Origin of the sequence: Vibrio hepatarius (assembly GCF_001274785.1) — a bacterium.
In the GTDB taxonomy this organism is placed as follows: domain Bacteria; phylum Pseudomonadota; class Gammaproteobacteria; order Enterobacterales; family Vibrionaceae; genus Vibrio; species Vibrio hepatarius.
The window spans coordinates 1-84,704 of sequence record NZ_LHPI01000011.1 but is presented as its reverse complement, the minus strand read 5'-3'; the positions used below and the strand labels follow the sequence as shown (position 1 = coordinate 84,704).

Annotated in this window: 79 protein-coding genes and 4 tRNA genes; 44 read left to right on the top strand and 39 right to left on the bottom strand. The window is 46.1% G+C overall.

The window, feature by feature from the left end; translation table 11 throughout:
• Positions 1-22: 22 nt before the first annotated feature.
• Both AKJ31_RS12655 and AKJ31_RS12650 read left to right on the top strand, forming a co-directional pair.
• Positions 23-99 (top strand) — tRNA-Met (locus AKJ31_RS12655).
• Between the two features lie 47 nt (positions 100-146).
• A tRNA-Leu gene (locus tag AKJ31_RS12650) sits at positions 147-231 on the top strand.
• Positions 232-341: 110 nt separating this feature from the next.
• On the opposite strand, the gene AKJ31_RS12645 is transcribed toward AKJ31_RS12650, so the two are convergent.
• The 15 genes from AKJ31_RS12645 to AKJ31_RS12575 all read right to left on the bottom strand — a co-directional run bounded on the left by AKJ31_RS12645 (position 342) and on the right by AKJ31_RS12575 (position 16,238).
• Positions 342-1,475, bottom strand: a complete 1,134-nt coding sequence (locus tag AKJ31_RS12645; RefSeq protein WP_053409467.1) for a flagellin — start codon at positions 1,473-1,475, stop codon at positions 342-344.
• Between the two features lie 460 nt (positions 1,476-1,935).
• Positions 1,936-3,075, bottom strand: coding sequence for a flagellin (locus tag AKJ31_RS12640; RefSeq protein WP_053409466.1), 1,140 nt, complete (start codon positions 3,073-3,075; stop codon positions 1,936-1,938).
• Positions 3,076-3,431: 356 nt separating this feature from the next.
• Positions 3,432-4,625: a flagellar hook-associated protein FlgL gene (gene flgL / locus AKJ31_RS12635; RefSeq protein WP_053409465.1), complete on the bottom strand. Its 1,194-nt coding sequence runs from the start codon at positions 4,623-4,625 to the stop codon at positions 3,432-3,434.
• Between the two features lie 9 nt (positions 4,626-4,634).
• Positions 4,635-6,509, bottom strand: a complete 1,875-nt coding sequence (flgK, locus tag AKJ31_RS12630; protein WP_053409464.1) for a flagellar hook-associated protein FlgK — start codon at positions 6,507-6,509, stop codon at positions 4,635-4,637.
• A gap of 151 nt (positions 6,510-6,660) precedes the next feature.
• Entirely contained in the window at positions 6,661-7,599 is a 939-nt protein-coding gene (gene flgJ / locus AKJ31_RS12625; RefSeq protein ID WP_053409463.1) for a flagellar assembly peptidoglycan hydrolase FlgJ, read from the bottom strand.
• An 11-nt stretch (positions 7,600-7,610) separates the two neighbouring features.
• Positions 7,611-8,702 (bottom strand): flagellar basal body P-ring protein FlgI, encoded by a 1,092-nt coding sequence (locus tag AKJ31_RS12620; protein WP_053409462.1) that lies wholly within the window; start codon positions 8,700-8,702, stop codon positions 7,611-7,613.
• A gap of 51 nt (positions 8,703-8,753) precedes the next feature.
• Complete coding sequence (gene flgH, locus AKJ31_RS12615) at positions 8,754-9,533, bottom strand: flagellar basal body L-ring protein FlgH (RefSeq protein ID WP_053409461.1); 780 nt, start codon at positions 9,531-9,533, stop codon at positions 8,754-8,756.
• 24 nt (positions 9,534-9,557) lie between these two features.
• Positions 9,558-10,346: a flagellar basal-body rod protein FlgG gene (gene flgG, locus AKJ31_RS12610; protein ID WP_053409460.1), complete on the bottom strand. Its 789-nt coding sequence runs from the start codon at positions 10,344-10,346 to the stop codon at positions 9,558-9,560.
• A gap of 19 nt (positions 10,347-10,365) precedes the next feature.
• Positions 10,366-11,115 carry a flagellar basal-body rod protein FlgF gene (gene flgF / locus AKJ31_RS12605; RefSeq protein ID WP_053409459.1) on the bottom strand — a complete coding sequence of 250 codons (750 nt, stop codon included), beginning with the start codon at positions 11,113-11,115 and terminating at the stop codon, positions 10,366-10,368.
• A gap of 212 nt (positions 11,116-11,327) precedes the next feature.
• Positions 11,328-12,632 (bottom strand): flagellar hook protein FlgE, encoded by a 1,305-nt coding sequence (gene flgE / locus AKJ31_RS12600; RefSeq protein ID WP_053409458.1) that lies wholly within the window; start codon positions 12,630-12,632, stop codon positions 11,328-11,330.
• 43 nt (positions 12,633-12,675) lie between these two features.
• Entirely contained in the window at positions 12,676-13,386 is a 711-nt protein-coding gene (gene flgD / locus AKJ31_RS12595; protein WP_053409457.1) for a flagellar hook assembly protein FlgD, read from the bottom strand.
• Positions 13,387-13,403: 17 nt separating this feature from the next.
• Positions 13,404-13,820 (bottom strand): flagellar basal body rod protein FlgC, encoded by a 417-nt coding sequence (gene flgC, locus AKJ31_RS12590; protein WP_053409456.1) that lies wholly within the window; start codon positions 13,818-13,820, stop codon positions 13,404-13,406.
• A gap of 4 nt (positions 13,821-13,824) precedes the next feature.
• Positions 13,825-14,220: a flagellar basal body rod protein FlgB gene (flgB, locus tag AKJ31_RS12585; RefSeq protein ID WP_053409455.1), complete on the bottom strand. Its 396-nt coding sequence runs from the start codon at positions 14,218-14,220 to the stop codon at positions 13,825-13,827.
• Positions 14,221-14,473: 253 nt separating this feature from the next.
• Positions 14,474-15,301: a protein-glutamate O-methyltransferase gene (locus AKJ31_RS12580; protein WP_053409454.1), complete on the bottom strand. Its 828-nt coding sequence runs from the start codon at positions 15,299-15,301 to the stop codon at positions 14,474-14,476.
• Positions 15,302-15,311: 10 nt separating this feature from the next.
• Positions 15,312-16,238, bottom strand: a complete 927-nt coding sequence (locus tag AKJ31_RS12575; RefSeq protein WP_053409453.1) for a chemotaxis protein CheV — start codon at positions 16,236-16,238, stop codon at positions 15,312-15,314.
• 75 nt (positions 16,239-16,313) lie between these two features.
• Here AKJ31_RS12575 and flgA point away from each other — a divergent pair, with 75 nt between their 5' ends.
• The 3 genes from flgA to AKJ31_RS12560 all read left to right on the top strand — a co-directional run bounded on the left by flgA (position 16,314) and on the right by AKJ31_RS12560 (position 17,897).
• Complete coding sequence (gene flgA, locus AKJ31_RS12570) at positions 16,314-17,060, top strand: flagellar basal body P-ring formation chaperone FlgA (RefSeq protein ID WP_053409452.1); 747 nt, start codon at positions 16,314-16,316, stop codon at positions 17,058-17,060.
• Between the two features lie 82 nt (positions 17,061-17,142).
• Positions 17,143-17,454 (top strand): flagellar biosynthesis anti-sigma factor FlgM, encoded by a 312-nt coding sequence (flgM, locus tag AKJ31_RS12565; protein ID WP_053409451.1) that lies wholly within the window; start codon positions 17,143-17,145, stop codon positions 17,452-17,454.
• 17 nt (positions 17,455-17,471) lie between these two features.
• A complete protein-coding gene (locus tag AKJ31_RS12560; RefSeq protein WP_053409450.1) occupies positions 17,472-17,897 on the top strand; it encodes a flagella synthesis protein FlgN in 426 nt (141 codons plus the stop codon).
• Positions 17,898-17,977: 80 nt separating this feature from the next.
• Here the strand turns inward: AKJ31_RS12560 and flgP are convergent, their stop codons facing one another.
• On the bottom strand, positions 17,978-18,409 hold the full coding sequence (gene flgP / locus AKJ31_RS12555) for a flagellar assembly lipoprotein FlgP (RefSeq protein WP_053409449.1): 432 nt from the start codon (positions 18,407-18,409) through the stop codon (positions 17,978-17,980).
• An 8-nt stretch (positions 18,410-18,417) separates the two neighbouring features.
• Complete coding sequence (locus tag AKJ31_RS12550) at positions 18,418-19,053, bottom strand: FlgO family outer membrane protein (RefSeq protein ID WP_053409448.1); 636 nt, start codon at positions 19,051-19,053, stop codon at positions 18,418-18,420.
• Positions 19,054-19,216: 163 nt separating this feature from the next.
• On the opposite strand from AKJ31_RS12550, the gene AKJ31_RS12545 reads away from it, so the two are divergent.
• The 3 genes from AKJ31_RS12545 to AKJ31_RS12535 all read left to right on the top strand — a co-directional run bounded on the left by AKJ31_RS12545 (position 19,217) and on the right by AKJ31_RS12535 (position 21,377).
• Complete coding sequence (locus AKJ31_RS12545; protein WP_053409447.1) at positions 19,217-20,350, top strand: flagellar assembly protein FlgT; 1,134 nt, start codon at positions 19,217-19,219, stop codon at positions 20,348-20,350.
• Positions 20,351-20,402: 52 nt separating this feature from the next.
• Positions 20,403-20,479: transfer RNA gene (locus tag AKJ31_RS12540), tRNA-Arg, on the top strand.
• Between the two features lie 391 nt (positions 20,480-20,870).
• The gene (locus AKJ31_RS12535) at positions 20,871-21,377 is read left to right on the top strand and encodes a Fe3+-citrate ABC transporter substrate-binding protein (protein ID WP_053409446.1); all 507 of its coding nucleotides are present in this window, start codon (positions 20,871-20,873) and stop codon (positions 21,375-21,377) included.
• A 67-nt stretch (positions 21,378-21,444) separates the two neighbouring features.
• Here AKJ31_RS12535 and AKJ31_RS12530 read toward each other — a convergent pair whose 3' ends face one another.
• The 4 genes from AKJ31_RS12530 to chiP all read right to left on the bottom strand — a co-directional run bounded on the left by AKJ31_RS12530 (position 21,445) and on the right by chiP (position 26,232).
• Positions 21,445-22,422 carry an OmpA family protein gene (locus tag AKJ31_RS12530; RefSeq protein WP_053409445.1) on the bottom strand — a complete coding sequence of 326 codons (978 nt, stop codon included), beginning with the start codon at positions 22,420-22,422 and terminating at the stop codon, positions 21,445-21,447.
• Between the two features lie 354 nt (positions 22,423-22,776).
• Positions 22,777-24,204: a glutamate--tRNA ligase gene (gene gltX / locus AKJ31_RS12525; protein ID WP_053409444.1), complete on the bottom strand. Its 1,428-nt coding sequence runs from the start codon at positions 24,202-24,204 to the stop codon at positions 22,777-22,779.
• A 186-nt stretch (positions 24,205-24,390) separates the two neighbouring features.
• Complete coding sequence (locus tag AKJ31_RS12520) at positions 24,391-24,987, bottom strand: YccT family protein (RefSeq protein ID WP_053409443.1); 597 nt, start codon at positions 24,985-24,987, stop codon at positions 24,391-24,393.
• Between the two features lie 120 nt (positions 24,988-25,107).
• Complete coding sequence (chiP, locus tag AKJ31_RS12515) at positions 25,108-26,232, bottom strand: chitoporin (RefSeq protein WP_053409442.1); 1,125 nt, start codon at positions 26,230-26,232, stop codon at positions 25,108-25,110.
• A gap of 481 nt (positions 26,233-26,713) precedes the next feature.
• Here chiP and AKJ31_RS12505 point away from each other — a divergent pair, with 481 nt between their 5' ends.
• Together AKJ31_RS12505 and AKJ31_RS12500 are read left to right on the top strand one after the other, a co-directional pair.
• Entirely contained in the window at positions 26,714-29,416 is a 2,703-nt protein-coding gene (locus tag AKJ31_RS12505) for a heavy metal translocating P-type ATPase (RefSeq protein WP_053409440.1), read from the top strand.
• Positions 29,417-29,424: 8 nt separating this feature from the next.
• Positions 29,425-29,865 (top strand): DUF411 domain-containing protein, encoded by a 441-nt coding sequence (locus AKJ31_RS12500; protein ID WP_053409439.1) that lies wholly within the window; start codon positions 29,425-29,427, stop codon positions 29,863-29,865.
• Positions 29,866-29,948: 83 nt separating this feature from the next.
• On the opposite strand, the gene AKJ31_RS12495 is transcribed toward AKJ31_RS12500, so the two are convergent.
• The 4 genes from AKJ31_RS12495 to htpG all read right to left on the bottom strand — a co-directional run bounded on the left by AKJ31_RS12495 (position 29,949) and on the right by htpG (position 35,197).
• Positions 29,949-30,617 (bottom strand): oligogalacturonate-specific porin KdgM family protein, encoded by a 669-nt coding sequence (locus AKJ31_RS12495; RefSeq protein WP_053409438.1) that lies wholly within the window; start codon positions 30,615-30,617, stop codon positions 29,949-29,951.
• Positions 30,618-31,092: 475 nt separating this feature from the next.
• On the bottom strand, positions 31,093-32,049 hold the full coding sequence (hemH, locus tag AKJ31_RS12490; RefSeq protein ID WP_053409437.1) for a ferrochelatase: 957 nt from the start codon (positions 32,047-32,049) through the stop codon (positions 31,093-31,095).
• 151 nt (positions 32,050-32,200) lie between these two features.
• Complete coding sequence (adk, locus tag AKJ31_RS12485; RefSeq protein WP_053409436.1) at positions 32,201-32,845, bottom strand: adenylate kinase; 645 nt, start codon at positions 32,843-32,845, stop codon at positions 32,201-32,203.
• Positions 32,846-33,292: 447 nt separating this feature from the next.
• Complete coding sequence (gene htpG, locus AKJ31_RS12480) at positions 33,293-35,197, bottom strand: molecular chaperone HtpG (protein ID WP_053409435.1); 1,905 nt, start codon at positions 35,195-35,197, stop codon at positions 33,293-33,295.
• A gap of 255 nt (positions 35,198-35,452) precedes the next feature.
• On the opposite strand from htpG, the gene AKJ31_RS12475 reads away from it, so the two are divergent.
• The 4 genes from AKJ31_RS12475 to AKJ31_RS12460 are packed head-to-tail and all read left to right on the top strand — an operon-like array spanning position 35,453 to position 37,937.
• Positions 35,453-36,322: a winged helix-turn-helix domain-containing protein gene (locus AKJ31_RS12475; RefSeq protein WP_053409434.1), complete on the top strand. Its 870-nt coding sequence runs from the start codon at positions 35,453-35,455 to the stop codon at positions 36,320-36,322.
• A 10-nt stretch (positions 36,323-36,332) separates the two neighbouring features.
• Complete coding sequence (locus tag AKJ31_RS12470; RefSeq protein WP_053409433.1) at positions 36,333-36,848, top strand: regulatory protein ToxS; 516 nt, start codon at positions 36,333-36,335, stop codon at positions 36,846-36,848.
• 48 nt (positions 36,849-36,896) lie between these two features.
• On the top strand, positions 36,897-37,652 hold the full coding sequence (locus AKJ31_RS12465) for a sulfite exporter TauE/SafE family protein (RefSeq protein ID WP_053409432.1): 756 nt from the start codon (positions 36,897-36,899) through the stop codon (positions 37,650-37,652).
• 6 nt (positions 37,653-37,658) lie between these two features.
• The gene (locus AKJ31_RS12460) at positions 37,659-37,937 is read left to right on the top strand and encodes an Rdx family protein (protein ID WP_053409431.1); all 279 of its coding nucleotides are present in this window, start codon (positions 37,659-37,661) and stop codon (positions 37,935-37,937) included.
• A gap of 43 nt (positions 37,938-37,980) precedes the next feature.
• On the opposite strand, the gene yfcE is transcribed toward AKJ31_RS12460, so the two are convergent.
• The 5 genes from yfcE to AKJ31_RS12435 are packed head-to-tail and all read right to left on the bottom strand — an operon-like array spanning position 37,981 to position 40,846.
• Positions 37,981-38,529 carry a phosphodiesterase gene (yfcE, locus tag AKJ31_RS12455; RefSeq protein ID WP_053409430.1) on the bottom strand — a complete coding sequence of 183 codons (549 nt, stop codon included), beginning with the start codon at positions 38,527-38,529 and terminating at the stop codon, positions 37,981-37,983.
• A gap of 47 nt (positions 38,530-38,576) precedes the next feature.
• The gene (locus AKJ31_RS12450; RefSeq protein WP_053409429.1) at positions 38,577-38,984 is read right to left on the bottom strand and encodes a CBS domain-containing protein; all 408 of its coding nucleotides are present in this window, start codon (positions 38,982-38,984) and stop codon (positions 38,577-38,579) included.
• The gene (locus tag AKJ31_RS12445) at positions 38,981-39,331 is read right to left on the bottom strand and encodes a P-II family nitrogen regulator (protein ID WP_053409428.1); all 351 of its coding nucleotides are present in this window, start codon (positions 39,329-39,331) and stop codon (positions 38,981-38,983) included. Before AKJ31_RS12445 ends, AKJ31_RS12450 begins: the two co-directional genes overlap by 4 nt.
• Complete coding sequence (locus AKJ31_RS12440; RefSeq protein WP_216599438.1) at positions 39,321-40,112, bottom strand: DUF1538 domain-containing protein; 792 nt, start codon at positions 40,110-40,112, stop codon at positions 39,321-39,323. The genes AKJ31_RS12445 and AKJ31_RS12440 overlap by 11 nt, the downstream gene beginning before the upstream one ends.
• Positions 40,112-40,846, bottom strand: a complete 735-nt coding sequence (locus tag AKJ31_RS12435; protein WP_053409426.1) for a DUF1538 domain-containing protein — start codon at positions 40,844-40,846, stop codon at positions 40,112-40,114. The genes AKJ31_RS12440 and AKJ31_RS12435 overlap by 1 nt, the downstream gene beginning before the upstream one ends.
• A 217-nt stretch (positions 40,847-41,063) precedes the next feature.
• On the opposite strand from AKJ31_RS12435, the gene AKJ31_RS12430 reads away from it, so the two are divergent.
• The 5 genes from AKJ31_RS12430 (at position 41,064) to AKJ31_RS12410 (ending at position 45,526) form a co-directional block, all read left to right on the top strand.
• A complete protein-coding gene (locus AKJ31_RS12430; RefSeq protein WP_053409425.1) occupies positions 41,064-41,978 on the top strand; it encodes a TIGR01777 family oxidoreductase in 915 nt (304 codons plus the stop codon).
• Positions 41,979-42,022: 44 nt separating this feature from the next.
• Positions 42,023-42,850, top strand: coding sequence for an SDR family oxidoreductase (locus AKJ31_RS12425; RefSeq protein WP_053409424.1), 828 nt, complete (start codon positions 42,023-42,025; stop codon positions 42,848-42,850).
• A 296-nt stretch (positions 42,851-43,146) separates the two neighbouring features.
• The gene (locus tag AKJ31_RS12420) at positions 43,147-44,001 is read left to right on the top strand and encodes a co-chaperone YbbN (protein ID WP_053409423.1); all 855 of its coding nucleotides are present in this window, start codon (positions 43,147-43,149) and stop codon (positions 43,999-44,001) included.
• Positions 44,002-44,142: 141 nt separating this feature from the next.
• Entirely contained in the window at positions 44,143-45,066 is a 924-nt protein-coding gene (locus tag AKJ31_RS12415) for an SPFH domain-containing protein (RefSeq protein WP_053409422.1), read from the top strand.
• Positions 45,067-45,073: 7 nt separating this feature from the next.
• On the top strand, positions 45,074-45,526 hold the full coding sequence (locus tag AKJ31_RS12410; RefSeq protein ID WP_053409421.1) for an NfeD family protein: 453 nt from the start codon (positions 45,074-45,076) through the stop codon (positions 45,524-45,526).
• 582 nt (positions 45,527-46,108) lie between these two features.
• Here the strand turns inward: AKJ31_RS12410 and AKJ31_RS12405 are convergent.
• The 4 genes from AKJ31_RS12405 to zipA form a co-directional block, all read right to left on the bottom strand.
• Positions 46,109-46,930 carry a hypothetical protein gene (locus AKJ31_RS12405; protein ID WP_053409420.1) on the bottom strand — a complete coding sequence of 274 codons (822 nt, stop codon included), beginning with the start codon at positions 46,928-46,930 and terminating at the stop codon, positions 46,109-46,111.
• Positions 46,931-47,007: 77 nt separating this feature from the next.
• A complete protein-coding gene (locus AKJ31_RS12400) occupies positions 47,008-48,075 on the bottom strand; it encodes a porin (RefSeq protein WP_053409419.1) in 1,068 nt (355 codons plus the stop codon).
• Positions 48,076-48,572: 497 nt separating this feature from the next.
• A complete protein-coding gene (gene ligA / locus AKJ31_RS12395; protein ID WP_053409418.1) occupies positions 48,573-50,582 on the bottom strand; it encodes an NAD-dependent DNA ligase LigA in 2,010 nt (669 codons plus the stop codon).
• Between the two features lie 177 nt (positions 50,583-50,759).
• Positions 50,760-51,647, bottom strand: a complete 888-nt coding sequence (gene zipA, locus AKJ31_RS12390; protein ID WP_053409417.1) for a cell division protein ZipA — start codon at positions 51,645-51,647, stop codon at positions 50,760-50,762.
• Between the two features lie 209 nt (positions 51,648-51,856).
• Here zipA and cysZ point away from each other — a divergent pair, with 209 nt between their 5' ends.
• The 5 genes from cysZ to crr all read left to right on the top strand — a co-directional run bounded on the left by cysZ (position 51,857) and on the right by crr (position 56,813).
• The gene (gene cysZ / locus AKJ31_RS12385) at positions 51,857-52,594 is read left to right on the top strand and encodes a sulfate transporter CysZ (protein ID WP_053409416.1); all 738 of its coding nucleotides are present in this window, start codon (positions 51,857-51,859) and stop codon (positions 52,592-52,594) included.
• Between the two features lie 212 nt (positions 52,595-52,806).
• Positions 52,807-53,775, top strand: a complete 969-nt coding sequence (gene cysK, locus AKJ31_RS12380; RefSeq protein ID WP_053409415.1) for a cysteine synthase A — start codon at positions 52,807-52,809, stop codon at positions 53,773-53,775.
• 301 nt (positions 53,776-54,076) lie between these two features.
• Entirely contained in the window at positions 54,077-54,334 is a 258-nt protein-coding gene (locus AKJ31_RS12375) for an HPr family phosphocarrier protein (protein ID WP_004415108.1), read from the top strand.
• A 139-nt stretch (positions 54,335-54,473) separates the two neighbouring features.
• Positions 54,474-56,198 (top strand): phosphoenolpyruvate-protein phosphotransferase PtsI, encoded by a 1,725-nt coding sequence (ptsI, locus tag AKJ31_RS12370; RefSeq protein WP_053409414.1) that lies wholly within the window; start codon positions 54,474-54,476, stop codon positions 56,196-56,198.
• 105 nt (positions 56,199-56,303) lie between these two features.
• Entirely contained in the window at positions 56,304-56,813 is a 510-nt protein-coding gene (gene crr / locus AKJ31_RS12365) for a PTS glucose transporter subunit IIA (protein ID WP_053409413.1), read from the top strand.
• Positions 56,814-56,882: 69 nt separating this feature from the next.
• Here crr and AKJ31_RS12360 read toward each other — a convergent pair whose 3' ends face one another.
• Positions 56,883-58,037, bottom strand: coding sequence for a 2-octaprenyl-3-methyl-6-methoxy-1,4-benzoquinol hydroxylase (locus AKJ31_RS12360; RefSeq protein ID WP_053409468.1), 1,155 nt, complete (start codon positions 58,035-58,037; stop codon positions 56,883-56,885).
• A 290-nt stretch (positions 58,038-58,327) separates the two neighbouring features.
• Between AKJ31_RS12360 and miaB the strand changes: the two genes are divergently transcribed.
• From miaB to lnt, 5 genes are all read left to right on the top strand, one after another.
• Positions 58,328-59,752, top strand: a complete 1,425-nt coding sequence (gene miaB, locus AKJ31_RS12355) for a tRNA (N6-isopentenyl adenosine(37)-C2)-methylthiotransferase MiaB (protein WP_053409412.1) — start codon at positions 58,328-58,330, stop codon at positions 59,750-59,752.
• A 109-nt stretch (positions 59,753-59,861) separates the two neighbouring features.
• Entirely contained in the window at positions 59,862-60,950 is a 1,089-nt protein-coding gene (locus tag AKJ31_RS12350) for a PhoH family protein (protein ID WP_053409411.1), read from the top strand.
• Positions 60,947-61,414 carry an rRNA maturation RNase YbeY gene (gene ybeY / locus AKJ31_RS12345; RefSeq protein WP_053409410.1) on the top strand — a complete coding sequence of 156 codons (468 nt, stop codon included), beginning with the start codon at positions 60,947-60,949 and terminating at the stop codon, positions 61,412-61,414. Before AKJ31_RS12350 ends, ybeY begins: the two co-directional genes overlap by 4 nt.
• Before the next feature lie 67 nt (positions 61,415-61,481).
• Positions 61,482-62,381, top strand: a complete 900-nt coding sequence (gene corC, locus AKJ31_RS12340) for a CNNM family magnesium/cobalt transport protein CorC (protein ID WP_053409409.1) — start codon at positions 61,482-61,484, stop codon at positions 62,379-62,381.
• Between the two features lie 49 nt (positions 62,382-62,430).
• Positions 62,431-63,939, top strand: a complete 1,509-nt coding sequence (gene lnt, locus AKJ31_RS12335; protein ID WP_053409408.1) for an apolipoprotein N-acyltransferase — start codon at positions 62,431-62,433, stop codon at positions 63,937-63,939.
• Positions 63,940-64,012: 73 nt separating this feature from the next.
• Here the strand turns inward: lnt and AKJ31_RS12330 are convergent, their stop codons facing one another.
• Entirely contained in the window at positions 64,013-64,483 is a 471-nt protein-coding gene (locus AKJ31_RS12330; protein ID WP_053409407.1) for a zinc ribbon-containing protein, read from the bottom strand.
• A 131-nt stretch (positions 64,484-64,614) separates the two neighbouring features.
• Here AKJ31_RS12330 and leuS point away from each other — a divergent pair, with 131 nt between their 5' ends.
• The 13 genes from leuS (at position 64,615) to AKJ31_RS12265 (ending at position 77,659) form a co-directional block, all read left to right on the top strand.
• Positions 64,615-67,188, top strand: coding sequence for a leucine--tRNA ligase (gene leuS / locus AKJ31_RS12325; protein WP_053409406.1), 2,574 nt, complete (start codon positions 64,615-64,617; stop codon positions 67,186-67,188).
• A 116-nt stretch (positions 67,189-67,304) separates the two neighbouring features.
• Complete coding sequence (locus AKJ31_RS12320; RefSeq protein ID WP_053409405.1) at positions 67,305-67,952, top strand: LPS-assembly lipoprotein LptE; 648 nt, start codon at positions 67,305-67,307, stop codon at positions 67,950-67,952.
• Between the two features lie 14 nt (positions 67,953-67,966).
• The gene (gene holA / locus AKJ31_RS12315; protein WP_053409404.1) at positions 67,967-68,980 is read left to right on the top strand and encodes a DNA polymerase III subunit delta; all 1,014 of its coding nucleotides are present in this window, start codon (positions 67,967-67,969) and stop codon (positions 68,978-68,980) included.
• 61 nt (positions 68,981-69,041) lie between these two features.
• A complete protein-coding gene (gene rsfS / locus AKJ31_RS12310; protein WP_053409403.1) occupies positions 69,042-69,359 on the top strand; it encodes a ribosome silencing factor in 318 nt (105 codons plus the stop codon).
• A 3-nt stretch (positions 69,360-69,362) separates the two neighbouring features.
• Positions 69,363-69,833, top strand: coding sequence for a 23S rRNA (pseudouridine(1915)-N(3))-methyltransferase RlmH (gene rlmH, locus AKJ31_RS12305; protein ID WP_053409402.1), 471 nt, complete (start codon positions 69,363-69,365; stop codon positions 69,831-69,833).
• Between the two features lie 6 nt (positions 69,834-69,839).
• Positions 69,840-71,723 carry a penicillin-binding protein 2 gene (gene mrdA / locus AKJ31_RS12300; RefSeq protein WP_053409401.1) on the top strand — a complete coding sequence of 628 codons (1,884 nt, stop codon included), beginning with the start codon at positions 69,840-69,842 and terminating at the stop codon, positions 71,721-71,723.
• The gene (rodA, locus tag AKJ31_RS12295; protein ID WP_053409400.1) at positions 71,723-72,844 is read left to right on the top strand and encodes a rod shape-determining protein RodA; all 1,122 of its coding nucleotides are present in this window, start codon (positions 71,723-71,725) and stop codon (positions 72,842-72,844) included. The genes mrdA and rodA overlap by 1 nt, the downstream gene beginning before the upstream one ends.
• Positions 72,844-73,626 carry a septal ring lytic transglycosylase RlpA family protein gene (locus tag AKJ31_RS12290; RefSeq protein WP_053409399.1) on the top strand — a complete coding sequence of 261 codons (783 nt, stop codon included), beginning with the start codon at positions 72,844-72,846 and terminating at the stop codon, positions 73,624-73,626. Before rodA ends, AKJ31_RS12290 begins: the two co-directional genes overlap by 1 nt.
• A gap of 90 nt (positions 73,627-73,716) precedes the next feature.
• Positions 73,717-74,895 carry a serine hydrolase gene (locus AKJ31_RS12285; RefSeq protein WP_053409398.1) on the top strand — a complete coding sequence of 393 codons (1,179 nt, stop codon included), beginning with the start codon at positions 73,717-73,719 and terminating at the stop codon, positions 74,893-74,895.
• Positions 74,896-75,102: 207 nt separating this feature from the next.
• Positions 75,103-75,381, top strand: a complete 279-nt coding sequence (gene ybeD, locus AKJ31_RS12280; protein ID WP_053409397.1) for a DUF493 family protein YbeD — start codon at positions 75,103-75,105, stop codon at positions 75,379-75,381.
• Between the two features lie 179 nt (positions 75,382-75,560).
• Complete coding sequence (lipB, locus tag AKJ31_RS12275; protein ID WP_053409396.1) at positions 75,561-76,220, top strand: lipoyl(octanoyl) transferase LipB; 660 nt, start codon at positions 75,561-75,563, stop codon at positions 76,218-76,220.
• Positions 76,221-76,235: 15 nt separating this feature from the next.
• Entirely contained in the window at positions 76,236-77,201 is a 966-nt protein-coding gene (lipA, locus tag AKJ31_RS12270; protein ID WP_053409395.1) for a lipoyl synthase, read from the top strand.
• A 131-nt stretch (positions 77,202-77,332) separates the two neighbouring features.
• Positions 77,333-77,659 (top strand): hypothetical protein, encoded by a 327-nt coding sequence (locus AKJ31_RS12265; RefSeq protein ID WP_053409394.1) that lies wholly within the window; start codon positions 77,333-77,335, stop codon positions 77,657-77,659.
• 147 nt (positions 77,660-77,806) lie between these two features.
• On the opposite strand, the gene glyA is transcribed toward AKJ31_RS12265, so the two are convergent.
• Positions 77,807-79,057 carry a serine hydroxymethyltransferase gene (gene glyA / locus AKJ31_RS12260; protein ID WP_053409393.1) on the bottom strand — a complete coding sequence of 417 codons (1,251 nt, stop codon included), beginning with the start codon at positions 79,055-79,057 and terminating at the stop codon, positions 77,807-77,809.
• Positions 79,058-79,402: 345 nt separating this feature from the next.
• Between glyA and AKJ31_RS12255 the strand changes: the two genes are divergently transcribed.
• The gene (locus AKJ31_RS12255; protein ID WP_053409392.1) at positions 79,403-80,002 is read left to right on the top strand and encodes a YitT family protein; all 600 of its coding nucleotides are present in this window, start codon (positions 79,403-79,405) and stop codon (positions 80,000-80,002) included.
• Positions 80,003-80,060: 58 nt separating this feature from the next.
• Here AKJ31_RS12255 and vexH read toward each other — a convergent pair whose 3' ends face one another.
• Together vexH and AKJ31_RS12245 are read right to left on the bottom strand one after the other, a co-directional pair.
• Positions 80,061-83,171 carry a vibriobactin export RND transporter permease subunit VexH gene (gene vexH, locus AKJ31_RS12250; protein WP_053409391.1) on the bottom strand — a complete coding sequence of 1,037 codons (3,111 nt, stop codon included), beginning with the start codon at positions 83,169-83,171 and terminating at the stop codon, positions 80,061-80,063.
• Positions 83,171-84,235 (bottom strand): efflux RND transporter periplasmic adaptor subunit, encoded by a 1,065-nt coding sequence (locus tag AKJ31_RS12245; RefSeq protein WP_053409390.1) that lies wholly within the window; start codon positions 84,233-84,235, stop codon positions 83,171-83,173. The genes vexH and AKJ31_RS12245 overlap by 1 nt, the downstream gene beginning before the upstream one ends.
• 270 nt (positions 84,236-84,505) lie before the next feature.
• On the opposite strand from AKJ31_RS12245, the gene AKJ31_RS12240 reads away from it, so the two are divergent.
• Positions 84,506-84,590 (top strand) — tRNA-Tyr (locus tag AKJ31_RS12240).
• Positions 84,591-84,704: the final 114 nt, after the last annotated feature.

Below are 84,704 nucleotides of genomic sequence, written 5' to 3'. Positions count from 1 at the left end.
AAGTCTCTCCTTCCGCACCATTGGCTACGTAGCTCAGCTGGTTAGAGCACATCACTCATAATGATGGGGTCACAGGTTCGAATCCCGTCGTAGCCACCATATAAAACGTTGTTAAGAATACCAATAGTCTTAATAACTACGATCATGCGGAAGTGGCGGAATTGGTAGACGCACCAGATTTAGGTTCTGGCGCCGCAAGGTGTGAGAGTTCAAGTCTCTCCTTCCGCACCATCGATTAGAAACCCAGCTTTTGCTGGGTTTTCTTTTATCTAAGGTTTGCTATTGTACAAACACAAAAAATCCAGCCGAAGCTGGATTTTTATTTATTAGCGTATTGCCGTTTAGCCTAGTAAACCTAGTGCCGCATTTGGTGCTTGTTTAGCTTGCGCCAGTACCGCACTTGATGCTTGGCTCAGGATCTGAGATTTAGTCAACGCAGTGGTCTCTTTCGCGAAGTCAGTATCTTTGATGCGACTCTTAGAAGCGTTCACGTTCTCGTTGATGTTATCCAAGTTGTTCACAGCGTGGTTGAAACGGTTTTGGAATGCACCCAGCTCAGCACGGTGGCTATCTACAAACTTAAGCGCAGCATCCACAATCGCAACCGACTCTTGAGCACCACCTACCGTTGTTACGTCAATCGTATCAACAGTTACCGCCTCAGCTGCACCGAACGCGAGATCTGTCGCTAGGCTGCCAGAGAACGTCGCTGCACCTTCAACACGGTTATTGTCGGTAAAGATCTGCATCTTACCTTCTTCATCGACTGATGCTTTCACCATGTCGGTTTGGCCGTTAATGTAAGTCGCAAGTTCTTCAATATCGTCGCCTTCTTTTGCGTTGATAGTGATGATTTGCTCGTCACCAGCTTTGTCTGTCAGTGTGATTGTCAGGTCATTTGCGCCGCTTGCCACTTCCCAATCAGCATCTTTCGCTGTCGCTGCTTGGTAAGCGTTACCACCCATCATGCTGTTGTCACTACGCATGTTTAGCATGGTTAGCATTACCGCTTCACCATTGTCCGCACCGATTTGGAAAGACTTGGTCGCGAATGTGCCGTTAAGTAACTTGTTACCACCAAATGATGTGGTTTCAGCGATACGGTTCAGTTCGTCGTTCAGTGCGGTTATCTCTTCTTGAATCGCTACACGCTCTGATTTTGAGTTAGAGCCGTTTGCTGATTGTAGTGACAAGTCACGCATACGTTGTAGGATGTTCGTCGTTTCGTTCATCGCACCTTCAGCGGTTTGCGCCATCGAAATACCATCGTTAGCATTTCGAACTGCGACGTCTAGACCGCGGCTTTGCACGTTTAGTCGGTTCGAGATTTGTAGACCCGCAGCGTCATCTTTTGCGCTGTTGATTTTATAACCCGATGATAGCCTTTCCATTGACGTTTGCTGAGCAGCAGTTGCTGCGTTCAAATGTCTTTGCGCTGTCATTGCCGGTACGTTGGTATTTACGTTAACTGCCATAATGGTTTCTCCTATTGGAATTTCCGATGTGCTTTCCGACGTCTCGGAAAACCAATGAGTTCTCTCAAAGTACCCTTTATAACGACAGCAGACTGGTTAACTTTAGAGCGGAACGTATAAGAAATAACGAGAATATGCATATTTCTTAGAAATTATGATCAAATAGGAAGTTTTGAAAAATCTTATTAAAGTTTTCAGTAGCTTGGTCGGGATAAGAAATAGAGGAGATTTACTAAGTGACAGACAAAAGAAAAGCCCCTTTCCTTTGAGAGAACCGGGGCTATAGGGTTAGCCATGCAATGTGGAGATCGAGAGAAATGATCAAAGCTTGGCTAGTGCTGCATAACTTATCGCTTAACGAGACAGTGTGAGAGAGAGTCTCGTAAAACCAACCGCTATGCTTGCCTTAACACCTTCACTAACCCCACGTCTGGGAATGCGTTAGTGAAGATACTTACGACTACTGCAATAGTGACATTGCAGAGTTCGGCAACTGTTTTGCTTGAGCCAGAATTGAAGTACCAGCTTGTTGCAAGATTTGTGATTTGGTCAACGCCGTGGTTTCTTTCGCGAAGTCTGTGTCGCGAATACGGCTGTTTGACGCTTCAACGTTTTCTTGGATGTTAGCCAAGTTATTAATACTGTGGCTCAAACGGTTTTGCTTCGCACCAAGGTCTGCACGTTGTGAGTCAACGTAACGTAGTGCCGCGTCAACGATGGCTACCGCATTTTGCGCGCCACCAACATCACGAACATCGATGTTTTGTACCGTAGTTTGAACACCTGCTCCGCCAGTCAGACCTAACTCAGTAGCCAGGCCACCTGAAATCGCTAGGTTACCTTCTAGGTTTGGCTCTGCGGCAAAGATTTGCAGTTTACCTTCTTGGTCAACCGACGCTTTTAACTTGTCTGTCTGACCGTTGATGTAAGTCGCGAGTTCCTCAATGTCATCGCCTTGTTTTGCTAGGACATCAAGAACAACGGCTTCACCGTCTTTGGTCGTGAATTCAAATTTCAGGTCGTTTGCACCCGTTGGTACGCCCCACTCGTTGTCTTTCGCTTCGGTAGCAACGAAGCTTTGACCACCCATGCGGAAATCGTCAGCACGGATACTAGTCAGACCCATGATGATCGCTTCACCAGAGCTAGCACCGATTTGGAATGATGCTTCACCGAATGAACCGTTCAGTAGTTTACGTCCACCAAATGAAGTGGTTTCAGCAATACGGTTAAGTTCATCCTGTAGCGCGGTCACTTCTTCGTTAAGCGCGACACGTTCAGACAATGAGTTCGTTCCGTTCGCAGATTGAAGCGACAAGTCACGAATACGTTGCAGAATCGCGGTTGACTCATTCATTGCACCTTCAGCTGTTTGTGCAATCGAAATACCATCATTAGCGTTGCGCATTGCGACATCTAAACCACGCGACTGAGCTGTCAATCGGTTAGAAATCTGTAGGCCTGCAGCGTCGTCTTTCGCGCTGTTAATTTTCTGGCCTGAAGACAGACGTTCCATAGAGGTGTTGAGATCGCCCGTTGCCTTATTTAGGTAACGCTGAGCGGTCATCGCTGATACGTTAGTATTTACTGTAATGGTCATAGTTTGCTCTCCTATTGAGTTCGCAAGTGCTTGCGAAGCGGCCAGCTAAGTCTCATTTGGAAGCACTGACCGTAAAAATGCTTTGCTAAGCAGAAACTGCTTAAACTTTGTTTTTAAACTCTGAGTTAGATGATTCAAGTTGTGTGCCAAATTTAAAAAACTAAAAAATATTTTTTATTTTATTTAAGTTTCAACCACTTATGACTGAGCGCTTAAATCCAACAATATCGCCTAGTTTTTATTCAGCTTTAGCGGCAAGCGTATTGCCGCTTTTATTGCCACCTGAATTTCCTGTCAGGTTATGCAGTTGCGCTTAAGGCATAGCACTTAAGGCGAAGCAGTTTTAATCAACCACTCTAGATATAGTTAAACAGGGTTAAATCTTTGGTTTTACCAAATGCCTGTTGTGATGCTTGCAGAGCTCGCGAGTTTTCATTGAACTCAATGATCGCATCTGCGTAATCCAAATCTTCAAAGTTACTTTTCGACTTCGACAACGTTAACTGGAAGTCGGCGTGTTGCTCTTCTTGGATATCCAAGGTATTCAGTCTTGCACCCACATCGGTACGCGCTTTATTTAGGTGAATAAACGCAGCGTGAAATTCTTGCGTCAATTGATGCAGCTTAGCGGTATTGGACGAGTCCGAAACCGAGCCCACCGAAAGCTCCATAGTGTCTCGAAAGGTATCGAAGATACTGAAGGTTTTGCGCGGCTCAAGCGTAATCGCATCCCCTTTGGTAATTTGGCCTTTGACCTGAATCGATACGTCTTCAAACTGAATGCCTTTTGAAGGCTCGTATACATCCGCCTGAACAACAGTACCGTTTTGCTCCAACTGATAACCGTATTTGCCTTCCGGCATATCAACAAAAGTGACTTTGTAGGTCGATTGATCCGACGGGTTTAAGTTAGTCGCACGTTCTAGTAGTAATTCAGACGCATCTTTCAGTTCGTACTGAGGCTCGAAATCACCAAACGGGTTGTCGATTTCCATAAATAACTTGCTACCAGGTGAGTTGATTGGCATTTCCAAGCTATTGGAGACCTTCATCTTGCGCTGATAATCATCGCCCGCATAAGTCACGTCACCGTTGTTGTCACGGAAAAACGGTTGATTCTTCGGCTTAGTACCGGCGAAGATGTAGTTGCCGGTTTCATCCTGAACATTGACTAAATTGAGGAAGTTATTGGAGATTTCCTCGATTTCGCGTCGCTTCGCAATGCGGTCTTCCGGAGACAACGCACCGTTGATCATTTCCATCACGGTACGCTTGGCTTCATCCGCGTAGTCTTCTGCATTCGAGACAATCACTTCTTCGTGCTCTAGACGGTTACGAGTGAGAACAATCGCGTCCGTGTACTGACGAAGTTGCTCTTTCTGCTGACCGACGTTCTGGATGTAGTGTGTTGCCAACGGGTCATCACTTGGCTTAAGTAGCTTTTTACCTGACGCTAATTGCGCCTGGTTGTGGTGTACTTTTGTTTCCTGACGACGCAAATCGTTTTGAACAGATTGATAGTTATGGAAGCTAGAAATTCGATTTAACATTTACGCCTCCTATCGCAGTGCCAAAATGGTGTTAAAGGTGTCATTCGCCGCCTGCATGATGCGCGACGATGCCATGTATGCTTGTTGAAACTTCATCATGTTTGCCGCTTCTTCGTCCAAGTTGACGCCAGAAATCGACGCGACACGCTCTTGCGCGGCCTCTTTTTCCAAACGAGCCACATCGGTTAGACGAGAGGCAGTGGACGTTTGCAGACCCACATCGGTATTTAAGTTGTGGTAAATATCCAACACGGTCGACTCACCATCGTTAAGCTTTTTGTCGGTTTGGATATTTTGCATTTTCAGCAAGTTACCGTTGTCCCCTTCCGACGGAACAAGGTTTGCCGTGAATTTATCGTTCGGTAGCGCGCCGTCTGTCAGCTCAAAACTGGTTCCTAGCACGGTAACGACACCTGTTGGCGGATAGCTTTGTGGCGGCAGTAACACTTTGCCTTTGGTATCGGTAACGGCAAACTGTTTCCCATCAGGAGAAATCACCACTTCAAACTCGCGCAAATCGCCCGCTTTCTCAATCGCAAACTGAGCAGTACCTTGAGCGAATGTCGTAGAGGCTTCATAGCTTTGCGCAGCTATATGCGTTGGGTCGTTTGTTTCCATCTTGATTTGTCCAGCCGCATTTCGGGTCGGACGTAGCAAGACACGCTCACCAGATGCCAAGTTCTGGTTAATTTCAATTCGCAGACCATCAACGCTAATCGCGTTATCCACTACAGGTACGGCAAACTGCTCGCCATTAGGGCGAGTTAAGTAGTATTCCCCACCGTTGTATTGCAGCGAATACTCCCCAGCGGTGATTTGACTAGTATCTTCGATATAAACGGCCAGCTCCGCATTGGAACCAGCTCCGGTAACGACACGAGATTTTGCCACCACGTCTGAGTTAACGTCTGTAAAAATAAGACCGCCGACATTGCCGCGTAAATCCAGACCTTGCGATTGCAGGGTATTTACTTCATGTGAGAATGCCGTTGCCATTTTGCCCAGCTCATCTAGCAACTGCGGCAGCTTTTCGTCGCGCATCGACAACATAGCGCCAAACTTACCACCAATATCCTTAGTTGTGATCGCTTTAATGCCTTTGCCTTCAATCATCGCAAGACGGCGCTGATGTACGTCTGGGTAACCGTCAATCATGGTCAGCTCACTCGCTTCGGTACCCGAAACCAGCGTATGACCGTTGCCGATAAACACGTTGAAACCTTCTGCATTTTTACGCGGCGTAACCGTGACTTTGGTGTACTCAGATAGCTCATTGATAAGTTGCTCGTGCTCGTCCATCAAGTCATTGTGAGGACCTGGGGTGCGCATCATCAAACGGTGTAGATCTCGAATCTCAATCCCGATTTGGTTCATGCGTTCCACGGCAACGTCGAGCTGCTTATTAGTCACATCGGATTGAATTCGTATCGACTCTTGAAAGTCATTAAGGTTTTGCGTAACCAATGCGGCTTTCTCTAACACCACTTTACGCGCACCGACATCATTCGGTGAGTCGGCAAGAGATTTAACTGCGTCGAACCATTCGTTGAGGTTCTCAGGGATTTTTTTCGATGCTACTGAAGACAGCATGCTAGACAGCATTTCTAGATTGGCTTCATCATCGGTGCGACGACCAAAGTTGGTGGTCGACATGTTGAGTTCGTTGACGGCAAACTGATCCCATGAGCGGCGAACTTTTTCCACATGGACGCCCATGCCGTAAGTTTCCCCGCCGTACTGGCGTGGCATATTTGTGCCTTGTATCACCGACTGACGGCTATAACCCTCTGTATTCACATTAGAGATGTTATGACCGGTGGTGTTGAGTTGTCTCTGAGCCGTTAGTACGCTCTGCGCACCTAGATTCAGAAGATCTGACGCCATATTGCCCCCAAGAAACCTTACTAAATCAGAGTTAACTGAATATCTGTAGTTATGGAAAGCAAGTTATATGCCAAAGACAAAAACGAAGAACAAAGAGGAATAAGTGGCTGAAAATAAAAAGCTCACCGATTGGTGAGCTCAATGTCGCGAGTTACATTTGGTCAATTTTCGCTTTCACCTTCAGCACCTTGTCGGCGTACTGAGGGTCTGTCGCGTATCCGGCTTTATGGATACCTTGGATGAACTGTTCCGAACTGCCACCGTGACGCAGTGCTAATGTGTAACGAGGGTTATCGTGTAAGAAGCGCACGTAGTCGTTAAAGCTCTCTTCAAAGTTTGCGTAAGAGCGGAAAGCCGCGCGTTCTTTAACAGGCACACCTTGATGGTATTCCAAAGTTTGCGTCGCCACTTTGTCGCCACCCCAACTTTTATCCGCTTTGATATTGAATAAGTTGTTGCTGCTACCACGGCTATTGGCAACTAGCTTTTGTCCCCAGCCCGTTTCAAGTGCCGCTTGTGCTAACAGTAAGGACGAGTCCACACCCAACGCGTTCGCGGCTTTTTCCGCATAAGGGCGCATTGAGGACACAAAAGATTCAGGAGAATCAAACGAATGACGCTGCTTCGGCGCGAGTGCCGGTGCTGACACTTCCGCTTGCTTAGCGATTTCCACTTCTGGTTGCTGGGCACGCGCACGTCTCGTCTGGTCAACTTTCTTCATCAAGGATTCAAAATCGGTATTTCGATTTGCCGCGCTTGGGTTCTCTACCGAACCAGACGTTAATTGAGCAACAATCATATCCGCTAGACCTAACGAGCCTGATGAACTCAGTTCACTCGCCATCTGCTCATCCATCATCTGGCGATAGAATTGTTGATTCTGGCTATCCATCAGCCCCGATTCGAACGATGAGTTCGCATCACGCATTGACTTAAACAACATCGAAGTGAAGATAGCTTCAAATTGTTTAGCTGCCGCCGTTAGCGCTTCTTTCTCACTGTTCTCATCACCGTTGACCGCTTGCTTACGAAGTTGGTCAAGTCCTGCAATGTCGTGAATAAAGCCAATGTCAGTTCCGTTATTGATCATCTTCAGCTCCATCAAATAATAATCAGTTGGCCTTCAATCGCACCCGCTTGCTTCAGCGCTTGCAAGATAGCCATTAAATCAGATGGTGCAGCACCGACTTCGTTGACTGCACGAACCAAATCATCAAGCGTTAGACCCGGTTCGAACTTAAACATCTTGCCCTGCTCTTCGGTCACTTCAATCTCGCTATCTGGAACAACCACGGTTTCACCGCCACTGAACGCGTTCGGCTGGCTGACGTTGAGGTTTTCTTTGATCGCTACGGTCATACCACCGTGAGTGACAGCAGCAGGCTTAAGGCGCACATGCTTGCCGACAACGATAGTGCCGGTGCGAGAGTTGACGATGATTTTCGCTGAACCTTCAGCTGGGTTAAATTCTAGATTTTCGATTGCCGATAAGAAGGCAACGCGTTGGGAGATATCACGCGGCGCACGCACTTTTACCGAGGTCGCGTCTACCGCAGAGGCCATCTGTGGGCCTAAGAAGTTGTTCACCGCGTCTGCCATACGCTGCGCAGTGGTAAAATCCGATTCAAGTAGGTTAAAGGTAATGAAGTCACCGCGGCTGAACGGTGTTGGGATTTCGCGTTCAACAATCGCACCATTTGAAATCATGCCCGCCGTCGGGTTGTTACCGACGATCTTCGAACCATCCGCGCCCGTCGCACTGAAACCGCTTACCACAAGGTTGCCTTGTGCTACGGCATAGATTTGCCCGTCGAGACCTTTCAGCATGGTTTGCATCAGTGTGCCGCCACGCAAGCTTTTTGCCGCGCCGACAGATGAAACCGTTACGTCGATTGTCTGGCCTTGTTTTGAGAAAGCAGGCAACTCAGCGGTAACAATAACCGCCGCAACGTTTTTCGTTTTTGGTTTCGTACCCGGTGGAAGTTGAATGCCAAACTTCTGCAGCATGGCATTAAAGCTTTGATCAGTAAAAGGAGTTGATTCGCCAGTACCAGGGAGGCCTGTCACCAAACCGTAGCCAACAAGTTGGTTACTACGCACGCCTGCGACTTGCGAGACGTCTTTAATACGTGCTGCCTGGGCATGCGTTGCCAGCAATAACGCGCTGGTAATTAATAGAATCAACTTCTTCATCGGAATACCTTTCACTCTAACTCTGTGCCAAAAAAGCGACTTCAGACGGGATTAGAGAGATACATTGAAGAATCGTGCCAAGAATCCAGGTTCTTGCATATCTTGGTTGGTTCCAGTACCCGAGTATTGGATGCGTGCATTCGAAATACGATTGGAAGCAATTGTATTATCGTAAGAAATGTCGTCTGGACGAATGGTGCCACTCAAGCGAATATATTCATCACCTGTATTCAGAGTCAGCCATTTCTCGCCGCGAATCACTAAGTTGCCGTTTGCCAGCACCTCAATAACCTCAACAGTAATCGAACCGGAAATGCTATTGCTTTGGTTTGCCTCTGCGCTGCCGCTGAATGAGTTGTCATTACTCAGGTTGTACGAGAAATTGTAATCGCCAATCGTTAGCTGTTGACCGCCGACTTCAAGCGGATCCATCGATGAGTCGTTATTTTTCGACAGGTCTGCATCAGAGCTTTTTGCCGCTTTGGTGCTTTCGTCCAAGGTAACGGTAATGATGTCACCGATGCCACGAGGCTTAGAGTCGTCATAAAGACTCGTTGAACGTGCCGCGCTGAACAGTGAACCCGTTTCCGCTGCGTAGTGTTCTGGTTGGTGTTTAGGGTGAATTGGTGCCCAAGCTGGATCACCTGCCACCGGATCTTTTCTGCCGCGTAGTGTATCGACGATGCCGCTTTCGTCTTCGCTAGATTTATCACCTTCAACCGCATCAACAGTCGTGGTGCCTTGAACAACATCAGATGATTCAATTGGCGGCGGCAACAAGCTACAGCCTGATAAAACAGTTACCACCAATAGAGCAAGTATACGGGTCATCGATCTATCCTCTACGCTGCGCGATTAAAGTTGCTGGTTAACAAAGCTCATCATCTTGTCCACCGCCGAAATGACTTTAGAGTTCATTTCGTAAACGCGCTGGGCTTCGATCATATTGACGAGTTCTTCGGTAACGTTAACGTTTGAGGTTTCGAGCATGGACTGTCTAACTTCACCAAAACCGTCGAAACCCGGAACGCCTTCTTGTGGGTCACCACTAGCGCCAGTAGGTAGGTACAAGTTCTGACCGATTGGCTCTAGGCCGCCTGGGTTAACGAAGTCAACGGTCGCGATCTGACCGACCACTTGGTTGTCTTGTTGACCACGTAAGCGCACCGAAACTTCACCGTCGGTACCAATAGTGATGCTGATTGCGTCTTCTGGAATCGCAATTTCTGGTTCTAACGCATAGCCAGCGCCAGATGTCACAATCACGCCTTCATCGTTCACGGTAAACTGACCGTTACGCGTGTAGCCGATATTGCCGTCCGGCATCAGGATTTGGAAAAAACCGTCACCTTCGATCATCATATCGAGGCTGTTGTTAGTGGTTTGGGTATTACCTTGGGTATGCACTTTCTGCGTCGCCACCACTTTTGAACCCGCGCCTAACATCAAACCACTTGGCAGTTCAGTGTTCTGTGATGACTGACCGCCAGGTTGGTTAATATTTTGGTAGAAAAGATCTTCGAATACCGCGCGGCTCTTTTTGTAACCGACGGTCGAGGCGTTCGCCAAGTTGTTCGAAATCGTTGAAATATTGGTTTGTTGGGCGTCTAAACCCGTTTTACTTACCCATAGTGCCGGATGCATAGTTATCTCCTAAAATCTATTAACTCATACGAAGCAGACTGTCAGACGACTTGTCCATTTCTTCTGCTGTGCTCATCATCTTGACCTGCATTTCAAACTGACGCTGTAGGTCAATCAGGCTGGTCATTTCACCGACAGCATTAACGTTACTGCCTTCAAGTGCACCTGTGAGCAACTTAACTCCGGCATCCGCTTCGTATGCCGCATTAGGATCTTTGGCACGGAATAATCCGTTTACATCTTTGAATAGTGATTGATTGTTGGTTCTGGTCAGCTTGATACGGTCAACGATTTCCATTGCATCGGCTGGGGCACCTTGTGGAACGACAGAGATTGTGCCATCAGTACCAATTTCGACCTTGCTGACTGGGATAGGCAGAGTGATTGGAGCACCGTTCTCACCTAAAACCAGATTGCCGTTGCCGCTGGTCAGCAGACCGTTTGCGTCGATTTTAAAGTTGCCGTTACGAGTCAGACCTTCTTTGCCCATCTTATCCATAACCGCAATCCAGCCTTCACCCTGAACTGTAGCGTCAAGGTCACGACCTGTGGTGATCACGCTGCCTTGTTGAAAGTTATGTCCCGGACGCTCTGTCATGCTAAACACACGAGTCGGTAGACCATCGCCATAAGCTTGCATAGAACGAGCTTGCGCCAAATCAGCACGGAAACCCGTGGTACTGACGTTTGCTAAGTTGTTTGATCTAAGCTGCAATGCCTGCATATTCTGCTTGGCACCGCTCATAGCGAGATAGAGTGCGCGATCCATAATTTGCTCCAACAATCATAATTCAGATCATTAAAAGCAATCGGCGTGCCAACTATTTAAATCTTTTATTTTCAATTAGTTGAGTGATAAATACGGAAAGGACATTGTGTAGTCAGAGGGGCATTGCCGCGAGTGGCAATCATAGTAAGCTGACTTTTGCCGCCAGCTTACTATGCAGAAGATTGCGAATGGTTAACTCAATCAATCCTAGATTAGCGGATCTGTAGGATGTTTTGTTGAGTCTGGTTGTGCACTTCTAGTGAACGAGAGTTCGCTTGGAAGTTACGCTGAGCAGAAATCAGATCCACCAGCTCTTGCGTCATATCGATGTTAGACTGCTCCAAAGTACCGCTGTTGATAGAACCGAACGAACCTTTGTTAGATTCACCCCAAATCTTATCACCAGAGAACTGAGTTGAGTCCCACTGAGTGCCGCCTTTTTTGTCCAGACCTTGCTCGTTAGCTACTCGAACCAGTGCCACACGACCAAGTGTCACGTTTTCACCGTTTGAGTAAGTACCTAGCACGCTACCGTTCTCATCAAAATCGACTTTCGTTAAGAAACCCGTTGTTGCGCCATCTTCATCGAACTTAGTCAGTTCAAATGGTGCCGCAAACTGAGTCGCATCACTTAAGCCAAACGACAGGGTTTGGTTAACATCCGCACCGTTCATATCGATTGGGTTTGCCCCTGCGCCTAACGCTTCAGTCACAATGTTTTGGCCGTTGTTAATGCTCGCCAAAGTACCATCGTTGTTGAACTTCATCGTATGGCCAACATGACCCGTTGGTGAACTCGCGTCACCGCCTGCGATATTGACTGGCTTCTCACCCGCACTATCCGTCACGGTGTAATACGCTTGCCAAGTATTCGGTTGGGTCTGATCTTTTAGGTAATAAGTGGTCATCTTGTACGACTGACCCATAGAGTCATAAATCGTAGAAGAGGTTGAGCGGTTGTACGTCTCAGGGTCTGAGAAGTCGAACAGAGCCGGATCTTTTAACTCACCACCAGCAGGTAGGTTTACACCAACTTCGATGTTAGCGGTTTGCTTTGGCTTACCAAATTCTTTTGGAATGTTTAGTGGCGTAGGCTCGTAAGACAGAACATCGCCTGTATCTTTGTTCACTTGGTAACCTAGCAGGAACTCATCGTTAGACGTTACCATGTAGTTATCTTTATTGAGGTGGAACGCGCCGTTACGAGTTAGCTCATTACTAACTGGTGTTAGGCGATCTTTTGCCACCGCAAAGAAACCTGTACCGCTGATACGTAGGTCCATTGGGTTGTTTGTGTAAATGCTCGAACCTTCATGGAATTGCTGGGCAACTTTTTGAGCCTGCACACCGCCACCAGGAGTGGTTTTCGCATTCGTAAACAGTGAATTAGAGTAAACATCGCCAAACTCAGCGCGTGACTCTTTAAAGCCGAACGTGTTCGCGTTCGCAATGTTGTTACTTGTCGTGTTCAGATCTAACTGAGCTGCGGATAGACCGCTTAATGCAACATATGACATTCCAAAATCTCCTATCTAGCTAGCATATCTACTTTATCAAGAGCTACGCTTTACCAACTTCTAGTACTTCAGCAAGTCGAACTGGCGACTCAAAGCCAGCCAGATTGAGCAGTACGTTACCATCGCCTTTACCAAGAAGAACGCTATTGACGTTTGCATAGGTCGAAACCTCAAACTCTTTCGATTCTCCATCCAGCAAACCAGCGGCTTTCACCTTGTATTTGCCAGCCGGCAATGGGTTACCGTTTTGATCTTTACCGTCCCATTCCACGCGGTTATCACCTGCTGGTGATGAGCCTACATCAAATGTTCTGATTAGCTGTCCCATTTGGTCTTCTATTCTCACCATCAAGTTATCGACAGATTGAGGTAGTTTCACCATGGCAGCCATACCGCCGTCATTCTTCTTCACGCCAGCTGCACCCGGTACCAATACATCACGACCAACCAAAGATGAGGCTTGAAGCGCCTGATTCGACGTCATCGAAGCGTTCAGCGTTTCAAACTGGTTGTTCATTTTACCGATACCATCGACAGTAGCGAATGACGCCATTTGCGCAATCATCTGGTCATTACTAACCGGCTTAAACGGATCTTGCTGAGCAAGCTGCTTGGTGAGTAGAGATAAGAAGTCTTCCTGCTTGAGGTCTTGCTTACCTGTGGTCTCATTCGGCTTATTCTTGTCTTGGATCTGTTTTAGCTGGTCGATATAGGACAAGCTGTTTTGACCAACATTATTAATGCCACCGGCCATACGTTACCTCCTTATCCCTATTGACCCATCTGCAGCGTACGCAGCAGCATTTGTTTACTTGCATCTGCCACTTGCACGTTTGTTTGGTACGAGCGAGAAGCAGAAATCATGTTCGCCATTTCTTCCATCACGTTGACGTTAGGTTTGTAGATATACCCTTCGTCGTTCGCTAGTGGGTGCTCAGGGTTGTACTCCGCGCTAAGCGGCTTATCACTTTCAACGATACCCATCACTTTCACCGGCACCGTATGGTCACTGCCATACTTTGCCTTACTTAATTCAGCGCCAAATACTGCATGACGAGCTTTATAAGTATCTTTTGCCGAGCTAGAGATACTGTCTGCGTTCGCCAAGTTACTTGAGGTGGTATTTAGACGAACAGACTCAGCACTCATGGCAGAACCAGTTACATTGAATACATTAAATAAGCTCATCTAATTATTCCCCTTTGATCGCTTTCGTTAAGTTCTTGAATTTACTTCCTAGGAAGTCCAGTGACGCTTGGTGTCTGATTTGGTTTTGCATGAACAAGTTACGTTCTAAATCCATATCTACCGTGTTGCCGTCACCAGTGTCAGGTTGCGTTGGAAGACGATACATCACTTCCCCTGTCACTCGTGTAGAGGCAGCAATATGCCGACCATCCGTACGGTTAAGACCAATACTTGCCTCCGACGTTGCCGCCTGCAAAGCTTTTTGGAAGTCCATACCTTTCGATTTATAACCAGGCGTGTTGGCTTGAGCAATGTTGGTGGAAATCACCTCAGCATTGCGCTCGCGCACTCCCACCGTGTGTTGGTGGATACCCAAAGCATTGTCGAAAGAAATAGCCATCTTAACCTCTACACAAAGAACTGACCGTTTAATACTAAAGACAAAGCAATTAGCATACCAACTTTAAAAGCCGTTCTACGATTACTCATCTTTCATCGGGTTATCAGCAATAAACACGCCAACTTATACGCAGCGAGTTAGTGACTGATGGTTTGGAATGTCTCGATAAGTATAACAGCTGAAAGGAATCAAAAGAGCAGATAATAAAAAGCCCAGCAAGAACGCTGGGCTTTCAAATCAATCAATAGGTTGGCTACTTCAGTTTGTAGATGATGCCTGGGTTGCAACGCACCATCTCGAAACGGTCAGTCAAGCCAGTCAAAGACTCAGACGCACCTAACAACAGATAACCACCGGGATTTAGGCTATTGGCCATTTGGTTCAGTACTTTCGACTTCATGTCTGGCGAGAAGTAAATCAGTACATTTCGACAGAAAATGATATCGAACTTACCCAATAGCGCGTAACTGTCCATTAAGTTTTGCGGGCGGAAGTTGACCAACCGCTTAACGTTATCGTTCACTTTCATTTTGCCATCACCTGCATCTTCAAAGAATGCGCGGCGACGCTCAGGAGAAAGTCCACGACCCAGGGCAAGGTTGTCATACACCCCCGCACGACACATATCCAACATTCGCGCAGAAATGTCTGTCGCGGTGATCGATACGTTCGGTAGCATGCCCGGCTTGCGCTGCTGGGTTTCCAATACCGTCATTGCCATCGAGTATGGCTCTTGACCAGACGAACTTGCCGCCGACCAGATTTTGATCGGACGTTTGTTTGCCGCTATTTCTGGCAACAACTTATCAGCTAAAACAGCAAACGGATACGTATCACGGAACCAAAGCGTTTCATTGGTCGTCATCGCATCTACAGCAGCTATGCGTAATTCTCTATTGCGTCCACTTACAACATCACGGAGTAATTCAGATAGAGAGCCTAAGTTAAATTTTGTAGTTAAGGGGCTTAGGCGACTCCTCACTAAATATTGCTTACTATCGCCCAATACAATGCCACATTGAGACTCTAGAAAGCGGCTAAAATCGCGATATTCTTGATCGCTTATAGTTATCACTGTCATTCACTTCTCTTTAATTTGTAAACGCAGATTTGACCGCATTACCAAATTCTTCAGGGTTGAATTTGGCTATAAAAGTATTGGCGCCAACACGTTCTACCATGGCTTGGTTAAACACACCACTCAAAGAAGAATGAAGTATGACGTGCAAGTCTTTCAAGTCCGGATTGCGCCTGATTTCAGCAGTCAGTGTGTAGCCGTCCATTTCTGGCATCTCGATATCGGAAATGACCATACTAATTTGATCGTAGATGCTGCCTTCCGCTGCCATTTCTACCAGCTTTTCATAGGCTTCTTTACCATCAATCACTGAGATTACTTCAAAATCCAGAGACGCAATTGCACGTTCAATCTGTTTACGCGCGACTCGTGAATCGTCGGCAATCAAGATACGACGGACAATGGGTTTTTCTTGTTCAGCGCGAGAAATCTCTTCGCTGATTGACGCGTCCATCGTCTCATCAACAGGCGCAATCTCGGCCAGAATCTTTTCTACATCCAGAATCTCAACCATTTCATTGTCGATGGTTGTAACTGCGGTCAAGTAGTTAGCTTTACCAGCACCTTCTGGCGGCGGCAAAATAGCTTCCCAGTGCATGTTAACGATACGCTCAACAGAGTTCACTAAGAACGCCTGAATCGTACGGTTAAATTCTGCAATCACCACAAACGACTTTTCTATGTCGGTTGTCGGACGTCCACCAATCGCAAGATTTAGGTCGATCACTGATACAGTGTTGCCGCGAATATGTGCAATGCCTTTAACTAATCGATGCGAATTCGGCATTGAAGTAAGTTTAGGACACTGCAAAACCTCTTTTACTTTAAATACGTTGATTCCATAACGCTGGCGCCCTGCTAGGCGAAATGTTAGGAGTTCTAATCGGTTTTGACCGACGAGTTGTGTACGCTGATTCACAGAATCCAGAATACCCGACATAAGCTCATCTCCGTCTCAAACTTTCGTGCTAAAAATGGTAGTCTACACTATGCCATGAAGAATCAGAGGATCAGAATGACATACAGTTCATCACTCGAAAACTCATTTTCCATCATAAAGTGTAAAGCGTTCTATAAAACTTTTAGTATTTCTATCGGCTTTTTGCTGTGTTTCTTTAGTTTTTCTGCCTTCTCTGCAACGGAAAGTGAGATATCTCAAATTCGCGACGCTGCAGAAGAGTATGTCACATCCACTATTGATAATCCTATCGGTGGCACGTTAAAAGCAGACGCAGCTTCAATAGATAGTCGAATTTTTGCAACAAACTGCCCAAGTGGCTTAGAAACGTCGTCCAGTTCAACCAACCCAAATGCTAGTAACATCACTGTTTTGGTTGAATGCCCAGAAGAAGACTGGCGTATCTACGTTCCAGTTCGTTTAACTCGCACAGGTCCGCAAGTCACGTTAACCACCCCGCTCTCACGTGGTCAGATTATTTCTTCTAGTGATGTAACTATAAGTATGGTCGATCTACAACGGTTTAGAAGACAAGGTTTTTCTTCAGTATCAGAAGTTATTGGCGCAAAAACCAAAAAAAACCTACAAAGCGGCGATATCATCGAAGAACGCGACATTTGCGTGGTATGTCGTAACGAGATCGTGACAATAAAAGCGACAAAGTCTGGTATGACCATTACAACCAAAGGCACCGCGCTCACGGATGGAACCCATGGTGAGCAGATAAGAGTGAAAAACAGCAAAAGTAACCGTATAATCGAGGGACGTGTAACCGGAATTTCTGAAGTAACGGTTGTGTTCTAAATATGTGTTAAAAAAGGCTAAAGTAAAATGCAGCTTTGCCGATATTGACATTACAGGTTTGTAACAAGTAAAAGGCTCACACATGGCAGGCATTGATAACATTAGAACTGGACACCCTATCGGTACTTCAACGAGGAGTTCGGTTCGTAGCGACAACAGTACAGAAAATACTGAGTCAGCAAAGAAAACCACCGTTGCACAAGATGCGGTTTCTCTCAGCACTCAAGGTAAAGCGCTGGGTGAAATGCATAACCAGATGGCCAGTCAACCAAGTTTTGACAAAGCGAAAGTAGCGGCAATAAAAGAAGCGATTGCTAATGGCTCTTACACTGTTGACCCTGAAAAACTCGCAGACAACATGATGAAGTTCGAAAAAGAACTTGGCGGCTTATAAGTTAAAGCAAGAAGATTATGGCAGCATTACAAGGTTTAGTTGAGTATCAACTTAAAAGTGCCGAAGAACTTTCTCTATTGCTAGAGAAGGAAAAGCTCGCCATTACCAGCAGAAACTCCAAAGACATTGAACAACTGGCAAAGCAAAAGATCACGCTGATCGAGCAGCTCAAAGTGACGGATGACCGTATCAGCCGCCACCCAGATGTCGCAAGCCTGACTACTGACCCAGAGTTGAGCCCTCTGGTGACACAGATCAGAAGTATCATCGCAGACTGCCAGCAAGCCAATGCCATAAACGGCGAAGCCCTGCAACGCGCACAATTGAGCTTCAATAAGTTGAACAATTTGATGCAGCAATCTCAAGGTAAGTTAGGTATGACCTACACGGCCGATGGACAAACTAAGAACGTAACTACTTTAGGCACGAACCTGAAAGCTTAAAGAACTACGGCAAATAATAAGTATAAAAAAGCGGCAATATTTGCCGCTTTTTTATTTGGAGATTAAAGAGTGGAGCGCAATTAGAAGAGAGTTTGTTGACGCTTCTCCGGCACTTGCTGTACTTCGCCGTAATCTCTTAGTCGATTCATCTTCTGAATATCAAGTCTTAACTCAGTCACATAGCTGTCGCCAACCTTGTAGCTACGCAGCACTTCCGCACCACGAATCACACCATCTACCGCACCTGAGGTTTGCTCGGTACCCAATCTTTGGTCAAGCAAATCTGCTCGGCCGCTCACTCGCATACCATAAACTTGCTCTGCTAACTCGCGGTAAGCATCGATCTTTGATGCGCGCATCGCTCGCACTTGTTTCTCTTCTTCATTACGACCTTTCTGCTCACTGATGCTCGCGTAACCCACCGCAGTCAGAAAGTCTCCCGGACGCATATTGGTTAGCGGCTGACAGCCAAACAGAACCACAGTGAATGCGAGTAATAATAGCTTTTTCATACTCACTCCTATGGACGTAAAATTACAGTGTAAGGTTGAGAGATCATTGGGTCTGAACGAATCAGCACACCATCTTGCGTACGGATGCTGTTCAAAGTGTCTAAGTCACGACCAATGCGATCTGCCGGCAAGAAGCCTTGGGCCGTTGCCACAACAACACGTGATTGCATACCAACAACACGAGCGTTAACCAACACCCCACCCTCTTGACGCAGCATAGTGCCCGTTAGTACGAACTGAATATCCTGCTCTTGCGCCAAATCTTTCCAGTCACGGCTTAAGGCAAAATCACCTTGGTTTGTGACCTGAATGGAACCGGTGGTTTTAAAGTCGACGACTTTAAAGCCGCGTCGCTGGAATTGATGAATAAAACCTTCTGACACCGAGTTACCCAGCCAGTTCGTCGCGTCCATATTTTGCAGGTCGACAAACGAGGTCACCGCAATAGGCGTACGTGCTGATACACTGGTGTTTGAAATCATCAAGTCTTCCGTCAGGCTCTCAATAAAAAAGTCGAGAGTATGGCGTGGGCTTTCCATCAACATAAACTGAGAACCTGGATAAGGTTCCTTACCGTTATAAATTGGCGCATAAGCGCAGGCGGTAAGAAAAACCACAGGCACTAACGATAACCATTTCTTCATTCTCTAATCTCCGATACATTAAGGCCTTAAAGCGCTCCTCTTTTTGCTCTCTTTCAAAAGTGGAACACTCCTTGCTTTTCTAACTGTGCAAACCAATTCGAAAGCAATGCCAAAATTAGCTAAATCTTAACAAGCAAAAAACGAACCAACTTGGTAAACACTCATGAAAAGATCGCTTCTTATACTTATTTCAAGCCTGTATATCAGCCTATTCGCAGCCAATGCTGCAGCGGGATGGTATGAAGTGACAGGGACGGCAACCGTGGTTTCGTCTGAAGAAGTCGCGCGTGTCCACGCCTTAGAGGACGCACTCTATAAAGCCGTTAAGTTTTCCGGAGCGGACATCGGCAGCATCTCTAACCTACGCCCATTTTTAGAGAGTGATGATAAAGAGTACCAGTTTGCCAACAGCGAAGTTCGCTACATTCTTATTGAAGACCAAGGGATAAGACGTGGCGTGATGTTCGTGAAAGCAAGGATCGACATTTATCCGTCGGCAACGAGTTGCCACGTTGACCAATATAAGAAGACATTTCTGGTCGGCAACATTGATGTAGCGTCACCACAGCAAGCGGTAATGGGACAGATTTACAGCATCGGTGACGACTTTGCCAACGTTATTAATCGCCAGTTGGATCAAGAATCGGTGAATTTTGTCTCTGTGGGCACAACCGACTACGAAATTAATAAACGCTTCCCTGAGAGACTCAAGATGATCGCTCAAGACCGCGGTGCGCAATACATTATCGGTGGGGTGATCACCGACCTAACAGCCACTATCGACCAGAACTTAATTAGGGATGATGTGATTAACCGCCAGTTCGCACTAGAGATGACTGTGTTCGACGGCAAGACCGGCAATGAAGTGTACAACCGAAACTACCGTGAAGTGGCGCGTTGGCCATTTCCAAAAACCAGCCAAGTGGATACACGAAGCGCACGCTTCTGGGCGTCTACGTTTGGTGACATGATGCTACGTGTTAGCCGCAACATCATGCTGGACCTAGAGTCTGAAGTTTCTTGCAAAATCACTTTGCCGGAGGTCGTGGCGAAATGGGGCAACACGATTACGATTGATTTAGGTCGTATCCATGGCGTCGAAGAAGGCGACAAACTGCAACTTTGGCATACTGGCTCTTTCATCGACCAGCGTGGTTTGCCGCGTAACAAAGTAACCGAAACAGATATTACTTTAACGGTCTCTCGCGTATATGACAGCGAAGCAGAACTGACGGTCGACCAAGCGGAACTCGCCACCAGCATCCAGATTGGCGACGTAATGCACAAACTACTTTAAATCAGTGAGTTAAGGGTTAACATCCTCTATATTTTTAGTATGATACTCCCACGCTCCCGTGGCACAGCTGGATAGCGCGATCCCCTCCTAAGGGATAGGTCACAGGTTCGAATCCTGTCGGGAGCGCCAACTTTTCTCAAGCCGACACTCATGTCGGCTTTTGCTTTTCTTAACAACCTTAAGAATATTTAATCTGCTCATTATCAGAAACTTATACGCCTCCAGCAAAGTGAATAGCATTGTACACTGCCTACATATCAGTTTTTGCTGTAGTAGTGGCGGTTTCCCCTTTCCAGCATGAGTCTAAAGATGGACGCATTCACATTGGTTTGTGAGGAGATTAAAGATAATCAATCCAGTTTCCAAACTGCTATCTGACGTCGCAATTACGCATCTCAATAAATCAATGAGATTCAATTTTGAGACAATCGGTACATCCCCCCGTTATATGCGCATCTAACTACGCGTTATCGTAACAGTCATCTAAAATATAACTAACAAAGTTATCGATAGTATTAGAATGAAAAAGAGTAACTTGACGACAAATACGGGTCATCGATTTATCTCCAAAGCGAAGACTGCGTTTAAGATACATATCCATACTCCAGACGATAAGGTTCTCCATCGCTCTGTGGGTTACGTGCGTATCGGAGAAAAGAAAGGCTTAAAGAAAGCGATCAAGCTGCGCAATGAATTGGGCTCAGCGATGTGGGGCAAATTCTGGCGTAGACTGTTAAAAGACCCGTACTTAATGACCCGACTGCCTCACTCTGTTGAACCGAAAATCATCTTTAAACCTCGCCCAACCAAAGACAACCCTGACGCTAAAGATGAGTGCTATATTGCAGCGTGGAGAAATTACGATGACAACGGCAAATTGATTTACAAAAGCGTTGTCTGTTCAATCAAAAAACACGGCCGTTTGGCGGCTTACACCAAAACTAAGAAAGCGCTGCTCGAAGCCAACAAAGACAACTTAGAAATCTTAGAGTTTATGGGCAGGCTTAATAGTATCGATTTGAAATGACCGTTTTGATTGCAATAAAAAAGCCTTGGGATTAACCAAGGCTTTTTCGTATCGATTGAGTAGTGAATTACTTCACTTCGTATTCGAACTCAGGAACCAAGATCTCTACGCGACGGTTTTTCGCGCGGCCTTCTTTCGTGTCGTTCGAAGCGATTGGGTTGTTTTCACCTTCACCACGTACTGTGATGCGAGAAGAATCAACACCTTGTTCAGTTAGCGCGTCCGCGACAGCTTGTGCGCGCTTCTCTGATAGCTTTTGGTTGTATGATGCTGCACCTAGTGAATCAGTGTAACCAACTAGCTCAACTTTTGCTTCTGGGTGCTCGTTCATCAATACCGCTAGGCGATCTGCTTCTTGCTGACCTTCTGGGTTTAGCTCTGCACTGTTTAGCTCGAAGTTACCAGAATCAATAGAGATTTTTTCAAACTTTTTAGATACTGGTTCTGCTACTGGCTCTTCAACTGGTTGCTCTACTGCTTCTTCAACCATGACTTCTTGAACTGGCTCAGCGGTATCTTCATCGCTGCCACCAAACTTAGTACGGAAACCAAGCGTGAATGAGTTTGCGTTAAACTCACGAACGTCAACGTCGATGTAGTTGATGTGCTGGTATTCAGCTTGGAGATCGATGTTCTTAGTTAGGTTGTATGACAAACCAATTGCGCCTAGTAGAGCCCAATCGTCTTCATCGGCATAGTCGACAAATGCACCACCAAGTTTCGCGAACACATCTAAGTCATCAGCTAGCTCTTGAGTATAACGAGGTGCGATGGTGTAAGCCTTTAGCGACTCGTCATCAAGATCGCCACTCGTCGTGTCACCCAGAGCATCAAAACCCGCTTCAAGAGCAAACGTATCGTTGATTTCGTAGCCTAGAAAAGCGCCCAGTGCCCATGAATCTTCATCACAAGAACCTGATGTACCAGAATCACACAAGCTGTGTAGGAAGGTCGCCCCCGCTTTAGCACCTAAGTACACTTCAGCGTTGGCTGAAGCTGATGCCATGATAAGAGTAGTTGAAATTACTGCTGCTAACTTTTTCATTATTATATTCCTAATTGACACTTACATTGATACTACTTAGAGATACACTCCACACTCTAAGTCGCACTGCGTTACAGTATGAATCAGGCATAATGTTAACTTCATCTCATAAGCGGTACAAATTGGTTTGTGTCAATTTTAACTATTTGATTACGATTTTACGTAATTCTCACTTTCAAGACGAATAAACCGATGATATGGACAACCTAAGCACTCATCCAAATGGTATATATCCTGTTAATTTATAAGGGTTTTTACACGTTCATTATGCAACTAGGTTTAATTATTGATACTCGAGATATAAAAAAACCGCAGCCATAAGCTGCGGTTTTTCAAACAAAATAAGTCGTAGGCTTACGCGTTCGCTTCACGCTCAGCGATAAAGTCTAGAGCCATTTTGATACGCGCAACTACACGTTCTTTGCCCACCAGCTCCATCACGGCATCAACTGATGGAGATTGACCACCGCCAGTCACTGCGACACGTAATGGCATACCGATTTTACCCATACCAATTTCTAGCTCTTCACATACCGCTGCGATTACGCCTTGTTTGATATTGTCAGTAGTCCACTCTTGTAGAGCTTCCGCTTTCGCTAGCGCAAGTTCTAGAGGCTCTTTTGCCACGCCGCGTAGGTGTTTCTTCGCTGCGCCCGCTTCAAACTCAGAAAAGTCTTCGTAGAAGTAACGGATTTGCTCAGCAAGCTCAACCAAGGTGTTGCAACGCTCACCAACCAGCTTGATTACGTCTGTAATCGCTGGGCCATTTTCTACATTCAGTTTTTGCTGATCTAAGTGCCATTGCAGGTGCTTAGCCACGTATTCAGGCTCAGATGTTTTGATGTAGTGGTTGTTCAACCAAAGTAGCTTGTCAGTGTTGAACGCTGACGCTGACTTAGAGATCGCGTTCAAGCTGAACAGGTTGATCATCTCTTCTTGAGAGAAGATTTCTTGGTCACCGTGGGACCAGCCTAGACGAACTAGGTAGTTGTTTAGCGCGTTTGGTAGGTAACCTTCATCACGGTATTGCATTACCGATACCGCACCGTGACGCTTAGACAGTTTCGCGCCATCGTCACCTAGAATCATCGCACAATGTGCAAATGTTGGCACTGGCGCGCCCAACGCTTCGTAAATGTTGATTTGACGAGGCGTGTTGTTGATATGGTCTTCGCCACGCACAACATGAGTGATACCCATATCCCAGTCATCGACAACAACCACGAAGTTGTAAGTTGGCGCACCATCGGTACGGCGGATGATCAAATCATCGAGCTGCTGGTTGCTGATCTCAATACGACCACGGATCTGGTCATCAAAGACAACACTGCCTTCTTTCGGGTTACGGAAACGAATCACACAAGGGTCGCCCTCTTTTGCCGCCGCATTTGCCGCAACAATCTTAGGGTGATTAGCATCGTAACGTGGGATCTGTTTGTTCTCTTCTTGCTCTGCGCGGATTTCTTCTAGCAGTTCCTTTGACGCGTAACACTTGTACGCTTTGTCTTCTGCTAGCAGTTTATCAACCATTTCGTTGTAACGGTCAAAACGCTTTGACTGGAAGTAAGGACCCTCGTCCCACTCTAGTCCCATCCATTGCATGCCTTCCAAGATCGCGTCTACAGCTTCCTGAGAGTTACGCTCTAGGTCAGTATCTTCAATACGTAGAACGAATTCACCGCCCTGGTTTTTAGCAAATAGCCAAGAGTACAGTGCTGTACGTGCACCACCAACGTGAAGATAGCCTGTTGGGCTAGGAGCAAAACGAGTTTTAACCGTCATCTGAGTTCCTTAGGGGTAATGAGCAACGAGTGAGCTCGTTGTAATATCAAGGATAAAAGTGGCGACATTTTACCACCGTAAAGCAAGGTTACAATCCTTGCGTGTGGTTTGACGCCAGAAATAGCCGCAAGACAGCCCTGATAAATGAACTGCCTTCCCGTTGAACTCATTGCTCCTCTTATAGGGCTATTTCAAATTACGCATTGCCCATTGCATAAACTCTTGTTGCTCTTCACGGCTTAAGTTGTTGAACGAGGCTTTGAGGCTTTGGGTTTCTTGCGGTGACTGAGCGATGCTCTCTTTGGTCTCTTGCTTGTTAAGTGCTAGGTTGTAGTCCGCAACTTCGCGCTCATAGTCCCTAAAACCTTGCATTCCACCTTTGCGTAGCTGTGTCATGCTGAACTCTATTGTATTACCGCTCTCATCTAGCAGCGTCACTTTTGGGTCACGCTCAAACGCTTTTGCTTCTTCAATTGTGCGTAGCTTGTTGTAGCTCAGCGTAAGCTCGGCGTCTTTCGCGGCGCTAAATTCCAAAATCAGCGGCTGGGAATCAAACTTACGGCGTTTGCCATCTTCAAATACGATCTGGCCTACGGTGACCGTAAGTTGGTTGTGACCATCTTTAATTTGAATGCTGTTATTAGCAGAAATGCGCTCGGGGTAGACAAATTCTCCGTTTAACACTCGAGGCACGAGTTCTTGCTGGAGCGTCAGTTGAGCGGCAAATGCAGGCGAAGTAAGTAAGGCGCATAGGCCTAAAACTGTCGTTGTTTTTTTCATCATGGTTTTCTCATCTTGTACCAATTTAGATAGATCACTGAAACAACAGGCCGGGTATTTCAGTGACCTATGTAAATGAGTACTCGCTTCAAAAGGGCGTTGCCGCCCTTTTTATGATTAGAGTTAGAAGTAGTACTCTACGCCGACAGAGAACTCATCGTAGTCAGCAGATTTCCAACGAGTTTTTGTTGCATCGTCTAATGTCTCTGCACCGTCACCGAAATCTAGAGTGCGCGCACGTACGTAAAGCACTGCAGATGGGTCAACAAAGTACATCACTTGCGCTGACAACACGTCATCCGCGGTATCGTCGATTGTCTTGCCATCGCGCTCTAAATCAAAGTTCGCCGCGTAGCCCAGTTTGTATTGCCAGTCACCAGTGGTGTACATCAAGCCAGCAGAAACCGCGTCTTGTTTTTCATCCACGCCATTACCTGCGTCCGCTTCCATGTATTTGTACTGAGCAAAGAATGAAATGCCGTTCTCAAACCAACCTTGTAGGCCAACTAGGTAAGTGTCGTTATCCCAGTTTTGTGCTTCTGCGACGATGTTTCGGTTACCTTCATAAGCTAAATCAAATTGGATAGGACCGAGTTTGTAGTGCGCAGCAATACCCGCCCAGTAGTCGTCGCCTTCACCTAGACCCGCTTTGTCACCCGCACCGACGGCAGCGTCGATAGAGAATGCATCACTGTATAAAGGAGAGTCCCAGCGAATGGTGTTGGATTGACGGTCTTGATATTTCGCACCACCGATAGCGCCACCCCAGTCATAAACATCACCTAAACCAGGGTTAGAGGCTGGCCAGTCGACAAGTTCGTACATTGGTGTCAGAACGCGACCTAATCGGATTTGCCCCAGTGATTCACCTTCAAAACCGACGAACGTATCACGCTCACCCAGACCTGCACCTTCACCACCAAAGCTTGGGTCTACGTAGCCACCTTCAATTTGCCAGATAAAAGTCGGGCCAAAGTTTGCAAATTGTTTTTTACCACGGAAACCAATACGTGATTCGTTATTTAGCTGCATGCCACCTAACTCATCGTCTGTCGCCGAACTACCAGAATCGTAGTCACGATATGCAGCTTGCATTGCGATAATACCGTAGACCTCATAGGCAAATGAGTCTTTGGTTAAATACTCTTTTGCTGCATCACTGTTCGCACCATCTGCATACACGCTACCTGCGGCCAAGGTACTCGCTGCAATGGCCGCTCCAATTATTGTTTTTTTGAATTGAGACATAATAAAAACCCCTATTTTAGAATTTTATTTATATGGGTCTTTACGCAGACCAAAGCGCGGTTTGCGTAAAGACCCTGCATGGACAAGGGAAATGTTGGCAAACTTCTTTCGCGTTAGGAATTAGCTCAAAAAAAACTCTGACCACCTTCAAAGTCAAAAAACAAAAATCAATACAAATTCATTTAAATCAACACCTTAAAACACACCCATTGCTAAACATAAACGTCAATTTTGTTTTTCATCACTTACAGGCGAGCAGAAAGCCGCAAACTTTCGTCGCACTTCACGGTGATTTTTTTTCAATTTACGGAACTTTAGATTTGCGATTAGATAATGTTGATATAACTCGCATAAAAAACCGTCAAAACAGACACTTAGCAAGGCGATTTTGACGTTTTTAAAAACATTTCCGAAAGGCTTGACCTTACCCTTGAGGAAAGGTTTATTCTCAATAACAATCCAATATTTGAGGGTGCTAGGTATGTTTCAGTTCGATATTCCTCTCTCTGGTTTAAATTGCATGGGTTGTGCAAGGAAAGTAGAAAGAGAACTCACATCAAAATACGACGTCACGATCAAAGAGCTGTCTCCAACTCAGGTCGTTTTAACCAGTGATCATCCGTTCTCTGATCTAGAAACGACGATTAATGCGCTCGGCTATCACGCAGGTAATCAATTTCACCTTTACTTAGAAGGGCTAAGCTGCGGCAAGTGCGTTAATAAGGTGAAAGCGAAACTCGAAGAGCAACCTTTGGTGGGTCAGTTTGAGGTATCCAAAACAGAACTAACTGTGTCTACCCTTCTTTCACTGGAAGAAGTCATCAAGCTTATTGAGGCGTGTGGCTATCACGCTTATCAACAAAAAGTAGAAGAGTCTTCAACTGAAGCAATCGTAGAAGAAAGCCCTGTTAATCAAGCTGCGCAAAATGAACAACCCGTGGATTCGGCGGCGGCGATTCACTTATTGCTATCTGGCATGACATGCGCCAGCTGTGTGGCTTCGGTTGAGAAAGCACTGCTTAGCAATAGCAATGTCGAACGTGCACAGGTTAACTTGGCTGAACAAAGTGCTTTGGTATTCGCAAAATCAGACGACTCACAAACTATCCAAGCCCTGTTGGAATCCGTTAAGCAAGCGGGTTATCAAGCGGAAGTAATTGACGATCCACAACAGCAACAAAGCAAACAACTGGAGCAACAAATCAAGACACAAGCCTACTTTAAGAAAAGTGCTTGGGCAGGTTTACTCGTCGGTGGTCCACTGATGCTTTGGGGCTTGGCGGGCGGCAATATGATGATCCGCTCCACCAGCGATCAATTGGCCTGGGGTGCTATCGGCCTCATCTGTTTAGCGCTACTTGCGACAGCAGGTAAAAGCTTCTTTACCAACGCTTGGCAAGCGCTGACTCACAAGCGCGCCACCATGGATACCCTAGTTGCGCTCGGCACGGGTGCAGCTTGGTTGTTCTCAATGCTGGTCGTCGCGTTCCCAACTTGGTTCCCTGAAGCCTCGCGTCATGTTTACTTCGAAGCCAGCGCAATGATCATTGGTTTGATTTCCCTTGGTCACTATATAGAAGCAAAAGCGAAAGCAAAAACAACGCGTTCACTGCAGGCCTTGATAAACCTGCAGCCAAACCAAGCCACCCAAGTGACCGAGAATGGCGATGTCACCGTTGCAATTAACGACATTACCTTGGGGATGCAGTTAAGAATCAAACCTGGTGAGAAAGTGCCAGTTGATGGACAAGTTGTCTCTGGCCAATCTTACCTAGATGAGTCAATGCTGACGGGTGAACCCGTACCCGTTCATAAACAAGCAGAAGATTTTGTCTCTGCAGGCACGCTAAACCAAGATGGCGGTTTGATTATTAAGGCGACCGGCATTGGTAGCAACACCATGCTGTCTCGCATCATCTCTTTAGTGAGAGAAGCACAAAGCAGCAAACCGGCCATTGCCAAGTTAGCCGACCAGATCTCATCTGTATTTGTACCTGTGGTCGTTGCGATTGCTATTCTTGCTGCCGCGGTTTGGTTTATGGTTGGTCCAGACCCGAAAGCCAGTTACATGCTGGTGGTTTCAACAACAGTATTGATTATCGCCTGCCCTTGTGCGCTTGGCTTAGCGACCCCACTTTCTGTGACGGTTGGTATCGGTAAAGCAGCGGAAATGGGCATACTGATCAAAGACGCCGATGTTTTACAAAGTGCTAGCAAGATCGATACGGTAGTGTTTGATAAGACAGGCACATTAACGCTCGGCAAGCCGGAAGTTCAATCACTTTACTCGGTTGATAACGATGACAAGCAACTGCTTGCGCTTGCTGCGGGTATTGAACAGCACTCAGAGCACCCGCTCGCCAAAGCGATCGTCACTGAAGCGCATAATCGTAACGTAGCTCCAGTTGAGGTGGACGAGTTTAATAATGAACGTGGTAAAGGCGTGTTTGGCCAGTACCAATCGCAAACCTTGTCGGCGACTTCTTTGAATTACGCCGAAAAACAAGGTTGGGATTTAGCACCACTGCGCGATGCTACTCAGCAGAGTGAGCAAAACGCGGCAACCCCAATAGTGATTGCCTTAGATGAAAAAGTTGTTGGCATCATTGCGATTGCAGATTCGTTGAAAGAAGACGCTAAACAAGCTGTCGCAGAGTTGAAAGCACTGAATATTACCCCTGTGATGTTAACGGGTGACAACCATCACGTTGCGAAAGCCATCGCTGAACAAATCGGTATTGAGCAGGTCATATCTCAGGTATTACCGGATGAAAAAGCGGGCCATATTAAACAGTTACAACAAAACGGAATGAAAGTGGCCATGATTGGTGATGGTGTCAATGATGCCCCTGCCCTTGCGCTGGCCGATATTGGTATTGCAATGGGCAGCGGCAGCGATGTTGCGATAGAAAGCGCGCAAATGACACTACTGAACTCATCACCACTTGCCGTGGTTAAAGCCATCGAATTGTCGAAAGCCACCGTAAAGAATATGAAGCAAAACCTATTTGGTGCCTTTGTGTATAACACACTCGGTATCCCTGTCGCTGCGGGTGTACTTTATCCAGCATTTGGTTTTCTTCTTAGCCCCGTAGTCGCGGGAGCCGCCATGGCATTGTCTTCGATTACTGTTGTCAGCAATGCAAACCGACTAAGATTATTTAAAACATCCATTCGTTCCTAGAGGTTCCTATGAAAGTTAAAGCTCTCTCACTCGCAGCATTTATGTTGCTATCAGGCCAAGCACTGGCAACAGACGTGCTGAATCATAAATCGCCTTATTGCGGTTGTTGTACGGAGTGGACGAAACACATGAAAGACGCAGGATTCGACGTCACCGAGCAACTGCACGAAAACATGAATCCGATAAAGCAAAAACTTGGTATCACACCGGAGTTGGCATCTTGTCATACCGCAGAGATAGATGGCTATGTGTTTGAAGGTCATATCCCAGCAGAAGACATCAAGGCATTCTTAGAAAACCCACCACGCAACGCGAAAGGCTTGGCGGTTCCTGGTATGCCAATGGGCTCTCCGGGTATGGAATACGGTAACAAACAAGACGCTTACACGGTTTACGCCTTTAACGATAAAGGCCAAGTGTTTGAATACCGTCGTTACGAAGGAAAGTAACCTTATATACGACAGAACATTACGATCAAATAAAGCCCGGTGATGAGCCGGGCTTTTTATTACAAGGACAGTTTTAGAAAGGGTTAGAAACCGTAAGAAGCACCGAACACAAATGCGTTGTTCGTGTTGTCGCCTTGGTTACGGAACTCAAAATATGGTTGAACGCCGTTGCGCGTCCAAGTTGCACGCAACTCATGGTCCATAACTTCTGCATCGATCATGTACACGTTGTTGTAGCTTAGTGCTAGGTCTTCATTCACCGTGTAAGCAATGCGGTTGTCCATACGGTAGTCTGTATCGGCATCATTGCTCGTTGCATCGATGTGTGCACGAGTACGGTTGCTGATTGATAGACCGTTGTCAAAGTTGTAGCCAATTTTAACTAATGGGCGGTACTGTAGGCTTTCACCTTCATGGAATAGGTGTTGGTAACCCGCTGCTACCCATAGATTGTCGGTAATTTGGAAAGACTGTTCACCACCGACGGTTACATACACTTCGTCTTGCATAGATTGACCATTTACTTCTTCAATCTCACCAAGTTGAATGCCATCAAACTCAGTATAAACGGTAAAACCACCCATTTGGTTGTCGAACGTGTGGCCTGCTTCTAGTGTTGAAGTCACATCTGAACCGTGCATTTTGTCTGCATCAGAGTGAAGCTGTACGTTACCCGTTACGTAAGAAGAACCCGCAAAAGCAGTTGAAGCGAAAAGTAGCGAAAGTGCGCCTAGAGTGAATTGTTTTTTCATAATTAATCTACCTTAATCTTAAAATTAGCCGCGGTATAAACTTAGTTTTCACCACTAATTAACCGCAAAATGGGATAGCCTCCCTGGCTTGCTTTTCATACTGACCAATTTAATTCACGAAGAAAAATAAATCTCTCACTAGTGAGATCTTCCTCACTTTCAAAAACAAGATTAAAATAAATTAATTTAAAAACAATAAATTAGGAAATATATAAAAATACCTAAAACGACGCTCAGTGATCTGAAGCACATAAAATAACAACAAACTCATCAATAACGATAAATAGATCACGTGGACTTTTTTAGGTGAGTTAATTTTCGATAAAAAAAATCAGATCTTGATCACCAGAATCAGAGTTTCAAACAGAGCCAGATTCTGGGTTAGAAGCGGAGTAACAAGACAGAAGATAAGCAGCAGAAATAAAAATAGGCCGCAAGCGACCTTTTCTATTGAAGTTTCCGGTAGGAAAAAGAATTAGTTTTTGATCAAGTCCGCCATCATTTCAATGTGCAAATCGTCATCATTCAAACAAGGGATAAAGTTGAATCGTCCACCGCCGTGTTCCATAAACAGCTCACGGCACTGATCAGAGAGCTCCTCAAGCGTCTCTAAACAGTCAGAAGAAAACGCAGGAGAGATAACATCCAGATTTTGTACGCCTTTGCTAGGCAAAGTCTCTAAGGTTTTATCCGTGTATGGCTGTAGCCATTCTTCTCTGCCAAATCGAGACTGGTAAGTCATACCAATTTGGTTGGGCTCTAAACCTAACTCGCGCCCCAGTAATGTGGTTGTACGCTCACAGTGAATTGGATACACATCGCCATTGTCCGCATAGCGCTTAGGAATACCGTGGTAAGAACACAGTAAGTAGTCACCCTTACCTTTTTGCTCCCATGAGCGACGAACGCTTTCTGCGAGTGCCTTAATATAGAGCGGATGATCGTGATAATCGCTGATAAACTGCAGTGCTGGCATCACTGGCACTTGCTTGAGTGCTTTTGCCAGTCCATCAAACGCCGCCGCCGTAGTGGTTCCGGAATACTGAGGATACAGAGGCAATACGATCACTTCTTCGACACCTTGCTCGACTAACGCCTTAACACCCGTTTCTAAGCTCGGATTGCCGTAAGTCATGCCTAACTCAACAGGCATCTGTAGCAACGCTTTGAGCTTTGCGGCTTGTCTTTGAGAGTAAACCATCAGTGGCGAACCTTCATCCATCCATACTGATTGATATAGCTTAGCCACTTTAGGTGCACGGATCGGCAAAATCGCACCGTGTAAAATAGGACACCACAACCAACGTGTCATATCTACCACACGCTTGTCGTGTAGAAACTGGCTTAAAAAACGTTTCACCGCTGGCGCAGTTGGCTCGTCCGGTGTGCCTAGGTTAATCAACAACACACCTTGTTTGTTATTATTTTGCATAGAATCCTACCGCCACTAAATTAGCTATTTACGTTATAACACCGTTATAGATCAATGTGTAAGCATAAAAAAAGCGACCTAAAAAGGTCGCCTTCACTATAACAAATTTCAAAACTTACTCGAAGTCTTGCTCAAATAATTGAGTCACAAATTAAGACAGTGCTTTTTCGATGTCTGCACTTACTTCAGCAACTTGCTTAGTACCGTCGAATTTTAGGTACTTAGTCTTGCCTGCTTCAGCTTCTTTACCGTAGTAAGCGATAAGAGGAGCCGTTTGGTCATGGTAAACACCAAGACGTGCACGTACGGTTTCTTCTTTGTCGTCATCACGAACAACAAGATCTTCACCTGTTACGTCGTCTTTGCCTTCTACTTTAGGTGGGTTGTACACAACGTGGTATGTACGACCTGAAGCTAGGTGAGCACGACGACCAGCCATACGCTCAACGATTACGTCGTCAGCTACGTCAAATTCGATTACGTAGTCAACGTCTACGCCCATTTCTTTTAGGCCATCAGCCTGAGGGATAGTGCGCGGGAAGCCATCTAGTAGGAAACCTTTTTCGCAATCATCTTGAGCAATACGCTCTTTGATTAGACCAAGAATGATTTCATCAGAAACTAGCTGACCAGCATCAATTACAGCTTTAGCTTGTTTACCAAGCTCAGTACCTGCTTTGATTGCAGCACGTAGCATGTCACCAGTAGAGATTTGTGGAATACCGTATTTCTCCATGATGAATTGAGCTTGTGTGCCTTTACCTGCACCTGGAGCACCTAGAAGAATGATGCGCATGTTTAATCCTCTTAAGATAATAATAATTTATACCGAAGCTCACTATGCCGACTAACAGAGCTAGCCCAGCTCACGGTAAGTTTCGGTATAACTGTTTTACAGTAAAAAAACCAACGCCACATATCACGCAGTCAATCGATTGCTTGAGCGTCGTTACCGACAACAATGTAGGCAGTCTCAGTCCACATCTCGGTATCCACCGCTCTCTCTTGCAACAATGAGCACATAATTGATGGAGTTGGCATCTGACAGGCGTGCACATTACACACCTGTACGCTTGGTTTCAAGATTGCATTCTATCATACAATCTTGGTTGTAAGCGCGCAGTACGACTAAAGAATGCTTAAACACTCACACTTAGCCGCCGCTTTTGCAGTTTTTATTCACGATAAGCGCAAATAAATCAAAAAGCCCGCAAATTGCGAGCTTTTCGAACATCTTTAGCTATTAGCCCTTAGTCAAAAGCGAGTTAACCGCACCTAAGAACTGTGATGGGTCTGCCAAAGAACCACGCTCTGCCAGCATTGCCTGACCGAGCAGAACTTCAACCCAGCGACCAAATGCTTCTTCGTCGGCTTCGTCAGCCATACGCTTCACCATTTCGTGTTGTGGGTTGATTTCGAAGATGTATTTCACTTCAGGTACCGCCTGACCAGCTGCTTCAAGAAGCTTCGCCATTTGTGTCCCCATTTCGAAGTCGTCTGTCACAACCACCGCTGGCGTCGATGCCAGTTTAAACGTTGTGCGAACTTCTTTAACTCGGTCACCTAGGTAAGCCTGAGTGCGTTCAACCACAGATTTAAACTCTTCTTCGGTCTCTTTCTGCTTCTCTTTTTCCGCTTCGTCTTCAAACTTGCTTAAGTCCAAGCCAGCTTTGGTGATCGACTGGAACTGCTTACCGTCAAATTCGGTCAAGTAGTTCATCAACCACTCATCAATGCGGTCGTACATCAGAACAACTTCGATGCCTTTCGCTTTAAACTGCTCTAAGTGCGGGCTGTTTTTCGCTGCTGCGTAGCTGTCTGCTGTCAGGTAGTAAATCTTATCCTGACCTTCTTTCATACGCTCAACGTAAGAAGCCAAATCCACCGTTTGCTCTGCTGAGTCCACTTCTGTTGAAGCGAAACGCAATAGACCAGCGATCTTCTCTTTGTTGCTCATGTCTTCTGCAGGGCCTTCTTTCAGCACAAGGCCAAACTCTTTCCAGAACGACTGGTATTTGTCTGCGTCGTTTTTCGCCATGCGCTCAAGCATAGTAAGGACACGCTTAGTACACGCATTACGCAGTGATTGAGTGACTTTGTTGTCCTGAAGAATTTCACGAGACACGTTCAATGGCAGGTCATTTGAGTCAATCAAACCGCGAACGAAACGTAGGTACGACGGCATAAATTGCTCGGCATCGTCCATGATAAACACACGTTGAACATACAACTTAAGACCTGATTTGTGGTCACGGTTCATCATATCCCACGGTGCTTTTGACGGAATGTAGAGCAAACTTGTGTAGTCGTTTTTACCTTCTACACGGTTGTGGCTCCAAGTTAATGGATCCGCAAAGTCGTGCGATACGTGTTTATAGAACTCTTGGTACTCTTCTTCAGAAATATCCGCTTTGTTGCGCGTCCAAAGTGCCTGAGCTTTGTTGATTTGCTCCCACTTCTTCTCGCCTGTTTCTTTGCCTTCTTCGTCACGTACGACGGTTTGGATAGAGACAGGAATGCCAATGTGGTCAGAGTATTTGCTGATCACTTCACGCAGACGCCATTCGTTAAGGAACTCTTTTCCTTCGTCACGCATGTGCAAAATGATGTCCGTACCACGAGTTTCTTTTGAAATTCCTTCAATGGTGTACTCACCTTCGCCCGCAGAATGCCATTGAACGGCTTGGTCTGCCGCTAGGCCTGCTGCGCGTGTGCGTACCGTCACGGCATCAGCCACGATAAACGCAGAGTAGAAACCTACCCCGAATTGGCCGATGAGTTGAGAATCTTTAGATTGGTCTTCTGACAGCTTTGAGAAGAACTCTGCGGTACCCGACTTCGCAATCGTACCTAGGTGCTCGATAACGTCTTCACGGCTCATACCGATACCGTTATCAGAAATAGTAAGCGTATTGGCTGCTTCGTCAAACGACAGCTTTACACCTAAATCCGCATCGCCTTGGTAAAGCTCAGGGTTAGATAGAGCTTGGAAACGCAACTTATCCGATGCGTCAGACGCGTTTGAAATCAACTCACGTAAAAAGATCTCTTTATTGGAGTAAAGAGAGTGAATCATCAGATGAAGTAACTGCTTTACTTCTGATTGAAAGCCACGAGTTTCTTTATTTGGTGCTGTTGTCTCGCTCATGATAACTCCATTACATCTATACTGATCAAGCCTCTAATAGGCGGTGATTGATACAATCTGGTGATAAAAATGAGGGTGACAATTGTAAATTCAAGGTTAGAATCGATAAAAACAGTGTTTTTTTACTTTTATTTTGACTATCCTTGCTAGTTGCAAAAAAATCAAAAAAAATAAGCATCTCTCAAATTTAGTGTATGTGCTTTATTTTGAGCACGCTGTATAACAAAAACCCCTAAGAAAGAATGGCCGAAATTGATGAGCAACATAGGTACTAAGTTCAATCTGGCGAATAGATTCACCTTTGACCCCAATACAAATTCGCTTGTAGATAAAGAAAACGATAACGAAACCACGCATCTAGGCAGCAATGAAAGTCGTATTCTGACTTTGCTGTGTGAGAATCCGGGGGCGATCGTTTCGCGTAATGAATTACATGACTTCGTCTGGCGTCAGCAAGGTTTCGAAGTGGATGATTCAAGCTTAACCCAAGCTATCTCAACACTTAGAAAGCTTCTACAAGACTCAACCAAATCTCCTCAGTTTGTGAAAACTGTGCCAAAACGTGGCTACCAACTTATCGCGTCGGTCGAAAGAACGGTGCCGTTGATGAGCGGTGAAGCTGTAGTTGAAGAACCAATAGAAGAGCAAGACGCTGCACTACTCACACCAGAAGAGAACAGCTTCGTTGAATCGGTTATAGAGCCAGAAGTCACGCCTGCAGAAATAGAAACTGCACCTGTCGCGCCTGCAATCGCCGAGAAAACGGAAAAAACATGGCTACCTCGCGTACTGATTCTCCTTGCATTGCTATTGCCACTGTGTGTGATTCTATTTACTACCCCTAGTGAATCTCAACTCCGTGAAGTCGGTGTCTACGATAATACACCTGTATTGACACCAACTAACCACCCAGACCTCAGCCACTGGGCGAAATCTATCGAGCAATGTGTTAAACGCTACAACGGAACCCATAAGGGAGAGTTAGCTCCGGTAGAAGTGATCGCAACGGGCGGCCAGAACAACAACTTGGTACTGAACTACATTCATTCGCTAGAACATTCCGGTGAGAACATCACCTTCAAGATCTACGCGAGCCAAGAAGACCTAAGTAAAGTGTGCAAATAGGAACAAGAACATGAAACTAAAATTTGCAGTAGGACTACTTGCTCTTTCCGTGGTATTCAGCGGTTGGCTTTACTGGGGAAGCGACTTAAAAGTTGAACAAGCGATTACGTCGAATGAATGGCAATCTAAGATGGTCACCTTCATCACCGAACCGATGCAAGACACCGCAGTCGGTTCACTGCGTAAAGTAGACATTAGTTCGAACGTTAAGTACTTGCCAAACGGTAGCTACATTCGTGTGGCAATGGTTAAACTGTTTGCCGAAAGCGAAGTGAATGAAAGCGTTATCCATATCTCTGAAACAGGTAAATGGGAAATCAGTGACAACTACCTGCTGGTCTCTCCGGTTGAATTCAAAGATATCTCTTCAGACCAAAGCAAAAACTTTACCGAAGAGCAGCTTTCATTAATTACACAAATCTTCAAGATGGACGCTCAACAGAGTCGCCGAATCGATATTGTGAATGAGAAAACCTTGCTTTTGACTAGCTTAAACCACGGTTCTACGGTACTTTTCTCTAACTAACTTCATTTAAATAAGGGGCATGATGCCCCTTAATTTTTATCTTTGCTCATGGACTGGCTCAATTCCCTTTTACTGTTTTTTGGCTCATTTATCTCCAACACCTTAGCATCGCTATCAGGCGGCGGAGCGGGCTTACTTCAATTCCCCTTACTAATATTCTTTGGCCTGCCTTTTTCCATCGCGCTAGCGACGCATAAAGTCGCCAGTGTCGCGCTCGGGTTAGGCGCAGCCTACACTCATATCAAACACAAAAGCTTTAGCCCCAACGTCGCAGCCTATCTGGTATTGGTTGGGAGTATCGGCGTTGTCATCGGCGCCAATATTGTTTTGTTGATTCCGGAACAAATCGCCGAGAAGATGCTCGGGCTAATGATCCTCGCGATAGGCATTTACTCGCGTTTGAAAAAACAACTCGGACAAACCGCCCGCCCAACCCATCGTGATCTTAAAGGCTGGATTATTGGTGGATTGGGGCTAATTGTTATCGGCATTATCAACGGTTCATTGACCGCAGGTTCAGGCTTATTGGTCACGATATTTCTGGTGCGCTGGTTCGGCTACAGCTATAAACAAGCAGTCGCACTGACGATGCTGTGTGTGGGTTTATTTTGGAATGGTATTGGTGGCGTAGCGGTCGCAATGGCAGGCGCGCCTATCTACTGGCCTTGGTTACCGATTCTATTGCTGGGGTCATTCTTGGGTGGTAGTTTGGGGGCGTACTTAACCACCAAATACAGTAACCAAGTGATTAAAATTTGTTTTGAACTGCTGACCTTCGCGGTTGGAATTAAGCTTTTACTGTGAGGATGTATGGATAAAGCGATTATTGATATTTACTACTGCCGCCAATGCAACTGGATGTTGCGTTCAACCTGGCTTTCACAAGAGTTGCTGCATACTTTTAGTGAGGAAATTGACACCGTGTCGCTTCATCCAGATACAGGGGGACGATTTGAAATTCACTGTAATGGTCAGTTAATTTGGGAACGAAAACGCGACGGTGGCTTTCCTGAAGCGAAAGTACTGAAGCAAAAAGTCAGAGATATTATTGACCCAGAGCGAGACCTCGGCCATTCAGACCGAAAATAAGCCAGACAAGCTGCAGACATTGCAGCTTGTTTTGTATTCACGGTTATGCAATCGAGGTTGATACGACTTCATCACCATCAAATGTCATCACACTCAACTGCTTATCTTGCAGCATACCAAAGCTCGGCGCAAAACCGTTGCGCGGAAAAGTCACAGAGCCTGGGTTAAACACGAACTGATCCCCATCCAACTCCGCAACAGGGATATGCGTATGGCCGTGGGCAATCATATCCCCATGTTTAAGTGGTGGGCGTTTACTCGCGTTGTACAAGTGGCCGTGCGTAACAAACAGTCGTTGTCCCGACTCTAAAATCACCCAAGCAAAGTCCATCATCATCGGAAAAGACAGCAGCATTTGGTCGACTTCACTGTCGCAGTTACCACGCACAGCAATGATTCTATCGGCGTATTGATTGAGTAACTCTGCAACCGCAGGTGGGTTATAACCTTCAGGAACAGGGTTACGCGGACCATGGTTGAGAATATCGCCCAGCAGCACTAAATGTTCACACCCTGACTCGTCAAACGCTCGTAGTGTTTTCTCGGTTGCAGGCAAACAGCCATGCAGGTCTGAGGCAAAAAATAGTTTCACGACATCATCTCCTCAAAATAAGTGAGGAGATTGTACGTAATTTACGTTTAGCCGTCATCCCGCGCCATACCATTGATCACTATGTTGTTATAGCTGACCATGCCGATGACTTTATCGTTTTCAATCACAGGCGCACGGCTGATACCAAAGCGTTCAAACAAACGCGCGCAATATTTCACATTCATATCAGGTGACACAGACAACGCCGGCTTGGTCATGATTTCGTAGATGTTAGTGCGGTCGGGTGAGCGGTTTTGCGCCAGTACTTTTTTCGCAATATCGTTCATCAGCACCAAGCCATATTCGTCGTCTGCATTGCGCTTATTGACCACCAACGCTTTGACGTTGTGCTTCTTTGCCAATTGGATACCTTCTCTGACCGTAGTCAAACCATCAATCATGACATAGGTACTGGCCATGACATCTCGAACGCTGATTTTTTCGTGGCTATTCATAGTTCGTCCTCTACCACCTTGGTTAATTTTTCTACCTGATGAGCAACCCCAACCGCGTCTTCAATATCAATCTGAATCGCGATCCCCTGCCCTGACTCTTGGTCAAACTCCCCGACATCACTGATGGTTTCGAGGATATGACGTGAAAGGTGTTCTTCCACGACAAACAACAACACATCCTTTTGCACCTCTAGCGTTAAACCAAAAAATGTCGTCTTCTTGTTTAAGCCCTCTCCTCGAGCATTATTGATAACCGTTGCCCCTGTTGCGCCAGCATTTCTTGCCGCGTCCAACACAGAGTCGGTTTTGCTGTCTTCAACAAAAGCGAGTATCAATTTAAAGCGCATTTTCTTTATCCTCCAATTCTGACTCACGGTTGAGCCAGCGAGTGATTTGGGCGTAAGCCATAACAGAAATTATCGGAAACAAACTGGCAAAAGCGATCAACCCAAAGCCGTCAATCATTGGACTTCGACCCGGAACTGTTGATGCTAAACCGAGGCCCAGCGCCGCTACCAATGGCACAGTAACCGTCGATGTTGTAACGCCCCCCGAATCGTATGCCAACGGCACAATTAGCTTAGGTGCATAGAAAGTTTGAACCACAACGACAATATAGCCAGCAATGATGTAGTAATGGATCGGATCGCCCACCACAATTCGATAGCTACCGAGCGAAATACCGATCGCCACGCCTAATGCGACTGCGATTCTTAAGCCGTTAATACTGATCGACCCACCAGAAACTTGGTTTGCCTTTATCGCCACCGCGATCAATGAAGGCTCTGCGATGGTGGTACTAAAACCAATACAAAACGCAAAAATGTACACCCAGTAATAATCCTGCCAGTGAATCGCGGCATCGTCAGATAAACGGAATTGGCTGAGAAAGTCCGGTGCGGTGAGTTGCATTGCCATCGTCTCCCCTAACGGGAACAGCGCCAGGTCTAAACCAATCAGAAACAATGACAGGCCAAGGATGACATAAACAAAGCCAAACAATACCCTTGGCAAGTTAGTCACTGGACGTCTTAATACGGCAAATTGGAAACCAAAGATGATCGCCGCAATTGGTAGTACGTCTCGTATAGTACTCAGAAAAGTGTCTGCAAAGTGGGACCAATTCATCACGCCACCACCATGCCGAAAATCATCACAAACATCATAGGTAGCAGCGAAGCAAACGCGATTAAACCAAAGCCATCGATCATCGGGTTTCTTCCCTTAATCGCCGACGCCAGTCCAACACCAAGAGCTGTCACCAAAGGAACCGTGATGGTTGAAGTTGTCACTCCGCCCGAGTCATACGCCACGCCAATAATACTCTCAGGGGCAAAAATGGTGAGGACAACCACGCCGATATAGCCCGCCATGATCATGTACTGGATAGACCAACCTTTGAGAATACGCAGTACTCCCACCATAATCGCCAGCCCTACAGACAGAGCAACGGTCAAACGTAATCCTGTGGCATATTGCTCCATCGCAATCTCGCTATGAGCAATCATCCCTCCTTCAGCCGCCACTTCGGCTGCTTCGTCGGCGACCGCAGTCAGTGCAGGTTCTGCGACTGTGGTGCCAAATCCTAAACAGAATGAAAAAACCATCAACCAGAATACGCTACCTTTACGAGCAAAAGCTTGAGCCATCGACTCGCCAATTGGGAACAGCCCCATCTCAAGGCCAAAAATAAAAAAGGTCAGCCCTGACACAACCAGAACTAAACCAAATAGAATAGACAACAAGTTAGGCAGTGGTTCTTGAAGGACCACTAACTGGAAAAAAGCAATCACGATAATAATCGGTAGCAAATCGCGTAGACTTGCCCAAAACGCTTTCATTAGCGCGGTAATTGCTTCCATATGCACCCCATCCCTATGCTCATTAGCTTTATAATGACAAATGAGTTAACGGTTTGATGTGACGAAAACAGGGTGACGACAAACAAACGTAACAAAATATTAATTCTGTGATAATCATTTGCTTTGCATAATCCCTGTTCCGAAGTGGAGCTAACTCGCTATAATTAATAGCGTTACTGACATTTACAGCAGGGCACGGACGTTCTAGGAGAAATGGATGAAAATATTGCTCACCGGTGGTTCTGGATTTATTGGTCGCGAACTCGTTAAGCACCTGACCACTCACCAAGTGGTTATGCTTACGCGGTCTCCAGCGAGAGCAAAAGCGGCCGTAAACCACGCGGATATGGGAAACATCAGCTATGTTTCGAGTCTAGATAAATACCATGACTTCAACGAGTTTGACGCGGTAATTAACTTGGCTGGTGAACCGATAGCAGATAAACGCTGGAGCAAAGTACAGAAGAAAGAAATCTGTGATAGCCGTTGGGGCCTAACGGAAAAACTGGTCGATCTCATTCACGCCAGTACAGCGCCACCAGCAGTACTGATTAGTGGTTCCGCAGTGGGTTATTACGGCGACCAACAAGCGCATCCGTTTGATGAAGACCTTCACGTCCACAGCCAAGGATTCCCTCATCACGTATGTGCCACATGGGAAAATATCGCTAATCGAGCACGTTCTGAGTACACACGCGTCTGCACCCTACGTACAGGTATTGTTCTTGCGCCTGATGGCGGTGCGCTGAAGAAGATGCTTCCTCCGTATAAGTGTGGCGTCGGTGGCCCAATCGGCAATGGCAAGCAGTACATGCCATGGATCCATATGCTCGATATGGTTAGAGCCATCGTCTACCTGCTTGAAACCGAGCACGCTCAAGGACCATTCAATCTGTGCGCCCCTCACCCTGTGACTAACCAGTATTTCAGTAAGGTGCTAGCGAGAACGCTTAAGCGCCCACACTTCTTGTTCACTCCTAAATGGGTACTTAAACTCGCCATAGGAGAAAGCTCAGTGTTGTTGTTTGACAGCATTCGAGCCAAACCAAGGAAGTTAACCGAGCTAGGCTTTCGATTTAGCTATTCACGCTTAGCTCCAGCACTAAAAAACTTATTACAACATCATGAATAATCTTTTAATCTAATCACTTAATCGACAGATAAAGAAAGGGATTCATGAGTAAGTCAATTCTCATTACTGGGTGTTCTACAGGGATTGGTTATGTTTGTGCGCACGCATTAAAGCAACGCGGTTATCAAGTTATTGCCTCTTGCCGCAAAGCTGAAGACGTTGAGAGATTAAAGGCTGAGGGCTTGACGTGTCTTCATCTCGACTTAACCGATAGCGATAGTATTTCTTTAGCCGTCCAGCAAGCATTACACATCACTGGTGGCCGACTCGACGCACTGTTTAACAACGGAGCGTACGGACAGCCTGGCGCGTTAGAAGACTTACCTACCCAAGCTCTACGCGAGCAGTTTGAAACCAACTTTTTCGGCTGGCACCAATTGGTCACTGAAGTTTTGCCAGTGATGCGCGCACAAGGACATGGCAGAATTATTCAAAACAGTTCTGTATTGGGCTTTGCGGCAATGAAATACCGCGGTGCTTACAATGCGTCTAAATTTGCGATTGAAGGTTGGACGGATACCATCAGGCTTGAGTTGCTGGACTCGAATATTCATATCAGCTTGCTTGAGCCCGGCCCTATCGAGACGCAATTTCGCGCCAACGCGAAAGCCGCCTTTCTAAAGTGGATCGCAATCGACACCAGTGTCCACCAACATGCGTATCAGCAACAATTACGACGTTTGGATAAAGAGTCTTCAGGCAATGCTTTTGTTCTTCCTGCTGAATCGTGCATTGCACCTGTTATTGACGCGTTGGAATCGACTCATCCTAAGATTCGTTATCGCATCACCACGCCCACCATAATGTTTGCGGTATTAAAAAGAATATTACCTACTCGATTGCTCGATAAAATATTGATGCGTGCGGCATAAATAATGTATTGCAATGTAATTTAATCGTAACAATCGAACGTTATCTTCATATTCGAACACTCCTTGACCAATTCAAGCGTTACATTCGGAAAGATAACATGTCATTAAACCAAATTAACTGGCTTAGTGTGGGTGTTGCGCTCGTTTTATTTATCGTTCTGTAAACACTTCCGCGCTCTTCACATGACAAACACACTGCATTCGCTGTTCAGTGTGTTTTGTCTCGTGCTCACCTTGATATCCCTAGCCAAAGCCCATATGTTTGAACTATCTCAAACGTTGCAAGGAACCGTTAGATGCAATCACCTTTTATTGTCGAGCTAAACGAACAGAACTTCCGCCAAGTATTAGAAGGCTCAGTACAGACACCTGTGCTAATTCACTTCTGGGCTCCAATGAGCCAAGAAAGCGCACAAATTATTCCTGATCTGCAAACTCTGGCTCAGCAATACAACGGAGCATTTACGCTCGCACTATTGAACTGCGAGCAAGAACAACTGATTGCTTCTCAATTTGGTGTTCAGGCCTTGCCGACAATTGCACTGTTTATTAACGGACAGCCAGTTGATGGACTCGGCGGTCCGCAAGAACTCGCGGCGATCCAAGCAATGTTAACAAAACACCTGCCAAGCCAAGAAGAAATGAGTTTGAAGCAGGCGCTGGAATTCGTTCAGCAACAACAATTCGCTCAAGCGTTACCGATTCTCCAGCAACTACCAGTAGAAATGCAGCAAAAAGGCGACGTTAAATTGGCAATGGTTGAGTGTTACCTTGAAACACAAGATTTTGCCCAGGCCAAATCTCTGTTGGAAGATATTCCTCTGGAATATAAAGATAACTACTACAAGAGCCTAGTTGCGAAACTGGAATTACATGAACAGTCTGCGAACAGTCCGGAAATTCAATCGCTCGAAACTGCGCTAGCAAATAACCCAACGGATAGTAAAGTCGCAGCAGAGCTTGCATTAAGTTATCACCAGGTAAGCCGAGATGAAGAAGCTCTGGAACTATTGTGGAGCTTTTTGCGTAAAGACCTCAATGCGCAAGACGGTGAACTTAAAAAACACTTTATGGATATATTGGCCGCCCTTGGACAAGGCAACGCGATTTCTGCTAAATATCGCCGTCAGCTCTATTCTCTGCTTTATTAGAATAGAATTAAATCAATATGTTAAAGCCGGTAATACCGGCTTTAATTTTGTCTAAAGTTAGTCCCACTTCTCATTTATTTCTTTGTTTAAACGGTTTAATTAAGAAACAATCGACATATCACTTTAACCAAGGAAATAAACATGGCAGTTGACTCATTGATTGCAATTGGCGGCTTTCTAGTTGTTGTAATTGCGCTTATTTTTGCCGGCGTAAAAACCGTCCCACAAGGTAATAACTGGACGGTAGAACGTTTTGGTCGATACACCCTTTCTCTCAAACCAGGACTCAACATCATTATTCCATTCATCGACAGCATTGGTCATAAAGTCAATATGATGGAAAGAGTTCTTGATATCCCTGCTCAAGAAGTGATTTCAAAAGACAACGCCAACGTAACCATTGATGCGGTTTGTTTTGTGCAAGTCATTGACGCAGCAAAAGCCGCCTATGAAGTTAACGACTTAGAACATGCGATCAGAAACCTGACTTTAACCAATATTCGTACCGTTTTGGGTTCAATGGAACTCGATGAAATGCTGAGCCAACGCGATATGATCAACACTAAGTTACTTACGATCGTCGATGACGCAACCAACCCTTGGGGCGTAAAAGTAACTCGTATCGAGATTAAAGACGTTCAACCACCAGCTGACCTCACTGCAGCGATGAATGCACAAATGAAAGCAGAAAGAAACAAGCGTGCTGAGATCCTTGAGGCACAAGGTATCCGTCAAGCGGAGATTCTTCGTGCGGAAGGTCAAAAGCAATCTGAGATTTTAAAAGCGGAAGGCCAAAAGCAAGCCGCAATCCTGCAAGCAGAAGCTCGTGAACGTGCTGCAGAAGCGGAAGCGAAAGCAACAACGATGGTATCAGAAGCGATTGCCAAAGGTGACATGCAAGCGGTGAACTACTTTATTGCTCAAGGCTATACCGACGCACTGAAAACCATTGGCCAAGCAGAAAATGGAAAAATCATTATGCTGCCTCTCGAAGCTTCTGGTCTAATGGGGTCAGTTGCAGGCATAGCAGAAATGTTTAAACATCAAGCGAAAGAAAACAAGTAGGTATGTTTTGATAGAATTTTTGGAATCCATTAACCACTGGCACTGGCTGGCATTTGGCCTAGCACTGTTAGCGTGCGAATTGCTCGGTGCGGCAGGCTACCTGTTGTGGCTGGGTATCTCAGCGTTACTCGTTGCCCTCGTTCTGGCACTTGTGCCGATGAGTTGGCAGTTGCAGTGGGCATCATTTGGTGTGTTTTGCTTGGTGACAACCTGGCTATGGTGGCGACGCCAGTTTAGTAACGATCAGCAAAGTGATGCCAGCCGAACCTTGAATCAGAAAGAAAAGCAACTCATCGGTGAGACCTTGTTGCTTGACGAAGATTTCCCAGCAGGTAAAGGACGTTTAAAGGTGGGTGACACCACTTGGACTGCAAGGTCTGACACCCCAATCGCTAAAGGAACATTGGTCGAAATCACTCAAGTCAACGGTATTATCCTCACCATCCAAGAAAAAAATTAGTCTGACTTTACTCATCTAAGCTAAAAAAGAGGCATATATTCGCCTCTTTTTTGTATCTAGAATACTTTGTCTTTATTTATCAGCTCATTAAATATTCTTTAGTGCGAAAAAACTTGGTAGTAATTCGTCACATTCGACTCTGCTAATAACGATAAAGCTCAACACCTGAAAATTAAAACGAATAGTAATCAGAGCATTATTAATTATTGTCTCGCAACAAGTTGAAGTTATTTATTAAAGAAAACTTTTAAAGTTTAAATTATTTTTGATCTTTTATTGGTTACAAACATACTTAGAGTTGATGCAGTTATCGATATGTCTAACATTTAAACTCATGAGAGGTGAGCTTATGAAAAGCATAATATTACTTGCGTGCAGTATAGTGTTCTTTAGTAGTAATGCTGTTGCAGTAATGAACAACAGTGCGGGGAATTCTACAACCGGTCCCAATGTGGAGTGTACTATGCCAGATGGGACAATGAAGTATATTCCTATACTCATCTGCAAGCATAGTAATGGCACCATCAAATATTAATTAAAGCCCCATGCACTCGTCATGGGGCTTTAATCAAAATAACAAATCTATTGGCTGATTAGCCACTGTAATATTTGAGAACGCTCGATTTCACTCGCTTCTGAATACCAATATTGCATCATATTAAGCTCTTGAGAAGTGCTCTCTAATTTCTGTACAACACCTTTACGGTTTGAGATGGCGAACTGTGAAAACTTATCGATATCTTGAGCAGAAGCTTTAGCATACCAATACTGCGTCATTTCTAGAGCTTTACTCGCAGGAGCTGAGTCATTTACTTTTGTAACCTCAGGCGTTTGATTGACATACGGTTGAGTTGATTGATTTCTCGCTATTAGTGTGTCAGCTTCTTGCTCAATAGCTTCGAAATATGCCTTGGGCACACTTACTTCAACGATATTATTGTTGCCTGACGTAATCGTAAAATTAACATTCTCGCCGCTGAATTCTGCTAACTCACGTTCGCTAAAAGGAAAACTAACCCATTGAGTGACTGTGCAATGTTCACTGCACGTTTCAGCCATTGGTTTTGAATTATCGAGTGCCACAGTTTGACCTAAGACGCTAGCACTATGAAAAACATCATAGCTTTTAAAGAATGTAACCGTCATATCAATGGTAGACTTTTTGGTTAAGTTACTTTCGCCTATAGGTTGCACAGATGTATATGTTAGTTCTGATCTCACTAGATTAGCTCCGACTAACGCTTGCGTGTCGGGTATTATAGTTTTAGCAGCAACTTCAACATAATTACTCCTTTCTTTAATACTCTGAACAGCATCAGAAAAGTCACTTGAGCTATTGAGGGTACTACAACCAGCAGTGATAGATACTGCTGATAATAGGAACAAACATCTTAATATTTTCATATTTTTGATCCTTTAGAAAAAATACGCCAGCATACATGCTGGCGTATATTATAAAGAAAGGCAATTAGAACATGTAGTTAGAAACCGTATTCTAGACCAAAACGAGTTACAATATCTGTGTCTAGGTCACCAACGGTGCGACCAGCTACACGTACGTATGGTACAAAGCCGTCGATTACACCCATAACCTGTAGAGAAACAGTATTGCTGTCACTGTTATTTATCTTATCACCATTTAATTCTGCATCTTCATTAGCTGCATAACCTAGTTTGATACCTAGTGGGCCGTTCCAGTATTGACCAATGATAGAGTATGACGCTTGTTCAACATCAGCTCCGTTTACACCAGCAGCGTTATCCAACTCTTCCATTTTATACGCTGCTGCAAGGCCAAAGCCTGCTGGAAGGCTAACTTCAGCACCTACTAGGTAAGTCGTGTTGTCTTGGTTTTCGACTTTACGGAAATCATTACCTGTTTCAATAGCACCCATTAGAGTTACTTTCTCAAAGCTGTATTTAGCGTTCGCACTTACAAAGTAAGAGTCATCAGCCGTTGCTAGACCACCGCCATTGTCGTTGTCATCGCGACCGATAGATGTAGCGAAAGAGAAACCACCAAGCTTAGGCGAATCGTAACGAACTTGGTTTGATTGGCGATCGTAGTGTGCACCAATGCCACCCCAGTCGAATACAGAACCTAGACCAGGGTTAGAAAATGGCCAGTCAACAATTTCGTATAGTGGAGTCAGAACTCGACCAACGCGAACGTTACCCCAATCACCTGAAGCACCTAGGAAAGTATCGCGGAAACCTAGAACACCACCAGAAACACCACCATGTCCCCAGTCAGTGCTGTCTACATAGCCAGACTCGATTTGCATCGTAATCTTAAAGTTCTCAAACATATCTTTGTGAGCACGGAAACCGATACGTGACTCGTTCTCAACTACATAACCTTGATCTTGTCCTGTAGAGCTATCAGCAACGTCATTGCTGGTAGTGTTGTAGTTTACTAGCGAGATAGCCGCTACACCGTAAACTTCAACAGTAAAGTCAGAGTTAACACCTACCTGCTTAGCCATTACACCTGTTGATGCTAATGCTACTGCAGCTCCTAAAAGCGTACGTTTAAACATTTTGTCCATGGAAAAACTCCTAAAAATGGATATAGCTGTATTTTCTTTTTCTCGCCTTAAGTTGGCCGCCGAAGGGAGAAAGCATTTCCTATATTTGAAAATCTCTAATTAATCATTAATTGTTGATTTTCTATTCCTGCATACACGTTGTGTATCCATAGTTTCCAGACTAACTTTGCGGAGAAAAACATCAATCAGATCTTAGTTTTTATCTAAAAAAATATGAGCCGCTACAAAGTTTTTGTTGCATAGTGATCATGATCGACAACAAACAGAATGAGGTACGACAAAATTAATAAAAACAAATACAATTCAAACACTTAAAAATATAAAATCATAAAATCAACTTGAAGTGCGTCGCATCGTTTATAAGATTAAGTGTTGATTAATGGGAATTTGAACACGATCACTGACGTATTTTTCTGCGCTACAACTCCATTATCAAGATGTTATTTCGGGACAAAAAAAAGCCACCAAACGGTGACTTTTTAAGCATTTTAGTTGATTTAAATTAATGCAATCAGGTCCTGTTCAGACTTAATTTCTACCCCTAATTCTTGAGCTTTAGCGAGTTTTGAACCTGCATTTTCACCAGCAAACAGGATATCGGTATTTTTTGACACACTACCTGTCACTTTCGCCCCTAGGTTTTGTAGTGCAGCTTTAGCATCACTACGCGACAGTTGGGATAACGTGCCAGTCAAAACGACCGTTTTACCCAATAAAGGTTGTGGGGCATCGGGGGCTTTATCTTCAACCTCAGCCCAGTGAACACCTTGCGCGATAAGATCATCAATCACCCGCTGATTACGTTCTTGAGCGAAAAACGCCGTGATATGACTGGCCACAATAGCACCGATATCTTGCACCTCGACTAATTGTTCATGAGTTGCACTTTGCACAGCTTCGAGTGTTTTGAAATGTAGCGCTAAGTTAGCCGCAGTGGCTTCACCGACTTCTCGAATACCCAGGGCGTATAAAAAGCGGGGTAGCGTAGTTTGTTTCGCCTTGACCAATGCATCGACAACGTTTTGTGCAGACTTTGGTCCCATACGGTCCAGTACCGTAATCACACCAGCTGACAGTTTGAATAAGTCAGCGGGCGTTTCAACCATCTCACGGTCTACTAACTGCTCAATCACTTTTACGCCAAGGCCATCAACATCTAACGCTTTACGAGAAACGAAATGTTTAAGCGCTTCTTTACGCTGCGCTTGGCACACTAAACCACCCGTACAGCGTGCAACGGCTTCCCCCTCAACTCTTTCGACATCAGAGTGGCAGACTGGGCAATGTGTTGGGAAGACAATATCTCGTGCGTCAGCAGGACGACGATCTTGCACCACGGAGACCACTTGAGGAATAACGTCACCCGCACGGCGGATCATCACGCAGTCGCCGATTTTTACCCCTAAACGCTCGATCTCATCTGCGTTGTGTAGTGTGGCGTTACTTACCGTCACTCCACCAACAAAAACAGGCTCTAACTTCGCCACAGGTGTAATGGCACCGGTGCGACCCACTTGGAACTCTACGTCATTGAGCGTAGTGATTTCCTCTTGCGCGGGGAACTTATAAGCAATCGCCCAACGCGGTGCTCTCGCGACAAAGCCAAGCTGCTCTTGAAGTTTGATGTCATCCACTTTGATGACCACACCATCAATCTCGTAAGGCAGTTCGTCACGACGTTGCAAGATATCTTGGTAGTAGGCTTTAACTTCATCAAGATTGGCCACACGACGTGTCTCCGGACACATTGGCATGCCCCAACCTTTTAGTTGTAAAAAGCGTTCATAATGACTTTCAGATAGCGTTGCACCTTCCACAACACCAACGCTGTACGCGTAGAAGCTTAGTGGTCGCGTCGCGGTAATTTTGGAATCCAACTGACGCAAACTACCCGCCGCGGCGTTGCGAGGGTTCACAAATACTTTTTCGCCTTTCTTTAACGCCAGTTCGTTTAGTTTTTCAAAACCAGCTTTAGGCATGAACACTTCACCACGCACTTCAATTCTTTGTGGCCAGCCTTCACCTCGTAACTTCAGTGGAATCGCTTTGATGGTTCGGACGTTGTCGGTAATGTTTTCACCCGTAGTGCCATCGCCACGAGTTGCAGCCTGAACCAGCACACCATTTTCATACAACAAGCTCACCGCGAGACCATCGAGTTTAGGTTCGCAGCAAAACACATCAAACGCACCTGTTGGGGCACGGTCGCGCATACGTTTATGGAAAGAGTTGAGCTCGCTGTCATCAAAAGCATTGTCCAGCGATAACATTGGAATTTCGTGTGCCACAGATTCAAATGCAGACAATGGAGCACCACCAACCCTTTGGCTTGGTGAATCCAATGTGACTAAATCAGGGTGTTGTGCTTCCAAGTCGATGAGCTCGCGCATCAAACGATCGTATTCTGCATCTGGGATTTCTGGATTATCTTCAACGTAATATTTAACTCCGTGGTAATGGAGCGTCTCACGTAACTGATTAAGCTGTTCTTGAATCTCTTGCGACATAACTGACTCTGGTATGTAACTATTTTAAACCCAGCCGCTATAGACAGTGACTGAGCAAGACTTGCAAAGGAGTATGAACACGCCTTTCTCGCTTGGCAATAGAGAAGCGATTGAAAACGAGTGTTCGTAAAAAGAAAAGGCTCCACTTGGGAGCCCTTAGAAAAATGTTCAGATTATTTAAGCGCTAGCCGCTTTAAATGCCTGAATTTGCGCTTTGTAGCCATCGATGCGGTTTGGTGTCATCAGATTGCGAGCATCATCTAACACATTAGCCCCCATATCATCCGCAATCAGTTGTGCGGTCTTAAGCATCAGCTTGAAGTTATGCTCAGGGTCGCCAAAACACGGCAATGTCATAAAGAATGAAATGCCTTTGGTGGTAAATTCGGCAGGATCATCATGTTTTAATGTCCCCGGCTGCATCATATTCGCCACACTGAATAACACTTTACCGGTGCCTGAGAGATCGGCGTGACGATGGAAGATGTCCATGTCTCCGTAGAGCAAGCCATTCTGTTGCATGCTGTCGAACAACTTAGTGCCGACAAATGGTTCTTCCCCTGCACAATGTACGTTTAAGACAATAACCTGCATCTCAGGCTCTGACTTAGGTTCGCTTTTCGCCGCCGTGACCACTTCGTCTTCTTCTACCAATGGTTCTTCAACAACAGGCTCAAGTCGCTCCTCTTCAACTTCATCAAATGACTTAGTTGAAATAGAAGGCACGTCTAACTCGACCTCTTCAACAATTTTTTCTTCAGGTTCAACCGTTTGTTCTGGTTCTGGCTCTGAGTAACCGTCAATCAACGGGTCTGCCGTTACGGTTTCAGTAACAAAGTCCGGCTCTTTGCGTTCTTTACGAATAATTTCAAAGTCGTCATCCGGCGCAAATGAACGTTCTGCCACCGACTCTGACTCGTCTTCATTATCGACATCTAATTTTCGAAGCGGTTTGTTACCAAACTTAGCCGCGCCTTCTTTTTTGCTTGTCCATAAACCGTGGAACAACAAAGCGGCGATCGCTAAGGCTCCGACAATTATGAGTACGAATCGCAGTTCCTGCATTTTTTACTCTCAATTACTCAATAAATCATACGAACGTTACGTATGCATCGAATCTGGTTAAACCTAACTATCAGTAACTCTACCAAAACTCCACCCTGTTTTAGAACAACTTAATGTTAGAAGTTCCTATAATGTTGTGATTTTGAACACGCTTTTTTCTTGTTAAGATAGTGGGAGTTCGTTTTTAAACCACTAGATGACTTAAAAATATGCATGTATCAACACGTCAACGCTCGGGTTTCGGTTATTTTGCTTACGGTCTAGAACTGGCACTGACACCAGGGATTCGTCGCTTCGTTCTTCTTCCTCTACTTACTAACGTGATTTTAGTCGGTGGGGCGCTGTTTTATCTTTTTTCCCATCTAGATACTTGGATTGGGCAATTGATGGGACAGTTACCAGAATTCTTATCTTGGCTAAGTTATATCTTATGGCCGCTATTGGTACTCACTATCTTGGCAACTTTCTCCTACTTTTTCAGCACACTGGCAAACTTCATTGCCGCACCTTTCAATGGGCTACTCGCTGAAAAAGTGGAAGAGCACTTAACCAATCAGAAGGTCAATGAAGATGGCATGCTGGCTGTGGTCAAAGATGTTCCACGCGTTCTTGCCCGCGAATGGCGTAAACTGGTGTACTTGTTACCAAAAGCGATTGGTCTTTTTCTGTTGTTACTGATCCCGGGACTTGGACAAACAGTCGGCCCTGTATTGTGGTTTATCTTCACCGCTTGGATGCTGGCTATCCAATATTGTGATTATCCGTTCGATAACCACAAAATCCACTTCAATGACATGCGTTACAATTTGAAACAAAAACAGGGCAAAGCGTATGGCTTTGGCTCGCTGGTCGCGTTTTTTACCACTATTCCGGTACTTAACCTTATTGTTATGCCTGTTGCAGTATGCGGCGCGACGGCCATGTGGGTACACGAGTTTAAGAAATAGACCCAACACCTGCATTGAAATCAGGGGTAAGCGATGTGACTTACCCCTCTCTATTTATATTCTTCATAGCTCTTTCATATCATATAACTTTTTAATCCTTTTCTAGTTTTTTCAGCTGTCCTACTCTCTACACAGTCAAATATAAACTGAACAGTAATAACTTTGAGCGCACTATGCTCTCGAAGTGAATGAATGAGATGAAGGATCACGCCATGAGCAAAATCTACGAAGACAATTCACTGACCATTGGTAACACTCCCCTAGTTCGCCTAAACAAAGTAAGTAAAGGTAAAGTGCTAGCAAAAATCGAAGCACGTAACCCAAGCTTCAGCGTTAAGTGCCGTATCGGTGCAAACATGATCTGGGAAGCGGAGAAGCAAGGTCAGCTAAAACCAGGTGTTGAGCTAGTCGAGCCAACAAGTGGTAACACTGGTATTGCACTCGCATTCGTAGCTGCTGCTCGTGGTTACAAGCTGACTCTGACTATGCCTGAATCAATGAGCCTTGAGCGTCGCAAGCTACTTAAAGCGCTTGGTGCGAACCTAGAACTAACTGAAGCCGCTAAAGGTATGAAAGGTGCAATTGCTAAAGCAGAAGAAATCGTTGCTAGCAACCCTGACAAGTACCTACTTCTTCAGCAATTCAACAACCCAGCAAACCCAGAAATCCACGAAAAGACCACTGGTCCAGAAATCTGGGAAGCAACTGACGGCGAAGTTGATGTGTTCGTCGCTGGCGTAGGTACAGGTGGTACAATCACAGGTACTAGCCGCTTCATCAAGGGTGAAAAAGGCAAGAACATTATCTCTGTCGCTGTTGAGCCAGCAGAATCACCAGTAATCACTCAAGCGCTAGCAGGTGAAGAAATTCAACCAGCACCACACAAAATTCAAGGTATCGGCGCAGGTTTTATCCCTGGCAACCTAGATTTAGAGCTTCTTGACCGCGTTGAGACAGTCACTTCTGAAGAAGCGATTGAAATGGCTCGTCGCCTGATGGAAGAGGAAGGTATCCTTGCCGGTATCTCTTCTGGAGCAGCAGTTGTTGCAGCGAACCGCCTAGCGGAACTACCTGAATTTGAAGGAAAAACTATCGTCACAGTACTGCCAAGTTCAGGCGAGCGTTACCTAAGCACCGCACTGTTTGCCGGCATCTTTACGGAAAAAGAGAACCAGCAATAACATGTAGCGAAATCAATTTTTCGTCTAAAAAAGCCCCTTTTAGGGGCTTTTTTGTTGATCCTTACCTCACCTTTGGTAATATCAGGACAGTTTTATTTCTAGCTTCAAAATAAAAGAGCTAAGTTAAGAAATTATGACACTATGAGATCCAGCAAAGATTGGAATCAAAAGTGAAAATTTTGCAAGCGGTATCACTTATGACACGTACCGGACGTTCATCAAGTAGTAGAATGGACCGAGACAAGCTAAGCTGGTGCTGGCAAAGAAACTATCAAAAAATAAATCAATTGGGGTATATAACATGTACGAGAAGCAAGTAGAAATCACTGCAGAAAACGGCCTTCACACTCGTCCAGCTGCTCAGTTCGTAAAAGAAGCGAAAGCATTTGACGCGGACATCACTGTGACTTCTAACGGTAAAAGCGCTAGCGCTAAGAGCCTATTCAAACTACAAACTCTTGGCCTAGTAAAAGGTACAGTAGTTTCTATCTCAGCTGAGGGCCCACAAGCTCAGCAAGCTGTAGACCACCTAGTTGCCCTAATGGATCAACTACACTAATCCGGTCTCCTATTTCTTAAAGCCATTTTGTGAAAGCAAAATGGCTTTATTGGAAATAGAGCGATATATAAGCTACTAATTATCGTTAGTGCACTCATTATTCTCCCGTTTTAAAAGTTGACCAACTTAAGGTAACGCTATGATTTCAGGCATCCTAGCATCTCCTGGTATTGCTATTGGTAAAGCACTACTACTTCAAGAAGATGAAATTGTCCTAAACACAAACACTATTTCAGACGATCAAGTAGAAGCAGAAGTTGCACGTTTCTTTGAAGCACGCGACAAATCTTCAGCTCAGCTAGAAACAATCAAGCAAAAAGCACTTGAAACCTTCGGTGAAGAGAAAGAAGCGATCTTTGAAGGTCACATCATGCTTCTTGAAGATGAAGAGCTAGAGGAAGAAATACTAGCACTTATCAAAAACGACAAGATGCACGCTGATAACGCAATCCACACTGTTATCGAAGAGCAAGCATCTGCACTTGAATCTCTAGACGATGAATACCTAAAAGAGCGTGCAACGGACATCCGTGACATCGGCACACGTTTCGTTAAAAACGCACTTGGTATCAACATCGTTTCTCTAAGCGATATTGAAGACGAAGTTATCTTGGTTGCTTACGATCTAACTCCATCAGAAACTGCGCAAATCAACCTAGACTACGTGCTTGGTTTTGCGTGTGATATCGGTGGTCGTACTTCGCACACTTCAATCATGGCTCGTTCACTAGAACTTCCAGCTATCGTTGGTACCAACGACATCACGAAGAAAGTTAAGAATGGCGACATGCTGATTCTTGATGCGATGAACAACAAAATCGTTATCAACCCTTCAGAGGCTGAAGTCGAAGAAGCGAAAGCAGTAAAAGCTGCATTCCTCGCTGAAAAAGAAGAGCTAGCAAAACTGAAAGACCTGCACGCAGAAACAACTGACGGTCACCGCGTAGAAGTATGCGGCAACATCGGTACTGTAAAAGACTGTGACGGCATCATCCGCAACGGCGGTGAAGGCGTTGGTCTGTACCGTACTGAATTCCTATTCATGGACCGTTCTGCACTACCAACAGAAGACGAACAGTACCAAGCGTACAAAGAAGTTGCGGAAGCAATGAATGGTCAAGCTGTGATTATCCGTACTATGGATATCGGTGGTGACAAAGATCTACCATACATGGATCTTCCTCAAGAGATGAACCCATTCCTAGGCTGGCGTGCAGTACGTATCAGCTTAGACCGTCGCGAAATCCTACGTGACCAGCTACGCGGCATCCTACGTGCATCTGCACACGGTAAGCTACGTATCATGTTCCCAATGATCATTTCTGTTGAAGAAATTCGTGAACTGAAGAAAGCGATCGAAGAGTACAAAGAAGAGCTACGCGCAGAAGGCCACGCGTTTGACGAAAACATCGAAATCGGTGTCATGGTTGAAACGCCAGCTGCAGCAGCTATCGCACACCACCTAGCAAAAGAAGTGGCTTTCTTCTCAATCGGTACAAACGATCTAACTCAGTACACGCTAGCGGTTGACCGTGGTAACGAGATGATCTCTCACTTGTACAACCCACTATCACCAGCAGTTCTAACGGTAATCAAGCAGGTTATCGACGCGTCTCACGCAGAAGGCAAGTGGACGGGTATGTGTGGTGAGCTAGCAGGTGACGAGCGCGCAACACTTCTTCTTCTTGGTATGGGCTTAGATGAGTTCTCAATGAGCGGCATCTCTATCCCTGCAGTGAAGAAAGTGATCCGTAACTCTAACTTCGCAGAAGTGAAAGCGATGGCAGAAGAAGCGTTATCGCTTCCAACTGCAGCTGAAATCGAAGCTGTTGTTGAAAAATTCATCGCAGAGAAATCTCAATAATCAGCTAATTCCAATAAGATAGACGGCAAAAATAGTCGTCTATCTTCTAAGATTGGTATACTATAATTCGACAGAATTACATAAAAACGTTAGGAGCATGACACAATGGGTCTGTTTGATAAACTTAAGAAGCTTGTATCTGATGACAGCGCTGATGCTGGTGCAATCGAGATCATCGCACCTCTATCAGGTGAAATCGTAAATATCGAAGATGTGCCAGACGTTGTTTTCGCAGAGAAAATCGTTGGTGACGGTATTGCTATCAAGCCAGCAGGCGACAAAATGGTAGCTCCTGTAAACGGTACTATCGGTAAGATTTTCGAGACTAACCACGCATTCTCTATCGAATCTGATGACGGCGTTGAGCTATTCGTTCACTTCGGTATCGATACAGTTGAACTTAAAGGCGAAGGCTTCAAGCGCATCGCTGAAGAAGGTCAATCTGTTAAAGCTGGTGACACTATCATCGAATTCGACCTAGCTCTTCTAGAAGAAAAAGCTAAGTCAACTCTTACTCCAGTTGTAATCTCTAACATGGACGAAATCAAAGAGCTGAACAAGCTTTCTGGTACAGTAACTGTTGGTGAAACACCAGTACTACGTGTAACTAAGTAATCTCTACTTAGCCAAACGAAAAAAAGCGCGGCCTCAAGCTGCGCTTTTTTGTATCTATTGATTTAAGAATCACTTTAAGCCAAGTGCGTATTTCAATACTTGCGCTTTAATAGGCCCAGATTTTTCTGCCACTTTCAGCGCAGCGTTGCGCACAAACTTAAGCGGCGCTAGCTCGTTGCTAAAGCTCTTGTAGAAGAAATCCATCCCCGATTGCATCAACAAGTTATCTGGGCGGCGTTTACGTTCATACTGCTTAAGTACGTCCATAGACAGAGTTTGTTGCCCCTCTGTCACTTCTAACAGCGCTTCCACGTCCTTGAAACCCAAGTTAACGCCCTGCCCTGCAAGCGGATTGATTGTATGCGCCGAATCGCCCACTAAAACACAGCCTGGCTTATAGTAGGATTGCGCGTGGCGACGCGTTAATGGAAAAGAACCGAACTGAAGCACTTTAACGTCACCCAGTTCTGCGGGGAAGTGGCTCAGCACTTCTTGTCTGAGCTGTTCGGTAGACATGCCACAAAGCTGCTTAATGCGTTTGGGGGAGTCATACCACACCAATGAACCTTGATGACCACACAGCGGCAAAAACGAGCGAGGACCGGTTGGGTTAAACTGCTGCCAGGTAATATCTTGCTGAGGAAGTTCGGTTTCAACATTGATTAGCATGCAATGCTGACGATAATCCCACGCTGTAATACCGATACCCGCCAAAGCGCGAACTTTTGAGTTTGCACCATCTGCGCCAACCACAAGATCCGCCGTAAAACACTCGCCGGAAGACAAAGTCACTTGTGGTGCTGCAGAAAACTCGATGTGTTGCAACGTCTCAGGGCAGCGCAGTGTAAGGTTTGGATACTTCTCAAACTCAGCCCACAAACCTAATTGAATCAAACGGTTCTCTACGATGTAGCCCAAACGCTCCATGTTCAATTCATCTGAATGGAAACGAGTACGGCAATCGGGGTGCTCCCAAGTTTCTAATCGACGGTATGGACACACGCGCATGTCTGATATTGCTTGCCAAGCACCGAGGCTTTCGAGGATCTCCACTGAGTGCTCAGAGATTGCAGAGACACGGATATCCATCGGCTGTTCAGGTGTAAAGGCTTCTGGCTCTTTCCCTTCAACAACCAACACACTTCTTCCTTGCTTAGCAAAACCAATCGCGACAGCGGCACCGACCATGCCACCACCAATGACTGCAACATCATACTTGCTCATATTTTGTACTTCATCGTATTGATTATTTGGCTGTTTTTCATTGTACGATTTCATTATCAAAATGTAACGAAAAACCTTGTCAGCCATCGGGGCAAATCCCTTGTGTAACATGGCTTTTAAGAGAATCAGTGTCAACACTGGTCAGTTGGTTTTGAAAGCAGTACAATACGCCGCTTACCGCCGAGAGGGCGGCTAAAACTTGGTCACCACTATTGCTATTACACCGGTGACTTTCTGGAAACATTGGGCGATTTGCTCCCTTAATTTAAACTAACGATCGAGCGAACAACATGAGTAAAAAACTGCTAATTAAAACCTGGGGCTGCCAGATGAACGAATACGATTCATCAAAAATGGCGGATCTACTGAATGCGGCTAACGGCTATGAGCTGACAGAAGAACCAGGAGAAGCAGACGTATTACTACTTAATACCTGTTCTATCCGTGAAAAAGCACAAGAGAAGGTATTCCACCAGCTAGGTCGTTGGAAAACGCTAAAAGACAAGAAACCGGGCGTCGTGATTGGCGTTGGTGGCTGTGTGGCGACACAAGAAGGTGATCACATTCGCGAACGCGCACCGTTCGTTGACGTTATCTTTGGCCCACAAACACTGCACCGCCTACCTGAGATGATTAAACAATCTCAAACAGACGACGCGCCAGTAATGGATATCTCTTTCCCAGAGATCGAGAAATTCGACCGCCTACCAGAACCACGCGCTGAAGGCGCGACAGCATTCGTGTCTATCATGGAAGGCTGCTCTAAATACTGTACTTACTGCGTAGTGCCATACACACGTGGTGAAGAAGTAAGCCGTCCGATGGATGACGTACTATTCGAAATCGCGCAGCTAGCTGAACAAGGTGTACGTGAAGTTAACCTACTTGGTCAAAACGTAAACGCGTACCGTGGCCCTATGCACGACGGCGAGATCTGCTCGTTTGCAGACCTGCTTCGTTTGGTTGCGTCTATCGACGGTATCGACCGCATTCGTTTCACCACTAGCCATCCGCTAGAGTTCACTGACGATATCATCGCGGTATACGAAGATACACCTGAGCTAGTGAGCTTCTTGCACCTACCAGTGCAAAGCGGTAGCGATCGCATCCTAACGATGATGAAGCGTCCACACACAGGCATCGAATACAAATCGATCATCCGTAAACTGCGTAAAGCGCGCCCTGACATTCAGATCAGTTCAGACTTTATCGTGGGTTTCCCAGGTGAAACAGACAAAGATTTCCAAGACACAATGAAGCTAATCAAAGACGTAGACTTTGATATGAGCTTCAGCTTCATCTTCTCTCCTCGTCCGGGCACACCGGCGGCAGACTATCCTTGTGACCTGTCTGAAGAAGTGAAGAAAGAGCGTCTGTACGAGCTGCAACAAACCATCAATAGCCAAGCGATGCGTTACTCTCGCTTGATGCTAGGTACAGAGCAACGTGTTCTGGTTGAAGGTCCTTCGAAAAAGAATCTAATGGAGCTTCGCGCTCGTACAGAGAATAACCGTGTGGTTAACTTTGAAGGTAGCGCAGACCTGATTGGTCAGTTTGTTGATGTGAAGATCACAGACGTATTTGCGAACTCACTACGTGGTGAAATCGTACGTACCGAAAAAGACATGGACTTACGTACTATCATTTCTCCAACACAAATGATGGCGAAGACCAAACGCGAAGATGAGCTGGGTGTAGCAACGTTTACGCCTTAAAGCTTGAAAATACCTGACTAAGTGACCATCTTAGAAAAAGGTATGTAAAGCCATTAGAAGCCCGGTCTAAATCGGGCTTCTACAAGATGGCAAAAAATGAGAGGCAACTTTGAGCAATAAAATTGTAACTCTAGAAATCGATCTAGAACCTTCAGATAATCGCCGCTTGGCAAGTCTTTGCGGTCCTTTCGACGACAATATCAAACACTTAGAGCGCCGTTTAGGTGTTGAAATCAGCTACCGTGGCAACTTTTTTACCATCGTGGGTAAACCTCACACCTCTGCGGCAGCACTCGAAATTATCAAGACGCTTTACGTCAATACTGCGCCAGTGCGTGGCAATATCCCTGATATCGAACCAGAAGAAATCCATTTAGCCATCAAAGAAACAGGCATTTTGGAACAAAACACTGAATCGGATATCGAGCACGGCAAAGAAGTCTTTATTAAGACAAAGAAAGGCGTGATCAAGCCGCGTACACCAAACCAAGCTCAATACTTGGTCAACATGGTGACACACGATATCTCTTTCGGTATTGGCCCGGCGGGTACAGGTAAAACTTACCTCGCGGTTGCAGCGGCGGTGGATGCTCTTGAGCGCCAAGAAATTCGTCGTATCTTGCTGACTCGTCCAGCGGTTGAAGCGGGTGAAAAACTCGGCTTCCTACCGGGTGATTTGAGCCAGAAAGTCGACCCATACCTTCGTCCACTGTACGACGCATTATTTGAGATGCTAGGCTTTGAACGTGTTGAAAAGCTTATCGAGCGCAACGTAATTGAAGTAGCGCCGCTTGCGTACATGCGTGGTCGTACACTGAATGACGCGTTTATCATCCTTGATGAAAGCCAAAACACCACCGTAGAACAGATGAAAATGTTCCTAACGCGTATTGGCTTTAACTCACGTGCCGTGATCACGGGTGACGTTACCCAGATCGACTTACCACGTGGAGCGAAATCGGGTTTACGTCACGCGATCGAAGTATTGAACGAAGTAGACGAGATTAGCTTCAACTTCTTCCAGTCGGACGACGTTGTGCGTCACCCTGTAGTTGCTCGCATCGTCAATGCCTACGAGAAGTGGGAAGCTCAAGACCAGAAAGAGCGCAAAGAGTACGAAAAGCGTCGTCGTGAAGAGCGCGAAGCCCAAGCTCAAGCGGTCGCTCAAGCAGCATTAAAAGAGAGCAAAGAGTCATGAGTATCGAACTCGACCTACAATTGGCTGTCGAAGATGAAAATGGCCTGCCTAGCTTTGAAGACGTTCAACGTTGGCTAAGCAATGCCGTTGAAAAGTTTCAACCTCAAGCCGAAGTCACGGTTCGTATCGTTGATGAAGAAGAAAGTCATCAACTCAACCACGAATATCGTGGTAAAGATAAGCCGACCAATGTGCTCTCTTTTCCATTTGAAGCCCCTCCGGGCATAGAGATCGACCTGCTGGGTGACTTGATCATTTGTCGCCAAGTGGTTGAGCGCGAAGCCAAAGAACAAGGCAAGCCTTTGATGGCACATTGGGCGCATATGGTTGTACATGGTAGTCTGCATCTGCTAGGTTATGATCATATCGAGGACGACGAAGCAGAAGAAATGGAGTCCCTCGAAACAGAAATCATGCAATCTATGGGTTTTGAAGACCCCTATATTGCTGAAAAGCAAAGCTAGTCCGCATCATCTTGATTAGCTTACGTGTGCTATCACACTTCTGATAGCGTTACTTAAATGAGAAACAATGAACGAAGACAATTCGACCTCATCTCTAGAAGGTAAGAAAGAAAAATCTGAAGGTCCGAGTAGAAAGTCCTTCTTCGGCCGCCTAGGTCAAATCTTCCAGGGTGAACCTAAAGATCGCCAAGAGCTTGTAGAAGTGATTCGCGATTCTGAAGAGAATGACCTGATTGACCATGACACCCGCGACATGCTTGAAGGTGTAATGGAAATCGCTGAGATGCGAGTGCGCGACATCATGATCCCACGCTCGCAAATGGTTACGGTTGACCGTAGCGACGATCTCGACGCTTTGGTTAACCTCATCACTGATGCAGCGCACTCGCGCTACCCGGTTATCAGTGAAGATAAAGACCATGTAGAAGGCATCCTGCTTGCGAAGGACTTACTTAAATACTTAGGCTCAGACTGTGCGCCATTTGATATCGAGCAAGTTATCCGTCCTGCGGTGGTTGTTCCTGAAAGTAAACGTGTTGACCGTCTACTTAAAGAATTCCGTGAGGAACGTTATCACATGGCAATTGTCGTAGATGAGTTCGGGGGCGTTTCAGGCCTTGTAACTATCGAAGACATCCTTGAAGAAATCGTTGGTGAAATTGAAGACGAATTCGACGATGAAGAAGAGTTAGATATCCGTAAACTGAGCAAGCACACTTACTCAGTGAAAGCGCTAACCACTATCGAAGAATTCAACGACAACTTCAAAACTACCTTCAGTGATGATGAAGTCGATACGGTTGGCGGTATGGTTATGACTGCTTTCGGCCACTTACCTTCACGCGGTGAAGTGGTGGAGATCGAAGGCTATAGCTTTAAAGTAACCGCAGCGGATAACCGCCGTGTGTTGCAAATACAAGTGACCATCCCCGATGAAGAGTCTCTTCCGGAAACAACAGAAGAGTAACGCTAATCTCACCTAGATGTGTACTCTAGGGATACTCAGACTAAGAACGATGAATAACGCTTTTTTTCATCGCCTAAAACGGCCGCTCGCGGCCGTTTTTGTTGGCGCTATCACCACACTTGCATTCGCTCCTTACCAACTTTGGCCATTGGCTTTTATCAGCCCCGCCTTGTTATTAATCTTACTCCATGGTCAATCCACTAAACGTGCACTTGGTATCGGCTACGCTTGGGGATTAGGTCAGTTTGCCACTGGCATCAGTTGGGTTTACATCAGTATCGATCACTTTGGTGGCATGCCTAAAGCGGCCAGTCTATTTTTGATGGCGCTGTTGATTGGTTATTTGGCCATCTACCCTGCACTATTTAGCTGGTGTTTAAATCGTTTTTTCCCCAACTCAAACCGCACTCGTTTCTTCTTAGCAGCCCCAGCACTGTGGCTGGTCTTCGACTGGTTACGCGGTTGGGTGATGACGGGCTTCCCGTGGCTATGGCTCGGTTACAGTCAAATAGAAAGCCCATTAGCCAACTTTGCTCCGATTGGTGGCGTCGAGTTATTAACGCTGTTGGTTGTTGTAGCTGCCGCAAGCATTGCTTATGCGGCGCTGAACCGACAATGGCTTCATCTGTTGATTCCGGCCGTCATCCTTGCGGCAGGTTACGGTCTAAAAGCGGCCAACTGGGTGAGTCCAATGCCGGAGAAAGCGTCTAAAGTCGCGCTGATTCAGGGTAACATCGCACAGGAACTTAAATGGTTGCCAAGCCAACGCTGGCCAACCATCATGAAATACACCGACCTGACGCGCGAAAATTGGGATGCCGATATCATCATTTGGCCGGAAGCGGCTATTCCTGCGTTTGAATTCGAGATTGCTTCGTTTTTACACAACCTAGATTCTGCGGCGAAAATGAATAACAGCGCCGTCATTACTGGCGTGGTGAATCAGGCGGAGAACAAACAGTTCTACAACAGTATTCTCACTGTTGGTGAAACATCACTGGGTGACTATAACTACGATGTGAACGCACGCTACAACAAGCACCATTTGTTGCCGTTTGGCGAATTTGTCCCGTTCGAGAGCATTCTTCGCCCACTCGCACCATTCTTCAATCTGCCGATGTCGTCATTCAGCCGTGGCGAATTTATCCAGCCGAACATTGATGCGAATGGCACGCAGATGGCGCCAGCCTTGTGTTATGAGATTATTTTCAACGAGCAAGTACGCCGCAACATCACCGATGACACGGACTTCATCTTGACGTTATCCAATGACGCTTGGTTTGGCCGCTCGATTGGTCCGCTGCAACATATGGAAATTGCGCGCATGCGTGCGCTGGAGTTAGGCAAGCCTGTGATTCGTTCAACCAATAACGGAGTCACTGCAGTCACTGACCACAAAGGTAATATCACCGCGCAAATCCCTCAATTTGAAACGGGCGTCCTGCGCGCAGAAGTGGTTCCAACGCAAGGGTTCACCCCATACACCAAGTTAGGGACATGGCCGCTGTACATCTGGGTACTACTCAGCTTAGTGATTGGTTGGCGACTCAAGGATTAGTGACTTAACAATTTAAATTACACCAAAACAAAAAAGGCACTGTCAGACAGTGCCTTTTTTCGTTTATGCGATTTTATGGTTTTAACGCCTGGCGACTAAAGCCAGTACAACCACATTTACTGCACGGAATGATTTCAGTCGGGTGGTTATACTCTGTCTTATGCCCGCATTCATCACACACCAATACACCAAGTCCAATCACCTCGCCGGCCTCATAAAGGCCTTGGTGCTCTAGGTCATCGAATAGCTCTACCCACTCCACTTTGGTGCGGTCAGTAATTTCGAGCAAACCTTGCCAAATTGAGTCAGCAATCATTAAAGAGAACGGGCTGTTTTTCGACTCTTCGTAATTTTCAGCAAATTCTTTCAAATCAGACTTTACGTATGCCGAAACCAACGCCAATTCATCTTTGGTCAGATCATTCGCGGCTTCGACCACTTTGCCGGATGTTTCTAAAACGCGGTTAACTTCTTCAGGGCTATGCTTGAGCGCTTCGACAACGTCTTCAAACATTTCCTCATAACCTTCTTTACGTTTTGGCATAGTTACCCTCCTTACTGAGAATTGAAGAGTGTAGGCTATTGTTGTACCTCGCTCCTTTAGGTATTCTATGACGATCTATTTAAGTCTGTTCTAACCGAACTCACAAATTCCAAGATAACCGGATATCATCGATGCAAGAACAATACAACCCACAAGACATTGAACAGAAAGTTCAAAAGCACTGGGATGACAACAAGACCTTTGTTGTAAGTGAAGACCCAAATAAAGAAAAATTCTACTGTCTATCTATGTTCCCATACCCAAGTGGTCGACTACACATGGGTCACGTGCGCAACTATACCATCGGTGACGTAGTATCTCGTTTCCAACGCCTACAAGGCAAAAACGTAATGCAACCAATCGGTTGGGATGCGTTCGGTCTACCAGCAGAAAACGCAGCAGTGAAAAACAACACTGCACCAGCGCCATGGACTTACGAAAATATCGAATACATGAAAAACCAGCTTAAGTTGCTGGGTTTTGGTTACGACTGGAGCCGTGAATTCGCGACATGTACACCTGAATACTACCGCTGGGAACAAGAGTTCTTCACTAAGCTTTACGAGAAAGGCCTAGTTTACAAGAAAACTTCATCAGTGAACTGGTGTCCAAACGACCAAACGGTTCTAGCAAACGAACAGGTTGAAGACGGTTGTTGTTGGCGTTGTGATACACCTGTAGAACAAAAAGAGATCCCTCAGTGGTTCATCAAGATCACTGAATACGCGCAAGAGCTACTTGACGATCTAGACAACCTAGATGGCTGGCCAGAAATGGTTAAAACCATGCAGCGCAACTGGATCGGTCGCTCTGAAGGTGTTGAACTCAAATTCGAAGTGAAAGGTCAACAAGACCTAGAAGTTTACACAACGCGTCCAGACACACTAATGGGTGTGACTTACGTTGGTATCGCAGCGGGCCACCCTCTTGCGACTATCGCATCAGAGAGCAACCCAGAGCTAGCGGCATTCATCGAAGAGTGTAAGAACACCAAAGTTGCTGAAGCTGAGCTAGCAACAATGGAGAAGAAAGGTATGGCAACTGGCCTTACTGCGATTCATCCATTGAACGGTCGTGAAGTGCCAGTTTACGTAGCAAACTTCGTACTAATGGACTACGGCACAGGCGCGGTTATGGCAGTACCTGCACACGACCAACGTGACTTTGAGTTCGCAACTAAATACGGTCTAGACATCGTGCCTGTGATCAAGCCAGTTGACGGCAGCGAGCTAGACATCTCTGAAGCGGCATACACTGAGAAAGGTGTACTGTTCGATTCTGGTGAATTCGACGGCCTAGAATTCCAAGCGGCGTTCGATGCAATCGCAGCCAAGCTAGAAGCAGAAGGCAAAGGCACGAAGACAGTTAACTTCCGTCTACGTGACTGGGGTGTATCTCGTCAACGTTACTGGGGCGCACCAATCCCAATGGTAACCACTGAAGACGGTGAAGTTCACCCAGTACCTGCAGACCAACTACCTGTGATTCTTCCCGAAGACGTGGTAATGGACGGCGTCACTAGCCCAATCAAAGCAGATAAAGAATGGGCGAAGACAACCTTCAACGGCGAACCGGCTCTACGTGAGACAGATACGTTCGATACGTTCATGGAGTCTTCTTGGTACTACGCGCGTTACTGTAGCCCGCAAGCTGACGACATCCTAGACCCAGAAAAAGCAAACTACTGGCTACCAGTAGACCAGTACATCGGTGGTATCGAGCACGCTTGTATGCACCTACTGTACTCACGCTTCTTCCACAAATTGCTTCGTGACGCAGGTTACGTGACGTCTGACGAACCGTTCAAGCAACTACTGTGTCAAGGCATGGTACTGGCTGACGCGTTCTACTTCGAGAACGAAAAAGGCGGCAAAGAGTGGGTTGCTCCAACTGACGTGAAAGTTGAGCGTGACGGTAAAGGTCGCATCACTTCTGCTACCGATAACGAAGGTCGCAACGTTGAGCACTCTGGCATGATCAAAATGTCTAAGTCGAAGAACAACGGTATTGACCCGCAAGAGATGGTCGACAAGTACGGAGCTGATACAGTACGTCTATTCATGATGTTCGCGTCTCCAGCAGACATGACACTTGAATGGCAAGAGTCTGGCGTAGAAGGGGCAAACCGCTTCCTAAAACGTGTCTGGAAACTAGTGAAAGAGCACACAGCGAAAGGCGCGGCAGAAGCAGTTGACGCTGCGGCACTGTCTGCTGACCAGAAAGCACTGCGTCGTGACGTTCATAAGACTATCGCGAAAGTGACCGATGACGTTGCACGCCGTCAGACGTTCAACACTGCTATCGCAGCGATCATGGAACTGATGAACAAGCTAGCGAAAGCGCCTCAAGAATCTGCGCAAGATCGTGCAATTCTGGATGAAGCGCTAAAAGCGATCGTGGTTATGCTTTACCCAATCACTCCGCATATCTGTTTTGAAATGTGGGCGGCACTAGGTCAAGCAAACATCGACAACGCGGCATGGCCAACGTTTGACGAGAAAGCGCTCGTTGAAGACGAGAAATTGATCGTTGTTCAGGTTAACGGCAAGCTACGTGCAAAACTAACGGTTGCAGCTGATGCAAGCAAAGAACACGTTGAAGAGCTAGGTTTGAACGACGAAAACGTTGTGAAATTCACAGAAGGCCTAACAGTACGTAAAGTGATTTACGTTCCTGGTAAACTTCTGAATATCGTAGCGAACTAATTTATCGCCTTATAGTCTTAAGCAGGGTGTAACCACGCCCTGCTTTATTTATCTCAGCTTATTCCTCGAGTGATCTGAGATAAATAATCCAATAATTAATTGAGAGCCATCAATCTATGTTTCGTAGAGCATCGCGTCTGTTTTCTTTCTCTTCTATTAAGCTTACAACGGCAGTACTTGTCGCCAGTTTACTTGCAGGCTGTGGTTTTCACCTACGCGGTGACTACTCAATTCCAGAGTCACTCAACACACTGTCACTGACCAGTTATGATGAATACAGTAACTTCACTCGTATGATGAAAGGCCAACTGCGTTTAAGCGAAGTAAAAATCGTGTCACCAGCGTCCAACGTCCCTAACCTACACCTTATCAGTGAATCAATTAGTGAACGCACACTATCGCTATACCAAACCGCGCGCGCAGCAGAAAAAGAACTGACCTTCCGCGCATCATACCGAGTAACCGCACCGGGTTTAGGAGCGAAAACGCTATCGACTAGCGTAACTCGCAGCTACTTGGATAACCCACTCAGCGCACTGGCTAAATCGGTAGAACGTGACATGATTGAAGATGAAATGCGCAAGTTGGCAGCCACACAAATTGTTCGTCAGATGGCACGTTTAAAAGCCGATATTGCCCACAACCGATTCGATGACGAAGTCGCTGAAACAGAAGTAACTCAAGACGATCAGCAATATCAAATCAAAACCTATGTGGGTGACAAAGAAGTTGACCTGAACGAGTTATCGACTTCTGCTCAGTAAGGTAAGGGGACACCATGCGAATTTTCGCTGACCGATTGGTGGAGCAGCTCAACAAGCAGCTTCACCCAACTTACTTAATCTTTGGTAACGAGCCACTTCTGCTGCAAGAGTCGCGTCAAGCGATTCAAAAAGCCGCGTTCGCCCAAGGCTTTGAAGAGCGTCATCGTTTCTCTATCGACAACTCTTTCGATTGGAGCCCAGTTTACGACTGTTGCCAAGCGATGAGCCTGTTCTCAGCACGCCAAATCATTGAGTTAGAACTGCCTGAGACTGGCGTCAACGCGGCTATCGCCAAAGAGTTAGTCGCACTCAGTGAGTTACTGCATAGCGACATCATTTTGGTGCTCATCGGCACTAAGCTAACCAAAGCGCAAGAAAACGCAAAATGGTTTAAAGCGCTGTCAGCACAAGGTTGTTGGGTAAATTGCCTCACGCCAGACATCCAGCGCTTACCTCAATTTGTTCAAGCGCGCTGCCGTGCATTAAACCTCAAACCAGACCCAGAAGCGGTGAAAATGCTGGCGCAATGGCATGAAGGTAACTTGTTTGCGTTAACCCAAAGCCTGGAAAAACTGGCGTTGATCTACCCAGACGGACAACTGAACTTGATTCGACTGGAAGAGTCTCTTAGCCGACACAACCACTTTACCGCTTTTCATTGGATAGATGCCCTGCTCGCTGGCAAGGCCAATCGCGCGCAACGCATCATGCGTCAACTTGAAGCAGAAGGCGTAGAACTGGTCATTTTGGCAAGAACGGTACAAAAAGAACTGTCTCAACTGCTTTCCATGCAGCAGATGCTACAAAGCGCACCGATGGGTAAAGTCTTTGACCAATTCAAGGTATGGCAATCTAAACGACCACTCTACTCAGCTGCGTTGAACCGCCTGAAGATGAGTGATCTGCGCCACCTAATTCAGTTGTTGGCGAAGATAGAGCTTCTGGTCAAGACCCAGTATGATGAATCTAGCTGGCCACTATTGCACCAGTTAAGCGCTGAGATGTGCCAACCACCAATGAAGCACTAAAAAAGCGTGATATACTTCGCCGCCCAAATTTGAACCTAATTGATACAACGAGGACAACACCTTGCAACTTGAAGAGCTAAATGATTTTTTAGTCGATAAAGTCGATGATATGAAAGCACAAGACATCAAAACGATTGATGTTCAAGGTAAATCCAGCATTACTGACTACATGATCATCTGCACTGGCACTTCAAAACGTCACGTGTCTTCTATCGCCGACCATGTCGCACAAGAAGCGAAGCAAGCGGGCATGGAACCGCTTGGTATTGAAGGTGAAAAAGAAGGCGAATGGGTTGTACTGGATATGGGTACAACCATTGTTCACGTGATGCAAGAAGAGCAACGCGAGCTATACCAACTTGAGAAGCTTTGGGGCTAATCAATGAAAATTCAGTTGATTGCCGTTGGGACTAAGATGCCCAAATGGGTGGAAGAAGGGTTTCAAGAATACCGTCGTCGATTCCCTCATGACATGCCGTTAGAGCTGATTGAAATTCCAGCGGGAAAACGCGGTAAAAACGCTGATATTGCAAGAATTCTGCAAAAAGAAGGTGACGCGATGCTGGCTGCAGTGCCAAAGGGCAACCGAATTGTTACTCTAGATATCCCTGGCAAAAAGTGGGACACGCCACAACTGGCAGAACAACTGGAAAGCTGGAAATTGGATGGTCGTGACGTATCAATCTTGATTGGTGGTCCAGAAGGTCTCGCGCCTGCGTGTAAAGCAGCGGCGGATCAAAGCTGGTCTCTGTCTGCTCTCACGTTACCTCATCCGCTTGTCCGCATTGTTATGGCAGAAAGTTTATACCGAGCGTGGAGCATTACCGCTAACCACCCGTACCACCGAGAATAAGTATTCATGTTAAGGAAGCGTTCCCAAATAAGGGACTATCAAGAAGAAGCACGACTGTTTAAGAGCCGTGCTATTTTCGCTTTCATTGGCATTGTGGCTATGATGGGCATACTGGTCACTAATCTGTACAACATACAGATCAACCAGTTTCAAGATTATAAGACCCGCTCCAACGACAACCGTATCAAAGTCGTTCCTATCGCGCCTAACCGTGGGCTAATCTACGACCGAAATGGTGTACTTCTAGCAGAAAACCAACCCGTTTTTAGCTTAGAAATCACACCGGAAAAAGTCGATGATATGGATGAGACGATTGCGCGTCTGCAACAAATCTTGACCATTACTCCCGAGCAAATTGAACGCTTCCACAAAGAGCGCGTGCAGACACGTCGCTTTAAGTCAGTACCGATACTGAATCAGCTTACTCAGCAGCAAGTAGCGAAATTTTCGGTCAACCAACACAAATTCCCAGGCGTTGCCGTCAACGCGGCGCTGAAACGCAACTACCCATTTGGCGAAGTGCTCACTCACGTTATTGGCTACGTATCGCGTATCAACGACCGCGATATGCAGCGTTTGATCCGTGAAGAGAAAGACGCCAACTATCAAGCGACTCGTGATATCGGTAAGTTAGGCATCGAGCGCTACTACGAAGATTTACTCCACGGCACTGCAGGCTACCAAGAAGTCGAAGTAAACAGCCGCGGTCGTATCATTCGCACCCTCAAGTACGTTCCTCCAGTTCCGGGTAAAGACATCGTTCTCAACCTCGATATCGACTTACAGTTGTATGTACATAGCTTATTGGATTCGCGCCGCGGCAGCGTAGTCGTCCTCGATCCAAAGGACAATGGGGTACTGGCGATGGTATCGAGCCCTAGTTACGACCCGAACGCTTTCGTACACGGTATTTCGGGTAAAGCCTACAGCGCGTTACTCAACGATAAAAACCGTCCACTGGTAAACCGCGCTACGCTAGGTATTTATCCACCAGCGTCGACCATCAAGCCATTTATGGCAGTAGCAGCGTTGGAAGAAGGCGTGATCACACCGAATACGACCCGCAATGACCCTGGTTATTGGCGGATTCCGAACTCGAAAACCAAGCCATTCCGTGACTGGCTACGCTGGGGACACGGCAAAGTCGATATCGTTAAATCGATTGAAGAGTCCGTCGATACTTTCTTCTATCAAATCGCCTATGACATGGGCATCGACCGCATTTCGCGCTGGATGATGATGTTTGGCTTTGGTGATTACACCGGCATCGATATCTACGAAGAAAGTAAAGCGAACATGCCGACGCGTGAATGGAAGATGGCGCGGCATCGAGTGCCTTGGTATCAAGGTGACACAATCCCAGTCGGTATTGGACAAGGTTACTGGACGTCAACGCCAATGCAGTTAGCAAAAGCGACGTCGGTATTGGTCAAACGCGGCCAAGTGCTTGCCCCTCACCTACTGCGTGCAACGATTGAAAACGGCGATCGATTTGAAACACAAACACTGTCTGAAGTTGAGAGCTACCCGCCGATTACCGGCGTACCTAAGCGTTACTGGGATATCGCAATTGAAGGGATGCGTTTGGTTAACCACGGAAAGAAAGGCACCGCGCGACGTGCGTTCTACAAAACCGAATATGTCAGCGCAGGCAAGTCAGGCACGGCTCAGGTATTTGGTCTAGGTGAAAACGAAGAATACAACGCAGACGAAATCGCTGAACACTTACGTGACCATGCGCTATTCACCGGTTTTGCTCCGGTCGACGACCCGCAGTTGATTGTCACTATGGTATTGGAAAACGCAGGTGGCGGCTCATCTCAAGGTGGCCCGGTGGTACGTAAGATCTTCGACCATGTGATCGTAGAGAGAAAAGAGGCAGCAAAATAATGGATTTGAACCCAGCAACTGGTCAAAACCGAGGCCTTTTCGAACGCTTCCATATTGATTTAACCATGCTGCTTGGCATCTTGGTATTGATGGGCTTTGGCTTAGTGGTCATGTACAGCGCCAGTGGACAAAACCTATTGATGATGGAACGCCAGGCAATGCGCATGGGCTTGTCACTTGGTGTGATGTTGCTACTTGCCCAGATCCCGCCAAGAACCTATGAGACACTGGCACCGCTGGTATTTTTTGCCGGTGTGGCACTGCTACTCGGGGTACTGTTTTTTGGTGAAGCGTCCAAAGGCGCACAACGCTGGCTGAACTTAGGTTTCGTCCGCTTCCAGCCGTCTGAGCTACTCAAGCTCGCTGTACCGCTGATGGTCGCACGTTATATTGGTAAGCGCCCACTACCACCGACCTTCCAAACGCTGGTGATGTCGCTGGTGATGGTGTTTGTACCCACTATCCTAATCGCCAAACAACCGGACTTAGGTACATCGATTCTTATCGCCGCTTCAGGCATCTTTGTGATCTTTTTAGCGGGTATCAGTTGGCGAATCATATTCGGCGCGGCATGTGCACTTGGCGCGTTTTTACCGATTTTATGGTTCTTCCTGATGCGCGAATACCAAAAAGTGCGGGTAAGAACGCTATTTAATCCAGAGTCCGACCCTCTTGGTGCGGGCTACCACATTATCCAAAGTAAGATTGCCATCGGTTCTGGCGGTATTGCTGGTAAAGGCTGGCTTCAGGGAACACAGTCTCAGCTAGAGTTTCTACCTGAGCGTCATACCGACTTTATCTTCGCCGTGATCGCAGAAGAATGGGGCTTGATTGGTATTTTAGGCTTACTCAGCCTATACCTGTTTATCATCGGACGTGGTCTATTTATGGCCAGCAAAGCACAAACCGCTTTTGGCCGCATGATGGCAGGCAGTATCGTACTGAGCTTCTTCGTTTATGTCTTTGTAAACATAGGTATGGTGAGCGGTATCTTGCCTGTGGTAGGTGTACCACTACCGCTGATCAGTTATGGCGGCACGTCGATGGTGACGTTGATGGCAGGCTTTGGCATTCTTATGTCTATCCATACACACAGAAAAGCGTTTTCTAAGGCGACTTAATGATGAATCACAAACACCTGCTGGCACTAGTATGTGCAAGCGTTATTCTTGCAGGCTGCTCTTCTTCGCCGTCAAAACGCTATACGATCGACGACGATATTGCACCTGACAGCCCAATTTCGGTTGAGCATATTGAAGATGCTCATCCTCAATATGAACCATACAGCCGTGGTGGCAACAGCGACTACACCTTACGTGGCCAACGCTACACCATCATCAAAGATGCCAAAGGGCATACCGAAGAAGGTCAAGCATCGTGGTACGGAAAAAAGTTCCACGGTCATTTGACTTCAAACGGCGAAGTGTATGATATGTATTCGATGTCTGCCGCACATAAAACGCTACCACTGCCGAGTTACGTTGAAGTCACCAACAAAGACAATGGCCGTAAAGCGATTGTACGCGTCAACGACCGAGGTCCATTCCATCCGGGTCGTATCATTGACCTGAGCTACGCGGCGGCAACTAAACTGGATGTGATTCGCACGGGGACGGCAAACGTCTCAATTAAAGTCATCACAGTAGATAAGCCAACTGATGCGCGCAAGCAAAAAGCTTTACCAAAGTACGCGATTCAGGTGGCATCTTCGCAACATGAAGATCGCGTGCGAACTCTTGCGCAAGATTTAGGTCAAAAACTCTCTGTGGGAAGCTACATCAACTCAGATAACCGCCAGCACCGAGTGCTGCTGGGTCCATTCGATGACTATATGCTGACACAAAAGACCTTAGAACAAGTAAAATCGCTCGGTTTCCCGAGTGCGTTTATTAAATCCTTATAAGCCTTAACTTATTTGGCTTTTGTTGCGACACTAGCCTATACAGTTGATTCTGTTAAGATATGGACAGTTAAAGACAAATCTGTAGTCAATATGAAAAAAACAACGCTAATCAAATCCGTTTTTGCCACTTCTATTGCGCTTTCTGCAACCTTTGCATCTTCTGCTTTTGCAACGCCAATTGTTGTACCAGACGCTCCACTTATCGCCGCTAAAGGCTATGTTCTGATGGATTATCATTCAGGCAAAGTTCTGGCAGAAAAAGAAATGAACACCAAGCTTTCTCCAGCAAGCTTGACCAAAATGATGACGAGTTACGTTATCGGTCAAGAGCTTGAGCGCGGTAACATTTCTCTGCAAGACGACGTCACCATCAGTAAGAATGCGTGGGCAAAGAACTTTCCTGACTCATCAAAAATGTTCATCGAAGTGGGCACCACGGTTAAAGTCGAAGACCTAAACAAAGGCATCATCATTCAATCAGGTAATGATGCGTGTGTTGCGATGGCTGAGCACATCGCTGGTTCTGAAGATGCATTCGTTGACCTAATGAACGCATGGGCAGATACCATTGGCATGAAGGACACTCATTTTGCCAACGTTCACGGTCTAGATAACCCAGACCTATACTCAACACCTTACGATATGGCTCTACTGGGCAGCGCGCTAATCCGCGACGTGCCAGACGAGTACCGTATCTACTCAGAGAAAAAATTCACTTACAACGGCATCACTCAATACAACCGTAACGGTCTGCTTTGGGATAAAAGCATGAACGTGGACGGCATCAAAACCGGTCATACAAGCAATGCAGGTTACAGCCTTGTGAGTTCGGCAACGGAAGGCCAAATGCGTTTGGTTGCGGTAGTGATGGGAACAAAAAACCAGAACGCTCGTAAATCTGAAAGCAAAAAGCTACTAAGCTACGGCTTCCGTTTCTTCGAAACTGTTGCGCCGCATAAAGCAGGCGAAACGTTCGTTGAAGAAAAAATCTGGATGGGTGACAAAGACACAGTGGCACTAGGTCTAGATCAAGACACTTACGTGACACTTCCACGCGGCCAAGCTAAGAACCTTAAAGCAAGCTTCGTACTTGAAAAAGAACTTGAAGCCCCAATTATGAAAGGTGACGTAGTTGGTAAACTATACTATCAACTAGATGGTAGCGATGTCGCGGAATACCCACTTCTTGCGCTTGAAGATGTAGAACAAGGCAGCTTGTTCAGCCGTCTATGGGATTACATTGTAATGCTATTTAAGAGCTTCTTCTAAGCCAGACAGATTGTGAATCTGACAACCGACTTGTTGTTTGAATTTTAAACAACTCATACGATTCAATCGGTTATCAAAATTCTGCCCAAAAGCCGCTGAATGCGGCTTTTTTGTTTCATGAGGTAAAACTCGTGGTCGCTTGAGATTTACTGGTATTAGCAGTACTATTCCGCGCTGCTAAAACGACTTTCCAACTTGGAGTTTCCTATGCTGAATATTAACTCAGATGCAAAACTGAAAGACCTGCTAGAGTTTCCGTGCTCGTTTACTTACAAAGTAATGGGTCACGCGAAACCAGAACTACCAGAAAAGGTTCTTGAAGTGATTCAACGCCATGCTCCAGGTGATTACAGCCCAAAAGTGAAGCCAAGTGCTAAGGGCAATTACCACTCAGTGTCAATCAATATCACTGCGACCTCTATTGAACAGGTAGAGATCCTGTACAAAGAGCTTGGCGAGATCGATATTGTACGCATGGTTCTATAATATTATTTGATATATTCAATTTTATTTGAAAGCAGCACGAGCTGCTTTCTTTTTAAATATCAAGTAGATAATAATCCTGCAAATTCTCTAGGGTTAAAAATGTGTTACTGGTATATAGTTGAAAAACCAGAAGCAGTTTATAATCCGGAAACTTTATTAAATAGACGATAGGATCGGGAATGCAAAACCAGCTGGTAGTTAAGCATTTGGGAAGACAGGATTACGAGCCAATTTGGCAAGCAATGCATGACTTCACAGACAACCGAACTGACGAAACCCGCGATGAAGTATGGCTTGTAGAGCACAACCCTGTCTTTACACAAGGCCAAGCGGGTAAAGAAGAGCACCTGCTGAATACAGGTGACATTCCAGTGGTGCAAAGCGACCGTGGCGGCCAAGTGACCTATCATGGTCCAGGTCAGCTTGTGGCTTATTTCCTGATTAACCTCCGTCGAAAAAAATTAGGCGTACGAGATCTCGTCACTACGATCGAAAACCTCGTGATTAACACGCTAAAGAATTACAATATTGAGTCAGCGGCACGCCCAGATGCGCCCGGCGTCTATGTTGATGGTAAAAAGATCTGCTCTTTAGGACTGAGAATCCGCAAAGGCTGCTCTTTTCATGGTTTGGCACTAAACGTAAATATGGATCTCACGCCGTTTTTACGTATCAATCCATGTGGCTACGCAGGTATGGAAATGGTTCAAGTGAGCCAACTTGGTGGACCAACAGATCTTCAGCAAGTCGAACAGACTCTGGTCAAAGAACTTGTGACTTTGCTTGGTTACGAGCAAGTAGAATTCAGCACAGAAGCCGCCCTACGCGATACGAAGTAAGAGAAGTAAAAGAGCATGAGTAAACCAATCCAAATGGAAAAAGGCGTTAAATACCGTGACGCTGATAAGATGGCACTGATTCCTGTAAAGAATATGCCAACTGAGCAAAAAGAAATTCTGCGCAAGCCAGACTGGATGAAGATCAAGCTGCCATCTGATAGCCAGCGCATCCAAGACATCAAATCAGCAATGCGTAAGAATAACCTTCACTCAGTGTGTGAAGAAGCATCATGCCCGAACTTAGCTGAGTGCTTTAACCACGGTACTGCGACTTTCATGATTCTTGGTGCTATCTGTACTCGTCGTTGTCCTTTCTGTGACGTTGCCCACGGCCGTCCTCTTGCTCCGGAAGCGGAAGAGCCGAAAAAACTGGCAAAAACCATCGCAGACATGAAACTCAAATACGTTGTGATCACCTCAGTAGACCGTGATGACCTACGTGATGGTGGCGCACAGCACTTTGCTGACTGTAACCGCGAAATTCGTGCTCTTAACCCGAACATCAAGATTGAAACTCTGGTACCAGACTTCCGTGGTCGTATGGATGTAGCGCTGGATCTAATGAAAGACAATCCGCCAGATGTATTTAACCACAACCTAGAGACTGCGCCACGTCTATACCGTAAAGCGCGTCCAGGTGCGAACTACAAATGGTCACTAGAGCTACTTAAAAAGTTCAAAGAACAGCACCCTAACGTTCCAACTAAGTCTGGTCTAATGATGGGCCTTGGTGAAACAAAAGAAGAGATCGTTGAAGTACTGAAAGATCTGCGTGCACACGGCGTGACCATGCTGACACTAGGTCAATACCTAGCGCCAAGCCGTCACCACTTACCAGTTGAGCGCTACGTTCCACCATCAGAGTTCGATGAGCTAAAAGAGATCGCGTTAGAACTTGGCTTCACCCACGCGGCTTGTGGTCCTTTCGTGCGTTCTTCGTACCACGCAGACCTTCAAGCTCAAGGTGTTGAAGTAAGCTAATCGCTTTATGCAACTCAAATACTATTCAAAAGGCTGACCGATAACGTCAGCCTTTTTCATTTCCATTCTTGAATGAGAACGGACTCTTCTATAGGCTTAGCTCTATCACTAAAAAAATAACTGGGAATACTATGAAAAGACTAGGGTTTATTGCTATCGCACTTAGCGCACTCGCAGCGGGCTGCTCGTCCAATACACAGCAAGACAATTTCCGTGAAGCTTCTTTTGAGCTGTGTAATACCGAAGTCGAGTTGTACTCAGTCAGCGATGATGGTCGTGTTCGTATCTCTTGTTCTGACGGCTCTAAGTTTGCTTTAGATAGCGAAGAGACACTAGAGACGATGCGTGATATCAACATCGACTACTGTGATGGCGAAGGTCTGGGTAAATTCAGCGAAAGCCGTAAGTACTACTCGTTTAAATGTAAGTCAGGCACGTTACTGAGCATTACCAAGTAACCTCAGCGTTATACAAATAGAAAAGGGTCGATGTGGTTACATCGACCCTTTTGTTTTTCGAAACTGCCTAGATAACAAAAAAGCTCCTTAACTACTGTAGACAGTAACTTAAAGGAGCTTTTTTAAATCCGTCAGTTAAGCAACAGATTATGCGTAAACTGGTAGACGCTTACAGATAGCAAGAACTTTCTGTTTTGTCGCTTCGATAACTTCTTCGTTACCGATGTTATCCAGTACGTCACACATCCAGTTTGCTAGCTCTTTTGCGTCTTCTTCAGTGAAGCCACGGCGAGTGATTGCTGGAGTACCAACACGGATACCAGAAGTCACAAACGGACTACGAGGGTCGTTTGGTACTGAGTTCTTGTTTACCGTGATGTTTGCTGCACCTAGTGCCGCGTCAGCATCTTTACCTGTAATGTCTTTGTCGATTAGGTCAACAAGGAACAAGTGGTTTTCTGTGCCGTTAGATACGATCTTGTAACCACGCTCTTGGAACTGAGCCACCATCGCTTTTGCGTTTTTCACTACGCGCGCTTGGTAAGCTTTAAACTCAGGTTCCATCGCTTCTTTGAACGCTACTGCTTTACCAGCGATAACGTGCATTAGAGGACCACCTTGACCGCCAGGGAAAACGGCTGAGTTCAGTTTCTTGTACATGTCTTCGCCAGCATTAGACAGGATAAGACCACCACGTGGACCGGCTAGCGTTTTGTGCGTCGTTGTCGTTACAACGTGTGCGTGTGGCACAGGTGTTGGGTATTCACCTGCCGCGATAAGACCCGCAACGTGCGCCATATCGACGAATAAGTAAGCGTCAACTTTGTCTGCGATTTCACGCATGCGTTTCCAATCAACGATTTGAGAGTACGCTGAGAAACCACCGATGATCATCTTAGGTTTGTGCTCAAGCGCTAGCGCTTCCATTTCGTCGTAGTTGATTTGGCCAGCTTCATCGATACCGTAAGGAATAACGTTGTAGTGCTTACCAGAGAAGTTTACAGGAGAACCGTGAGTCAGGTGACCACCGTGCGCTAGGCTCATACCTAGAACGGTATCGCCTGGGTTAAGAAGCGCCATGTATACCGCGCTGTTAGCTTGAGAGCCAGAGTGTGGTTGAACGTTCGCGTACTCACAACCAAATAGTTTACATGCACGCTCAATCGCTAGAGACTCAGCTTTGTCCACGTACTCACAACCACCATAGTAGCGCTTGCCTGGGTAACCTTCAGCGTATTTGTTTGTTAGCTGAGAACCTTGAGCTTCCATTACACGTGGGCTTGTGTAGTTTTCAGAAGCGATTAGTTCGATGTGTTCTTCCTGGCGAAGAGTTTCTTCTTGGATAGCTGCGAATAGTTCCGCATCGTAATCCGCGATGTTCATATCACGCTTTAGCATCTGTATCTCCTGACTCAGATTAAGACTTAAAGTTGCAAAAAACCTACTTATGACTCTGACGCAAACGTTTGCATCAACCTAATGGCGCGCATTCTACATAATTTGATCTGGGTCATAAAGAGAAAATTCTAACTTTTCTCATGCAGATTTTTCATAATGATTTTCAAGAGGCGTCATAATTGGCATATCTCAAACCTCAATCGGCAGAGATGTGTCAATTTTATCCTTTACACCCCGTAAAACGATAATTACATAGGTTTACCTTAAATTTGGCTCTCAAGCTACCGAAATCCTCATTTTTTCAATAGTATTCGCGCCATTATCTACTGTTAAAGTTTCAATTTGATGGAAAAACACTCACGTAAAGAAGATTGGATTGCTATTCTTACTGGCACGTTTCTCGTCGCTCAAGGCGTCTTCTTCCTCCAGTCAGCAAACCTGCTAACTGGCGGAACGACAGGCCTAGCGCTGCTGTTCACGCAATTTGTGCCTCTCTCATTTGGTACGCTGTATTTTCTAGCGAACAGTCCTTTCTACTTACTGGCATGGAAGCGCTTTGGTACACGCTTTGCAATTAACAGCGCCATTTCGGGTGGCTTAGTTTCTGTGTTTGCCGACCACCTGTATTTGGTGATTAAGCTCGAAACGGTCAACGAAGTCTATTGCGCCGTCGCAGGCGGTTTGTTGATGGGTTTAGGGATGCTAATCCTGTTCAGGCACCGCTCTAGCCTCGGCGGCTTCAACGTATTATGTCTGTTCATTCAGGATAAATTTGGTATTTCAGTCGGAAAATCGCAACTTGCGATCGACATTAGTATTTTGATCGCTTCGTTCTTCTTTGTTTCACCGCAAGTAATAGGCTTATCTATCGTCGGTGCTATTTTGCTGAACGTCGTGTTAGCGATGAACCACAAACCAACGCGCTACACAGTGAACTACGGTTAAACCTGATGAATACTAAAAAGCCCGCTGTATTAGCGGGCTTTTTGCTAGGTGAAAAAGATTAGTGAGAAGCGCGAGCTTTGACGTCGTGGCTGAGCTCTTTATTGAGTTCAGCTTCAACGTGACCAGGAGATTGAGTACTCGCCGAAATCAATCGATACATCGCAGGAATAACGAACAAGGTAACCAGCGTCGCAAAGCCCATGCCGAAGAAGATAACCGTACCCACTGCAACACGGCTTTCGTAGCCAGCACCACCTGAAATGATCAGCGGAATTGCACCGGCCAACGTGGTAAACGCGGTCATCATGATCGGGCGCAATCGGCGCGCTGCTGCATCGACAATCGCTTTTTCAAACTCAAAGCCCCGATCTCGCAGTTGGTTTGCAAACTCAACGATAAGAATGCCGTTTTTCGTCACCATACCAATCAACATAATCATCCCGATCTGGCTGTAGATGTTAAGCCCTTGCCCCATGATGAACATGCCCAAGAAGCCGCCAAATACGCCCATTGGTACGGTAAACATCACCACCAGCGGGTTGATAAAGCTTTCAAACTGCGCAGCCAGCACTAAATAAGCCACCAACAAAGCCAATGCAAACACAACCAGCACGCTAGATTGGTTCTCTTTGTAGTCTTTTGACTCACCCGAATAGCTCACTGAGATATCGCCCGGTAGCAGCTCAATCGCTTTTTGGTCGAGATAATCAAGCGCGTCACCCAGCGTCGCACCATTCGCTAAGTTAGCGGTAATGGTGATCGATTTCTGTTTGTTGTAGTGCGACAAGCGAATCGACGACGCGACCTCTTCTACTTTAGTGACAGTGTCTAGCGTAACCAAGTCACCAGAAGCGGTACGCAGATAAATTTGGCTAAGATCCGAGGCATTGTTGAAACTGTTCTCGTCACCGCGCAGATAAACATCGTACTCCTCGCCGCGCTCAACAAAGGTGGTTTCGCTTTTACCACCGAGCATCACTTCCAATGTATCGGAAATATCCGCAACACTAATACCCAGTTCAGCCGCGCGTTGTCTATCAACCGTCACCACCAGCTCAGGCGTTTTCTCTGAGTAATCGATCTCCGCGCCTTCCATCAACGGCGACTCTTCCGCTAAACGCTCTAGCTCCTCAGCCCACTGTTTAAGCTCTGGATAATCCGAACCGCCTAATACAAACTGAACCGGTTCGCTAGAGCCGCCACGAAAGCCCGGCATAAACGGAAACACACGTACATCGGGTATCCCCGCTAACGCGCGGCGAATTTGTCCCAGAGCTTGCTGAGCGGTGACATCACGCTCATCCCAATCCTCAAGAATCATAATCACAAAGCCGGTCTGGTCACCCGCATTCCCGCCAAACGCTGGCGATTGAATGCTGAATGATTTAAGAAAGCCCTGACCAAGTAAAGGCAACAAGCGCTCTTCCACCAAATCCATGTTTGCCGACATGCGGTTGTAACTGGTTGCATCCGCACCACGGACAAACGCCAACAATACGCCACGGTCTTCAGAAGGTGTAAGTTGCGACGGTACTTGTTGCATCAGCCCCCAACTACCACCGACACAGGCTAAGATGATCAACGGCGCCGCCCATTTCCAATGCAGCGCACGCTTCAACAGGCTGCGATAACCATTTTCCAAGCGGTGGAACATCTTTTCGACGAACACGCTGAAGCGGCTCGGTTTCACGTTTGCTTTAAGCAGTTTACTGCCCAGTACTGGTGTGAGCGTCAAAGCGATCAATGACGAGAAGATCACCGACATCGCCAGCAGCACCGAAAACTCGGTGAACAGCAACCCTACCATACCGTCCATAAACGAGATTGGCAGGAATACCATCACCAGCACTAACGTGGTCGCTACTACCGCAAAGCCCACTTCACGGGTCCCTTTGTAAGCGGCCAACAGCGGTTTTTCACCCTGCTCGATATGATGGAAGATGTTTTCGACCACCACGATAGCGTCATCCACCACCAAGCCAATCGAGAGAATCAGCGCCATCAGTGTGATCAAGTTGATGGAGAAGCCAAAGTAGTAAGCGGCCATAAACGATGAAATCAAAGAGACAGGTACAGTAACCGCAGGGATCAGCGTTGCTCTCGCCTGTCCGATGAAGATGTACAACACCAGAATGACCAGACCACCAGTAATAAACAAGGTGTTGTAGACTTCCGAAATCGAACGGTCGATAAACACCGTCGAGTCATAGTCAATCGCGAGACGCGTGCCTTCTGGCAAGAACTTCTGGATACGTTCCACTTCTAAGTGAACCAGATCCGCGACTTCAAGTGGGTTCGCGTCAGACTGAGGTACAATCCCCATACTCACGTTGACCACACCATCGCTCTTAAAGGTCGAGTTCTCGTTTTCCGCGCCGATATACACATCCGCGACATCTTTCAAATAGATAGGCGAGTTATCACTGGCGCGCTTAATCACCAAGTATTGGAAGTCTTCAACTTGGTTGTAGCTGCGCGCGGTTCTGACCGACATAACAATCTGGTCATTTCGCACTTCGCCGCCTGGGCTTTCTAAGTTTTCGCTACGCAAAGCCGAGGTGATGTCCGATGTCGTTACACCACGACCCGCCATCTGTTCAGGCTTTAACTTCACGTACATCACTTTGTACAGACCACCTGAGATATCCACCGAGCTCACCCCAGAGATCAAGCTAAAGCGGTCGAGTAGCACCCGCTCAACGTAGTCGGTTAGCTGGGTGCGGTCCATCTCAGAAGAGCTAAGGTTGATGTAAAGTGACGCTTCGCCAGAGCCGTTGTTCTTATAAACAATCGGATCATCGGCCTCATCAGGCAGTGAGCGCTGCGCCCTTGCTACCGCGTCACGCACATCGCTGACACCAGTGTTGAGGTCATAGCCCAATTCAAACGTGATGGTAATCCGTGAACTGCTGTTACGTGTGGTGGACGAAATCTCATCGATACCACTGATCCCGGACAATTGGTCTTCCAATACCGAGGTAATTTGGCTTTCAATGATCGTTGCCGACGCTCCTTCGTAGCGCGTACTGATCGAGACCACTGGACTTTCGATGTCCGGCATCTCACGCACCGCCAACTTGCTGAACGACACGATACCAAACACACACAGCAGTAGACTCAGAACAACTGCGGCAACAGGCCTTTTAACTGAAACATCAGACAACAGCATTATTCACTGCCCTCTTTCTTGTCTGCCTTCGGCTTACCATCTACACCTAACTCGGCAACGCTCGAACCATCACGCATATTGACGATGCCTTGTACGACGATCTTCTGTCCGATCTCCAAACCTTGCTCAATCACGACTTGGTTACCGACACGAGCGCCTAGAATGACTTCGGTGCGTTTAGCTTTCGCATCATCACCAACTACGTACACGTAACGTTTTGTTCCCGAGTACTCAAGCGCCTGTACAGGGATGATTGGCGCTTCTAGAGGTGGAAAGTCGATATTAGCCGAAACCAACATACCCGGCTTGAGTAAACGGCTCGGGTTATCAAAATGGATACGCACACGCAGATTGAGCGTTTCTTGGTTAATGCGAGAGTCAATGCCAACGACTTTGCCTTCAAAGGTTTTATTGCCCCAAGCTGACGTGGTCGCTTTCACATTCATCCCAGTCGCAAGTTGAGAAAGGTAGCGTTCCGGAATCTGCAGGTCTAAGCGCATCACAGAAAGGTCATCTAAAGTTAGTAGCTCCGCGCCCACGCTGACCATCTTACCGACACTGAAGTCGATAAAACCAACCGTACCAGCAAACGGTGCACTGATGTGTAGATCTCGAATGTCGGCATTCGCCGCATCCAGACGCGCCTGTGCAATCTCTACGCTGGCTTTTTGCGCGTCGATCTCGGTTTGAGTGATCGCGTTACGTTTCGCCAGACGGGTGAATTCTTTTAGCTTTCGCTGTTCGTCTTTTAGATAGGCTTTCGCTTCGGCGAGTGCGGCTTTGGCTTTGTCATCGTTCAGTTGAATCAATAATTGTCCTTGCGACACTTCCTGATTCGCTTTGACCGCGATTTTATCGACTTTTCCGGCCACCTCGGGAGAAACCACCACAGATTGCTCCGCTTGCAATTTACCGACTAAGGACAAAGATTGCGAAACTTGGTGTGTTTGAACTTGTTCAGTCACCACGGTGACGGCGGATGGACCTTGCCGTGTAGCGCTCACTGCTGGTGCGCTCGCCATGATGGAAAGCGACAAAATGCTCAGAATTATTTTATTCTTCATTGTTTATGATTCTGCCTAGAAAAACTGTACGTATTGTACTCGGTTATACGGTATAAAAACGTCAACGAGTGTAAAGAGAGCGAAATAAAGTGTAAGTTTAGCTGTTGTTTTAATACGCTTTATGCTCAATTCTCGCCTTCTTTGTTGAAAAAGACAGCATTCAATTCAAAATTCCAAGAAAAATCTTTACAGCTTTACTGAGTTTGCTATGATGCGCTCCGCACTTGAGAGATGCGTTGGGAAAACGTCTTTTAAGTATAAAAATACCCTGGAGGGGTTCCCGAGTGGCCAAAGGGAGCAGACTGTAAATCTGCCGGCACTGCCTTCGATGGTTCGAATCCGTCCCCCTCCACCATATTTCTTCTTGTGATTATCCTTTGGATTGATTGTGAGAAACACTTGGAAAACGTGTTGGGAAAACCTTTTCTAAGTATAAAAATACCCTGGAGGGGTTCCCGAGTGGCCAAAG

Coding starts and splice junctions, on each gene's coding strand:
- AKJ31_RS12645 (WP_053409467.1), bottom strand. CDS start 1,475: ATGGCAGTTAACGTAAATACCAACGTACCGGCAATGACAGCGCAAAGA.
- AKJ31_RS12640 (WP_053409466.1), bottom strand. CDS start 3,075: ATGACCATTACAGTAAATACTAACGTATCAGCGATGACCGCTCAGCGT.
- flgL (WP_053409465.1), bottom strand. CDS start 4,625: ATGTTAAATCGAATTTCTAGCTTCCATAACTATCAATCTGTTCAAAAC.
- flgK (WP_053409464.1), bottom strand. CDS start 6,509: ATGGCGTCAGATCTTCTGAATCTAGGTGCGCAGAGCGTACTAACGGCT.
- flgJ (WP_053409463.1), bottom strand. CDS start 7,599: ATGATCAATAACGGAACTGACATTGGCTTTATTCACGACATTGCAGGA.
- AKJ31_RS12620 (WP_053409462.1), bottom strand. CDS start 8,702: ATGAAGAAGTTGATTCTATTAATTACCAGCGCGTTATTGCTGGCAACG.
- flgH (WP_053409461.1), bottom strand. CDS start 9,533: ATGACCCGTATACTTGCTCTATTGGTGGTAACTGTTTTATCAGGCTGT.
- flgG (WP_053409460.1), bottom strand. CDS start 10,346: ATGCATCCGGCACTATGGGTAAGTAAAACGGGTTTAGACGCCCAACAA.
- flgF (WP_053409459.1), bottom strand. CDS start 11,115: ATGGATCGCGCACTCTATCTCGCTATGAGCGGTGCCAAGCAGAATATG.
- flgE (WP_053409458.1), bottom strand. CDS start 12,632: ATGTCATATGTTGCATTAAGCGGTCTATCCGCAGCTCAGTTAGATCTG.
- flgD (WP_053409457.1), bottom strand. CDS start 13,386: ATGGCCGGTGGCATTAATAATGTTGGTCAAAACAGCTTGTCCTATATC.
- flgC (WP_053409456.1), bottom strand. CDS start 13,820: ATGAGCTTATTTAATGTATTCAATGTAACTGGTTCTGCCATGAGTGCT.
- flgB (WP_053409455.1), bottom strand. CDS start 14,220: ATGGCTATTTCTTTCGACAATGCTTTGGGTATCCACCAACACACGGTG.
- AKJ31_RS12580 (WP_053409454.1), bottom strand. CDS start 15,301: ATGACAGTGATAACTATAAGCGATCAAGAATATCGCGATTTTAGCCGC.
- AKJ31_RS12575 (WP_053409453.1), bottom strand. CDS start 16,238: ATGTCGGGTATTCTGGATTCTGTGAATCAGCGTACACAACTCGTCGGT.
- flgA (WP_053409452.1), top strand. CDS start 16,314: ATGACATACAGTTCATCACTCGAAAACTCATTTTCCATCATAAAGTGT.
- flgM (WP_053409451.1), top strand. CDS start 17,143: ATGGCAGGCATTGATAACATTAGAACTGGACACCCTATCGGTACTTCA.
- AKJ31_RS12560 (WP_053409450.1), top strand. CDS start 17,472: ATGGCAGCATTACAAGGTTTAGTTGAGTATCAACTTAAAAGTGCCGAA.
- flgP (WP_053409449.1), bottom strand. CDS start 18,409: ATGAAAAAGCTATTATTACTCGCATTCACTGTGGTTCTGTTTGGCTGT.
- AKJ31_RS12550 (WP_053409448.1), bottom strand. CDS start 19,053: ATGAAGAAATGGTTATCGTTAGTGCCTGTGGTTTTTCTTACCGCCTGC.
- AKJ31_RS12545 (WP_053409447.1), top strand. CDS start 19,217: ATGAAAAGATCGCTTCTTATACTTATTTCAAGCCTGTATATCAGCCTA.
- AKJ31_RS12535 (WP_053409446.1), top strand. CDS start 20,871: ATGAAAAAGAGTAACTTGACGACAAATACGGGTCATCGATTTATCTCC.
- AKJ31_RS12530 (WP_053409445.1), bottom strand. CDS start 22,422: ATGAAAAAGTTAGCAGCAGTAATTTCAACTACTCTTATCATGGCATCA.
- gltX (WP_053409444.1), bottom strand. CDS start 24,204: ATGACGGTTAAAACTCGTTTTGCTCCTAGCCCAACAGGCTATCTTCAC.
- AKJ31_RS12520 (WP_053409443.1), bottom strand. CDS start 24,987: ATGATGAAAAAAACAACGACAGTTTTAGGCCTATGCGCCTTACTTACT.
- chiP (WP_053409442.1), bottom strand. CDS start 26,232: ATGTCTCAATTCAAAAAAACAATAATTGGAGCGGCCATTGCAGCGAGT.
- AKJ31_RS12505 (WP_053409440.1), top strand. CDS start 26,714: ATGTTTCAGTTCGATATTCCTCTCTCTGGTTTAAATTGCATGGGTTGT.
- AKJ31_RS12500 (WP_053409439.1), top strand. CDS start 29,425: ATGAAAGTTAAAGCTCTCTCACTCGCAGCATTTATGTTGCTATCAGGC.
- AKJ31_RS12495 (WP_053409438.1), bottom strand. CDS start 30,617: ATGAAAAAACAATTCACTCTAGGCGCACTTTCGCTACTTTTCGCTTCA.
- hemH (WP_053409437.1), bottom strand. CDS start 32,049: ATGCAAAATAATAACAAACAAGGTGTGTTGTTGATTAACCTAGGCACA.
- adk (WP_053409436.1), bottom strand. CDS start 32,845: ATGCGCATCATTCTTCTAGGTGCTCCAGGTGCAGGTAAAGGCACACAA.
- htpG (WP_053409435.1), bottom strand. CDS start 35,197: ATGAGCGAGACAACAGCACCAAATAAAGAAACTCGTGGCTTTCAATCA.
- AKJ31_RS12475 (WP_053409434.1), top strand. CDS start 35,453: ATGAGCAACATAGGTACTAAGTTCAATCTGGCGAATAGATTCACCTTT.
- AKJ31_RS12470 (WP_053409433.1), top strand. CDS start 36,333: ATGAAACTAAAATTTGCAGTAGGACTACTTGCTCTTTCCGTGGTATTC.
- AKJ31_RS12465 (WP_053409432.1), top strand. CDS start 36,897: ATGGACTGGCTCAATTCCCTTTTACTGTTTTTTGGCTCATTTATCTCC.
- AKJ31_RS12460 (WP_053409431.1), top strand. CDS start 37,659: ATGGATAAAGCGATTATTGATATTTACTACTGCCGCCAATGCAACTGG.
- AKJ31_RS12450 (WP_053409429.1), bottom strand. CDS start 38,984: ATGAATAGCCACGAAAAAATCAGCGTTCGAGATGTCATGGCCAGTACC.
- AKJ31_RS12445 (WP_053409428.1), bottom strand. CDS start 39,331: ATGCGCTTTAAATTGATACTCGCTTTTGTTGAAGACAGCAAAACCGAC.
- AKJ31_RS12440 (WP_216599438.1), bottom strand. CDS start 40,112: ATGAATTGGTCCCACTTTGCAGACACTTTTCTGAGTACTATACGAGAC.
- AKJ31_RS12435 (WP_053409426.1), bottom strand. CDS start 40,846: ATGGAAGCAATTACCGCGCTAATGAAAGCGTTTTGGGCAAGTCTACGC.
- AKJ31_RS12430 (WP_053409425.1), top strand. CDS start 41,064: ATGAAAATATTGCTCACCGGTGGTTCTGGATTTATTGGTCGCGAACTC.
- AKJ31_RS12425 (WP_053409424.1), top strand. CDS start 42,023: ATGAGTAAGTCAATTCTCATTACTGGGTGTTCTACAGGGATTGGTTAT.
- AKJ31_RS12420 (WP_053409423.1), top strand. CDS start 43,147: ATGCAATCACCTTTTATTGTCGAGCTAAACGAACAGAACTTCCGCCAA.
- AKJ31_RS12415 (WP_053409422.1), top strand. CDS start 44,143: ATGGCAGTTGACTCATTGATTGCAATTGGCGGCTTTCTAGTTGTTGTA.
- AKJ31_RS12405 (WP_053409420.1), bottom strand. CDS start 46,930: ATGAAAATATTAAGATGTTTGTTCCTATTATCAGCAGTATCTATCACT.
- AKJ31_RS12400 (WP_053409419.1), bottom strand. CDS start 48,075: ATGGACAAAATGTTTAAACGTACGCTTTTAGGAGCTGCAGTAGCATTA.
- ligA (WP_053409418.1), bottom strand. CDS start 50,582: ATGTCGCAAGAGATTCAAGAACAGCTTAATCAGTTACGTGAGACGCTC.
- zipA (WP_053409417.1), bottom strand. CDS start 51,647: ATGCAGGAACTGCGATTCGTACTCATAATTGTCGGAGCCTTAGCGATC.
- cysZ (WP_053409416.1), top strand. CDS start 51,857: ATGCATGTATCAACACGTCAACGCTCGGGTTTCGGTTATTTTGCTTAC.
- cysK (WP_053409415.1), top strand. CDS start 52,807: ATGAGCAAAATCTACGAAGACAATTCACTGACCATTGGTAACACTCCC.
- AKJ31_RS12375 (WP_004415108.1), top strand. CDS start 54,077: ATGTACGAGAAGCAAGTAGAAATCACTGCAGAAAACGGCCTTCACACT.
- ptsI (WP_053409414.1), top strand. CDS start 54,474: ATGATTTCAGGCATCCTAGCATCTCCTGGTATTGCTATTGGTAAAGCA.
- crr (WP_053409413.1), top strand. CDS start 56,304: ATGGGTCTGTTTGATAAACTTAAGAAGCTTGTATCTGATGACAGCGCT.
- AKJ31_RS12360 (WP_053409468.1), bottom strand. CDS start 58,037: ATGAGCAAGTATGATGTTGCAGTCATTGGTGGTGGCATGGTCGGTGCC.
- miaB (WP_053409412.1), top strand. CDS start 58,328: ATGAGTAAAAAACTGCTAATTAAAACCTGGGGCTGCCAGATGAACGAA.
- ybeY (WP_053409410.1), top strand. CDS start 60,947: ATGAGTATCGAACTCGACCTACAATTGGCTGTCGAAGATGAAAATGGC.
- corC (WP_053409409.1), top strand. CDS start 61,482: ATGAACGAAGACAATTCGACCTCATCTCTAGAAGGTAAGAAAGAAAAA.
- lnt (WP_053409408.1), top strand. CDS start 62,431: ATGAATAACGCTTTTTTTCATCGCCTAAAACGGCCGCTCGCGGCCGTT.
- AKJ31_RS12330 (WP_053409407.1), bottom strand. CDS start 64,483: ATGCCAAAACGTAAAGAAGGTTATGAGGAAATGTTTGAAGACGTTGTC.
- leuS (WP_053409406.1), top strand. CDS start 64,615: ATGCAAGAACAATACAACCCACAAGACATTGAACAGAAAGTTCAAAAG.
- AKJ31_RS12320 (WP_053409405.1), top strand. CDS start 67,305: ATGTTTCGTAGAGCATCGCGTCTGTTTTCTTTCTCTTCTATTAAGCTT.
- holA (WP_053409404.1), top strand. CDS start 67,967: ATGCGAATTTTCGCTGACCGATTGGTGGAGCAGCTCAACAAGCAGCTT.
- rlmH (WP_053409402.1), top strand. CDS start 69,363: ATGAAAATTCAGTTGATTGCCGTTGGGACTAAGATGCCCAAATGGGTG.
- mrdA (WP_053409401.1), top strand. CDS start 69,840: ATGTTAAGGAAGCGTTCCCAAATAAGGGACTATCAAGAAGAAGCACGA.
- rodA (WP_053409400.1), top strand. CDS start 71,723: ATGGATTTGAACCCAGCAACTGGTCAAAACCGAGGCCTTTTCGAACGC.
- AKJ31_RS12290 (WP_053409399.1), top strand. CDS start 72,844: ATGATGAATCACAAACACCTGCTGGCACTAGTATGTGCAAGCGTTATT.
- AKJ31_RS12285 (WP_053409398.1), top strand. CDS start 73,717: ATGAAAAAAACAACGCTAATCAAATCCGTTTTTGCCACTTCTATTGCG.
- ybeD (WP_053409397.1), top strand. CDS start 75,103: ATGCTGAATATTAACTCAGATGCAAAACTGAAAGACCTGCTAGAGTTT.
- lipB (WP_053409396.1), top strand. CDS start 75,561: ATGCAAAACCAGCTGGTAGTTAAGCATTTGGGAAGACAGGATTACGAG.
- lipA (WP_053409395.1), top strand. CDS start 76,236: ATGAGTAAACCAATCCAAATGGAAAAAGGCGTTAAATACCGTGACGCT.
- AKJ31_RS12265 (WP_053409394.1), top strand. CDS start 77,333: ATGAAAAGACTAGGGTTTATTGCTATCGCACTTAGCGCACTCGCAGCG.
- glyA (WP_053409393.1), bottom strand. CDS start 79,057: ATGCTAAAGCGTGATATGAACATCGCGGATTACGATGCGGAACTATTC.
- AKJ31_RS12255 (WP_053409392.1), top strand. CDS start 79,403: ATGGAAAAACACTCACGTAAAGAAGATTGGATTGCTATTCTTACTGGC.
- vexH (WP_053409391.1), bottom strand. CDS start 83,171: ATGCTGTTGTCTGATGTTTCAGTTAAAAGGCCTGTTGCCGCAGTTGTT.
- AKJ31_RS12245 (WP_053409390.1), bottom strand. CDS start 84,235: ATGAAGAATAAAATAATTCTGAGCATTTTGTCGCTTTCCATCATGGCG.